Annotated in this window: 101 protein-coding genes (1 of these 101 running past the window's edge); 41 read left to right on the top strand and 60 right to left on the bottom strand. The window is 42.2% G+C overall.

What is annotated here, in order from left to right:
* From mtgA to rpsF, 4 genes are all read right to left on the bottom strand, one after another.
* Positions 1-257, bottom strand: partial view of a monofunctional biosynthetic peptidoglycan transglycosylase gene (gene mtgA / locus BMX50_RS27500; protein WP_394332328.1) — the beginning only. It extends 412 nt beyond the left edge of the window; the window shows 257 of its 669 coding nt (coding positions 1-257); it begins with the start codon at positions 255-257; its stop codon lies beyond the left edge, outside the window.
* A 310-nt stretch (positions 258-567) separates the two neighbouring features.
* The gene (gene rplI, locus BMX50_RS27495; protein WP_091218124.1) at positions 568-1,011 is read right to left on the bottom strand and encodes a 50S ribosomal protein L9; all 444 of its coding nucleotides are present in this window, start codon (positions 1,009-1,011) and stop codon (positions 568-570) included.
* 15 nt (positions 1,012-1,026) lie between these two features.
* On the bottom strand, positions 1,027-1,290 hold the full coding sequence (gene rpsR / locus BMX50_RS27490) for a 30S ribosomal protein S18 (RefSeq protein ID WP_022833472.1): 264 nt from the start codon (positions 1,288-1,290) through the stop codon (positions 1,027-1,029).
* The gene (gene rpsF / locus BMX50_RS27485; protein ID WP_091218122.1) at positions 1,290-1,658 is read right to left on the bottom strand and encodes a 30S ribosomal protein S6; all 369 of its coding nucleotides are present in this window, start codon (positions 1,656-1,658) and stop codon (positions 1,290-1,292) included. Before rpsF ends, rpsR begins: the two co-directional genes overlap by 1 nt.
* A 161-nt stretch (positions 1,659-1,819) precedes the next feature.
* Between rpsF and BMX50_RS27480 the strand changes: the two genes are divergently transcribed.
* Both BMX50_RS27480 and BMX50_RS27475 read left to right on the top strand, forming a co-directional pair.
* Positions 1,820-2,056 (top strand): hypothetical protein, encoded by a 237-nt coding sequence (locus tag BMX50_RS27480; RefSeq protein ID WP_143065279.1) that lies wholly within the window; start codon positions 1,820-1,822, stop codon positions 2,054-2,056.
* Positions 2,057-2,196: 140 nt separating this feature from the next.
* On the top strand, positions 2,197-3,984 hold the full coding sequence (locus tag BMX50_RS27475) for a DNA polymerase III subunit gamma/tau (protein ID WP_091218115.1): 1,788 nt from the start codon (positions 2,197-2,199) through the stop codon (positions 3,982-3,984).
* Positions 3,985-4,034: 50 nt separating this feature from the next.
* On the opposite strand, the gene BMX50_RS27470 is transcribed toward BMX50_RS27475, so the two are convergent.
* Positions 4,035-4,469 carry a hypothetical protein gene (locus tag BMX50_RS27470; RefSeq protein WP_091218112.1) on the bottom strand — a complete coding sequence of 145 codons (435 nt, stop codon included), beginning with the start codon at positions 4,467-4,469 and terminating at the stop codon, positions 4,035-4,037.
* A gap of 87 nt (positions 4,470-4,556) precedes the next feature.
* Positions 4,557-5,267: a hypothetical protein gene (locus BMX50_RS27465; protein WP_091218109.1), complete on the bottom strand. Its 711-nt coding sequence runs from the start codon at positions 5,265-5,267 to the stop codon at positions 4,557-4,559.
* Positions 5,268-5,477: 210 nt separating this feature from the next.
* On the opposite strand from BMX50_RS27465, the gene BMX50_RS27460 reads away from it, so the two are divergent.
* On the top strand, positions 5,478-6,707 hold the full coding sequence (locus BMX50_RS27460) for an NADP-dependent isocitrate dehydrogenase (protein WP_091218349.1): 1,230 nt from the start codon (positions 5,478-5,480) through the stop codon (positions 6,705-6,707).
* Between the two features lie 136 nt (positions 6,708-6,843).
* Positions 6,844-7,824 carry a type I phosphomannose isomerase catalytic subunit gene (locus tag BMX50_RS27455; protein ID WP_091218104.1) on the top strand — a complete coding sequence of 327 codons (981 nt, stop codon included), beginning with the start codon at positions 6,844-6,846 and terminating at the stop codon, positions 7,822-7,824.
* A 66-nt stretch (positions 7,825-7,890) separates the two neighbouring features.
* On the opposite strand, the gene BMX50_RS27450 is transcribed toward BMX50_RS27455, so the two are convergent.
* The 7 genes from BMX50_RS27450 to BMX50_RS27420 form a co-directional block, all read right to left on the bottom strand.
* Positions 7,891-8,334, bottom strand: a complete 444-nt coding sequence (locus tag BMX50_RS27450) for a response regulator (RefSeq protein ID WP_091218100.1) — start codon at positions 8,332-8,334, stop codon at positions 7,891-7,893.
* A 15-nt stretch (positions 8,335-8,349) separates the two neighbouring features.
* Positions 8,350-9,831: a sensor histidine kinase gene (locus BMX50_RS27445; protein ID WP_091218097.1), complete on the bottom strand. Its 1,482-nt coding sequence runs from the start codon at positions 9,829-9,831 to the stop codon at positions 8,350-8,352.
* Between the two features lie 453 nt (positions 9,832-10,284).
* Entirely contained in the window at positions 10,285-10,941 is a 657-nt protein-coding gene (locus BMX50_RS27440) for a DNA alkylation repair protein (protein WP_091218094.1), read from the bottom strand.
* Positions 10,942-11,412, bottom strand: coding sequence for a YciI family protein (locus BMX50_RS27435; protein WP_091218091.1), 471 nt, complete (start codon positions 11,410-11,412; stop codon positions 10,942-10,944). It lies immediately after the preceding gene.
* A 100-nt stretch (positions 11,413-11,512) separates the two neighbouring features.
* Positions 11,513-12,769: a gliding motility protein GldB-related protein gene (locus BMX50_RS27430; RefSeq protein WP_091218086.1), complete on the bottom strand. Its 1,257-nt coding sequence runs from the start codon at positions 12,767-12,769 to the stop codon at positions 11,513-11,515.
* 81 nt (positions 12,770-12,850) lie between these two features.
* Positions 12,851-13,975 (bottom strand): 4-hydroxyphenylpyruvate dioxygenase, encoded by a 1,125-nt coding sequence (gene hppD / locus BMX50_RS27425; protein WP_091218082.1) that lies wholly within the window; start codon positions 13,973-13,975, stop codon positions 12,851-12,853.
* Between the two features lie 114 nt (positions 13,976-14,089).
* Positions 14,090-15,247 (bottom strand): homogentisate 1,2-dioxygenase, encoded by a 1,158-nt coding sequence (locus tag BMX50_RS27420; RefSeq protein ID WP_091218078.1) that lies wholly within the window; start codon positions 15,245-15,247, stop codon positions 14,090-14,092.
* Between the two features lie 903 nt (positions 15,248-16,150).
* Between BMX50_RS27420 and BMX50_RS27415 the strand changes: the two genes are divergently transcribed.
* Positions 16,151-17,146: a fumarylacetoacetate hydrolase family protein gene (locus tag BMX50_RS27415; RefSeq protein ID WP_091218073.1), complete on the top strand. Its 996-nt coding sequence runs from the start codon at positions 16,151-16,153 to the stop codon at positions 17,144-17,146.
* Positions 17,147-17,291: 145 nt separating this feature from the next.
* Positions 17,292-18,182: a flavin reductase family protein gene (locus BMX50_RS27410; RefSeq protein ID WP_091218069.1), complete on the top strand. Its 891-nt coding sequence runs from the start codon at positions 17,292-17,294 to the stop codon at positions 18,180-18,182.
* A 208-nt stretch (positions 18,183-18,390) separates the two neighbouring features.
* On the opposite strand, the gene BMX50_RS27405 is transcribed toward BMX50_RS27410, so the two are convergent.
* From BMX50_RS27405 to BMX50_RS27385, 5 genes are all read right to left on the bottom strand, one after another.
* Positions 18,391-19,089: a L,D-transpeptidase family protein gene (locus tag BMX50_RS27405; protein ID WP_091218066.1), complete on the bottom strand. Its 699-nt coding sequence runs from the start codon at positions 19,087-19,089 to the stop codon at positions 18,391-18,393.
* A 218-nt stretch (positions 19,090-19,307) separates the two neighbouring features.
* Positions 19,308-20,054, bottom strand: a complete 747-nt coding sequence (locus BMX50_RS27400; RefSeq protein ID WP_091218063.1) for a LytR/AlgR family response regulator transcription factor — start codon at positions 20,052-20,054, stop codon at positions 19,308-19,310.
* On the bottom strand, positions 20,051-21,085 hold the full coding sequence (locus BMX50_RS27395; RefSeq protein ID WP_244281115.1) for a sensor histidine kinase: 1,035 nt from the start codon (positions 21,083-21,085) through the stop codon (positions 20,051-20,053). The genes BMX50_RS27400 and BMX50_RS27395 overlap by 4 nt, the downstream gene beginning before the upstream one ends.
* Positions 21,086-21,113: 28 nt before the next feature.
* Positions 21,114-21,449 carry a DUF4288 domain-containing protein gene (locus tag BMX50_RS27390; protein WP_091218060.1) on the bottom strand — a complete coding sequence of 112 codons (336 nt, stop codon included), beginning with the start codon at positions 21,447-21,449 and terminating at the stop codon, positions 21,114-21,116.
* 32 nt (positions 21,450-21,481) lie between these two features.
* Entirely contained in the window at positions 21,482-22,336 is an 855-nt protein-coding gene (locus BMX50_RS27385) for a LiaF transmembrane domain-containing protein (RefSeq protein ID WP_091218055.1), read from the bottom strand.
* Positions 22,337-22,386: 50 nt separating this feature from the next.
* Between BMX50_RS27385 and BMX50_RS34665 the strand changes: the two genes are divergently transcribed.
* Positions 22,387-22,524 (top strand): hypothetical protein, encoded by a 138-nt coding sequence (locus BMX50_RS34665; RefSeq protein WP_167668126.1) that lies wholly within the window; start codon positions 22,387-22,389, stop codon positions 22,522-22,524.
* Positions 22,525-22,553: 29 nt separating this feature from the next.
* A complete protein-coding gene (locus tag BMX50_RS27380) occupies positions 22,554-23,759 on the top strand; it encodes a hypothetical protein (protein ID WP_091218051.1) in 1,206 nt (401 codons plus the stop codon).
* Between the two features lie 315 nt (positions 23,760-24,074).
* Here the strand turns inward: BMX50_RS27380 and BMX50_RS27375 are convergent, their stop codons facing one another.
* The 3 genes from BMX50_RS27375 to BMX50_RS27360 form a co-directional block, all read right to left on the bottom strand.
* Positions 24,075-24,482, bottom strand: a complete 408-nt coding sequence (locus BMX50_RS27375; RefSeq protein WP_091218046.1) for a LiaF transmembrane domain-containing protein — start codon at positions 24,480-24,482, stop codon at positions 24,075-24,077.
* Positions 24,483-24,839: 357 nt separating this feature from the next.
* Positions 24,840-25,895, bottom strand: coding sequence for an agmatine deiminase family protein (locus BMX50_RS27365; RefSeq protein ID WP_091218039.1), 1,056 nt, complete (start codon positions 25,893-25,895; stop codon positions 24,840-24,842).
* Between the two features lie 149 nt (positions 25,896-26,044).
* Entirely contained in the window at positions 26,045-26,914 is an 870-nt protein-coding gene (locus tag BMX50_RS27360) for a carbon-nitrogen hydrolase (protein ID WP_091218034.1), read from the bottom strand.
* 246 nt (positions 26,915-27,160) lie between these two features.
* Between BMX50_RS27360 and BMX50_RS27355 the strand changes: the two genes are divergently transcribed.
* The 4 genes from BMX50_RS27355 to BMX50_RS27340 all read left to right on the top strand — a co-directional run bounded on the left by BMX50_RS27355 (position 27,161) and on the right by BMX50_RS27340 (position 32,377).
* Positions 27,161-28,120: a lysylphosphatidylglycerol synthase transmembrane domain-containing protein gene (locus BMX50_RS27355; RefSeq protein ID WP_091218030.1), complete on the top strand. Its 960-nt coding sequence runs from the start codon at positions 27,161-27,163 to the stop codon at positions 28,118-28,120.
* A 101-nt stretch (positions 28,121-28,221) separates the two neighbouring features.
* Positions 28,222-30,000: an aromatic amino acid hydroxylase gene (locus BMX50_RS27350; protein WP_091218028.1), complete on the top strand. Its 1,779-nt coding sequence runs from the start codon at positions 28,222-28,224 to the stop codon at positions 29,998-30,000.
* Between the two features lie 173 nt (positions 30,001-30,173).
* Entirely contained in the window at positions 30,174-30,878 is a 705-nt protein-coding gene (locus tag BMX50_RS27345; protein ID WP_091218023.1) for an SDR family NAD(P)-dependent oxidoreductase, read from the top strand.
* Between the two features lie 65 nt (positions 30,879-30,943).
* Positions 30,944-32,377: a PAS domain S-box protein gene (locus BMX50_RS27340; protein ID WP_091218018.1), complete on the top strand. Its 1,434-nt coding sequence runs from the start codon at positions 30,944-30,946 to the stop codon at positions 32,375-32,377.
* A gap of 293 nt (positions 32,378-32,670) precedes the next feature.
* On the opposite strand, the gene BMX50_RS27335 is transcribed toward BMX50_RS27340, so the two are convergent.
* On the bottom strand, positions 32,671-33,009 hold the full coding sequence (locus BMX50_RS27335) for a single-stranded DNA-binding protein (RefSeq protein WP_091218015.1): 339 nt from the start codon (positions 33,007-33,009) through the stop codon (positions 32,671-32,673).
* 150 nt (positions 33,010-33,159) lie between these two features.
* Between BMX50_RS27335 and BMX50_RS27330 the strand changes: the two genes are divergently transcribed.
* The 5 genes from BMX50_RS27330 to BMX50_RS27310 all read left to right on the top strand — a co-directional run bounded on the left by BMX50_RS27330 (position 33,160) and on the right by BMX50_RS27310 (position 37,729).
* Positions 33,160-33,519: a hypothetical protein gene (locus BMX50_RS27330; RefSeq protein ID WP_091218011.1), complete on the top strand. Its 360-nt coding sequence runs from the start codon at positions 33,160-33,162 to the stop codon at positions 33,517-33,519.
* 455 nt (positions 33,520-33,974) lie between these two features.
* Positions 33,975-35,531: an amino acid permease gene (locus BMX50_RS27325; RefSeq protein ID WP_091218008.1), complete on the top strand. Its 1,557-nt coding sequence runs from the start codon at positions 33,975-33,977 to the stop codon at positions 35,529-35,531.
* A 96-nt stretch (positions 35,532-35,627) separates the two neighbouring features.
* Positions 35,628-36,791, top strand: a complete 1,164-nt coding sequence (locus BMX50_RS27320; RefSeq protein WP_091218005.1) for an MFS transporter — start codon at positions 35,628-35,630, stop codon at positions 36,789-36,791.
* 12 nt (positions 36,792-36,803) lie between these two features.
* Positions 36,804-37,376: a MarC family protein gene (locus BMX50_RS27315; protein ID WP_090528400.1), complete on the top strand. Its 573-nt coding sequence runs from the start codon at positions 36,804-36,806 to the stop codon at positions 37,374-37,376.
* Between the two features lie 26 nt (positions 37,377-37,402).
* A complete protein-coding gene (locus BMX50_RS27310) occupies positions 37,403-37,729 on the top strand; it encodes a hypothetical protein (protein WP_091218001.1) in 327 nt (108 codons plus the stop codon).
* A 222-nt stretch (positions 37,730-37,951) separates the two neighbouring features.
* On the opposite strand, the gene BMX50_RS27305 is transcribed toward BMX50_RS27310, so the two are convergent.
* The 8 genes from BMX50_RS27305 to BMX50_RS27270 all read right to left on the bottom strand — a co-directional run bounded on the left by BMX50_RS27305 (position 37,952) and on the right by BMX50_RS27270 (position 45,140).
* A complete protein-coding gene (locus BMX50_RS27305; protein WP_091217996.1) occupies positions 37,952-39,121 on the bottom strand; it encodes an RsmB/NOP family class I SAM-dependent RNA methyltransferase in 1,170 nt (389 codons plus the stop codon).
* Positions 39,118-40,377, bottom strand: coding sequence for an ABC transporter substrate-binding protein (locus BMX50_RS27300; RefSeq protein WP_143065278.1), 1,260 nt, complete (start codon positions 40,375-40,377; stop codon positions 39,118-39,120). Before BMX50_RS27300 ends, BMX50_RS27305 begins: the two co-directional genes overlap by 4 nt.
* Positions 40,334-41,863: a glutamine-hydrolyzing GMP synthase gene (gene guaA / locus BMX50_RS27295; RefSeq protein WP_091217989.1), complete on the bottom strand. Its 1,530-nt coding sequence runs from the start codon at positions 41,861-41,863 to the stop codon at positions 40,334-40,336. The genes BMX50_RS27300 and guaA overlap by 44 nt, the downstream gene beginning before the upstream one ends.
* 217 nt (positions 41,864-42,080) lie before the next feature.
* Positions 42,081-43,046 (bottom strand): SRPBCC domain-containing protein, encoded by a 966-nt coding sequence (locus tag BMX50_RS34960; protein ID WP_091217986.1) that lies wholly within the window; start codon positions 43,044-43,046, stop codon positions 42,081-42,083.
* Positions 43,043-43,363 carry an ArsR/SmtB family transcription factor gene (locus tag BMX50_RS27285; RefSeq protein ID WP_091217982.1) on the bottom strand — a complete coding sequence of 107 codons (321 nt, stop codon included), beginning with the start codon at positions 43,361-43,363 and terminating at the stop codon, positions 43,043-43,045. The genes BMX50_RS34960 and BMX50_RS27285 overlap by 4 nt, the downstream gene beginning before the upstream one ends.
* A 138-nt stretch (positions 43,364-43,501) precedes the next feature.
* A complete protein-coding gene (locus tag BMX50_RS27280) occupies positions 43,502-44,056 on the bottom strand; it encodes a DUF1572 family protein (RefSeq protein WP_091217978.1) in 555 nt (184 codons plus the stop codon).
* A 111-nt stretch (positions 44,057-44,167) separates the two neighbouring features.
* The gene (locus tag BMX50_RS27275; RefSeq protein WP_091217975.1) at positions 44,168-44,662 is read right to left on the bottom strand and encodes a hypothetical protein; all 495 of its coding nucleotides are present in this window, start codon (positions 44,660-44,662) and stop codon (positions 44,168-44,170) included.
* The gene (locus BMX50_RS27270) at positions 44,646-45,140 is read right to left on the bottom strand and encodes a hypothetical protein (RefSeq protein WP_091217972.1); all 495 of its coding nucleotides are present in this window, start codon (positions 45,138-45,140) and stop codon (positions 44,646-44,648) included. Before BMX50_RS27270 ends, BMX50_RS27275 begins: the two co-directional genes overlap by 17 nt.
* A gap of 221 nt (positions 45,141-45,361) precedes the next feature.
* Between BMX50_RS27270 and BMX50_RS27265 the strand changes: the two genes are divergently transcribed.
* Positions 45,362-46,528 (top strand): acyltransferase family protein, encoded by a 1,167-nt coding sequence (locus tag BMX50_RS27265; RefSeq protein ID WP_091217969.1) that lies wholly within the window; start codon positions 45,362-45,364, stop codon positions 46,526-46,528.
* Between the two features lie 720 nt (positions 46,529-47,248).
* Here the strand turns inward: BMX50_RS27265 and BMX50_RS27260 are convergent.
* From BMX50_RS27260 to BMX50_RS27250, 3 genes are read right to left on the bottom strand one after another with little or no spacing between them, the layout of a single operon-like run.
* Complete coding sequence (locus BMX50_RS27260; protein WP_091217966.1) at positions 47,249-48,238, bottom strand: MlaD family protein; 990 nt, start codon at positions 48,236-48,238, stop codon at positions 47,249-47,251.
* Positions 48,239-48,268: 30 nt separating this feature from the next.
* On the bottom strand, positions 48,269-49,042 hold the full coding sequence (locus BMX50_RS27255; RefSeq protein WP_091217956.1) for an ABC transporter ATP-binding protein: 774 nt from the start codon (positions 49,040-49,042) through the stop codon (positions 48,269-48,271).
* An 11-nt stretch (positions 49,043-49,053) separates the two neighbouring features.
* Positions 49,054-49,860: an MlaE family ABC transporter permease gene (locus tag BMX50_RS27250; protein WP_091217953.1), complete on the bottom strand. Its 807-nt coding sequence runs from the start codon at positions 49,858-49,860 to the stop codon at positions 49,054-49,056.
* Positions 49,861-50,363: 503 nt separating this feature from the next.
* Between BMX50_RS27250 and BMX50_RS27245 the strand changes: the two genes are divergently transcribed.
* The 11 genes from BMX50_RS27245 to BMX50_RS27190 all read left to right on the top strand — a co-directional run bounded on the left by BMX50_RS27245 (position 50,364) and on the right by BMX50_RS27190 (position 71,588).
* Positions 50,364-54,482 (top strand): hybrid sensor histidine kinase/response regulator transcription factor, encoded by a 4,119-nt coding sequence (locus BMX50_RS27245; RefSeq protein ID WP_244281114.1) that lies wholly within the window; start codon positions 50,364-50,366, stop codon positions 54,480-54,482.
* A gap of 866 nt (positions 54,483-55,348) precedes the next feature.
* Entirely contained in the window at positions 55,349-58,492 is a 3,144-nt protein-coding gene (locus BMX50_RS27235; RefSeq protein WP_091217942.1) for a SusC/RagA family TonB-linked outer membrane protein, read from the top strand.
* Positions 58,493-58,513: 21 nt separating this feature from the next.
* Entirely contained in the window at positions 58,514-60,181 is a 1,668-nt protein-coding gene (locus BMX50_RS27230; protein WP_091217939.1) for a RagB/SusD family nutrient uptake outer membrane protein, read from the top strand.
* Between the two features lie 8 nt (positions 60,182-60,189).
* On the top strand, positions 60,190-61,368 hold the full coding sequence (locus tag BMX50_RS27225) for a hypothetical protein (protein ID WP_091217935.1): 1,179 nt from the start codon (positions 60,190-60,192) through the stop codon (positions 61,366-61,368).
* Between the two features lie 277 nt (positions 61,369-61,645).
* Positions 61,646-62,506 carry an AraC family transcriptional regulator gene (locus tag BMX50_RS27220; RefSeq protein WP_244281113.1) on the top strand — a complete coding sequence of 287 codons (861 nt, stop codon included), beginning with the start codon at positions 61,646-61,648 and terminating at the stop codon, positions 62,504-62,506.
* 258 nt (positions 62,507-62,764) lie between these two features.
* A complete protein-coding gene (locus BMX50_RS27215; protein ID WP_091217928.1) occupies positions 62,765-64,597 on the top strand; it encodes a sodium:solute symporter family protein in 1,833 nt (610 codons plus the stop codon).
* A gap of 12 nt (positions 64,598-64,609) precedes the next feature.
* On the top strand, positions 64,610-65,806 hold the full coding sequence (locus BMX50_RS27210) for a glycoside hydrolase family 130 protein (protein WP_091217925.1): 1,197 nt from the start codon (positions 64,610-64,612) through the stop codon (positions 65,804-65,806).
* A 381-nt stretch (positions 65,807-66,187) separates the two neighbouring features.
* Positions 66,188-67,411, top strand: coding sequence for an AGE family epimerase/isomerase (locus BMX50_RS27205; RefSeq protein ID WP_091217921.1), 1,224 nt, complete (start codon positions 66,188-66,190; stop codon positions 67,409-67,411).
* The gene (locus BMX50_RS27200) at positions 67,408-69,165 is read left to right on the top strand and encodes a hypothetical protein (RefSeq protein WP_091217917.1); all 1,758 of its coding nucleotides are present in this window, start codon (positions 67,408-67,410) and stop codon (positions 69,163-69,165) included. Before BMX50_RS27205 ends, BMX50_RS27200 begins: the two co-directional genes overlap by 4 nt.
* Before the next feature lie 6 nt (positions 69,166-69,171).
* The gene (locus BMX50_RS27195; RefSeq protein ID WP_208864813.1) at positions 69,172-70,437 is read left to right on the top strand and encodes a glycoside hydrolase family 27 protein; all 1,266 of its coding nucleotides are present in this window, start codon (positions 69,172-69,174) and stop codon (positions 70,435-70,437) included.
* Positions 70,434-71,588: a glycoside hydrolase family 26 protein gene (locus tag BMX50_RS27190; RefSeq protein ID WP_091217912.1), complete on the top strand. Its 1,155-nt coding sequence runs from the start codon at positions 70,434-70,436 to the stop codon at positions 71,586-71,588. The genes BMX50_RS27195 and BMX50_RS27190 overlap by 4 nt, the downstream gene beginning before the upstream one ends.
* On the opposite strand, the gene nhaA is transcribed toward BMX50_RS27190, so the two are convergent.
* Entirely contained in the window at positions 71,585-72,910 is a 1,326-nt protein-coding gene (nhaA, locus tag BMX50_RS27185; protein WP_091217909.1) for a Na+/H+ antiporter NhaA, read from the bottom strand. The genes BMX50_RS27190 and nhaA overlap by 4 nt on opposite strands.
* 95 nt (positions 72,911-73,005) lie before the next feature.
* On the opposite strand from nhaA, the gene BMX50_RS27180 reads away from it, so the two are divergent.
* Positions 73,006-73,293, top strand: coding sequence for a hypothetical protein (locus tag BMX50_RS27180; protein WP_091217905.1), 288 nt, complete (start codon positions 73,006-73,008; stop codon positions 73,291-73,293).
* Here the strand turns inward: BMX50_RS27180 and BMX50_RS27175 are convergent.
* The 3 genes from BMX50_RS27175 to BMX50_RS27165 form a co-directional block, all read right to left on the bottom strand.
* Complete coding sequence (locus tag BMX50_RS27175) at positions 73,256-74,494, bottom strand: MFS transporter (protein WP_091217902.1); 1,239 nt, start codon at positions 74,492-74,494, stop codon at positions 73,256-73,258. The genes BMX50_RS27180 and BMX50_RS27175 overlap by 38 nt on opposite strands.
* 174 nt (positions 74,495-74,668) lie before the next feature.
* Positions 74,669-75,340: a hypothetical protein gene (locus tag BMX50_RS27170; RefSeq protein WP_091217898.1), complete on the bottom strand. Its 672-nt coding sequence runs from the start codon at positions 75,338-75,340 to the stop codon at positions 74,669-74,671.
* Between the two features lie 122 nt (positions 75,341-75,462).
* Positions 75,463-76,170 (bottom strand): DsbA family oxidoreductase, encoded by a 708-nt coding sequence (locus BMX50_RS27165; RefSeq protein ID WP_091217894.1) that lies wholly within the window; start codon positions 76,168-76,170, stop codon positions 75,463-75,465.
* Between the two features lie 209 nt (positions 76,171-76,379).
* On the opposite strand from BMX50_RS27165, the gene BMX50_RS27160 reads away from it, so the two are divergent.
* The gene (locus tag BMX50_RS27160) at positions 76,380-77,618 is read left to right on the top strand and encodes a DUF3179 domain-containing (seleno)protein (RefSeq protein WP_091217891.1); all 1,239 of its coding nucleotides are present in this window, start codon (positions 76,380-76,382) and stop codon (positions 77,616-77,618) included.
* Positions 77,619-77,631: 13 nt separating this feature from the next.
* Here BMX50_RS27160 and BMX50_RS27155 read toward each other — a convergent pair whose 3' ends face one another.
* The 8 genes from BMX50_RS27155 to BMX50_RS27120 all read right to left on the bottom strand — a co-directional run bounded on the left by BMX50_RS27155 (position 77,632) and on the right by BMX50_RS27120 (position 84,653).
* Positions 77,632-77,925, bottom strand: coding sequence for a hypothetical protein (locus BMX50_RS27155; protein ID WP_091217888.1), 294 nt, complete (start codon positions 77,923-77,925; stop codon positions 77,632-77,634).
* Positions 77,926-78,202: 277 nt separating this feature from the next.
* On the bottom strand, positions 78,203-78,424 hold the full coding sequence (locus BMX50_RS27150) for a heavy metal-binding domain-containing protein (RefSeq protein WP_091217885.1): 222 nt from the start codon (positions 78,422-78,424) through the stop codon (positions 78,203-78,205).
* Between the two features lie 3 nt (positions 78,425-78,427).
* The gene (locus BMX50_RS27145; RefSeq protein ID WP_091217881.1) at positions 78,428-79,879 is read right to left on the bottom strand and encodes a PepSY-associated TM helix domain-containing protein; all 1,452 of its coding nucleotides are present in this window, start codon (positions 79,877-79,879) and stop codon (positions 78,428-78,430) included.
* A 2-nt stretch (positions 79,880-79,881) separates the two neighbouring features.
* The gene (locus BMX50_RS27140) at positions 79,882-82,239 is read right to left on the bottom strand and encodes a TonB-dependent receptor (protein WP_091217876.1); all 2,358 of its coding nucleotides are present in this window, start codon (positions 82,237-82,239) and stop codon (positions 79,882-79,884) included.
* A gap of 303 nt (positions 82,240-82,542) precedes the next feature.
* Positions 82,543-82,914, bottom strand: coding sequence for a hypothetical protein (locus BMX50_RS27135; protein ID WP_091217873.1), 372 nt, complete (start codon positions 82,912-82,914; stop codon positions 82,543-82,545).
* Between the two features lie 149 nt (positions 82,915-83,063).
* Positions 83,064-83,423, bottom strand: coding sequence for a hypothetical protein (locus tag BMX50_RS27130; RefSeq protein WP_091217868.1), 360 nt, complete (start codon positions 83,421-83,423; stop codon positions 83,064-83,066).
* A gap of 222 nt (positions 83,424-83,645) precedes the next feature.
* The gene (locus BMX50_RS27125; RefSeq protein ID WP_091217865.1) at positions 83,646-84,011 is read right to left on the bottom strand and encodes a hypothetical protein; all 366 of its coding nucleotides are present in this window, start codon (positions 84,009-84,011) and stop codon (positions 83,646-83,648) included.
* 114 nt (positions 84,012-84,125) lie between these two features.
* Positions 84,126-84,653, bottom strand: a complete 528-nt coding sequence (locus tag BMX50_RS27120; RefSeq protein WP_091217861.1) for a hypothetical protein — start codon at positions 84,651-84,653, stop codon at positions 84,126-84,128.
* 124 nt (positions 84,654-84,777) lie between these two features.
* On the opposite strand from BMX50_RS27120, the gene BMX50_RS27115 reads away from it, so the two are divergent.
* The gene (locus tag BMX50_RS27115) at positions 84,778-86,997 is read left to right on the top strand and encodes a putative Ig domain-containing protein (RefSeq protein ID WP_091217858.1); all 2,220 of its coding nucleotides are present in this window, start codon (positions 84,778-84,780) and stop codon (positions 86,995-86,997) included.
* 339 nt (positions 86,998-87,336) lie between these two features.
* On the opposite strand, the gene BMX50_RS27110 is transcribed toward BMX50_RS27115, so the two are convergent.
* The 9 genes from BMX50_RS27110 to BMX50_RS27070 form a co-directional block, all read right to left on the bottom strand.
* Complete coding sequence (locus BMX50_RS27110; RefSeq protein ID WP_091217854.1) at positions 87,337-88,245, bottom strand: hypothetical protein; 909 nt, start codon at positions 88,243-88,245, stop codon at positions 87,337-87,339.
* 137 nt (positions 88,246-88,382) lie between these two features.
* Positions 88,383-88,826, bottom strand: coding sequence for a hypothetical protein (locus BMX50_RS27105; RefSeq protein ID WP_091217851.1), 444 nt, complete (start codon positions 88,824-88,826; stop codon positions 88,383-88,385).
* 262 nt (positions 88,827-89,088) lie between these two features.
* Complete coding sequence (locus BMX50_RS27100) at positions 89,089-90,126, bottom strand: fatty acid desaturase (protein WP_091217847.1); 1,038 nt, start codon at positions 90,124-90,126, stop codon at positions 89,089-89,091.
* 130 nt (positions 90,127-90,256) lie between these two features.
* Positions 90,257-91,258, bottom strand: coding sequence for a YncE family protein (locus tag BMX50_RS27095; RefSeq protein WP_091217843.1), 1,002 nt, complete (start codon positions 91,256-91,258; stop codon positions 90,257-90,259).
* A 56-nt stretch (positions 91,259-91,314) separates the two neighbouring features.
* Positions 91,315-94,407, bottom strand: coding sequence for an efflux RND transporter permease subunit (locus BMX50_RS27090; RefSeq protein ID WP_091217839.1), 3,093 nt, complete (start codon positions 94,405-94,407; stop codon positions 91,315-91,317).
* 170 nt (positions 94,408-94,577) lie between these two features.
* Positions 94,578-95,510 (bottom strand): efflux RND transporter periplasmic adaptor subunit, encoded by a 933-nt coding sequence (locus BMX50_RS27085; RefSeq protein WP_091217835.1) that lies wholly within the window; start codon positions 95,508-95,510, stop codon positions 94,578-94,580.
* A 1-nt stretch (position 95,511) separates the two neighbouring features.
* Entirely contained in the window at positions 95,512-96,759 is a 1,248-nt protein-coding gene (locus BMX50_RS27080) for a TolC family protein (protein ID WP_091217829.1), read from the bottom strand.
* A gap of 78 nt (positions 96,760-96,837) precedes the next feature.
* Positions 96,838-98,085, bottom strand: coding sequence for a sensor histidine kinase (locus BMX50_RS27075; RefSeq protein WP_091217826.1), 1,248 nt, complete (start codon positions 98,083-98,085; stop codon positions 96,838-96,840).
* On the bottom strand, positions 98,085-98,762 hold the full coding sequence (locus BMX50_RS27070; RefSeq protein WP_091217822.1) for a response regulator transcription factor: 678 nt from the start codon (positions 98,760-98,762) through the stop codon (positions 98,085-98,087). Before BMX50_RS27070 ends, BMX50_RS27075 begins: the two co-directional genes overlap by 1 nt.
* A gap of 159 nt (positions 98,763-98,921) precedes the next feature.
* On the opposite strand from BMX50_RS27070, the gene BMX50_RS27065 reads away from it, so the two are divergent.
* Together BMX50_RS27065 and BMX50_RS27060 are read left to right on the top strand one after the other, a co-directional pair.
* Positions 98,922-99,335, top strand: a complete 414-nt coding sequence (locus BMX50_RS27065; RefSeq protein WP_091217818.1) for an EamA family transporter — start codon at positions 98,922-98,924, stop codon at positions 99,333-99,335.
* A gap of 147 nt (positions 99,336-99,482) precedes the next feature.
* Positions 99,483-101,966: a TonB-dependent receptor gene (locus BMX50_RS27060; protein WP_091217814.1), complete on the top strand. Its 2,484-nt coding sequence runs from the start codon at positions 99,483-99,485 to the stop codon at positions 101,964-101,966.
* Between the two features lie 127 nt (positions 101,967-102,093).
* Here BMX50_RS27060 and BMX50_RS27055 read toward each other — a convergent pair whose 3' ends face one another.
* Complete coding sequence (locus tag BMX50_RS27055; protein ID WP_091217810.1) at positions 102,094-102,741, bottom strand: DUF47 domain-containing protein; 648 nt, start codon at positions 102,739-102,741, stop codon at positions 102,094-102,096.
* 291 nt (positions 102,742-103,032) lie between these two features.
* On the opposite strand from BMX50_RS27055, the gene BMX50_RS27050 reads away from it, so the two are divergent.
* From BMX50_RS27050 to BMX50_RS27025, 6 genes are all read left to right on the top strand, one after another.
* Positions 103,033-103,239, top strand: coding sequence for a hypothetical protein (locus tag BMX50_RS27050; protein WP_091217807.1), 207 nt, complete (start codon positions 103,033-103,035; stop codon positions 103,237-103,239).
* Between the two features lie 118 nt (positions 103,240-103,357).
* A complete protein-coding gene (locus tag BMX50_RS27045) occupies positions 103,358-105,748 on the top strand; it encodes a hypothetical protein (protein WP_091217803.1) in 2,391 nt (796 codons plus the stop codon).
* 273 nt (positions 105,749-106,021) lie between these two features.
* On the top strand, positions 106,022-106,537 hold the full coding sequence (locus BMX50_RS27040) for a DUF2911 domain-containing protein (RefSeq protein ID WP_091217799.1): 516 nt from the start codon (positions 106,022-106,024) through the stop codon (positions 106,535-106,537).
* 132 nt (positions 106,538-106,669) lie between these two features.
* On the top strand, positions 106,670-107,761 hold the full coding sequence (locus tag BMX50_RS27035) for a DUF3810 domain-containing protein (RefSeq protein ID WP_091217794.1): 1,092 nt from the start codon (positions 106,670-106,672) through the stop codon (positions 107,759-107,761).
* Between the two features lie 538 nt (positions 107,762-108,299).
* Entirely contained in the window at positions 108,300-110,507 is a 2,208-nt protein-coding gene (locus BMX50_RS27030) for a penicillin acylase family protein (protein WP_091218338.1), read from the top strand.
* A 25-nt stretch (positions 110,508-110,532) separates the two neighbouring features.
* A complete protein-coding gene (locus BMX50_RS27025) occupies positions 110,533-111,021 on the top strand; it encodes a hypothetical protein (RefSeq protein ID WP_091217791.1) in 489 nt (162 codons plus the stop codon).
* A 48-nt stretch (positions 111,022-111,069) separates the two neighbouring features.
* On the opposite strand, the gene BMX50_RS27020 is transcribed toward BMX50_RS27025, so the two are convergent.
* The 5 genes from BMX50_RS27020 to BMX50_RS27000 form a co-directional block, all read right to left on the bottom strand.
* Positions 111,070-111,915 carry a ThuA domain-containing protein gene (locus BMX50_RS27020; RefSeq protein ID WP_208864812.1) on the bottom strand — a complete coding sequence of 282 codons (846 nt, stop codon included), beginning with the start codon at positions 111,913-111,915 and terminating at the stop codon, positions 111,070-111,072.
* Between the two features lie 233 nt (positions 111,916-112,148).
* Positions 112,149-112,898, bottom strand: coding sequence for a hypothetical protein (locus BMX50_RS27015; protein ID WP_091217786.1), 750 nt, complete (start codon positions 112,896-112,898; stop codon positions 112,149-112,151).
* A gap of 72 nt (positions 112,899-112,970) precedes the next feature.
* Positions 112,971-113,465, bottom strand: a complete 495-nt coding sequence (locus BMX50_RS27010) for a hypothetical protein (protein ID WP_143065277.1) — start codon at positions 113,463-113,465, stop codon at positions 112,971-112,973.
* A 59-nt stretch (positions 113,466-113,524) separates the two neighbouring features.
* Positions 113,525-113,899, bottom strand: coding sequence for a DUF3037 domain-containing protein (locus BMX50_RS27005; RefSeq protein ID WP_091217778.1), 375 nt, complete (start codon positions 113,897-113,899; stop codon positions 113,525-113,527).
* Positions 113,886-114,683: a HipA family kinase gene (locus tag BMX50_RS27000; RefSeq protein WP_091217773.1), complete on the bottom strand. Its 798-nt coding sequence runs from the start codon at positions 114,681-114,683 to the stop codon at positions 113,886-113,888. Before BMX50_RS27000 ends, BMX50_RS27005 begins: the two co-directional genes overlap by 14 nt.
* Before the next feature lie 372 nt (positions 114,684-115,055).
* Between BMX50_RS27000 and BMX50_RS35220 the strand changes: the two genes are divergently transcribed.
* Positions 115,056-115,343, top strand: a 288-nt coding sequence (locus BMX50_RS35220) for a transposase (RefSeq protein WP_167668125.1), incomplete at its 3' end; no start/stop codon positions are given.

Here is a 115,343-nt window from a genome sequence, read left to right as displayed (position 1 = left end):
GCATTAAAATCGAAGCCGTGGTGTTCCAGGAAAGTTTGATCTTCGGCGGCAACTGCAGCACGCTTCATATTATCAGAAATATCATCAAAATCCTTCCAGTGCTTATCAATCTTCCACTCTTTACCGGCAGATTTACGCTGAAAGCCACGCTCTATCATCAGCCAGGTAAAAGGCGGGTTAATAAAGCGGTAAAATATCACACCTAATAAACTCAGGCCGAAAAAGAGGAGGAAAGCCAGTTTAAAGATCCTGAAGATAAGTTTAGGTATGCCGTAATATTTAGAATCCGATTTTGAATTTCGTGCGTTCGACTTCGATTTCTGACTGTTTTTACTGAAGAACTTTAACACTGCTATAATATTTCCTTATAAAAAGAGAGGGCGCTTTGCTTTGGCAAAACACCCTCTAAAATTCTAAATTTTTTCCATAAATCCGAAATAAATATTCTTGATTTCGGATTTGTTTTTATTCAATTCTAATCATAAAAAAACAGGTGTTTTGAATTAACAAAACACCTGTTTTAGTTTTTCAAAATCCGAAATTGAAACTCCGAATTCCGAAATATAATTATTCCGCTACTACTTCAAACGGAACCTGAACTTTAACTTCTTTGTGCAGGTTGATGTTGGCAACATACTCACCAACAAATTTTGGCTCCTGATCAAAAGTGATACGGCGACGGTCAACGTCAAAACCTTCTTTTTTCAATGCATCAGCAATTTGGATAGTGTTGATAGCACCGAAGATTTTGCCAGTTTCGCCGGCCTTAGCACCAATGTTAAGTTTAACACCTTCTAAACGGGCTGCAATAGCATCGGCATCCTTACGGATTTTCTCTTGCTTAAATTGAGCTTGTTTAAGGTTTTCAGCTAAAACTTTACGTGCACTTTCAGTAGCTAATATGGCGTAGCCTTTTGGTAAAAGGTAGTTACGGCCATAACCTGGTTTCACATTTACGATATCGTCTTTATCACCCAGGTTTTTTACATCTTGTTTTAAAATAACTTCCATTTCTTAAATCTCCTATTATTTTAATGAATCTGTAACGTAAGGTAATAAACCGATGTGACGAGCGCGTTTAACAGCCTGAGCCACTTTACGCTGGAATTTTAATGAAGTACCAGTTAAACGACGTGGTAATACTTTACCCTGATCGTTAATGAACTTTAATAAAAAGTTTGCGTCTTTGTAATCGATATACTTGATACCGTTCTTTTTGAAACGGCAGTATTTTTTACGGTTATCCTCCACTTTTGGAGCGGTAACGTATTTAATTTGTTCGTTAGCCATTAGTTTGCTGCCTCCTCTGCTTTAGCTGCTGGTTTTTTGTTGAAAGCACCGCTGCGTTTTTTGTCATTGTAAGCAATGGCATGTTTGTCCAAAGCAATGGTCAGGAAACGCAATACACGCTCATCGCGCCTTAACTCTACCTCCAATTTGTTAATTAATTCACCCGGAGCCTTAAATTCAGTTAAGTGATAGTACCCTGTAGTTTTCTTTTGGATAGGGTACGCTAATTTTCTCAAACCCCAATTATCCTCCTGGACAATTTCGGCTCCGCCATCAGTTAAGATCTTGCTAAATTTGGCATTTGCCTCTTTAGCAACTTCTTCTGAAAGCAACGGGGTTAGAACGATCACGATTTCGTACTGTTGCATTATACTTGATTTTTAATTATTTACCCGCTATTAACGGGGCTGCAAATGTACAAATAGTTTTGTGAATTTCAAATCAATGTTGATATTGGTTAATAACTATTTACGCTTTTTTTTAAAACTTATCACCAAGGGTGTCGTTTTATCCTAAAAAACTTAAAGCTATGCAGTTACTGACAGACTTAACCGGTGTAGAAAACTCAAAAGTGCTTTCATTTGATGAGATCCTGATGTACGGCGGCGGGGATGATCCGCTTGAAGGTGATTGGGGCGACCAGGAAGATGAGGATTTTGACGATATACTTGATGATAAGGAAGACCTGCATGAAATACAGGTTGATGATGACTTGGGTGAGCCCGATCCTGAAGATGATGATCATTTGCCCGATGACGATTTTTAGAAAATTAGTGTGTGCGGGTTTATTTTGATGCGGCGAAATCAATTGGTAATGTTGTTTTTATCATATGAGTACTGCTAATGTGTAAAATTTTAGCAAAAGCCCCCTTTCACCAAATCTAATTTCTCACTACCTTAGCACTTGTGGATAATTTCATTGTTTCGGCCCGTAAGTATCGCCCGGCTACTTTTGAAACCGTTGTTGGTCAGCAACATATAACCAATACGCTCAAAAACGCTATAAAAAATAACCAGCTGGCACAGGCATTTTTGTTCTGTGGTCCGCGTGGTGTGGGCAAAACTACCTGTGCCCGTATTCTGGCTAAAACCATTAACTGCACCAATTTGCAGCCTAATGGTGAGGCCTGCGGCGAGTGTGCGTCATGTAAGGCCTTTGAAAATGGGAATTCTTTTAACGTTCATGAACTTGATGCTGCATCCAACAACTCGGTTGATGATATCCGCAGTTTGATTGAGCAGGTGCGGATTCCGCCGCAGGCAGCACGCTACAAGGTTTATATTATTGATGAGGTGCACATGCTGTCGCAGGCCGCTTTTAACGCGTTCCTGAAAACGCTTGAGGAGCCGCCTCATTACGCTATATTCATACTGGCCACCACCGAAAAACATAAAATTCTTCCAACTATTCTATCCCGTTGCCAGATCTTTGATTTTAACCGCATCAGGGTTGAGGATATGGCGGGACACCTGGCTTCAATTGCCGGCAAGGAGAATATCAGTTATGAGCCGGATGGCTTGCACATTATTGCACAGAAAGCCGACGGAGGTTTGCGCGACGCGCTTTCCATGTTTGACCAGATCGTAAGCTTTTCCGGTGGCAAAGTCACTTATCGTTCGGTTATCGATAACCTGAACATACTTGATTACGATTACTATTTTAATATAACCGAAAGCCTGCTTAAAGAGGATACCGCAAAAGTATTGGTGTTTTTTGATGAGATCCTTTCGCGCGGGTTTGACGGCGCTCATTTTATAGCCGGTCTTTCCGAACATTTCCGGAACCTGTTAGTTGGAAAAGATCAATCAACACTAAAATTGCTTGAGGTAAGCGAAGGCATCAAGACAAAATACCTGCAGCAATCGCAGCAGGCATCGGTTTCCTTCTTACTCTCGGCTATGAATATCGCCAACCAGTGCGATATCAGTTATAAGCTCAGCAAAAACCAAAGGCTGCAGGTTGAGTTAGCGTTACTCAAGATGTGCCATCTGCCATCGGTATTTAACCTGGCAACCACACCGCTAACAGTAACGCCCGCTACCGACGGGGGATTAAAAAAAAAACCTGATACCTCAGCAGTAACACCTGCTAATGGTGCGCCAGCAAGTCCGGCGGTGTCCATGGTAAGTGAAGCTACGCCCATATATAATGCTCCTGCAAAAGAGCCTGTAATACCTTCTGCACAGCCCAAAGAGAGCGCAACGGCCGCAAAACCTAAGATTGCAATGCCTTTAGGAAGCACGCTCACTCCCTCGTTAACCGGCGAGATCAAAACGAAGGAAGCCATACTTGAAGAAGAAGATCCGTATTTAAAGGGCGAGGATAAAGAGGATTTTACCATGGATGCCTTTTTGCAATGCTGGAGCGATTTTGCCGCATTTGCAAAAAAGGAAGGTAAAAAAACTTTGCTAACCGTACTTACAACCGGTGCGCCACGCATGCTGAAGCCTTATGTTTTTGAGGTAATAGTTGGTAACATGGTGCAGGAAAACATTTTCAGGGATGAAAAGCCCATTATGCTCAATTACTTGCGCAGTGCACTCAAAAATTTTACTATTGACGTAAATGCCCGTGTTGACGAACTAAAAGTAGTGCGCAAGCCTTACACCGCGCCCGAAAAATTTCAGCACATGGCGGCGCGCAACCCTGAATTGCTGGAGTTAAAAAATAGGTTTAACCTTGATTTTGATTAAAGTTGGCTTAAACGCTGAGCTATATGCTTAATAGCCCAGCATTTAATGTGCTATTTCAAAGGAGTTCTGTCGTTTTTGGGGTATCCTTCTTCGTCAAGGTCATCCCGGTCATCTTCGGGCGTATGGGATAAGGCAGCATCAACAGGGTCAACCTCAACACTTTCTCCGTTATCAATGTGCATTCCTAATTCATCTACATCGGTTTCAAGCGAACGGTCTTCATCAAATTCGCCGTCAACGTCATAGGGATTTGCTTCATCATAAGTGGAGTTAAAATCCTCGCCGTTTTTTGCTGTGGTATGATACGGATCGGGATGGTCATAATCGGGGTCATCGCTCTTAACGTCGTATTCGTAGCTGTTATCATCGGAGTTGTAGCTCAGATCTTCTGTATCGACGGTTTCTCCCAATTCGTCTTTCAGCGTTTCGTCGCGATCGGGGAGATCGTCATTGAAACCTGCGTCGTCTATTTGATCGTTGTTCATAGGTCTGTGTTTTTATAATATAAATATACACAGTAAAAACCCTGCCAAAAAGCAAATCAAATTAAAAAAAAGATTTTTACTCCAAGCTTAATAATGGATCTGTTTTCGGTACGAAGTAACACCGCCAATGGCAAATTTAAAGCCTAATGTAATTTGTGAATATGCGTCGTTATGAGCGCCGGCAACATAACCGTCCAAATTGTCGCCCATAATAAAATTATATTGATAACCCAGATCAATTTTAACAGAGGGTTGGTTGTAGCTGTTAAAAAACTTAAACTCATAACCTAACCTTACAGGTATAAAAATTTCATTTGTTTTAGGTTCAAAGGGCAATACCTGGTCATGCTCCAATAAAAGGGCATCGTCTGTTCTGTACACAATATTATTATTGATAAGTCCTAAGCCTGAGGATAGGTAAAGGTTTTTAAAGGCATTGGCTATCGCACTTTTCGAATAGTCAATTAACTCGCCGGCCTGTACCTGTACCTTGAATGAGTAAGCGCTGAAATGATTTTCAAACTGCCTTTGTGTAGCGGTATTGGGCGAGCCTCCCTTTAACCGGCCTACTTCTAAATTAACTATATAATTTAAAAAGGGGCTTTGGTTGTAAGTAAAGTTGAGATTTATAGAAGGGGTTGTTTTTAAAGTTTGTACGTCGACCGAACTGGCCTGGTTGATACCTGCTGCAAAACCGACATCATATTGGGCGTAATCAAACCCTATCTGAGCTTTTGCTAAAAATGATACAGAACACAACAGGATTATAATGGAGGGTTTTAGTATGAGTTTTATCATAATGAACGATAACTCCGGCTGAAAGGAGTTTGTTTTATGGTAAGCGTTTTATTTAGTAAAAATAGCACCAAACTTTATAAAAACAACAATATCGGCGCTAATAATTGTCATAATAACGAAACGTGTGATTTTTCATTGCACTATTTGATAAAATTGATAAAGTCAATTTTATATATTTGGGCCGTTTGTATAACAAAAACCACATCAGGCATGTCAAAAATAAAAGTAGAGAATCCGGTAGTTGAACTGGATGGCGATGAAATGACCCGAATTATCTGGAAATTCATCAAAGACAAATTGATTACCCCGTACCTTGATCTTGATATCAAATACTATGACTTGGGTATCGAGTACCGCGACCAAACCGACGATCAGGTAACTATCGACGCAGCTAACGCTATTAAACAATACGGCGTTGGTATTAAATGCGCTACTATTACTCCAGATGAAGCAAGGGTTGCTGAGTTTGGGTTAAAACAAATGTGGAAATCACCAAACGGCACTATCCGTAACATCCTGGATGGTACTGTTTTTCGCGAGCCAATTGTAATGTCAAATGTACCTCGTTTGGTACCTAACTGGACAGCTCCTATCTGTATCGGTCGTCATGCTTTTGGCGATCAGTACCGTGCTACCGATTTCTTAACCAAAGGTAAAGGTAAACTTACTGTTAAGTTTACTCCTGAAGATGGCGGCCCTGAGCAATCGTATGAAGTATTTAACTTTAAAGGTGATGGTGTTGCATTAACTATGTACAATACCGATGAATCTATCAGAGGGTTTGCGCATGCCTGCTTTAACCAGGCTTTAATGAAAGGCTGGCCTTTATACCTTTCAACTAAAAATACAATCCTTAAAAAATATGATGGCCGCTTCAAAGACATTTTTGAAGAGATCTATCAAAATGATTACAAGCAAAAATTTGAAGCAGCCGGTATCACTTATGAGCACCGCTTAATTGATGACATGGTTGCATCGGCCCTTAAATGGAACGGTAACTTTGTTTGGGCTTGTAAAAACTATGACGGCGACGTACAGTCAGATACAGTAGCACAAGGCTTTGGCTCATTAGGTTTAATGACTTCAACCCTGGTTACTCCAGATGGTACTGTAATGGAAGCAGAAGCTGCCCACGGTACAGTAACCCGTCACTATCGTGATCACCAGGCTGGTAAACCAACATCAACTAACCCAATTGCATCTATCTTTGCATGGACAAGAGGTTTAGAGTTCCGTGGTATCCTGGATAAAAACCAGGAGTTGATCGATTTCTGTAAAGCTTTGGAAGAAGTTTGTATCGAAACTGTTGAAAGCGGAAAAATGACCAAAGATTTGGCCATTACTATTAAACCTAAAGTAGAGCACGGTACCGATTACCTGTACACTGAAGAGTTTTTAGCTGCAATTGACGAGAACCTGAAAAAACGCTTAGGTAAGTAATTTTCAGACTGCTTAATATGAAGAAGCCCGTGCATTAGCATGGGCTTTTTTGTTATACAACATATTAAGTAAATCAATTTAGCATTTTCAATTAAACATTTAACTCCTAACTTAGCAGGCAAAATACATAAACACTATGTCGGCATTATATCCATTAAAATTTAAAACCATTTATAAAGACAAGATATGGGGTGGTCAAAAGATCAAAACCTATTTGCATAAAGATTTTGGCGCTTTACCAAACTGCGGCGAAACCTGGGAAATATCAGGTGTAAAATCTGATGTTTCGGTTGTTGCTTCAGGGGCCCTTGAAGGTGAATCATTAGCTGATTTACTGGAGCAGTACAAAGATGAACTGGTTGGTAAAAAGGTTTATGATCACTTCGGTAATATTTTTCCTTTATTGGTGAAGTTTATTGATGCCAACGATGATCTTTCTGTTCAGGTACATCCTGATGATAAACTGGCGAAAGAGCGCCATAACTCATTTGGTAAAACCGAAATGTGGTATATTATTGAAGCTGATAAGGGTTCGACATTGATTACCGGTTTTAATCAGGAAATGACCGAGCAAAAATATGTAGACGCTTTAAACAGCGGCCATATCATGGATATCCTGAACAGGGAAGAAGCAGTTGCTGATGATGTTTTCTTTTTGCCTGCAGGCAGGGTACATACAATAGGTAAAGGTTTACTGATTGCCGAAATTCAGCAAACATCTGATATCACTTACCGTATTTACGATTTTGACCGCGTTGATGATAAAGGTAACAAACGTGAATTGCATACTGAGGAAGCGCTTGCTGCTATCGATTATAAGCATTATTCCGAATACAAAACGTTATATGAGCCTAAGGAAAATGAAACCGTAAAGCTGGTTACCTGCCCGTACTTTACAACTAATGTGCTTGATTTTGATGAAAGTACATCGAAGGATTATTCGGCACTTGATTCATTTGTGATCCATGTTTGTGTTGAGGGTGGATATACTGTAAAGTATAACAATGAAGCATACGCCGTTAAAATGGGCGAATGTATCCTGTTGCCAAAAAGTATTGATAAAATTGAGCTGGAAACAACTGGTGGCTTTAAGATACTGGAAAGCTATATAGAATAATTATTGCCCCTAACTTTATATCCACATCGGTTTTAGTTAAGCAATAAAAGAAATACGGAGCATTTATTATGTTCCGTATTTCATTATGTTTTCATTTGCCTGCCGAATAGTTTGATCAAAAATTTCTGTAAGATGGTTGGGTTTTACCGGCTTGAAAATATAGTCAGTAATTTCAGAAATATTTTTAGCCCGGTGAATGTCATTGAGATCAAGCGAGGGACTCATGATGTAAACAGTGATGTTTTTCCCCATTTGTGGCTTTAATTTCGCAAATTCATTCATGAACTCCCACCCATCCATTATGGGCATATTAATATCCAGTAATATGATATCGGGCAACACGTGGTCGTCGTTTGCGTTATTTAGCGCATTTAAGGCTTCCTGTCCGTTAATAAAATGACTTAGCCGGGTATTTATTCCTTTTATACCTATTAATTTTTTTAGGCCGTAAACATAAATACTATCATCATCTACAATCCAGGTATTGACTGGATCTCGCTCTGCAATCATCTCTCGTTAATTTAATTATGCAAGTCTGATAGTAAATTTTGTGCCAATATTTACTGCACTGTCAACTTTAATATTACCGCCTAATGCTTCAATCTGGTTGCGGGTAATAAACAGGCCTATGCCTTTAGCATCGGTATTTTGGTGAAATGTTTTGTACATGCCAAAAATTTTATCCCCATAACGTTCAAGGTCAATACCGAGGCCATTATCTTCAAAAATCAAATAGATATGATTTCCTTCCGTTAAAGTATAGCATTTTATAACAGGCTGCCTGTCGGGATGGCTGTATTTTAACGAGTTGGTGAGCAGGTTTTGTAAAATACTTTCCATGTAGGCCGGGATGTAGCTAATCTCGGGGCATTGCGTAAAATTGCCTTCAATGCGGGCGTTTATGGCTTCAATGTTATTCTTTAATGCAGAGCAGATATTTTTGAACATCGGCTCTAATTCAACCATTTTCCGCTCTTTGGTTATTTCTGTTTGGATCTTAACTATCTCGTTAATATGTTCGATGGTAAGGTCCAGGCTGTCGCTGATAGTTTTTATGTGCGAAAAGATTTCCTCCCTTTCTTCACTTGTTTCAGTTTGTTCAAACAGGTTTACCATAAACTGAAGATTGCCTGTATGCGAACGAAGGTTATGGGATACTATGTACGCGAAGTTTTGTAAACGGCGGTTTTGATCGGTCAGTAAATTTATTGACTGTTCAAGCTTTAGTAATTTTCTTTTTTCGCTGTCAATATCCTGTACAATGCCTTTAACAGAGGTGCACTTGCCGAAATGATTAATTACCGGTACGGCCTTTACCTTTAACCATAACATATTGTTTTTGGCCGAGCGTAAAAGCAAATCGATATCAAAAGGCCGGCTGTGCTCAAGGGTAAGGTTAATGGCATCTTGTAAAACAGGCCGGTACGGAGGCTCAAAAAAACTAATAAACTCCTCAACACTAAGGTTTAATTGATTCTGAAGATCAAATAAATCATATACCTGTGTTGATAGCTGGATAGTGTCGGTACTTTGAGCGTTAATTTCCCAGCTTCCGAGGCGTGCTGTTTTAAAGGCGTCATCATTGATAACCTGGTTATGCGCCGATAACAAGTCGTTATGCTTGTAACGGTTGATGTTTACAAGCGAACCGTATGCTATACAGCCATGCTCGTTATCCTGTTTCCTGATGGTGGTTTCAAACCACTGATAACCGTTTTTCTTTGTTAAAAAGCGTAATTGCAGCGGAGGGGCGTTTTCAGCTACCCGGTTATTGATGGCGTTAAGGAATGCCGGTTTATCGCCATGGTAAAGTAAATGCTCAAAAAAAGTATAGGCATTGCATTCAATTTCATTTAACTGAAAATCCAATACCTTATAAAAGCCTGTCGACCATTTTACTTCCCTTGTGTTGAAATTATACTTCCAGATACCCGTATCCAGATCATTGATCAAAGGGGTAAGATGTACATCGTCGCCAGAAAGTTTACCCTTTTCCGAAAAACTCATATCAACAATCCGTTCACTAATTCAATTTATTTTTGACACGTCCTTAATATTAAAATACGTGCCACGATTTAAAGTTTTTAAGTTTACAACCACCAGTTGTTTGGCTGTAAGCTTCTGCCCAATCATTATTCCACATTTGCCAAGCCTCAAATATAATATTTTTGATACTTTATAATGTATTCTTTTACTGGTATTTACGGTTTTTGGAATATCTGGCTATATGTACTCCTAATTGAAGTAATATTTTGTAAAATACCCCTCAAATAACCGATCCTTTGCTTAAATACATTAAGAGTTGAATATATCTTCAATAAAATACTTCGGCGTAATTTGATTGTAAAAAATAGTGGGCACTAAGTTAGTGAATATGGGTGAACTATTATTGAGTATTATAATGTCCTATTTTACAGGCAATTTATCCAAATTTAATTTTATAGAAAAATATTATATATTCTATTTGCTTATTAGTTCATTAAGTGCATTATTGGCAATCCATTTTGCTGATTTGGCGGGCTGGTTATAAATATTTCTTGCAGTATCAATAGCTTTAACTTTTAATATAATATTTCGTTTGCCTATTTGACGTAATGCCCAGTTAACGGCCTTTTTAACAAAGTTACGGTTATCCCAGGCTTCCCGCTCCATAATGGGAAACAGGCTTATAAATACTTCATCGGGCGCAGTTTTATTGTGAATGGCGTATTCAGCCATTAAAACAAATCCCGCACGTTTTACAAATTCCTCTTCGTGACTACTATATTCAATAGCCTTATCAATGGCGAATGGGGTACGGTCAAAGAGATTGCCGCAAACCTGGTCGCAAATGTCCCAGGAGTAAAAATCGCTTACCCATTTATCCATCAATTGAGGTGTAACCTGTTTAGGATCGGCTATCATGGAGGCCAGCATCCTGGCTTCATGTATTTGTGTATCCCAAAGGCCTAACGCCAGTGCATGGTCTTTTTTAATGGTTTTAGCCAGCTTACGGATCTCGGGTAGCCTTACACCTAAAGCTTTTGAACTATCAATCCCAAAGCGCGCCATTCCTTTTAAATAGGCGGCATCAGCTTTTTCTTTAAGCTGTTCGATGACAAATTGTACGGCATTCATTTAATTGGTCATGCTTTTCTTTTGAAGAGTATTGTGGATAGGTACAACCTGCATCAGCGCTGCGCTGCAATAAAAAGGGTGCAGCTCCATCACTAAAGCCCCTGCTTTGATAGCCGGGTCGGTTTCGGTAAGTTTTTGGGCTTCCTCTACAGTTTCTACATTAAAAATGAAAATACCACGCAAAGGCTGGTTATCCAAAAAGGGTCCTGCCACAACCAGCTTACCTTCGGCAGCAAGCCTGCCAATGTTTTTAAGATGCGCCATTTGCAGCTGCATGTTAGCAGCCGAATCTTTCAGTTGCGTTGGGCCTTCTTTCAGGAAGGCCATTACATATTTTTTCATGCCATAATCATCGGCACCAAGTTTTTTTGCAAGGGCGGCATCGTAAACGGGTTTGGCGGATGGTGAACTTTGGGCTAAGCAGTTAACACTTAGTATGGCAGTGGTAAGGATAAGTAAAGCTTTTTTCATAAAATTGTTAATTAGTTATACCAAATATAACCTAATGGCTGCCAAATAAAAAGCCGGGCATTTGCCCGGCTTAAAAGCCTATACAGTACTGCTTTTTATGTTAGTTGCTGAACTTTTTATTTGTTCCGCTCTTCTCGTAAAAAGCTTTATAGTCTTTGATGTTCAGCATATCATAAATAGCCTGCTTTTTATCCGGACAGTTATCATAGTAGCCCTTGCAGATCTGGTAACCAACCCAATAACCCAGATCGGCTGGTTTATCAGCGGTTTCCTGATTGGAGTTGGCTATCCAATTGTAGCCGCGCTTTAAATACATTTCTTTTTCAAAATCGGACCATATTTGTTTTTCGTGTCCTTTTGCCCACACATGGAGGCGCTCGTTAGCAGTATGGCCGGAAATCAGTTCGCCCAAAAAGTCGGCCATGCCTTCAACCAAAACCGCCCGGAGTAACGTAGTATCACCGCCTAACATGCCGTCCTGGTTAAAGTGAATAAGTTCGTGAGCCACAAGGTTAGGAATGTAATCAAGCTTACCAAAGTTGTTGTTTTCCCAAAGGGTAAGTTCATCTACAGGTATATCGGGCGTACGCACTGCCTGGTCAAGGCCAATGAGCAGGCCATTATCTGATGAAGTGCCTCCCGATGAAAATGCACCGATTACAAAATATACATCCGGGAATTTAGCCTGCGGGTAAAGCTCTTTAAGTTTTACAAACGATGCCATCATCTGCGGCTTTTGTTTATCAACCGTATAGGTGTTTTTGCGGATGGCCGCATAAAACTTTTGCTTTTTATCATGACCTTTTACAAAGTTTTTCATGTGTATAACTTTGTATGCAAAATAATCCTGCAAGCCGGCCGATCCCGGATCAACATAATATTGTCTGTAAATTTTAAGCCGGTTGGCTGTGTCTTTTTGAGCACGGTCATAAGCCGTCCAGAAGTTTTTAATATCGCTGGTTACAAGTTTGGCTTTTAAGGGATCATCGGTGAATCCCTTAGCCTGCTTTTCTAAAGAGTTGAGCAGCGGTCGCCATTCGGGCATTTGATGTAGTGAATTTAGGTCTGAATCTGTTACCAGGTGTGCTGCATTTTTATAGCCGCTGTTAATAGCTAATTTCAATATGATCATTGCGCTGTCGGCTTTACCCGAAAGAGCATAGCAGCAAGCAGCGTTGTAATAATCGCCGGTGGCCGAAGCTTTAAATTCGGCTTGTTTGGCCGATTGCAGGTAACAATTTCCTGCTTGAATGAAGTTTTTTGCCTCGTATAAGCTATCGCCTTTGGCGCTCAGGCTTTTTTGCCCAAAAACTGCGGGGCTTAGTAAGATAAAGATGTAGGTTAAATATTTACGCATGGGCTAAAAGTAACAATTGAAAACAAAAAAGCCGGGCAAGGCCCGGCTTATAATGATAAATCACTATTTAAAAATCCGAAATCAAAGATTTCCTCTCGCTTCCTGCTCGCGCTCAATTGCTTCAAACAGGGCTTTAAAATTGCCCGCCCCGAATGATTTTGCGCCCTTGCGCTGGATGATCTCGAAGAATAATGTCGGCCTGTCTTCAACAGGTTTGGTAAATATCTGCAGCAGGTAGCCCTCGTCATCACGATCAACCAGGATGCCTAAACGTTTCAGAGGCTCAAGGTCTTCATCTATATGACCAACGCGGTCAATCAGGTCATCATAATAAGTTGAGGGAACGGTTAAAAATTCAACGCCGCGGTTTTGCAGTTCGGTAACGGTTGCTACAATATCATGGGTAGCGAGGGCAAGATGTTGTACTCCTTCGTCCTCATAAAATTCAAGATATTCCTCAATTTGCGATTTCTTCTTGCCCTCGGCAGGCTCGTTGATTGGGAATTTTACATAACCATTCCCGTTGCTCATCACCTTGCTCATTAAAGCCGAATACTCTGTCGAGATCATTTTATCATCAAAAGTGAGTATGTTGCGGAAGCCTAAAACTTCTTCATAAAAATTAACCCACTCGTTCATTTTATGCCAGCCTACATTGCCTACGCAATGGTCAACATAAAGCAGCCCTGCATCTGCTGGGTTATAGGTATTTTCCAGCTTTTGATAGCCGGGCAAAAACAAACCATTATAGTTTTTGCGCTCAATAAACATATGCACAGTTTCGCCATATAGTTTAATGCCGCTGGTACGCACTTCGCCATGTTCGTCAGTTAAGGTTTGCGGTTGCTGATAAGGTTCGGCACCACGTTTAGTGGTTTGCTCAAAAGCATCATAAGCGTCATCAACCCAAAGTGCCAGTACTTTTACACCATCGCCATGTTTTTTAATATGCTCGGCAATGGGATGTTCGGAGTGTAGGGGAGTGGTAAGTACAATTCTAATCTTACCCTGCTGCAAAACGTATGATGCCCTGTCGCGTACGCCGGTTTCAGGACCGGCATAGGCCAGGTTCTGAAAGCCGAAAGCTGTTTTATAATAATGGGCCGCCTGCTTGGCATTGCCTACATAAAATTCAACGTAATCCGTACCATTAAGGGGCAGGAAATCGGTTGTGATTGGTTGTTTATCTAAAGTTTGAGTGTGCATTTTAATGAATTTAAATGTGTCATTGCGAGGAACGAAGCAATCGCGAACTGTGCAGATTCGCTTTGTATAGCATGCGATTGCCACGCTACGCTCGCAATGACATAGGGTTAGTAGTTAATATTGCCAGCTTTTATAATAATTTTCATCCTCTATTTTAATAGCATCCTCCGTTAACATCAGCGGTCTGAAAGGATCAATCATTACAGCCAGCTCATCGGTTGATTCTTTGCCTATTGATTTTTCGACAGAACCTGGATGCGGGCCATGTGGGATACCGCCGGGATGCAGGGTGATCTGCCCTTTAACTACGCTTTTGCGGCTCATGAAATCACCATCTACATAATATAAAACCTCGTCGCTATCCACATTGCTGTGGTTGTAGGGCGCAGGTATGGATAGCGGATGATAGTCAAATTTGCGGGGCACAAATGAGCAAATCACAAAGTTGTTACCTTCAAATGTTTGATGCACCGGTGGGGGCTGGTGCAATCTGCCCGTTATCGGCTCAAAATCATGAATGGATAAAGCCCAGGGGTAATGAAAGCCATCCCAGCCTATAAAGTCAAACGGATGGGTGGCATAGATGTAAGGATAAATGAGTCCCTGTTTTTTTATCAGGATTTTAAAATCGCCATGCTCATCATAAGTTTTCAGATTGGCCGGTAGTTTGATATCGCGCTCGCAATAGGGCGAATGTTCCATCAGTTGTCCGTACTGGTTACGGTAACGTTTGGGCGGACGAATAGGGCTGAAACTTTCTACGATAAAAAGCCTGTTTGCCGTACCATCAAACTCCATCTGGTAAATGGTGCCGCGGGGAATCACCAAATAATCACCATACTGAAATTTGATATTGCCGAAACCTGTTTTTAAAGTGCCGGAGCCTTCATGAATGAAAACTACCTCATCGGCCTGGCTGTTTTTGTAAAAATAATCGGTCATGCTTTGGCGTGGTGCTGCAAGCGAAATATGCAGATCGCTGTTTACCAGTACCGGCTTGCGGCTTTGCAGGTAATCATCTTCGGGTTGTATGTTGAAACCTATCAAACTGGTATGCTTCAGGTGTTTTTCGCGCGCTATTTTAGGCTCCACGCTGTATGGTTCGCCCAGGGTTTTTACAATGGTGGGCGGGTAGGCGTGGTACACCAAGGAGTAAAGGCTTGAAAAACCTTCGGTCGAAACAAGCTCTTCGGCATATAAACTACCATCGGGCTTACGGAATTGCGTATGCCGCTTAGGCGGAATTGATCCTAAACTATGATATAGAGGCATGAATTGGTTTAATTGGTTAACAATAAAACGTATAAAATGCTGATTTGTGTTCGGAATAATAAGTCCGAAAGCATAGCCCTAACCATTAATAAATAATGGTTAAAAAATGAAGATAGCGGGAATGGAGGATTAGTATTGCGCCAGTACGATCTTGGCAAGCATAGCATCTCTGAACGACGAAGCATCGCTCATGGAGGTTAACCCCAATGAAAACAGAAAATGCATTTGTATGCGTAACATGATACTAAGTTAGCGGGATTATATTTAGGATGCAAATTTAGGTGAATGGTTGATTAAGCTGATTAGGTGAGTGGTTGGTTTTTTTCACGCCGCCGCTCGGCTCCAGCCGAGTGGTAACTATTTCACGGCCTCTGGCCGCCGGTGTGATGTATACAGGCCAGAGGCCTGGGGATAACCGCCACTCGGCTGAAGCCCATAGCCGTTAACTTAAGGAAGAAAAAAGCGTGGGAAAGTGTGATTCCCTCTTGAGAGAGTAATAGCCCATGAAAAGACATAAGTGAAGAATTAACCGCCATATCGACTCACCCCGACATCGCTACGCTCGTCACCCCTCTCTACGCAAGCGTAAAGAGGGGATTTTAATTTGTTTTTTTTCTTACCCTCTTTATCCGAAGGATAGAGAGGGTGGTCCAGCGTAGCGTAGACCGGGTGAGTCAACTGTACGGTTTGTCATTTCCCGTCGCTGTCTAATGATGGGCTATTACTCTCAAGAGGGGATTTTAAAAGACTTGTGCCAAACTATTCAATTAAGTTAACGGCTATGTGCTGGAGCCGAGCGGCGGCGGAATATATCCGCGTAAGAAACCACTCACCTAATCAACTTAATCAACCATTCACCTAACAAAAAATCATTAGCTTTGATTATACCAATTAAGCTACTCTATGAAATTAGTATCCTATAAAACCGAAGACCGCGAACATCTTGGCGTTTTTGTTAATGGCCATATCTATAATTTAAACTCCTGCGATAAACTGATCCCCGACAATATGAACGAGTTTTTGTGGGGAGGGCCCGAACTGATGGAACATGCTGCACGGGTTAATGAAGATATCCGGTCGGGAAAAATAGAGGCTAAAGAGGAATTGTTTTTTGAACTGATGGCGCCTGTGCCTCACCCAACGTCATGTCGTGACGGTTATGCTTTCAGGCAGCATGTGGCTTCGGCGAGGCGTAACCGTAAGCTGGATATGATACCGGAGTTTGATCAGTACCCTATTTTTTACTTCACCAATCATAATGCCATACAAGGCCCCGGCGAAATTGAGTGCATGCCCGATCATTTTAAGAAACTGGATTTTGAATTGGAGGTAGCCGTGGTGCTCAATAAAAAAGGACGTAACATTACCGCTGCTGAAGCCGATAGCTTTATTGCCGGTTACATGATCATGAACGATATGAGCGCCCGCACCCTGCAAATGGAAGAAATGCTGTTGAACCTTGGCCCGGCAAAGGGCAAGGATTTTTCGACGGTGATTGGTCCGTGGTTGGTGACGCCCGATGAGCTGGAGCAATATAAAGTGCCCGCAAAACCTGGCCATACCGGTAATGCTTATAACCTGGAGATGAAATGCGTGGTGAACGGCAAGCAGGTATCTGCAGGTAATATGGCCGATATGGATTGGACCTTTGCCGAAATCATTGAGCGTGCAGCTTACGGTTGCGATGTTTTGCCTGGTGACGTAATAGGCTCGGGTACTGTTGGCACCGGCTGCTTCCTGGAGCTGAACGGTACTGGTGTACTTAATAATGCCGATTATGAACCGCAATGGCTGCAACCCGGCGATCTGGTTGAAATGGAGGTAACAGGGTTGGGTATGCTGGGTAACATCATTGAGAAAGCAGATAGCGATTTTTCGATATTGAAGTTGAAGAAGTAAGAAAATAAAAAAATATACCACGCCACTGCGAATAACTATGTCGTTGCGAGTGTAGCGTAGCAATCGCATGCTATGCAGAGCCGTTATGCTTCCGTGCGATTGCCGCGCTACGCTCGCAATGACATCTGATAAATGATATATAATAATGCCTACCATCAACATAGCCGATCTTTCGCCGGTTCAACTTCAGAGTTATTTGCACTATGTAATAGCGCCGAGGCCAATATGTCTTGCCTCTACTGTGGATAAAGCGGGTAACGTAAACCTGAGCCCTTTCAGCTTTTTTAATTTCTTTAGTACCAATCCTCCGATATGTGTTTTTTCGCCGTCGCGCAGGGTAAGGGACAATACCACCAAGCACACGCTTGAAAATGTAAAAGAAGTGCCCGAGTGTGTCATCAATATTGTTAACTATGATATGGTGCAGCAGACTTCGCTTTCAAGTGTAGAATATGCGCTGGGGGTTAATGAGTTTATTAAATCGGGGTTAACACCAGTGCCATCGCAATTTGTAAAACCGCCGCGGGTAGCGGAGTCATATGTGCAGCTGGAATGTGTGGTTAACGAGGTAATTGAATTAGGACAAGGCCATGGTGCAGGCAACCTTGTGCTTGCCGAAATTAAGTTGATCCACATTAGCGACGCTGTATTAGACGCAGAAGGTAAAATAGACCAGGAAAAAATGGACCTGGTGGCCCGCCTCGGTGGCGACTGGTACTGCCGGGTTACTAAAGAGAACTTGTTTAAAGTAGCCAAACCCACCACCAAAATGGGCATCGGCGTTGATGCACTGCCTTATGCTATCCGCAATTCAAGAATACTGACAGGTAACAACCTCGGGCAGCTGGGCAACCTTGAGGTTATACCCACCGACGAGGCCATTGAAGCCTTTGCGCTAACTCCCGAGATAAAGGAAGTACTCGACGCCACCATCGGCGATAGCCAAACGCGCGAACTACAATTGCATTTGAAAGCCAAACAATTGTTGGAAGTGGAAAGGGTAGAGGAAGCTTTGATGGTGCTGTTGATGGAGTGATAACTGCGTGGTAATAGCTGTGAGTTTAGTGAAACTATGTCATTGCGAGGAGGAACCGCCTGTCCCGGATTTATTTCGGGAACGAAGCAATCGCATGCTATACAGATCCGCTCTGCTTCCGTGCGATTGCCACGCTACGCTCGCAATGACATGGTCTTGTTATTCGAAATGATCTCTTTTGCAGCAAAATTTATAATCTGATCAATTATCAATAAGCGTAATCTTTACCGCTGAGATGATAATCAACCGGTACCTGCCGCTTTTCAAACAGTTCATAGGCTGGCTTCAGCGAGCGCCAAAAGGCATCTTGTTTATATGCTGTATAACGCTTTAAATTTGTATCATCCATCCTAAAAGGAAAAATGTCAACTCTGATTTGTTTTTGTCCGGCCGCAAACGCCTCGTAAACCAGGGTGTAAATTTCTTCTATGCGGGCATCAGTCATGGCATAACAGCCTATAGAAGCACAATGCCCATGCACCATAATAGCACTACCTGTGTAGCCTTTGGCTTTATCAACCACGTTGGGATATCCAACATTGATAGCTAAATAGTAATTACTAACCGGGTTAAGCTGTTTAGGTTCAATGGTATATAAACCCTCTGGACTTTTGCCGTCACCATCGCGGGTTTTTGTACCGAGACCTCCGGAGTAGGTGCACACATCATAAGTTTTAAAAAGCTGGTATTTATTGGCCGATTTTACCCATACCTCAAGTACACTGACGTTTTTGATAATACGGAGGTAAACAGAACCATAGGGGGCAAAGCCTTTGTCTTTAAGCTCTTTCTGAAGTTTAGGCCATACTTTAAGGCGAACATCGCTGGCTCGTTTACTGTCGGGTATTTCGGTTTTGTGAAGGGCTATTAATATAATTAATAGCAGCAATGTGATCAGTTTAGGCATTGATTAGGTTGTTAACTATAATTGTAGTTAACGGAGTTGTCGGGAGGAAATTATGTGGAGCGGGAGATTTTTTTGTTAGCTAAAAGATGTCAATGCAACTTCCATGTCATTGCGAGCGAAGCGTGGCAATCGCACGGAAGCAGAGCCGCTCTGTATAGCAAGCGATTGCTTCGTCGTCCCTCCTCGCAATGACATTTTTTTGTTGTAAGCAGTTGGTTTTATATCCCCAACACTTGCTTCAACTTTACATATCCTGTTTTACTTACCGGGATCTTAGCGCCGGATTTCAGGATGGCAAGGTGCGCGTCTTTTTCATAAGGATCGATACGGGTGATCTGCGGTATAGCCACGATGTATGAGCGGTGTACACGTACAAAATGGTTTGGATCAAGGGTTTGCTCAAAAAAGCTCATGGTTTTATTTTTGAGGTAGGAGCCCTCTTTGGTAATAACGCTTACATAATCATCATCGGCCTGCAGGTACTCAACATCGGCAACAGGGATGATCTTTACTTTGGTGCCGGTTTTTACTACAATACGCTCGTGTTGTGCCGGCGATTGAGTGGCTGCGGTTTCCAGCAGTTCTTCCGTTTGTTTAGGGGCAGGTTTTGGAGCTGCCGTAGCCAGAAATTTTTCTACTGCTTTATTAAAGCGCTCTTTACTGAATGGTTTTAACAAATAATCAACCGCGTGGGCTTCAAAAGCTTTGATGGCGTATTCATCAAATGCGGTGGCAAATATTACGGCAGGAGGTTGTTCAACCAGTTCAAGCATTTCAAAGCCGGTAATTTTAGGCATCTGGATATCTAAAAAAACCAGATCGGGCTGGTGCTGCTGAATAGCCTTAAGACCTTCAAAGCCATCGTTACATTCCTGTATCAGTTCAATGTCTTTAAAATCAAGCAGGTATTCCCTTACAACCATGCGGGCTAAAGGTTCATCATCAATAATTAAAGCTCGCTTCATAGTTGCGGTATTTTTATAATGGTAGTGTACAGATCATCGCTCGCATGGGTTTCCATTAAATCATTGCGGGCATACAGCAAATATAATCGCCGCTGCACTCCCCGCAAACCAAAACCTGTACCTTTTTTTGGTTTGGATGTTTGCGGATCATAAGGGTTCTGTACCATTAAGTTCAGATAACCATCCTCAATTTCGCCGCGGATGCTCACAGTAACTTCGCCTATGGTATCGTAAAGGCCAAATTTAATGGCGTTTTCAACCAAAGGCTGTAACAGCATGGATGGTAATATGGCGGTTCCGCATTTGGGGTCACAGCTTATTTCGGTTTGTAAACGGTGCCCAAAGCGTACTTTTTCAATATCGAGGTATAAGTTAAGGTGTGCGAGCTCTTCGGTGAGGCTAACCTGCAGCTGATCATCTTTTTTAAGTGTTCCGCGTAAAAAGTCGGATAACTGGTGGATCATCCTGCGGGCCTCATCAGGCTTAAAGCCAATAAGCGCGTTGATAGAGTTAAGACTGTTAAACAGGAAGTGCGGCTGCAATTGCTGGCGCAGGTTATACAACTCGGCCTCGCGGGCAAGCTGCTCGGCTTCGGTTTTACGTTTCAGGGTTTCTTTCTGATCCAGTTGCGAAAACCACAATAAGCTGATCATGGCCATCCAGCCGATGGCCAAAAAGTCGGTGAACAAGCGAATGGTTAATGATTGGGCCAGGAAACCGGTATAAATGGTATCGCTGTTTATTAGCGGTAAAAGGTAACGGCATCCGGCTGTACAAATGCCTGCAAGTGCAACGCACCATATAAACAGGTTAATGTAACTGCCTTTGCCCGGTTGGTAGTAGCGTAAATTATTATTGATAAGCCAGCATGCACATGAAAGCAGTATGGCACTCAGCAGGCCATCAGTAGCGGCAGTGAACCATAAAAAACCAAAACTATGGATGATGTAAGTTTGCAGTGCAGCCCAGGCCACACCGCATATTACAAATGCTGCGTATAGTTTTGATGATTGTATTGATGGAACTTCCAAAACGGGTTGCTTTCTTGTGGTTTAAGGTTTAATTTCTGATGCCCAATAAGGCCGATTTATGGTGCGCCCAGGCTATGTACAGGTCGGCGTCGGGCGTTTCATGTATATTGTAATACAGTTCGGTACCGTCTGTAAGTTCGCCAAGCTGGTTAAGTTCGGCTACATCTATAAATTGCCATTTAACGGTTTGCTTTTCAATATTTTTGAAGCTATCCTGATTGGCGTGACCTATACGGTTTGCTTTTTCATAAGCTACTAATTCACTATCTGCGCTGATCAACCTTAATTGCTCATCAAATTGCGCCTGATGGTCGCCATCCCCGCTTATCACCCTGAAAACTAATTTTGCTACGTACCAGTTCATGTTGTTTATACTTTTCGTATTAGCTACCTTAATTAATAACTGCGGATATCTACCCCTGCAAAAATGGATACCCCTTTAAGTACCAGCACCTTTTCGCTGCCTACGCTTGCGGTGCTCCTGATGCGTTTATCATCAACACTTGCAAAAACAGCTGCAAGGTCTGATACTACCTGCCAGTTTGATGGCACAATGATTTTGGTGCCGCCGAAGATCTGGGTAATGTCTATGATAATGCGGCCGTTGATATCTGCCTGTGTAAAATCAAGTTCGGCGCCGCCAAATATGTTTACGATATCGCCTCCGCGGAATTGTTTGGAAAGAATGGTTTTGTTAACCCCTCCAAAAATGGACACAGTATCAATGTAATCGTCGCCTGAATATTTGGTATTGTACTGCTGCTGTTTTTGAGCGTATGGATCAACAGGGGGGATTGGATCTCCTTCGTCTTTTACAGTATAGTCCACAGTTTCGGCTTTTTCAAATTGAAAAGGCTCTTTTTTATCCCAGTTGGTCCATTTCTCTGCTTTAAAATCGTGTTTCCATTGCTGCGGATCGAAATGTTTATTACGTCTTAATATCAGCCACATACCAAAACCAATCACAGCCAGAGGCCCTACTATACGATCAGAATTGTTAATGTTTTGGGTGATCAGGAATATAGTACCTAAAGCAACCAGCATTACCCATGATGCTTTTTTGTAATTGTGTTTAGCACCTACATATATACCCCAGAAAATAAGCCATAATGGCCACAGGGAGAGATGATCGGGTATGAAAAAAATTCGGAATTGCTGAAGCAGCAATATGCCGCCTACAGCAAGTAAAATGATCCCGGCAACAGACTTGCCTTTGTTGGGATCTTTTGGATGTTCTATATCGTTGTTCATTGTATTATCTGCAAATTGAAATCATATCCAAAACTAAGGTAACATTATAGTTGAGCCAAACAAAAATTGGCGATGTATTTAAAGAAATCGGTGAGTGGGGATGTTTTGGCGGTGAAAAAGTTGTGTTTGATTTTTTAACATTCGGCAAAAATAAAAATTTGTATGTTGCGACGGTTTTTTATCCGTAAATAACCATACTAAACTTTATCATATCAAAATGGAACAGCGCTTTAACCCTTCCATGGGCACTACGTTTGAAAAGGAATACAGCCTCAGTACCGGGTGGAAAATATTCCTATATACCGTCATTGTCGCTATGGTAGTCGGCGGCGTTTATCTGGCTTATGTTTCTATCGCCGATAAAAGCTGGTGGCTTGTATTAATAGGGATTGGACTGATAATGTTAGGACTTTATCTCTATCTCGAATTGCAGGCAAGCAAAATAATTATCTCTAACAACGGGATAAAACGTGTGGGGTATTTTAGTAGCAGAGAGTTGCTAATTAATGATATTAAGGGTTACGAAACTGTCCAGGGTAAAAGGATATCTATACGCCCTGTTGATAAATCGAATAAAGCGATAGTTTTAAGCGACTACAGCTATTTTGCCGATGGCAGCGAAATATTGCAATGGGTAGCCTTGAATTGCAAAGATCTTGACGCCGAACAAGAACAGAAAGGTATAGAAGAGATAAAAAATGATGAAAGCTATGGCTACAGCAGTGAAGAGCGATTAGCCGAATTAAAAAAGTTAAAACGGTTTTGCTCATATTTTAATTACGGAGGCATCGGTTTGTGTTTTTGGCTGTTCATACATCCTGCACCTTATGATTATGCTGTTTTAGCCGGTACAATTTGGCCCCTGGTAGTGATGTTTGTATTTTATTTAAAAAGGGATGTAGTTACCCTTAACAGCGCCGACAATAAGAAACAGGCCGTGTATCCATCTTTAAGTACAGCGTTGATATTGCCACCCCTTGGGCTTTTGATAAGGGTACTGGCTGATTTTAAATTAATGCATTTAACTGAGATGCTTTTGCCCGCGTTTTCAGTGATAGCTGTATTAGGGGTTGTTTTTTTGGGGATAATAATGAGTTCGAAGGAAAAAGCACGTTCAAACAAAATGACCTGGCTTAGCGCTGCGGCATTTGTATTGTTATATGGTTTTACTGCCCCTGTTATAATTAATTGCAAATTTGATTATAGCGTCCCAAAAGAGTATAAAGCGCAGGTGCTTAGTCAAAGGGTATCAACAGGTAAACACACATCATATGATTTAACTTTAAGTAAATGGGGGCCGAAAGAAAGTGAAGAAACAGAAGTTTCTAAATCACTTTACTACCAGGTTAAAGTTGGCGATACTGTTTATGTAAATTTAAAACCGGGCCTGTTTAAAATGCCGTGGTATTACGTTAGTAAGTAGCATAAATATTCGATGCATTCAGGGGCACGAACCAGTGTTCCAGTTTCAAAAAAACAGGGTGTTCAACTTTTGAAAAACGGGTGTTCAACTTTTTATTTTCAGAAAAGTTAAGTTGTTGATTACCAGCGCAGATGTGTTCATGTTTGATAAATCAAAAGCAAGTTAAAAAGTTAATATATTGATTGTCAGTAGTATTTGCTTTCGGCAAAAAACGCAAGTGTTTACACCTAAAAAAGTTGAACACCCGGAAATATAAACAAAAAGCCGGGGCTTTTTAAAAATGCCCCGGCTTTGATATATGATGGATGATTGAGTTTAAGCTTCGGTTTTGGGTTGTTCAAAATCAAAGTGTTGTTTAGCTTTTTCATTCTTTTCCCAGAAATCCCTGTCGGTTTGTTTGGCGGGCCTAACGGCTATCCAGGCACCAAGCAACATCAATGCAATTGGCCAGGTTATGCGGTCGGCATCGTTAACGTTATCATTTACCAGGAATATTATGCCTAAGAGTATCATAAATATCCATGATGGTTTCCTGAAGTCGTGTTTGGCACCCATGTAAGCGCCCCAGGCTATGAACCACATTGGCCAGCTAAAAAGCCAATCGGGAATAAGGAAGGCATTAAGCTGATCTATCAGAAATAAACCACCGGCTGCCAGTAATATTATTCCTAACATGATTTTGCCATTTCTTTTGTTTTCGGTGTTTATTATATCGTTGTTCATCGCTTTAAGTTTTAATGTTACCCAAATCTACAGTGATACGGCAGCGGCGGCAATCAATAGTTGGCGATGTAAGGGGAGATGTCGGTAAAGCAGGGGATAAAGGCGGTGAAAAAGTGGCGGAGCGGCGAGAGGCAGGAGGTCAAGAGTCAAGAAGTCAAGAGTCAAGAAGTCAAGAGTCAGGAAGGAAGATAAGAAGAGTGGGATTAGCATTGATAAAATCGAATTGTCATTTCCTTTAGATTAGCTTCAACAATAATAATAACCTCTATTATTCTGTTGAAGCTAATCTAAAGGAAATGACAACCTTTTTAATCAAAAAGCCCTCCCAGCCAGTTGGCGGGGAGGGCTTTAGAACTATTATTCCGGTTCCTGCTGGCTCAGGCAGTGGAAACTGCCGAGGCCCCAGATAATGTCGGTGCTGTCAATACCTACTACCTTGCGGTCGGGGAAGCATTGGGTTAATATGTCAAGTGCTTTATCGTCGTTTTTTGAACGGTAAGTAGGCACAATCACGGCCGAGTTGGCTATGTAAAAATTAGCGTATGAGGCCGGTAAACGGGTATCTTCATAAACTACTGCGTCGGGCATTGGCAATTCAACAATGTTAAGTTGTTTGCCGTTAAGCAGGCGCATGGTTTTCAGGCTTTCAAGGTTTTCCTGAAGGATGTGATAGTTCTCATCGTTCTTATCGTCCTCAACAACGGTAACAACGGTATCCTCGTTTACAAAACGGGTAATATCGTCAATATGGCCGTCCGTATCATCACCTATAATGCCATCACCTAACCAAAGGATCTGCTCTGCTCCGTAATAGTTTTGCAGGTAACTTTCAATCTGCTGCTGGTTGAGCTCCGGGTTGCGGTTTTTGTTAAGCAGGCAGGCAGTGGTAGTTAAAATAGTGCCTTTGCCGTTAAAGTCGACTGAGCCGCCTTCCATTACAATCCCCGGATTAAAAACCGGTAAACCAAAGTGGTTACCTATTTTGGTGGGGATCACATCATCCAGATCAAACGGTGGATATTTGCCACCCCAGGCGTTATAGCCCCAGTCAACAATGGCTTTTTGTTTGGTTAGCGGATTGATTAGGAACGCAGGTCCGTGATCGCGGCACCAGGCATCATTAGTCGGGAATTCAAAGATCTCTATTTTATTAAGATCAACACCGGCATTTTGCAGCTGGAAAATCACCGAGGCTTTCATGTCCTCGTTCGCTACGTTGATACGTACCAGTTCGCCTTGGGTAACTATTTTGATAAACTCAATGTAAGGCGCGTAAATGGTATCTATTTTGCCCGGCCATGAAGCCTCCTTATGAGGCCAGCTAAGCCAGGTAGCGGTATGTTTAGCCCATTCGGCAGGAAAGGAAAAGCCTTGCGAAGCGGGGGTAAGTATAGTTGATATTTGTTGGCTCATAATTTATGATTAATGCAAATGTAAAAGTATTACATCATAAAAAACGTCATTGCGAGGTACGAAGCAATCCCAGATATACAGAGCGACTTTGCATTGCCGATCTGCCAATTGGGGATTGCTTCGTACCTCGCAATGACGCGTGTTTTATATTAGTCTTCGTCTAATAGCCTTTTGGTGATCGGCTGATAGCTGTCTATCCTCCTGTCACGTAAAAACGGCCAGTGACTGCGGTAGTAGTCAGATTTATCCAGATCAAGTTCCTGTACCACTACTTCCTCATCATTGTGTGATGTTTGGTGTATGATGGCACCAAACGGATTGGCAAAGAATGAACCTCCCCAGAATTTAACACCGGCTTCTTCGCCTACACGGTTAACGCTTACTACGTGTATACCGTTTGCAACCGCGTGCGAACGCTGAATGGTTTGCCATGCGTTGTATTGTTCAACGTTGGTAGCTTCATCTTGTGTGGTAGCCCAGCCGATAGCGGTTGGGTAAAATAATATGTCGGCACCCATTAAAGCAGTGATACGGGCTGCCTCAGGATACCATTGGTCCCAGCAAATCAATACGCCTATACGGGCAAATTTGGTGTTGAAAACTTTGTAACCTAAGTCGCCAGGGGTGAAGTAGAATTTTTCGTAAAAGCCCGGGTCATCAGGGATATGCATTTTGCGATATTTACCTAAATAGCTACCGTCGGCGTCAAGTACTGCTGTAGTGTTATGATAAACACCCTGAGCACGTTTTTCAAATAATGAAGCAATGATTACTACATTAAGCTCTGCAGCAACTTTTGATAGCTCGTCTGTCGATGGGCCAGGGATAGCTTCGGCCAGCTTGAAATTATCATAATCTTCTACGTCGCAAAAATAAAGCGAGGTGAAAAGTTCCTGTAAACAAACTATTTGCGCGCCTTTAGCAGCAGCTTCCCTTACTTTAACAATCGCCTTTTCCAGGTTCTGCTGTTTATCAGCAGTACAGCTCATTTGTACTAAACCAACTTTTACTTTACTCATCTTCAAAAAATTTGCGCAAAAGTAACACTTTGTATCAAGGATTTCAGCCTTTTAATATTATGATTACACTGAGTTGAAAGTAGGATTACACTGGCGTGAGATTGCGTTTGCCGTTTTAAATTACAGTATACCTAAAATAATAACCTGATTTACTGCTTTTAATGTTTCTGAAAACAAAATGAAGAAAAATTGTTAATTGACTATCCTGTATATCCAAATAAAAAAATAACATAGCTTTGCAGCCGAATGACACAAACAGAAGACATCATTGACGAAGGTGCCGAACATAAAACCTGGAAAGGTAAGCTTTGGGGCGTTGTAAAAGTAATCCTTATCATATTAGTAACCGGCGGTTTGCTTTACTGGGTTTTCAGTAAAGTGCCTTTTGCTAAAATAAAATATCGTTTAATTCATGCCGACCGCGCCTGGTTAGCTGCTGCTATAGCCTGTTATGTCGGGTCGATGTTTTTTTCATCATGGCGGTTATTGAGCTATTTTAAATCCATTGGTTTACGGTTAGACTGGCGCTTTAACCTTCGCCTGTATTTTCTTGGCTTGTGCTATAACGTGCTATTGCCAGGTGGTATCGGCGGCGATGGTTACAAAATTTACCTGCTGCACAAACGCTATCATCTGCCTACCAAAAAAGTATTCTGGGCTATCCTGTTTGACAGGCTGAGCGGTTTTTGGGCCATAGGTGCCATTGTAGTAGGACTGGTTATTTTAATTCCGAGTTTTCCGTATCACCTGGGCTGGCCGCTTGGTATAGTTTCGGTTGGTTCGGTGATCTATTATTTTGTAGCCCGCAAGTTTTTTAAAGAGTATACCCACAACTTTATACAGGCGCATTTAAAAGCCATAGGCGTACAAAGCATGCAATTGCTTTCCATTGTTTGTTTACTGCTTGCACAAGATTTCAATGGTAAATTTGCGCCGTATCTATTGTCATTTCTTTTTTCATCGTTAGCAGCAATTATTCCGTTTAGTTTGGGCGGCGGTGGTGTTCGCGACGCGCTATTCCTTACCCTGGCCCGCCAGTTTAACCTGGCCGAAGATATGGCTGTTTACCTGAGTTTGGGATTCTATCTCATTTCAATTATTGTAGCTTTATTGGGTGTGTATTATGTGTTAGCTCCTAAGCGTCTGGATGGCGGCCTTAAAAAAGGCGAAGAACCAAAAATGGAAAATCACCCAATAGAAGAATAATATTCTGTTTTAAATCTAATTTCGTAATAATAAACTGAAGTTTGTTTTCATAGCAACCATATGCTAAACTTGGCGTTATATTATAAATCGCCAGTTTATCAATGAGCCATTTCAATGATTTTAATAATCCGCAGGTTGCGGCATTGCCCGGTCATTTAAAACAATTTATAGTCGACCAGCACTACGAGCATTATACACCCATTGACCATGCCGTGTGGCGCTATGTTATGCGCCAAAATTATAGCTACCTCAAGGATGTAGCTTACTATCCTTATATCCCCGGTTTGCAGAAAGCCGGTTTAACCATTGAGCATATCCCCAATTTACAGGAGATGAATGATGCCCTCGGTAAAATTGGCTGGGGAGCAGTTACTGTTGATGGTTTTATCCCGCCCGCGGCATTTATGGAGTACCAGGCTTACAGGGTGCTGGTTATCGCGGCAGATATTCGCCAATTAAAACATATTGAATATACCCCTGCGCCCGATATTATCCACGAATCGGCAGGGCATGCGCCTATTATTGCCGATAAGGATTATCATGAATACCTGAGTTATTTTGGGTCGATAGGGGCGAAGGCCATGTTTTCGGCACAGGATTTTGAATTGTACGAAGCCATCAGGGCTTTATCGATATTAAAAGAAATGCCCGATGCCGATGAAGAGGAAATTATTAAAGCCGAGGAGCTGGTAACTTATTGCCAGGAAAATATGGGCGAGCCTTCAGAAATGGCTTTATTGAGTCGTTTACATTGGTGGACTGTTGAGTATGGGCTGATCGGAACACTGGAGGAGCCAAAGATTTACGGAGCAGGTTTGCTTTCGTCCATCGGGGAGAGCTCGACCTGTATGCAAAGGCATATAGAAAAGTTATGGTATACCATTGATGCTGTTAAATATAGCTATGATATTACCAAGCCCCAACCGCAACTTTTTGTAACCCCCGATTTTCAGAACCTTATAAACGTACTGGAAGAGTTTGCTGATACCATGTCGTTCCGAAAAGGAGGCGCTTACGGTTTAAATAAGGCTGTGGAGAGCAAAAATACTTGTACCGCAGTTTACAGTTCGGGTTTGCAGGTTTCCGGTACCATTACCGATTTTAAAACAGGTGCAGATGGGAAACCTAATTTTATCAAAACAACCGGTCCTACTGCTTTAGCCGTTAATAACAAACAGTTAAAGGGACACGGAAAAGATTACCATAAAGATGGTTTCAGCTCGCCGGTTGGTAAATTGAAAGGTAGCAGTGTTGCTTTAGAAGATTTTTCGGGAGAAGATTTAAACGCAGCCGGAATAGTAAATGGGAATAGAGCTGAATTGTTTTTTGAAAGTGGAATTACTGTAAATGGCGTTGTGAAAAATGTTCTTTCAGCGGATGGTAAGATCTGCCTGATCACTTTTGATAAGGTAACAGTTACAGATAAAGATGGCGCGGTGTTATTTGATCCGGCCTGGGGCGTTTATGACATGGCCGTTGGCGAGAAGATCGTTTCGGTATTTTGCGGCGCTGCCGATAGAGAGGCTTACGAAACCATTGTTTATAAATCAAAAACAGAAACGCATCACGCCGTACATGATCATAAAACTAAAGAACTGCACAGGCTTTACCAGCAGGTGCGTAATTGCCGCATTAACCATGGCGATTACGGTTTTTTAGGTAACGTTTGGCAGCAACTGCAAAAAGATCATCACGACGACTGGCTTTGTGCTTTAGAGATACTGGAAATACTTGATCATGAAAAAGTAGATCTTCCCTTAGCCACCGAGATCAAATATTTTTTAGAGCAGAAAGGAAGCACTGAACCGGAATATGGTAAGCTCATCAGCGATGGTTTTTACCTGATCAAGCACCCGGTTGAGCAAAAATTGGTAGTTTAGCATTGATTTACCATCTTAGGGGTATTAAATCAAGCGTCATTGCGAGGTACGAAGCAATCCCAAACTTTACAGAGCTGCTCTGCTAATTGGGGATTGCTTCGTACCTCGCAATGACGTTAGGAAATAATATTAATAACAAACAATTATTCCCCCTTTAGGGGGGTAGGGGGCATATGAACATTATAATAACCGGCGCCAGCAGTGGCGTGGGCTTTGAAGCCGTAATTGAACTGATACTATCGGGCAGCCACAAGGTAATTGCTTTGGCCCGTTCGCAGGATAAACTGGAACGTTTGCTGGAAATAACCCATGGCTTAAATCCCGATTGCCAGTTGTTTGCCTTAAAGTTTGACATTGTGCATGACGATTATGAAGGTTTACAGCATTTCATAGCGTCACATTTTGATAACCGGGTTGACATTTTGATTAATAACGCCGGGGTGTTGATCAATAAACCATTTGCCCAATTGCTTGAATCGGACTTTGTGGAGATGCTGCAAAGCAACTTTATTGGTCATGTACGCGCTATTCAGGCTTTGGTTCCTTTAATGCCTGCCGGCTCACATATTCTGAATATCGGTAGTATGGGGGGCTTTCAGGGAAGTGCGAAATTTCCGGGCCTGTCGGCTTATTCGGCGAGTAAATCGGCATTACATACACTAACAGAATGTTTAGCACAGGAGTTAACAGAACAAGGTATAAAAGTTAACTGCCTGGCTTTAGGATCAGCACAAACCGAGATGCTGGAACAGGCATTTCCAGGGTATGAATCGCCGGTGATGGCTTTTGAAATGGGTAAGTATATTGCTGATTTTGCATTAACCGGTAGTAAATTTTTTAACGGAAAAATAATACCTGTAGCAGCAACTACTCCCTGAATATTGAATAATATTGCAAACATTTTTATAACTTAGTTATTATAAATATGTTATGTTTTTAGCTAATGGACACCAGGTTTACATCACTTTTTACTCATTCGAAAGACATATTTTTTGTCATGGATATGAATGGTGTGATCCTTCATACCAATTATGCGTTTCGAAATACATTTAACTATACCGATAAGGACTTAGCAGGTTTAAATATTTCAGATATTTGTCACCCGGCCGATAAAGAACGCCAGGCCGAATCGCAGGCAAGCCTTATGGTTCATAAAAAGCTGGTAGGTTATCAAAGCCGGGTAAAGGCCAAAGACGGGTGTTATTTCAGCATTATCTGGTCGGTGATATTAAATGAGGACGATAACCTCATTTATTCAAGCGGTAATACGCTCGCCGGAATGGTTGGGCAGCCTGAAAACGATATCGTTCAGCACACTATTCAAAGCCTTAATGAAGGCTTTGTTGTACTTGATTCATCATGGAATATAACCGCGTTTAATCCAGCCTTTCATGCCATGACCAACCTAAGAGTTGAACAGCTGGAGGTGGCTAATTTCATGCAGATCGAGAACCTGGGCTTGAGTGAACGGGTAGCTAATGAATTTCAATTATCACTAAGCGAGAGACGATCTATACAAGTACAATATCTCAACACCAATTCCAACAGCTGGTTACGCATCAACGTTTATCCTTATAAAAACCAGTTAGCCATTTTTATCCGTGATATCACAGAGATTAAGATGCAGGAATGGGTATTGGGGCTTGAAAAAGAAGTACTTGAACTAAATGCCACCTCTCAATATAATCTTGGACAAACCACACGCGAGCTATTGCGGGGCATTGAGCGCATTTTTCCGGATATGGTATGCTCGGTGCTGGAAGTTGATGAACGACAGGAAAAAATGCATGTGCTGGCTGCCCCGCGCTTGCCACAGGCTTATTGCGATTTAATTGAAGGGCTGCCTGTAGGCCCGGATATCGGCTCATGCGGCAGGGCAGTATATCATCGCGAACAGGTAATTGTAAGCGATATAGAAAATAACCCGCTTTGGGATAACTATGCGCATATGGTAAGACCGTACGGTTTAAAAGCCTGCTGGTCTACCCCGGTAATGAGCTCAAAAGGGTCGAAAGTTTTGGCCGTATTTGGTATTTACTATCATGATACACGGGAGCCCAGCAATGACGAACTAAGTATTATTGAGCGCACGGTTAATATCCTCAGGGTATTGATAGAAAGCAAAAAGACGGAAGATAATATCCGTGAGCAGAACAACCGCCTGCAAACAATTGCCAATATCAGCTCGCATGAATTGCGCAAGCCGGTAGCTACTATTTTAGGCTTGGTTAATTTATTTGATAACGATGACCTGCAAAATCCGCTTAATAAAGAGATCATCGGGCATATTGATACAACATCACAACAACTTGATGGGGTAATTCATTCTATTGTGGAAAGAACGGCTTATATCAAAGCTTTTGGGACTGATGCGTAAGCTTTTTATCACAGGTGTTTTCACAGGTTAGCAAATGACAATACCGGCAGGGAGAAATGTTATAATTAAGATAAGGTTTAGGCTTAAAGCCGTTTTCTATTATATAATTTCTCTATTAGGCTGACAGAAGGGTGTTCCTGTCGGTATTGTCACTGACGAATTTTGATTGTGTTATTTGAAAGGCATGTCTCGTGTAAAATAGATTATTCTTCCTTTGGCGATACCTGCGCCCTTGAATCAACTGATCTTACCCGCCAATGCCCTACCGCCTTCGGGGCCTCGCCCTTTGCTCTTCAGCCTTTAGCACCTACTTTTAAAAATTCATTAACTACTATTTCTGATACGTAACGTTTAATGCCGTCTTTGTCGGTATAGTTACGGTTGGTCAGTTTGCCTTCTATAGCCAATTCGTCTCCTTTTTTAAGCAGGTCTTCGGCAAGGCTGGCTTGTGGTCCCCAAAAAATTAGGTTATGCCATTGGGTATCGGTTATTTTTTCGCCTTTATCGTTCTTATAGCTTTCATTAGTGGCGATAGATAGGCGTACCATTTTTTTATTACTGTCAAATACTTTTACTTCCGGATCCATACCTAAGTTACCTACCAGGCGTACACTGTTTCTTAATGAGTTCATCGTTTTAATATTTACTGTTTAATATTGTTTGAGTTAACGATACAAAGGTGGGGAGGACGCGAAAAATTAACCGGATAATAACCGTTTATAGTCGATATTATCCGTTTGTAACCGTTTGCAAACGGATAAATTAATAACTATCTTTATACTATGAACCAGGAAAGAGTATGCTTAGATTGCGGAACGCCACTACAAGGCCGTGCGGATAAAAAGTTTTGTAACGATCTGTGCCGCAATAACTATAACAATCAGCTCAACAGTAATAGCTATAACCTGGTACGTAATATAAATAATATACTGCGCCGTAACCGCCGTGTACTGGAAGAACTGAACCCAACAGGCAAAACCAAAACAACCCGAAAAAAACTTACTGCAAAAGGTTTTGATTTTGATCATATCACCAGCATCTACCAAACCAAAACCGGATCAACGTATTTTTTTAATTATGAGTACGGCTACCTGTTGTTAGATAACGATGAGGTGTTGCTGGTGAAGAGGGAAGGGGAGTAGAAGTTTGCAGTTTTTAGTTGCAGTGGCAGTTTCAGTAGACAGTTGCAGTATTTCAGCAATGTTGAGCGGCAGGGATCCCGGAAATCCTTTAATCCTAAAAATCCCGGTTCAGGCAAAAAATCTATAATTTAAAAATCCTAAAATACCTTCCAAATCGCTAAAATCGATTTAAGCGTGGGTATGATCCTTGTAAAATTTAAGATTACTGCTATAAAGCGATTTAGGAGGATATGAAATAGTAACTATCGCCTATGTTACCGGTTTAAACAGCTATTTCGGGTTGAAATATGAATAGAAAGTCTGAATCTCTATAGATTTAATAGCATTTAACAGTTTAATATTTTGATAATTAATACTTAACTGTTGTTTCATTCGGCTCTTTATGTTTTCAATAAATTTAAGTACGTTTGGGGAAATGTAAATTTTTAATTTTTGACTGATCTTACTAATTTAAAATGAAATTATTTATTAAGAAACCGATTGCTCAACTAATGGCTGCTTCGGCAGAAACGGAGAAATCGCTTAAGAGAACCTTAGGCGTTGGCTCGCTTATAGCACTCGGTATCGGCGCAATTATAGGTGCCGGTATTTTTGTTCGTACAGCAGCTGCGGCAGGTGAACATGCCGGTCCTGCGGTTACCATTTCTTTCCTTATAGCAGCCGCAGGTTGCGCCCTGGCAGGTTTATGCTATGCAGAATTTGCCAGTATGATCCCTATCGCAGGCTCTGCTTACACTTACTCTTATGCTACCATGGGCGAATTCATAGCCTGGATCATTGGCTGGGATTTAGTACTTGAATATGCACTGGGAGCCGCTACGGTTGCTATTGGCTGGTCGCAGTATTTTAATGAGTTTTTAACAACTTTCTTTAGTGTGCATATACCGTACGCATGGTCGCACTCGTTTATGGAAGTCTCAAATACCACCACAGGTATGTACGCCGCTGAAATGGGTACAAGAGGTATCGTTAATCTGCCTGCTATTCTTATCCTGTTCTTATTGACTCTGTTACTAATTCGTGGTACTGCGGAATCAGCAGTTGTGAATAATATCATCGTAATTGTAAAAGTTGCCATCGTATTGATGATCATTGGTTTAGGATGGCATTTCATTAACCCGGCTTTCCATACCCCGTATACTATCCCTGCCGATGCAGGTAAAATTAAAGTAAGTGCCGGCGTGGTTGACTATGCCGATACCTTTAACCACGGTTGGCTTGGTGTTTTACGTGGTGCAAGTGTTGTGTTTTTTGCCTTTATTGGTTTTGATGCAGTTTCAACTGCTGCTCAGGAAGCTAAGAACCCGCAGAGAGACATGCCAAAAGGTATTTTGATATCATTAGTGTTTTGTACAATACTTTATATCTTATTCTCGCATGTGTTAACTGGTTTGGTGTCATACAAAGATTTCCTTATCCAGGGTAAAGAAGCTTCGGTAAGCTATGCTATCAAAACAGCTATGCCTGGCTACGGCTGGTTAGCGTCATTTGTTACGGTATCTATACTTGCAGGCTTCTCTTCTGTAATTTTGGTAATGCTTATGGGCCAAACCCGTGTGTTTTATACAATGAGTACCGATGGTTTAATACCTTCAGTGTTTTCAAAATTACATCCTAAATTCCGTACCCCTTACAAATCACAATGGTTATTCTTTGTGTTTGTATCGTTATTTGCCGGTTTTATTCCCGATAAATATGTAGGTGACATGGTAAGTATTGGAACACTGTTCGCTTTTGTGCTTGTATGTATAGGTATCCTGATTTTAAGGAAAACTGATCCTGATATTGTGCGTCCGTTTAAAACCCCTGCATACATGATAGTTTGCCCGCTTGGAGCTATCATTTGCTTGTGCATGATTGCAAGCGAAGGCTGGGAAAACTGGGCAAGGCTTATTGTTTGGTTATTGATTGGTTTTGCAGTTTACTTTGGCTATAGCATCAAACGCTCACATGTACGCCATGGCAAGGTTGAAGGCGCTAATAACCCTATAAACCCTAAATTTGTTGAGTAATCATAACAATGTTATCATAAACAAAAAAGGTTCTGAATTTTCAGAACCTTTTTTGTTACATTCCATTTTACATAATTAAACCAATAAAACCGCTTCATGAAGGGCGATAAAAACCTGTGGGTATTAGTATTTGTATGCATCATCAACTCGTTGGGGTTTGGCATTATTGTACCGATACTTTACTCGTACGGTAAAACCTTCGGTGTTACAGGCGAAACATTAGGCGTTTTAACAGCATCCTTTTCAATAGCTCAGTTCTTTGCTACGCCTGTTTTGGGTTCACTATCTGATAAATGGGGGAGGAAGCCTTTACTGGTTATCAACCTTGCAGGTACCTGCATCTCCTTTATCCTTTTTGCCGAAGCCCGAAGTATGATCATGCTTTTTGCAGCGCGGATTCTGGATGGACTTACCGGTGGCAACGTATCTGTAGCGCAAGCTATGGTATCGGATACGGCAAGGCCGGATAACCGGGCCAGGAGGTTTGGTATTTTGAGTTCGGCGTTCGGGTTCGGCTTTGTAATTGGGCCGGCCATAGGTGGTTTACTAAACAGATACGGTATGCAGGTGCCTTTCTATTTTGCCGCAGGCATTTCACTTATCGGTACGCTTTGCAGCTTATTCTTTTTAAAGGAAACTAACCCGCCTGATAAAACAAAAAAGGATCCGGAGAAAACTAAGTTCTCGTTTACTGCATTGGTAACTACACTTAAACGACCCATTATAGGTACGGCGGTGTTTACAGGCTTTATGCTTACCATGGCGCAGTTTACCATGATCATCGGTTTTCAAACTTTTAGTGTCGATGTATTGCAGATCAATCCTACTCAGATCGGTATTTTGTACGCCGGTTTCGGTGTAAGTGGTATTATTATGCAGCTTTGCGTACCGTTGTTTACTAAATGGTTCTCATCCAAATCAATGATCCTGTTGCTTTCTACTTTCCTATGCCTTGTAGCAATGTTTGTAACCGGACTTACTAATCAATTTATACCCTTTGTTATCGGCATTTGTATTTATGGCCTGTTTAACGGTTTGCGCAATCCTATGCTTAACGCAATCATTGCCGATCATATCGATCATAAAGAACAAGGCAAAATATTGGGCATCAATCAATCGTATGCTTCTATAGGGCAAACCCTTGGGCCAGTTACCGCGGGCTTTGCAGCTTTGCTATCGGTACATGCTATTTTCTTCTTATCTTCATGCTATATTTTGGCTGCACTGCTGCTGAGTATCCGGTTAAAGAAAAAAGAATAAATTTAAGACACCATGCCGCACCCGTTTATATTTAAAGAGATCATTTCGGTTACGATGATCCTGTTTGCTATTATTGATATTTTGGGTGCTATACCGGTAATTATTCAGCTGAGGCAACGGGTAGGCCATATCGAATCGGAAAAGGCCAGTATAGCCGTTCTGGTGCTTATGGTAACCTTCCTTTTTATAGGGGATGAACTGCTGGCGGTTATCGGGCTTGATATTTCTTCCTTTGCTATTGCTGGCTCCCTGGTGATTTTTATTATCGCCATGGAAATGATATTAGGTGTCGATTTTTTTAAAGAAGAACTGCCGCAGGCAGCATCCATAGTGCCGCTGGCCTTCCCGCTGATAGCAGGGGCCGGTACCATGACCACGCTACTTTCCCTTAAGTCGCAATATCAAACGCAAAATATCCTTGTAGGCATTGTGTTGAATACCCTTGTGGTTTACCTGGTACTTAAAAATGTAAAATGGCTTGAGAGGCTGCTTGGGCCGATAGGATTGAGTGTGCTTCGCAAAGCATTCGGGATTATTTTATTGGCGATAGCGATCAAACTTTTCAGGAGTAATACGCATTTGTAGGCTTTCACAAATTTTAACCTAAACCGATGGACGAAGAACTAAAAAGGAAGGCTTACCTGCAAGCTTCAAGATTAAAAAACGAGGGGCTTGATAATGAGGTTATTTATGCCCGTCTCGAAAAGCAAGGTATCCCTCCCGAGTTGATAAAGCAAGTATTAACGAATTTGACTGCTCAAAAAATAATTGACGTTAATAGTGCACAAAAGCCATTCTTTAATTTAGCGTTATTAAAAATAGGAATCGGTGTTCTTTTAGCTATTGTTTCAATGGTGGTTTTACCCGGTCAGGTTATTTTACCTATTGGCTTAATTGCAGGGGGGATTATTACAGCGGTGATAAAAAGACCAAGGTAAGATTCTATAGTAGGAGGCCCAAGTCAGCCTCCACACTATCCTCCACTCAAGACTTGCGCCAAAAGGGGGTAATACGCATTTGTAGATCAAAAAGGCTTATTCTCTCATGTCATTGCGAGGAGCAGGCCGGGATTTGCGGTGGCGCGACGCGGCAATCGCATGCTATACGGGGCGGAGAGGCTTTCGTGTGGTTGCCAGCTACGCTCGCAATGACATAAATTATTAAATGGCCGGGGGGCTAAGCCTCGCCACAAACATGGTATCTGCCTTACGCTCATAGCCTTTTAAAACCGCCTTCCCTTCAAGTTTTAAACCGAGCTCAGTTACTAAATAATCCACCACATCTTCATTCTCTCCTTTGAAGGCAGAGCAGGTGATGTAAATAAGCGGCTTACCCGGTTTGAGGTATTTCACCACATTTTGGGCGATGCTTTTTTGAAGCTTCTGGAAAAACTCTATTTTATGATTATCAAACTGGGCTATCATTTCGGGAGTACGTCCCCAGGTGCCGGAGCCGCTGCAGGGTGCATCAAGGATGATCCCGTCGAAAGCGTAATCATGCATCACCGAATCGATGTTTTGGGTAAGATCGAGGGCTTTTTTCTGGTATTTGGTCAATCCGGCCAATTGAAAGCGTTCATCAAGGTTAGCCAGTATGGATTCGCGGATATCAGATACAACCAGTTTGATATTGGGCTCATCCTCATGTAATAATAAGGATTTACCACCTGATGCTGCGCAGGCATCCCACCAGCTATCCCAACGCTGTGGTTTAAAGTAATTACCCGTTTGCTGCGATGAATAATCCTGAACCTCAAACCAGTGTTGTTTGGGGAATATAGTTTCGAGGCGGGTACCGTTTGGCAGCGAATAACAGCCATTACCTTCGTCCTTAAATACAACCTGGGCTTTGGTTAGTTCGGCTTTTACCAAATGATCATAGCCGTTACGTACCCGGATAAACAGATCGGGCTGGCAAAAAAACGATTTCAGAAAAGCTTCTTTATCAATTCCGTCCGAAAGTTGGCTGCTCCACGGAAAAACATCTTCCAGTTTAAAATCCGGGTAAGCAGTTTTTACGAGGGCGAGTTTATCATCATCACTAAAACCTACGCAAACGGCCCATTCGGGCTTAAAGTTTTGGAGGTAGGAGTTAGTTTGGGTATTACATAAAAATTCTGCGACTAACAGGCGTTCGTCTTCCGGAACATCAGGCAGTGCCTTGCCCAGGCGAAAGTAATTGTACACCAGCCGGTTGGCAACCCGCCTGTCGGTTGAGCCCATTTGTTTGTTTTGCCGGTAAAAGCCGGGTAAAAATTTACTTAGTGGCGTATCGGCAGGGTATTCACCCAAAATTCGCTGAAACGTTTTAAGCTGATTTATAGCCTTCATTCTACCTGTTTTAGCTCAAAGTTAGTGTACATTAATATATTTACGTGGGTATTGATCCAGCCCTGTCCCGGTTTTTTAATAAAATGGAAGCCGTTATGCAAGCCGGTAAAATCGGTTCCCTCAATTGAAGCTAAACCTTTATCGGCAAAAAGCTGCCTGCCAAAGTATAAACCCTCGTCAAAACCCTTAATAGCGTATTCGGTCGGTTCAACGTGATATGCCCGCCTATAGTTACGTAAAAATGTTATTGTAGCCCCGGCTTTGTAATTTATTTTTTCGGTTGAGGTGATATGTGTATTCAATCGCTGTAATAGTTGTGGTTTCAGGAAGCTAAACTTGTCCCAGCTTGGGTGCCCGAACACCATAACCGGATAGTGCTTGTTCAACGTATCTAACGACCGTAGGGTCACACCTAAAAATGCCTGATCAATAGCAGGGATCACAAATACGTTTTTCTCGGTTTTTGAAAGTTGCGGCAATAAGCTGCCCAGCTTTCCGCGTACAACATATACATTGATAACCTTTACCTTCTTTTTGCTTAAGCTGTCAATGGCTTTTTTAAAATTAACCGCGTAATCATTTTCCTGGTTAAAGCCCGAACGAAGAATAAAGATCTTTTTGGGTTTTACCGTTCTGTTAATATACTCTGCTGCGCCCCAGGCATGATATTCAAGCGGAGGTATAGCGGTGATCAAATTTTTGCTGTTGATGGTAGCCGGATTAGCAGGCGATAAAGGTGACAAAATAGGCCCTTTAGAATAGGACAGGGCACCGGAAAATGCCTTTACGCCATCCGGAAAAACAGGGCCGACTATCAGATCGCTTGAACGGACAAACGCGTTTAAAGCCAGGTCATGCGCCTGCATAGCCTCATCTCTTGAGTCAAAGATCTGCAGCTTATAGTTATTGCCATAAGTGGTAAGCGAATCAAGGGCAAGTTTAAATCCCTGGTAATATTCAACAGCTATGTTAGCCTGACTAAGCTGTAGAGGACTGTATTTTTGAGCCGGATTTAAATGTTCAAGATTCAGGGGCAAGAGCATGGCTATGTTTGCCACTTTTTGCTCCGAAGCCTTTTCTGCCGGTTTCTCGGTGGTATTGCCGGGCTTTTTTTCGGTATTATCAGTCGGTTTTTTTACGGTAGTTGCTACCGGCCGCGTTTTTGGTGAACACGCGGCCAGCAGCAATGCTATGCAAAAAAACGGTAACCACTTATTCCCACTCAATAGTGGCCGGTGGTTTTGAACTGATATCATATACTACCCGGTTAATTCCTTTTACGTTGTTGATGATCTCGTTGCTGATCTTAGCCAGCAAGTCATACGGTAAATGGCACCAGTCGGCGGTCATACCGTCAACCGATTCAACGGCACGCAGGCAGATCACGTTTTCGTAAGTACGTTCATCGCCCATAACACCTACCGATTGCACCGGTAAAAATATAGCACCGGCCTGCCAAACTTTATCGTAAACTCCGGCAGCACGTAAATTGTTTATATAAATTGCATCAGCTTCCTGTAATATCGCCACTTTTTCGGGTGTGATATCGCCCAGGATCCTGATTGCCAGACCTGGCCCCGGGAAAGGGTGGCGGCCTAAAATATTAGGATCGATGCCTAAAGCTTTACCTACTTTCCTTACTTCGTCTTTAAACAAAGTGTTAAGTGGTTCAACTACTTTAAGCTTCATGAAATCGGGCAAACCGCCTACGTTATGGTGCGATTTGATGGTAGCAGAAGGGCCTTTAACCGACACAGATTCGATAACATCCGGGTAGATAGTACCCTGGCCAAGCCATTTTACATCCTGTACTTCGTGCGCGGCATCATCAAATACTTCGATGAATACGCGGCCGATAGCTTTACGTTTCTTTTCAGGATCGGTTAAGCCAGCAAGCGCGTCATAAAAACGTTGTTTGGCGTCGATGCCTTTTATGTTTAAGCCCATGTGTTTGTATGATTCAAGCACCTGCTCAAATTCATCTTTACGTAAAAGGCCGTTATCAACAAATATACAGTGCAGGTTTTTGCCGATAGCATGGTGCAGCAATACCGCCGCAACCGACGAATCAACACCGCCTGATAAACCAAGTACTACTTTATCATCGCCCAGTTTTTCGCGAAGAGCGGCAACCGTGGTTTCGATGAATGAGTCTGGTGTCCAGTCTTGTTTGCAGCCGCAAATGTCAACCAAAAAGTTTTGCAGCAACTGTTTGCCGTCAATGCTGTGGGTAACTTCCGGGTGAAACTGGATACCGTAGGTTTGGGTGCCGGTAACTTGGTAAGCTGCAACTTTAACGCTATCGGTACTTGCAATTACCTCAAAGTTATCGCCAATAGTTGCAATGGTATCACCATGCGACATCCATACTTGTGAACCACCGGGAACATCTTTAAACAAAGGGTTATCCTGTTTAATATATTCCAGGTTGGCACGACCGTATTCGCGGGTGCTTGATGGCAATACTTCGCCGCCATGGAAATGGGCAACGTATTGAGCACCATAGCAAACACCTAAAATAGGACGTGTGGTATGGAATTTTTCAAACTCGAAATGAGGAGCGTCTTCCTGCCTTACAGAGTAAGGACTGCCTGAAAGGATGATACCTTTTACAGTGCTGTCAATTTCAGGGTAATGATTGAAGGGGTGGATCTCACAATAAATATTGAGCTCCCTGACGCGGCGCGCTATAAGTTGGGTGAATTGCGAACCAAAGTCAAGAATGAGGATTTTTTCTTGCATGGGCAAAGATAGGAATTTGATTTGAGATGTGAGAATTTCCAGTCTCTAATTTAAAAAGTAAGTTATAAATCATGTCATTGCGAGGAGCAAAACGGGAATGAGCCTGGCTGCGACGTGGCAATCGCATGCTATACAGAGCGGCTATACTTCCGTGCGATTGCCGCGCTGCGCTCGCAACGACATGGTTTTATAAGTAAGTTTATTCAGATATCCCGGTTCAGACATTCTGATAATTCAGCATCCAGTTAATGCCATACTGATCAGTAAGCTCCGCGAAGTACGCGCCAAAGAACATATCGCTCAGGGGCATACTCACCTTGCCTCCGGCCGATAGCTCGTTAAACAGGCGCTCGGTTTCTTCACGGCTTTCAGGCTCAACGTTAATGTGCATATTATTGCCGGTTTGTAATTTAAAACCCATACTCTCGGGCGCGTCGGTAGCCATCAGTACGTGGCCTCCCATAATGGTGAGCTCGGCGTGAATGATCAGTTTTTTATCGGCTTCACTTATCTGAACCTCGGCAGGCAATTCTATATCACCAAAGCGTGTTAGCTTTTTGCCTGTAAACTCGCCTTTAAAAACCTCTTTGTAAAATTTGAAAGCTTCTTCGGTTTTGCCGTTGAAATTTAAGTAAGTGGTAACCCTTGCCGTGTTGTTTGGCTTCAGATCTTTCCTGATCCTGAAAGCGGTGCTCAGGTAATGATCCAGGTTGCTTAAGCCGGCAGTGAAACCTTCCTGGAAGCCCATGCCAACAATAGTTTGCATATCTTCCACTTTATCAAAATAAATATCAATATTAACGGTGGTGTGTTCACCCTCTCCGGTAAAATTCTTTTCCCAATTCATGACAGGGAAATCGGTATTGGTTACCGCGTTTTCATCACAAAAGGAAACAGCATTGGCAATTTTTTGTCTAACCACAATGGTTTTAAATTCTTCTTTGCACCATGTTGGATGTTCTGTATGTTCGGGACCAACCATTTGGTACAACCAGTAGCCACCTTCCCTAAAGTCCATGGTTTTGGTTTCGGCACGATAAGGTTTCGGCGCCCACCATTGGTCAAGGATTTCGCTTTCGGTCCATGCCTGCCACACTAAATTTAGCGGCGCATCAAAAGTCCTTACCACATTTAACTTTTTGTTTTGAAGGTCTTTGGTAAATACGGCTTCGTTGTTTGTCATGATTGTTTGTTTTTTAGGTTTTGTAATACGTTATCTAACTGGCTAAAACGGGTTTCCCACAGGGCGCGGAACTGATCCATCCAAACATCTACTTCTTTCATCTTTTGAGCGTTAAAATGATAATAGATTTCCCGACCGGTTTGTTTTTGACTCACCAATTGGCATTCGCTCAGGATCTGGATGTGTTTAGATACCGCCTGCCTGCTGCTTTGAAAATGTTCGGCAATGGCATTGGGTGTCATGGCTTGCAAGGCCAGCAAGCTAATAATGGCCCGGCGGGTAGGATCGGCAATGGCCTGAAATACATCTCTTCTCATAAAAATTTCTTTTTGCAACCGTTTGATTGCAAATATAAATGCAATTAATCGGTTGCGGAAATTTAATTGAAAAATATTTTAAAGCCCGTGTTTCAGGAAGATGAAGAGATAGGATGTCATAAGAGGGGATAAGTGGATCTATTCCTCGTCGGTAAAGTGCGCTTTGCGTTTTTCTTTGGCAAATTTGTCTGCATTATAGCTTTCAGATTGGCCTCTTGGGATAGACAATGAATGCCAGTTTTCATTGCACAGCATCTTGCCTAAAAAAACGATCTGACCAACGTGATAGGGGTAATGGGCCAACTGGCGGTTAATAGCTTCCGTAACGGTATGGCCCTGGTTGCGTATATAGATGATCTTATCCAGGTCATCGACGGTTAGTTTATCAAGAGTATCAAAAAAGCATTTCCATCCCTGTTGCCAGGAATCTAAAATTGTTTGACGGGTTGGCGCAGACGGCGCAAATTCAGCTTCGCGGTTACGGGTAGGTTTTTCGCCATCGGAGGTGAAAATGTCAGTCCACCTGGAAATCATATTGCCAGCCATGTGGCTCACGATCATGGCAATACTGTTTGACTCCGGATTATATTGCCAGCATAATTGTTCATCGTTAAGCTGCTCAAACGTTTTTTCGCCAAGGGATTTGTAATAAGTAAACTGCTTTTTTACGCTGGTTAAATAATCGTTTTCCATAAGTTAAAGTTAGGAGGCAATGGTTTAATAAACAACAAAAAAGGCATCCTGATGGATGCCTCAAATATTTTAAACAAACAGGAGACTCAATCTCTGACCTCCAACTTCTAATCACTTCTTCTTTAATTCCCTGATCTCGGTTTTTAACTCCTGCAATTGCTGCTGGGTTTGGCGGTTTTCGAGATAAAAATATATTGCGAAACCTAAAAAGATCTTTCCCAGCACAAACACGCCGGCAAACACCCAGCGCCATGATTTATGCAGGCGCATATGGTTCGATTCAGATTCGATAGATATGAATTGTTCAGGAGGGGCCGTTTTTTCATAGCCATTGTGCCCGTGGTCTGTCCTGAACTTGACCGGCTGAGTGTAAGTTTCCCTGCGGATAAGACCATCAATCTCGTCTTCGATCCTGTCCCATGTGCCTGGAGGGGGGGCAAGGGCCATATCGGCTGCAATTCTTTCCATGTCTATTTCCAGGTGTTTCAGCGCTTCATTTACTTCGGGGTATTTAGCCTTCATGTACATCAGCTCCTTTACTTCCTCGTCAGTAGCTATGCCCATTACAAAAACTTCAAGGATACCGCTATCAATGTACTCTTTCATTGTCCCTCCTGTTCCTGATAATGGTAAAACATTCCTTTAACGTTTTTCTGATTTCTTCTTCTGTTTTATTCAGTTCTATAGCAATGTGCTCTGTTGATTTGCATTGGTAATGAATACCACCAAAAACCTGTTGCTGCAAGGGCGTCATCACAGCTACGTAAGGGTTATTGGTCCATGGCAAATTTTCCCAGGTTGTTTTGTCGGTGTCGTTTTCTAAAGCTTCAAAAAAGTGGACCAACTTTTTGCGTGCCATGATTTGCAGGAGGCAAAGGGCACTTGTCCCGTTTTTTGAAAATTGCTCAAGCTCGTTTGGTATATCGTTAAAAACAGCCTCAAGGTACTGCTCGGCTACTAATTTATTTTGCACAACCTCATAAATATAACCCAAAAGCTTAGCTGCGTAACTGTTGTACAGGTTAAGTACGGCCGCCGAATCGCTCTGGACCACGGGTGCAGGTGTTTGTAACCGCGTATTCAAATTAGGGGTCAATTAAAATAGTATATTTTTAGTATTCAACGAAATATATAAAAACTATGTTACAAATTAAAGAAAAATTGCGCAAAATGTGTGAAGTTGAATGTCGTATTTCACACTCCTGCGTGTTGTACATAATTGTATAATAATACTATGAGGTTGTCAGGGTGTAACATGCTGAAAATTATGGTGTCTTATCGAATGAAATCACCTCAAATCAATCTATGCAATTAACCGATACTTTGCCAACTAAAAATAATACCACATCTTCAACCCCATCGAAACTGCTTTACATCGATAATTTGAAGATCGTGCTCACTATTTTGGTGGTGCTGCATCATACTTTTATTACGTATGGTGCACCAGGCGGCTGGTATTTTACAGATAAAACCACAAATGATGGTGCAATTATACCCATGACGCTGCTTGTGTCTGTAAACCAGTCGTTTTTTATGGGTTTCTTCTTTTTTATTTCGGCTTATTTTACGGCATCATCATTTCAAAATAAAGGGGCAGTACGTTTTACTGCCGACAGGTTAAAGCGCTTAGGTATCCCGTTGTTATTTTATTCGTTTATCCTGTCGCCGGTGTTAAGTTATATTGTTTATCGTTTTGCCAGGGGGCATCAGGTTACCTATTTTCAATACCTGAGCGGTTTTGACGGATGGATAGATTTTGGAGTGCTTTGGTTTGTGGCTGCATTACTATTATTCAGTTTAGTTTTTGTGCTGTTTAATACATTGTTAAAAACGCGGAGTCAACAGCAAAAGGAAGCACCATCGGCCCTCGCAATTATATTATTTGCAGCTGTATTAGGAATCGCTTCATATTTTGCGAGGATATTTTTCCCGGTAGGGTGGGTGCTTAAGCCCATTGGCTTTCAGTTGGGGCATTTTCCGCAATATATCGCCATGTTTTGGATGGGAATAACAGCATCACGAAATAACTGGCTTCAGAGCCTTGACCTTAGAACGGGACGGTTGTTTGCATGGTTGGTTGCTTTTATGATTCTGGTATTATTTCCGATAATTTATTTTATAAAAGAAAGTACAAACAGCTCTATTGAAGAACTATGCGGGCAAGGGCATTGGCAATCGCTGATGTACGCTTGTTGGGAACAGTTTACTGGTGTTTTTATTATGGCTGCTTTATTGATTATCGCAAAACATCGGTGGACAGTGCAGTCAGCAGTTGCAAAAAACATGTCGCGCGCAGCATTTGGGGTGTATGTTTTTCATCCGTTGGTACTTATCTCGCTTTCGGTTACTGCCATAAGTTGGCCGGTGGATCCGGCCTATAAATTGTTAATTGTTGCGCCGTTGGCTGTGACAGGTAGTTTCCTGTTATCTATGATGCTGGTAAAGATCCCGGGGATAAATAAATTTATATGATCTGAAAGTGGACATTAGATGTGCAAAATCGGACAATTTAAAAAGCTTTAATTAATTAAATATCTGATTTTTAATAATTTAAAACAATGGCACGATATGGGTGTATAATAAGATACAGGGTGAGATTTAACCTGATTTAGTTGATCGATAGCTTTGAGATGTTGTCGAAATTGCGTTCCGGGGTGAGATACGGGACGCATTTTTTTTGTTCACTGGTTCATTAGTTGAGTGGTTCATTGGTCTTAGCAACACTTAAAAAAAAATGCGTGGGTAGTGCTATCCGCTCTTAAGCGCGGCAGGGGGATGTGTTTAATAGGGAGGGAATAATCGTTGTAAAAATCACTCACTTCATTGCTAATTTCCTCCATGCTCCTCTTCGCCGTTGTTGGTGTGTCACCAACAACTCTGTACTACGTAATTATCGTTTCTGAGCAACAGTGATTCTGTTGTTATAAGAAATAACAGGTTTGAAAAGTTGTTGGTGACAACACCATAGGTGTTCGGAAGAAAATAAAAAGTTCGGGATTGTGCGATTCCCTCCCCTGGGAGAGTGAAGGGAGGGGTTTCGCCGATAGGTTTATTCGCTTAAAATAGCGCATAAACCCCTCCCTGCCACTACACAACTCTGCCCACCCCTCCCCAAGGAGGGAATTAAAAAATCTTCCGAACACCTGTGGTGACAACACCAACAACGGCATAATAAAAGAAAATAGGAAGCAATTACTGCTTCCCTTTTAAACTATCGGCTTTCGCTTTATCACGCTTCTTGAAAAAACCTCTTAACAAAAAGTTATGCTGGGCAGCTTCAAGATCATCATTTAATTTGATAGATGCCGCCTGCAGGTTGTTAATGGCCGATTGTGTTTGCACTGCCGCTTTTTGGTCGTTTAGTAGCACGCCCAGGGCATTGTCGGTGCTATTTAGCTTGTTACTTGCCCTGGTAAGGTTGTTAGTAAGCGTTGACGCGTTTGCAGCGGTTTGCTGCAACTGGGTTACTGCCTGTTTAATTTGAGCAAAAGTAGCTGTATCGGTAAGCATTTTATCGGCAAGGCCGCCTTTGGTATTTATTTTCCGGCTAAACTTATCAAGCTGTACCGCCATTAAAGCCGCACTTTGGGTAGTGGCTTGCAGGTTGCGCATAGCACCACGTAGCTGTATAGCCATAGTGCTATCGGCCAATAAGGCGCCAACAGTGCCTTTGCCCTGTAGTATATTGTGACTTAATGATTTGAAATCGTTGGTGATAGCTAACAGATTTTGGTTATTGTCCTGCAGGGTTTTGAGCATATCATCGGTCGAGAGCATTTTTTCCGATTGCAGTACGTCGCCATCTTCAATTACAGGTGCCTCTGCAGTGCCTCCTTCTATCACGATGAGTTTATTACCTATTAAACCATCTGATCCAATTTTGGCCATCGCGTTACGGCGGATATATTGTTGGGTAGCCTCGTCAACATTCATGTAAACTTCAACCTTTGACGGGCCAATGAATTTGATAGCACTGATTGTGCCTACTTTGACGCCCGAAAACCAAATGGCGTTGCCTTTTTTTAAACCGGCAACGTCGGTAAATACAGCGCTTAATCTTATGTTCTTAACAAATGCCTTTTGCTGACCGCCAAGGGTGAACACCCCCAATATAAATAGTACGAGGCCAAGTGCCAGGAATATGCCTACTATGATCGATTTTCTGTTTTCTGCTGGATCCATAATAATGGTATATATCTTATCTAAGTGTTGTTATTCAATAAAGTTGTAATCGTAAAAAGGTTTCACCCGGCTGTCGTTGGTATTAAATACCTCCTCGAAGGTGCCGGTACGTTGAAACTGACCGTCTAAAAGCATAGCAATCCTATCGCCGGTTTGTTTGGCGCAGGTAAGGTCATGTGTTATAATGATGGACGATGTATTGTAACGCTGCTGCACCTCGTTGATCAGGTCATTGATTTCGATACAGGTAATAGGGTCAAGACCGGCCGTTGGCTCATCATAAAGCATGATTTCGGGGTTCAGGATCAGCGTGCGGGCAATACCGATCCGTTTACGCTGCCCTCCCGAAAGCTCGGATGGCATCTGGTTGATAGTTTGCGAAAGACCGACAGCATCAAGTACGGTTTCTACTGCGGTATTGATCTCTCCGCGGGTAAGGTTACGCTTGTTACGCACCAGCGGAAACTCCAGGTTTTTGCGCACGGTCATACTATCGTACAATGCGCTGTTTTGAAATGAAAAACCTATCCTGATGCGGAGCTTTTGCAGTTCATCTTCTGTAATATGGGCAATATCCTGATCAAATACCTTCACCATTCCCTCATCCGGCTTAAGCAGGCCTGATATGATTTTGATCAATACCGATTTACCTGTACCCGAACGACCAAGTACAACAAGGTTTTCGCCCTGGTAAAGGTCAAGATCAATGCCCCGGAGCACTGCATAATCCTGGAACGCTTTTTTTAAGCCCCTGATGCTGATAACCGGGTTGTTATGATCTGCCTGTACTGCTACTTTCTTCATGCTTTAATTAATTAGCGGAACCAGCCGGTTATCTGTACAATAATAACTTCTTCAATAAATACCAGGAACATGGCCGTAATTACTGCACCATTTGCCGCTTTGCCTACACCCTCGGTACCTTTGTTTGAATTATAGCCTTGATAGCAACCTACAATACCAATGGTGAAGCCAAATACAATTGATTTGATGAGTGATGCCACAAAATCGGTAAAAGTAAGGGGTTCAAAAACTTCCTGTATAAAGGTAGTCCACGTAGTGCCTTCGTTTTGGGTAACGTTTAAGTAGCCGCCAAACAAGGCCACGAAGCCGGTATAGGTTGATAAAATTGGAATGGTAAGTGTGGTTGCCAGTACGCGGGTACATACCAGGTATTTAAAAGGTTTGGTGCCCGATACTTCCATGGCATCTATCTGTTCGGTTACCCGCATGGAACCTAATTCGGCACCGATACTTGAACCTACTTTTCCTGAAGCGATGAGCGCTGTAACCAATGGGGCAAGGGCGCGCATAATGGCTATAGATACCAGCGAAGGCAGCCACGATTCGGCTCCAAACTGTGATAGAGATGGCCTTGACTGTTTGGTGAAGATGACACCAACAATAAAACCTGTAACCGATATCAATGTAAATGAACGTACGCCTACCTCGTAGCATTGGCGTACAACTTCTTTAAGTTCAAAAGGAGGTACAAAAGCCTCCCTGAAAAAGCGAAGGATAAATTGGTTTATCTTATAAAGCGTAAAAAAGAAGTCGCTCAGGCTTTGTTTAAACTTTGCGAGCCTTTTTGGATGCTTTGGTATGCTTTGCGTATTGTCCATTCAATAGGTACTTGTATTATGTACGGTTACTTCTACAAAACGCGCCGGGGTTTGTTTGCCGTAATCGTTTATTTCATTAAGATCCTTATTTAGCCTGCTTTTTGAAATAGTTTAAAAACATTTCACTTAATTAGTAAAATGAAATAAAAGTATTATATATCAACGCTTTATATGGCTGCTTGGATGCTAAATTTGTTAATTTAAAACTAAATAATGTCAAAAAAGTATTATATCTTACCTCTGCATTAAAAGTACATTTGATAATAACCAATTATAAGTGCTGTAGCAAAACACCGGCCAAAATCCGCACCGGTATTAAGCGGGCAAATTATCAAATACAGTGTTAATGGCAGATTAAATTACGGCTAAAATAAACCTTTGACCATTTTGGTTAAATGTTTAAACCAATTAGTCTGCAAACCTAAAAGTTAAAATTTATATAGCGTAGCACAGCCCCTAAAATATAGTTAATGAAGTGTAAAATTTTGATATGTTGCCTTGTTATGCTGTATTTACCAGCATTTTTAAGTGCGCAATCAAACCCATTTCAGTTTTCAAGGCTTGATATTAACAATGGATTGTCCCATAACCAGGTAAACTGTGTTTATAAAGATAATAAAGGTTTTATGTGGTTCGGTACGCTGTCGGGGCTTAACAAGTACGATGGTTACAAGATCAAAACCTTCAAACATGCCAGTAATGACACAACTACATTAGATGACGACTATATAGTTAGCATAACCCCCGGCCCTGAAAATAAACTCTGGATCGAAACCCGCATGGGTTTTAATATTTATAATCCTGCTACCGAAAAATTCACCCGGAATTATAAGGATTTTCTGTACAAAATAAAGCTGTATGATCCTTACATAGCAGCCATCAAAAACGACAGGTTTGGTAATTTTTGGTTTTTGCACCATAACAAAAATCAGGGTGTGTATAAATATGACCCAAAGACAAAACTGCTTACTAACCTGGTGCATAAGGATAATGACGGCAGTTCCATTTCTTCCAATATGGTCACCGATCTTTCTGTGGATTCAAGGAAAGGCATATGGCTGGTATCTAATACCGGGGTTTTGGAGAGGCTTGATCCGGTTACTTACAAGGTAAATTATCGTAAAACTCTTGGTGAACTGCCACCGGGACTGAGCTCATCATACAAAATATATATCGACAGACAGGATGATATCTGGGTATTTGTGCCAAGCTATTCGTCGGGTGTGTTTTATCTCAATATGCAAAAAGGAATCTTTAAACATATTGGAAAAGGGCCATCAGGTACAGGTTTGAATACAGATGTGGTATCAGACCTGGCAGAGGATGATCAAAACCGGATGTGGATAGCTACAGATCATGGCGGCATAAACCTGCTTGATAAGCAAAGCTTTAACTTGAGCTACCTCCTAAACCGTGAAGACGATGAAAAAACTGTTGGGCAAAACAGCGTAACCTGTGTTTATCGCGATTACTCGGGTATTGTTTGGTGTGGAACTTATAAAAGAGGGTTAAGCTATTACCATCCAAGCATTATCAAATTTGCGGGTTATACACATCACCTCAGCGATGCAAACAGCCTGCCTTTTAGCGACGTAAATAATTTTGCCGAAGATAAGCAGGGCAATATCTGGATAGGTACAAATGGCGGCGGCCTTATTTACTGGAACCGTAAAACCGGCAGCTTTAAACAATACCTGCACAATGCCAATGATAAAAACAGCCTTACCAATAATGTAATAGTTTGCCTGTTTATTGATCATGAGCAAAAGTTGTGGATAGGCACTTATTACGGAGGATTGGATTGTTACGATGGAAAAACATTTAAGCATTATCAGCACAGCGATAATGTACCGAACAGTATTTCTGAAAACAGGATCTGTTCTATTATGGAAGATAGCGAGCAAAATCTTTGGGTGGGTACCTTATCGGCAGGATTAAATAAGCTCGATAAAAACAGGCAGGTAGTAGCAAGCTATCGGTTTGATGGTGATATCAGCAAAAATACCATTCATTCAAATTACATAAGTGCTTTGCTTGAGGACAGGCGTAAAAACATATGGATAGTGACTGCTTATGGTGTTGACGTGTTGGTGCGAAAGGAAAATAAGTTTATTCATTACCTGCATGATGATAAAGATCCTAACAGCCTGGTAAATAACAATACCAATAATATTTTGGAGGATAGCCGGGGATTAATATGGATCAGCACACGCGAAGGCCTTAATATTTTTAACCCGGATACTAAAAAGTTCACCGCCCTTACCAAACAGGATGGCCTGCCCGACAATACAACCATAGACATCAGGGAAGACGAAAGCCGTAATATATGGGTGAGCACACCAAATGGGCTTTCAAATATTATTGTAGACAGGAGAAAGCCACAACTTAAGTTCAATTTCATAAACTATAATGAGGCTGATGGTTTACAGGGGCGTGAATTTGCCGAAAACTCATCGGTAAAAACGCGTGAAGGGGAATTGATTTTTGGCGGGGGAAACGGGTTTAATATTTTTAAGCCATCGGCCCTGCATTTTAACAAAAGCAGTTCGGCATTGCTGTTTACCGATTTTCAATTGTTTGATAAAAGCCTTGGTGTAGGCGAAAAGGTTAACGGCAGGGTTATTTTGCCCGAATCCATTTCTCAGCTTAAGGAAATAGTGCTTAATTACGATCAAAACGTTTTTTCGATTGAATTTGCTGCGCTTACTTTCTTTAATCCCGATAAGGTAAAGCTGCAATATGCCATGGAAGGTTTTTACGACGGCTGGATCTCGGTTGATAATAAGCTTCGTAAGGCTACTTACAACCTTGAGCCTGGTGATTATACCTTTAAAGTACGGGCAACCAACAATGAGTTTTGGAACGGAAAAGAAATAGCCCTGCACGTCAGGATCCTGCCGCCATTCTGGAAAACTACCTGGGCTTATGTGATTTATGCTTTGCTGGGTATTGGTGCCCTGTTTTATTTCAGGCAGCGGGGCATCAAGAAACTAAGGGAGCAGTTTTCTATTGAAAAAGAACGTGAAGAAGCACAGCGCATGCATGAGCTTGATTTGATGAAGATCAAATTCTTTACTAACATAAGCCATGAGTTCCGTACGCCGCTATCGCTTATTATGGCGCCGGTTGATAAGATATTGAAGCAAGTGAGCGAACCAGAAACGAGGCGGCAATTGACCATGATCACCCGTAATGCCAAACGCCTGCTCAACCTGGTTAACCAGCTGATGGATTTCCGGAAGATGGAATACCAGGAGCTTAAACTGTATAAACGATCAGGTAACATCATTAATTTTATTAAAGATCTGTCATGGTCGTTTACCGATATAGCCGACCAAAAGCATATCAGATTTGTTTTTGATACTGATGCGGAAGAATTTGTTACCAGTTTTGATCATGATAAAATAGAGCGTATTCTGTTTAATCTGCTCTCAAACGCTTATAAGTTTACGCATGAGGGCGGCCAGGTAAGTGTATTGCTTAACCTGAAACGCAACGATGAAAATGATGAATGTCTGCTGGAGATAAGGGTAGTGGATACAGGTATCGGGATCCCCGCGGATAAGAGGGAGCGCATTTTTGAACCTTTTTTTCAAAATGACATCCCCGGCTCGATGTTAAACCAGGGCAGCGGGATTGGACTTGCTATTACTAAGGAATTTGTAAAGCTGCACGAGGGCGAGATTTTTGTGGAGAGTGACCACAACCAGGGGAGCTGTTTTACAGTAATACTACCATTGCAAAAGGTTGATGAAGCCCTGTTTACTGATACCGGATACCATCTGCAGCACAGTACGGAATTTATGACAGATGCCGATCCTGTAAAACCGGCGCAGCAAAAGGAAATCCGCGATATAAAGAAACCGACGGTATTGTTAGTGGAAGATAATGAGGATTTTAGGTTTTATATTAAAGATAACCTGAAGGATGCCTTTAATATCATCGAGGCCGAAAATGGTAAAAAGGGTTGGCAAAAGGCACTGGCCCAGCACCCCAACCTGGTAGTAAGCGATATCAGTATGCCCGAAATGAATGGTATTGACCTTTGTCGTAAAATCAGGGGCGATTCGCGTACATCTCATATTCCGGTGATATTACTTACTGCCCAAACAGGGGAGGAGCAGCAGATCAAGGGCCTGGAAACAGGTGCTACTGATTACATGACCAAGCCTTTCAATTTTGAAATCCTGCATTCTAAAATAAAGAACATCCTCAGCCAGCAGGAAAAAATGCGTAAAACCTACCAAAAACAGGTGGATGTTACGCCTACCGAGCTGCAGGTTGATTCGCCGGAGGAATTGTTTATTAAAAAGGTGCTGATGCTCATAGATGCCAATATTTCTAACCCTAATTTCTCGGTTGAGGAACTAAGCAGTGAGATGTTTGTAAGCCGCTACACCCTCTATAAAAAGATACTTCAAATGACGGGTAAAACCCCTAACGAACTTGTACGTTCTATGCGTTTGAAACGTGCTGCCCAGTTACTGGAAACCGGTCACCTTACCATATCTCAAATTTGCCATAAGGTTGGCTTCAAGAGCCAGAAATACTTTGTGCGTACCTTTAAGGCCGAGTTTAACAGTATCCCGTCAAAATACCTGGATGCTATGGGCCAGGAGTGACCGTTGATTTTTTTCTTGATTACGTTGATTGCGCTGATTTTTCTGAACCGTGATTAAACGGATTTTCTGGATTATTGGATTTTACTGCCTTTCACTGCCGCGGGTTTAGCGATAGCGTAACCCGTGGTATAATATCACTAAAGCTTTCAGCTTTAGTAGAAGTTCATTTGCGCTGACATCACTCCTTTATTATACAAGCATTGGGAATACAAAAGCCCCATGTCATTGCGAGGAGGAACGACGAAGCAATCGCATACTGTACAGAGCGGCTATGCTTCCGTGCGATTGCCATGCTACGCTCGCAATGACATAGTTTTTGTTTGTTTTCCAGGCACCACTTATCTTCCAAATACTTATGGGTTTGATCCGGAAATTGCAGGAGTCTCTTCATTTCAAAATTACTTTCTTTTATCTCCCAATAAGTCACTTTATGTGATACTATTATCGCATCAAAATATCATCATAAACCATGTCAATAGGTGCACATTTGTAACTATTGTAGCCTTTTTATGGCAATTATTTATATTAAATATTTGATAATCAGCATTTTGATAGTAGTTGACATTTGTGCCCCTATTTATCCACAACCGGGCTGTTTGTTGCATATAATTTTACCATCGTTATAATAAATATTAACCATAATCATTTGCCAGGGCAAGGGTTGATATAAACCTAAAAAGTAACAAACCAATTTATTAACAGGATAATCCGTCAATATTTATTGATGAAACGCGTGCTGTAACCGTGGGGGTAACCGAATTATTTCTGATAAATCGGGCACCAGGCAAGGGAAGAAGCGGCGTACACGGTCTGTATAATTAAGAGCTTAAAATCTAAATAAATCAAATATTAACTAACAATCAATTATGGGAAAAATTCTACGAATAGCCTGCCTGTTCTCCTTAATGTTTGTGTGCGTCCGGGGGATGGCACAAAATCAGACAGCAGTGATCAAAGGAACAGTAACAGACGATAAAGGGGTAACCTTGCCGGGAGTTTCTGTTAGAGTGAAAAACAGCCAGGTATCTGCTGTAACCAATAAGGATGGTAATTACAGCATCAATGTTCCGAATGGCGCCACGGAAATTACCTTTTCGTTTATCGGGATGAAGTCGCAAGACGTTACTATCGGTAAAAGAACAGTAATTAACGTTGTATTGGTCAATTCGTCTACAGCATTAGCCGATGTGGTGGTTATTGGTTACGGCGTGCAAAAGCGGCAGGACGTAAACGGTGCCATATCATCAGTAACCGCAAAGGACATTCAGAATATTCCGCAAACAAGTGTTGACCAATTGCTGCAAGGTAAGGCCGCTGGTATTACCGTTACCAATGGTTCAGGCGCACCTGGCAGTTCGGCCTCAGTGCACATAAGGGGTATAACATCGCTTTCCGGTTCTAATGAGCCATTGTATGTGGTCGACGGTGTTTTTATTGATGGTGCAGCCTATGTAACTCAGAACCAAAATAACGGTGAAAATGGAGTAAGTCCGTTAAGTTACCTCAATCCTAATGATATTGAGTCTATTGATATCTTGAAAGACGCCTCGGCTACGGCTATATATGGTAGTCGTGGTTCAAATGGTGTAATTATCATTACAACTAAAAAAGGTAAAAATGGTAGCGCTCATCTGAATTATGATGGCTATTACGGAGTTCAGCAACAGGGGCACTTTCTTAAAATGATGGACCTGCAGCAATATGCCAGTATCCAAAATACGATAGCCGATATTACCGGTGTGAGCCGCAGAGGTGAGTTTGCAGATCCAAGCTTGCTTGGTCCGGGCACTAACTGGCAAAAAGCAGTTTTTAGGAATGCACCAATGCAAAGCCATAACCTTTCCATGAATGGCGGAAATGAAAATGTCAACTACTTTATATCCGGTGGTTTCCTTAAACAAAATGGTACCATTATAGGATCAAATTTTAAGCGCTATTCTTTCCGTACTAATGTTGAAGGAAAAGTGAAAAACTGGTTTAAACTTGGCTCAAATATTACTTTAAACCGCACCGATCAAAATATCGGAGCAAGTGATAACGGTGGTATAGTTTACACGGCATTGTTGAATGCCCCTGATCAGGCAGCCAGCAATCCCGATGGTAGCTATACTGTTGCTCCTGCTTCTTATGGCAGCGGAACTTTTATCAGCCCTGTTGCACTGGCAATGTTAAATACCAATAACCTGGTACGCAGCCAGGTAAATGCAAATTTTTATGCTGATATACGCTTTACTAAAGATTTGACCTTGCGGTCGGAAATTGGCGGGTATAATAATTTTTCAAAAAGTGTATTGTTTTTCCCTTCATACACAGTAACCTCGCCAACAAATCCATCTCTTATATTTGGTAACCCTATAGCAAGTTTAAGTGAATATTCAGATCAGGCTTTAGGATGGAACTGGAAGGAATATCTTACCTACAACCACACTTTTGCCCAAAAACACAATATAACTGCAACCGCAGGTTATGAATTGAACGAAGGTACTTATAACAGTATGAGTGCCGCTACCAACACATTTTTAAGTAACGATTTACCCACCCTTAATCTCGGCGGTGCTAAAATACCTACCATTGGCGAAAATAAGTCATCCAATACACTTCAGTCTTTTTATGCCCGTGCTATTTATGACTATGACAACAGGTATAGCTTAACCGCGTCATTCCGGTCAGATAGGTCTTCAAACTTTGCACAAGGTCATCAGATAGCTTATTTCCCGGCAGCAGCCATTGGGTGGACGATTTCGAATGAGTCATTTATGGCCGGCATCAAAAAGATTGCTAATAATGTTAAGTTTAGGGTAGGTTATGGTGAAGTAGGTAATCAGAATATTCCGGGTTACCAATATGGTTCTGCCCTTAACCCTACTATAACAGGATTGGGTACCGGCTTTAACGTGTCAAACTATAATAACCCTAACCTAACCTGGCAAACATCTCAACAAACAGACGTGGGGTTGGATTTTACTTTACTGGGCAGGGTAGATGTAGCTGTAGACTGGTATAACAAAACCTCAAAGAATTTCCTTTTCCAGGCACCTTTGCCTGAGTTCTTAACAGGTGGCCCTAATTACCTTGGCGGGATCAGCCCTCCGTATGTAAACGGTGGAAAAGTTAGTAACAAGGGTATTGAATTTAGTATTACTTCAAGAAATATCATTTCAAAGAGTTTTAACTGGAGTACCACGGCAACCTTTACCCACTACGCTAATAAAGTTATTTCTACCTATAATAACAGCATAATTAATGCAAGCATTACTTCAGGGTTTTTGCAGATCCCTGTTACGCGTACAGCAGTTGGTGGTCCTATAGGTGAGTTTTACGGATATACAGTTAAAGATATATTCAGAACACAGGATCAACTGCAAAATGCTCCGGTACAATTTGGTCAGCCAATCAGCACCACATTGGGAACTACAGGTTCAACAACTTTAGGTGATATTCAATATGTTGATATAAATCATGACGGTAAGATTGATGCCAATGACATGAGTGCTATCGGTAATCCAAACCCTAAGTTCACTTATAGCTTTACCAATAATTTCACCTATAAAGATTTTGATCTGTCCATATTTCTATATGGTTCATATGGGGGTAAAATACTTAACTACTTAAATTACACTGTAGAGGGATTGAATGGGTTATATACCAATCAACTTGCCGAAGCGGCAAATTTTTGGAGCCCTACTAACTCTAACTCTAATATTCCTGCTCCCAAAGGCGGTGTTAACCCTAACCTTAATATGTCTACCCGGTTTTTGGAAAGCGCGTCTTTTTTAAGATTTCAAAACGTGCGTTTAGGGTACAACCTGCCGTCGCGCTGGGCCAAACACATAGCGCTTAACCGTTTAAAAGTGTATTGCAGCGCACAAAACCTGTTTGTAATAACCGGTTATAAAGGTTTGGACCCGGAAGTTGGCCAGCAAAACCAAAACGTGTTTTTAACCAATATAGATTTGGGAAGGTATCCTTCGCCAAGGGTAATAACTTTTGGAGTAAACGCGGAATTTTAATTGACTATAAAAAGATTTAAAATGAAAGCAAATATTAAATATATAATCGGCGCAACATTTATTGGCCTTATGACCGTAACGGGGTGCAAAAAAGACTTTTTTAACAGGCCTCCTGAAAATGCGATAGCAATCGATAATTTTTATAAAACTGATGCCCAGGTATCAGCAAGTACCCTTAATCTTTACAATTCACCATGGTTCAATTATGTGGCTAAACCGGGATGGGCAGTATGTGAGATGACCAGCGGTAATGGCCGCAGTTATTCGTCGGACGTAACTGACTTTGGCAACCTGAATGGCGCTGTTACTAATCTCAATTCGCAAAATGATGCCGCCTGGAGCTCATTATGGACCGTTGTTGCACAATCTAATGCCCTTATTAATTTAATGCCTTCAAGGGCCGGTGCCGGTGTAACCCCTGCAGTTTTAAACAATGCATTAGGCGAAGCGCACTTTTTTCGCGCTATGGCTTATTTCCATATTGTTAGGCTGTGGGGGGCGGTACCTATTATTGAGAATGCCAGTGATTTTTTGACCAATTTCCAGGTAAACAGCAACAGGATTCAGGATATATACACCTTTATGGTTAACGATATGAAATTTGCCGAAACCAATTGTACAGCTATGGTCAGAAACGGATCTATCAGCCAGGGCCATGTATCCAGTGGTTCAGCTTCGGCAATGCTGGCTAAGTTATACCTGTATATGCAGGATTATCCCAACGCACTTAAAGAAGCGCAAAAAGTAATCAGCAGCGGCGAGTTTAAATTATATGGTATCGATTTGCCCAGTAAAACTTACAATGATCTGTTCAAAACAGCTAATAACAATAATGAAGAGAGTATTTGCCAGCTGCAATGGGCCGGTGGCGCATCTTACGGTCACGGTAATCCGCAACAGGCCTCTTTGGCTGCCAGTGGTATCATAACAGGTACAGGTGATGGCTATAGCGTATTGGGCCCCACTATCGACTTGCAAAAATCATATGAAGGGGGGGATTTGCGGCTGCATGCAACCATTATGAGGGCCGGAGATGTTTATCCGGAAATTAATGCGGCAACAGGTGGTTATACCGTTCCTGATAATATTAACTCGCAAGGTACCGGTGCTGCTATTAAAAAATATGTAGTGGGCACACCTGCCGATAATGGCGGCATAGGCTCAGCACAATCGGCGGCTAATAATACTTACTTAATGCGTTATGCCGAAGTTTATTTAATTGCAGCAGAAGCTATTGTTGGTAATAATACTACCTCAACAGATGCCCAGGCTTTGGGTTATATCAATACAATCAGGAAAAGGGCAAATTTAGCTCCGTTGACAGTAATAAACCGTCGTCGTACTATTCCTAATCCTAACTATGACGCCACATATAACAACGTTGTATCGCCTACTATAATTCAGGATGATATTTTAAACGAAAGAAGGCATGAGTTTGCCATAGAAAACGACTATTGGTTTGACCTTTGCCGTATTGATGGATGGAATGGTATATTAAATAATACGCATACGCTGGCCACCCAATATATAAGTCAGCAGGAAAGAGGTACATATGCTAATGACCGTAAAACTATTTACCATACCGCGGTTATTCCAAAAAGTACCGACTTTTTATTGCCTATACCAATAAATGAAACTACAGCCGATCCGAAATTATTAGAACCACCAGTGCCTTACACATTTAAATAAATACAGCCATGAAAAATTTAAAATCGATATTTTTTTACTGCGTACTTTCAATGGTGACGGTATTGAGTATGAACTCTTGTAAGAAGAATGATAATGGCGGCGATGGCCCCCCGTCAATATCAAGGATACGTACTGTTTTTCAAAGCAGCCAAACTACACAGGCTATTACAGCTTTTGACTCCACAACAAGTGATGGCAAAATTGGTACCATGTATGCTGTTATCGGCAACAATCTAAGTTCAGCTAAGGCTATTTATATTAATGGTGTATCTATATATTTTAACATAGCTTATGCTTCAAATACGAGCCTTCAGTTTTCGATGCCTACTACAGTGCCTTTCAGTAACGACACTACAAATAATACACTAACAGTTGTTACGGCCCATGGAAAAGCCAGCATTCCCTTTGTAGTACAGCAGCCTGTGCCTGTTATTACCAGTGTTGATCAGTTGGCAGGTATTCCCGGTGATGTGATCACCATAACAGGGACAACATTTAACGGGTTAAGCGGTGTTACGTTTGGAAAAGTTCCCGCACAAGTAATTTCAAATGTAATAAATACCACTACCCAGGTCAGTGTTTTAAAAGTCCAGGTTCCGTCGGGAGTTACTGCTGGCCCTATATTGTTAACTACCAAAGCAACCAAAGGGGGCGGCGTTGGCACTGGCCCGTTATTATCGTCAGGAACAAGCTTATTGAGCGATAATGTAACGGCAGTTCATGTTGCCAACGGCGTATTCGGTTTTACTACGCCTATTTTTGAAGATCAGCTTGAAAGTGGCTGGTATGATTACGGATGGAGCAATTCGCCAACGGTAGATCAAACCCTTAAAAAAAGAGGTGCATCTTCTATTAAAGTTAGCTACAGCGGCGGGTATGATGGCTTTGGCTTTGGTGCTAACAATGTACCGGTGAGTAAGGACGCTGCTGTAAAGTTTTCATTGTATGGTGGTAAGGATACCAAAGACAGAAACGTACATGTTATACTTAACGGTAATTTTAATATTTCTGTTCAAATTCCGTTGGTTGAAGGTAAATGGACCGATTATATAATTCCTATCGCAAACTTCGTCGACGCTAAAAACCCTTTACCAACTTTTATAAATGGCTTGGTTTTCCAGGAGTTTAGCGGTAATGCCAGTGTTTTCAATATAGATGATGTGGGGATAGTGGATATTCAAAAATAAGCAGATACCCGCTGCCTGCTTTTCCGGGCAGCGGGTATTTAGTTTCTCATAAGCTGTTTGATTTGTGGTTTGTTATAAATAGGTGAGGCTGCTTATCTCAAGGTAAAATGTTTTACATGCAATTAAAGGCAGCTTCTTAGTTTGTGATATATACGGCAATCAGGAGAAAAGAGCATTTTTGAAAAATAGTAGATGGAAATTTGATGTAATAGTGTTAAATTAGTATCATCAATTAGTGAACTTATTTTAGTGGAATTTTATGATGACAAGTAATGTAATGCGAGAGATAACTCCGCTAACTCCAAGTGATTGTTTTACTATTTTTTCGAGGGTAAAAAAGAAATTTGACTTTCCGCTTCATTATCATGACGAGTACGAGCTTAATTTAATTATTAACGCTAAAGGCGCCAAAAGGGTAGTAGGCGGGCATATTGAAGTTATTGAGGAAGTTGAGCTGGCGCTGATCGGCCCTAATTTGTATCATGCCTGGTTTACGCACCAATGCCAGAGCGAGGATATAACCGAGGTTACCATTCAGTTTCATAAGGATCTGTTTGATGAAAAATTCCTGAAGCGCAATCAGTTAAGTTTTGTGAAAAGCATGTTGGAGCGTTCGCAGCGAGGTATTTCATTTTCGGCTGAGACTATTTATGCGCTTAAGGACAGGATAATGCAGTTGGATAAAAAAACAGGGTTCGACTCTGTGCTGGAGCTTTTGTCTATTCTGCATGATCTGTCCATCTCCCGCAATATGAAAATGCTGTCGGATCCAAGTTTTACAAACGAGAAGTTTTACTACAACAGTCGCCGCATTGAGAAAGTGTTTGAGCATATGAATGTTAACTATAACAAGCAAATTACCCTTGCCGAAGTAGCAAAGATTGCCAATATGCCCGAAGCTTCGTTTAGCAGGTTTATCAAAAAACGCACCGGTAAAACCTTTATTGATAGTTTAAACGAGATCAGGCTTGGTCATGCTTCCAGGATGCTTATTGACTCAACAACCACCGTGGCCGAAATAGCTTACAAATGCGGGTTTAATAATATTTCCAATTTTAACAGGATTTTTAAGCGTAAAAAAATGTGTATCCCTAAGGAGTTCAGGGAAACCTATACCGGAAATCGTGTATTTATTTAACTGGTGTTTATTTGGCTTTATGGCTGGTTAAAAATGTATCACCTTGTCGATAATGTTAAATATAAGGTTAAAAAAGTATTATAAAATTGCTGATAATAAATTCATTTTTGAGTAATGCCAATTAAGGTGTCTGAACTCGAATTTTTGGAATTTATGAATTCATCGAATTTATTGTATTTGGCCATTTTTAAACCAGGATTGTAGTATTCTGATAATTATTTAATTAAAAAAATTCCGGTTCAGACAAAATCAGACAAGATGAAGTTACACTTACTTGATGTTGCCATTATAGTTTTATACCTGTTAAGCACCATTTTTATTGGTTTATGGTACCGTAAAAAGGCCCGTGAAAACAAGGAAAGCTATATGCTGGGCGGCAAATCTTTACCCTGGTATAAGCTGGGTTTAAGCGATGCCTCCGATATGTTCGACATCAGCGGCACTATGTGGATGGTAAGCCTGTGCTTTGTTTACGGCATGAAAAGCATCTGGATCCCATGGCTTTGGCCGGTATTTAACCAGGTGTTTTTAATGATGTACCTGTCGCGCTGGCTTCGCCGGTCAAACGCGGCTACCGGTGCCGAGTGGCTGGCAACCCGTTTCGGTAAAACCGGGGCTGGGGTAACAGGCTCAAATGTGGTGGTTATCGCTTTTGCGCTGTTAAGTTGTTTCGGTTTTCTGGCTTACGGGTTTATAGGCTTAGGCAAGTTCATTGAAATATTTATCCCCTGGGATCTGGTTAAAGCTTATGTGCCTTTCAGCGTAGCGCCTCAGTATGTACCGCATGTGTACGGGATCATATTTACGCTGTTCGCCATGTTTTACTCTATCATAGGCGGTATGCACAGTATTGTGCTGGGCGATATGATCAAATATGGTATCATGACGGTGGCCTGCGTATGGATCAGCTTTATTGCCGCCGGGAAATTGCATGGAAACCATCTCAATGTACCCGATGGCTGGTATAGTCCTTTCTTCGGTAAAAATCTCGGCCTCAGCTGGACTGGGATCATCAACGAGGTAAACAATAAGATCAAGTCAGATGGTTACTCGCTGTTCGGCCTGTTTTTTATGATGATGACTTTTAAAGGCTTCTTTTCGGCAGTAGCCGGGCCGGCACCTAATTATGATATGCAAAAGATCCTCTCCACCCGCTCGCCCGAAGAGGCCAGCAAAATGAGCGGTTTTGTAAATATCATCCTGCTGCCTATCCGCTATGCGCTTATTATAAGTTTAACCATACTCGGCGTTCTTTTTTATCACCAAATGGATTTGAAAGATGCCAAAGGAGCTATTGACTTTGAACGCATCCTGCCCGCTGTGATTAATAGCTTTTTGCCGGTTGGCTTGGTGGGGTTGTTGCTGGCAGGTTTGCTTGGGGCTTTCATGAGTACCTTCAGCGGCACCATGAACGCGGCGCAGGCTTACATCGTGAATGATATCTATCTAAAATACATTAACCCAAAGGCATCCACTAAAAAAATCATTACGGCAAATTATCTGGTGGGCGTTTTTGTAGTAGCGGTAGGCGTGATACTGGGCTTTTTTGTAAAAGATGTGAACAGTGTGCTGCAATGGATAGTATCGGCACTTTATGGTGGTTATATAGCCAGTAACGTACTTAAATGGCATTGGTGGCGCTTTAACGCTAACGGCTTTTTTTACGGGATGCTTTCGGGGATCTTATCAGCGATGGTATTCTCGCTTATTATCCCTTCGGTTGAGTTGTTGTATTGGTTTCCGGTGTTGTTTGCTATCTCGCTGGTGGGATCTGTTATCGGTTCTTACGCTACAGCGCCAACAGATATGGCCGTGTTGAAGTCGTTTTATACAACGGTGAGGCCGTGGGGCGTTTGGGGGCCTGTTAAGGCAATTGTAATGGAGGATGATCCTTCATTTTTGCCCAACAAAAACTTTAAGCTAAACATGTTCAATGTGTTTATCGGCACCATTACGCAATGCAGCCTTACCATACTGCCCATGTACCTGATACTGGCACAAAAAACATCCCTCATAGTTACCATAGCTATACTGGTGGTTACTATTACTATACTGAAGAAAACCTGGTGGGACAAACTAAAAGATTATTGATAAAAGATATATATGACGCAGGAATTTAACCAAAGGCTCATTCAGTTACAGGCCGAACAAGCGCAATTAATTAACCGGGAAAACGAGGTTGAGGAAACAGGCAACGGTATTTTTAGCCGGTTTAAATACCCTGTGCTTACAGCGGCTCATACACCGCTTGAATGGCGGTACGATCTTGACGCCAAAACCAATCCTCACTTGATGGAGCGCTTTGGTATCAACGCTGTCTTTAACGCCGGGGCCATTAAATTTAATGGCAAATACCTCATGGTAGCGCGCGTTGAAGGGGCCGACCGTAAATCATTTTTTGCGGTGGCCGAGAGTGCTGACGGTATCAATGGTTTTAGATTCTGGGATTATCCAATCGAATTGCCCCAAACCCACGAGCCCGACACCAATGTGTATGATATGCGCCTGACCCAACATGAAGATGGCTGGATCTACGGTTTGTTCTGCACTGAACGCCGCGATCCGGAAGCGCCATCACATGATCAGTCGATGGCGATAGCAGCCTGTGGTATTGCTCGTACAAAAAACCTGGTGAAATGGGAGCGCCTGCCCGATCTGAAAACTAATTCGCCCCAGCAGCGCAATGTGGTACTGCACCCCGAATTTGTTGATGGTAAATATGCTTTGTATACCCGTCCGCAAGATGGTTTTATCAGCGCAGGTACCGGCGGCGGTATAGGTTTTGGTTTATGCGATACCATGGAGAATGCAGTTGTTGACCAGGAAACCATCATCCATAACAAAAACTATCATACTGTTTACGAAGCCAAGAATGGCCAGGGCCCGGCACCAATTAGAACGGAGAAAGGCTGGCTGCACCTTGCGCATGGGGTGCGCAATACGGCCGCAGGGTTGCGTTACGTACTGTACATGTTCATGACCGATCTGCACGATTTAACAAAGGTAATTTACCAGCCAGCCGGCTATTTTTTAGCCCCTGTAGGCGAAGAACGTGTAGGCGATGTATCAAACGTAGTTTTCTGTAATGGTTGGATAGCCGATGATGACGGTACTGTTTATGTTTATTACGCATCTTCGGATACCCGTATGCATGTAGCCACAACCACGGTTGATAAACTGATAGATTATGCCATGAACACACCGGCAGATGGTTTGCGTTCGGCATCATCGGTACAGGCGGTGTATAATATTATTGATAAAAACAAAGGTTTAGGTCAGTTACAGGAAGCCAGCGCCTGAACACTTAGACTCTGATTATATATGTTCTTCATCTTTCAAGTTTGGGGTAGGTGCGATTCCCCTCTCTTGAAAGGAGCGGAGGTGTGCTACTTGTAGCGCGACGAAACACACCCCTGCTACCACGCCACCCAATGCATCCCCTCTCCAGAGGGGAATTTGAATGGCGACTATTAATATATCTTTCAAAGCAGGGGCGGTGCGATTCCCCTCTCTTGAGAGGGGTGGAGAGGGTGTGTTCTTTTCACGAGACACAGACTCAATACCTTACTATTTACTAAACAATCTAAAACTATACACCAATAGCAGCGGGATAAAACCTGCGTGCCACTTATCCTGAAAGGAAATGTGGAGGTGGTGTGCCTGTAAACTATGACAAATAACATGCTTCAACCATCAAACGCTGTTTTAAAAGATCAACTCACTGTCTTCAGCAACGAGCTAACAGAAGAGTTGAAAAACATACTCGACTATTGGCTCAACCACACAGTTGATGAAGTGAACGGCGGTTTTTGGGGTAAGATTGATAATAAAAATCAGGTTACTGCTGATGCTGCGAAAGGTTCGGTGTTAAATGCACGGATCCTGTGGAGTTTCTCAGCTGCATACAATCAAAACCCTGATGAAGCTTATTTGCAGGCGGCAACCCGGGCATATGATTATATCAAGGTTTGTTTTGTCGACAATGAGTTTGGTGGTGTGTATTGGTCGGTTAGTTATAAGGGCGATAAGCTTGACACCAAGAAGCAGGTTTATGCCAATGCTTTCACAATTTATGCGCTAAGCGAATACCATATAGCTTCAAAGCTTGAAACGGTAAAGGAGGAAGCCATTGACCTGTATCATCTTTTGGTTGATAAAAGTTATGATGGGAATAAGACTGGTTATTTCGAAGCTTTTACCCGTGAATGGAACCCGCTTGATGACCTAAGGCTGAGCGCCAAGGATGCCAACGAAAAAAAGACCATGAATACCCATTTGCACGTACTGGAAGCTTATACCAACCTGTACCGCATCTGGCCTGATGAGGGGCTTAAACAGCAGATTGAAACCTTGATCAATAACTTCTTTGATCATTTTATTGATGCTGAAGCCGGACACCTTGTGCTGTTTTTTGATGAGGAGTGGAATCGCCGGTCAAACACGGTATCGTACGGCCATGATATTGAAGCCACCTGGCTTTTACTTGAAGCGGCCGAGGCTATCAATAACCAGGAAATGATAAAAAGGGTTAACAGGATTTGCATCACAATAGCTGAGGCAACTATACAAGGCTTAGATGCGGATGGTGGTTTATGGTATGAATATGAACCGGCAGAAGATCATCTCATCAAAGAAAAACATTGGTGGGTGCAGGCCGAAGCCATGGTTGGTTTTTACAATACCTGGCAGCTAAGCGGGAATGATAAATACCTTCAACTTGCCCTTGATAACTGGGCTTTTGTAAAAGATAAAATACTGGATAAACAAAATGGCGAATGGTTTTGGGGCATTAAAGCTGATGGCAGCATTATGCCCGGCGAGGACAAAGCAGGCCTTTGGAAGTGCCCTTACCATAACAGCCGTGCATGTATCGAAATTATTAAACGGATAAAAGCATTAAAATGAAATTAATAAAAATGTTTATAGCGGCTTTGCCGCTCGCGCTCATTATGATGGGGGCATGTAAAAAGGGCAGCAAGCCTGCGCCCGATCCAACACCGGTTGTCGACCCGGGCAACGGTGGGGCAACCGGCGCAATCACTGCACCAACCGATCCTGCGGTAGCAGCAAGTCAGGGCTTTTTTCTTGACGACTGGCAGGGGAAAACTTTCAGCAAACCGGCAACTGTTGATGCTGCTAAACCAACAGCCAGCACATCCATAACTGTTACGGCCGATTTTAGCCAGGTAGTATCAAAAGTATCCAAATACATGTTTGGTAATAACATTAATCCTTTTACCGGGCAATACACCGATGCTGGTACAGTGACCAATATTACTAACCTGTCGCCAAATATCATCCGGGCACCGGGAGGGAGTTTATCTGATGTGTATTTCTGGGATTTACCTGCGTATGGCAAACCTGCCGATGTGCCCGATCATCCATTGAAGCCGGATGGTACGGTGGCTGTGAATACCGGTTATTGGAGCGGTAATGTAAATGATAGTTGGTCCTTAAGTTTAAGCAATTATTACAGCCTGCTGCAAAAAACAAATACTACCGGTATCATCACCGTAAATTATGCCTACGCCCGATACGGTACCAGCAATGACCCGGTGGCTACTGCCGCGCATCTGGCCGCGCAATGGGTAAGGTATGATAAAGGCAAAACCAAGTATTGGGAAGTTGGCAACGAGTGCTATGGCAATTGGGAAGCCTGCTACCGCATTGACGTAAGCAAGAATAAAGACGGTCAGCCTGCAATAATCACCGGCGATCTGTATGGTAAGCATTTTAAGGTTTTTGCCGACTCGATGCGTAAAGCTGCAGCCGATATTGGGGCAACCATAAAAATTGGCGCTGTGCTGCATGAAAGTGCCGATAGCTCAAATCCTACCATCGTAGCCAACTGGAACCCCGGTGTTTTGGGGCAGATAGGTGACAAGGCTGATTTTTTTATCGTGCATAACTACTATACTAATTACAATGAAAATTCAACCGCGCTTACTATCCTCAATACCGCTCCGGCATCGTCAAAAACAATGATGGATTATGTTAAAGGGGCCATCCAAACGGCGGGTGTGGCACAAAAGCCCATCGCACTTACCGAATGGAATATATTTTCATCAGGTTCAAAACAACAGATCTCAAATATTGCCGGTGTACATGCCGTAATGGTTTTGGGCGAAATTATCAAAGATCAGTACGGACAGGCCAGCAGGTGGGATCTGGCAAATAGCTGGGATACTAATAATCCGGGTGACGATCATGGTTTGTTCAGTATTGGCCAGCCGGATGCCCCTAATTTTACACCACGGCCGGCATTTTATTACCTGTATTACTTTCAGAAGTATTTTGGCGACAGGATGATCAATTCGTCGGTTAGCGGCAGTTCGGATATTGTGAGTTATGCCTCATCCTTTAATTCCGGCGAGGCAGGCGTAGTACTGGTTAACAAAAGCACTACCGACCAGGTAGTAAGCATAAATTTAAAAAACTATTATACTGGCAGCAATTACTACTACTACACGCTTAAAGGCGGTACCGATAACGGCGAGTTCTCGACTAAAGTACTGGTGAACGATAATGGTCCGGTAATAGCTTACGGCGGTCCACCAGACTATAAAACCATAGCAGCAAGTTCTACCAGTACCAGCGGGGGCATTAAAGTAAGCGTACCTGCAAGGGGAGTAGTGTTTTTAGTAGCCGATAAAAAATAATACATCATGGAAAATAATACATTACGAAAAGTTTCGCTTGCGGCGTTGATGGTTTTATCAGCCTGTTTGTCACACGCCCAAACCGGCGATGGTGCTGCACCAGTTGCTGTAACCAGAGCAGAAGTTAATACAGGTAACCTTGCGCCAACGCCACCAATGGGCTGGAATACCTGGAATACTTTTCAAACTAATATCGATGAACCGTTGCTGAAAGGTATGGTTGAGGCTTATGTATCATCGGGTATGCGCGACGCCGGCTATCAGTATTTTGTGCTTGATGATGGCTGGATGACCATGGAGCGGGATAAAAATGGCGACTTGGTGGCCGATCCTAAAAAGTTTCCAAATGGGATGAAAGCCTTTGCTGATTACGTGCATTCAAAAGGGCTTAAGTTTGGGATCTACAATTGTGCAGGTAATAAAACCTGCGCAGGTTATCCCGGAACCCGTGGCCACGAATACCAGGACGCCCGTTTATATGCATCATGGGGTGTTGATTTTTTGAAGTATGACTGGTGTAATACCGATAGCCTTAATGCCCGCGAAGCTTATATAACTATGAGCTCGGCCCTTAAAGCAACAGGCAGGCCTATAGTTTTTAGCTTATGCGAATGGGGTAATCACCAGCCCTGGCTTTGGGCGAAAGGTGTGGGTGAGCTATACCGTACTACCGGCGATATTACGGCCAGCTTTGATAAAGATAAAAATGTAGGTACCTGGACTGCCTTGAGTGTGATGTCCATTTTAGATAAACAGCCTGTTATTGCCAAATACAACGGCCCAAATCATTGGAATGATCCGGATATGCTGGAAATTGGCAACGGTATGACTTTTAATGAAGACAGAGCGCATTTTTCAATGTGGTGCATGCTTTCGGCTCCGCTGTCCGCCGGAAATGATTTGCGCAAAATGTCGGCGCAAACGCAATCTATTTTAATCAATAAAGAGGCCATCGCTATTGACCAGGATAAATTGGGACTATCGGCGTTCCGGATCTCAAGCGATAAGGGGCTTGAAGTTTGGGTGAAAACACTTGCCGATGGCGGACTTGCTGTTTGCTTTCTGAACCGGTCGGTCACACCTCAAAATATTAGTTATAGCTGGAAGGATCATCCATTTAAAAACGAAACTGTTAATTTGGACGTTGACTTTAGCAAGGTGAACTACAAGCTGCATGATGTTTGGGAAAAAAAGGACATCGGCACAACAAAAAAGGAATTTAAGCAAACCATCGCAAGCCATGATGTGGTGATGCTGAGGTTAAGTAAATGAGAAATAAGCGGGAGATAGCCATCATGAGTAAAGCATTTAGAGTAATTATTATTTTATGCCTGCTGATCAAGAGCTCAACTGCAATGGCGCAACTGTTTGAACCTGCCGATAAAAAAGCTACTGCCGAAACCCGGCAGCTTTTTTATAGTATGCAGCGCCTGGTGAATGCGGGGGTGATATTTGGCCATCATGATGACCTGGCTTATGGAGTTGGCTGGCGTGCTGAACCCGGCCGATCAGATGTGAAAAGTGTAACAGGATCATACCCGGCGTTGTACGGTTGGGATTTGGCCCGGATTGAACATGATAGCATCCATGATATTAACGGTATCCCTTTTAAGCAGCAAAAGCAGTTTGTTAAGGATGTTTATGCACGTGGTGGTATCAACACCTTTTGCTGGCACATGGATAGCCCAACCAACGGGAAAACCGCCTGGGATACCACGCAGCATACTGTGAAAGATCTGATCACCGGTGGTGCATTTCATGACGTATATGTTGCTTACCTTGATAGGGCAGCTAATTATTTAGCCGATATAAAGGGGCCGGAAGGGGAGGCTATCCCTATATTGTTCCGGCCTTTTCATGAGCTTACCGGTAACTGGTTTTGGTGGTGCAAAAACACCAGCACGCCCGATGAATTTAAGGCCCTGTGGTGTTTTACTATCGATTATCTGCGCGATAAAAAGAAGTTGCATAACCTGCTCATCGTATATTCGGCGGCTGATTTTGAATCGGAAGATGAGTTTCTGGAACGTTATCCCGGTGATGCTTACGCTGATTTTATCGGTTTTGATAACTATTGTACCAGCAGCGTTGATCGTTTTCAAACTAAACTGGATAAACGCCTTACCATTGTTGACGCCATCGCAGCAAAACATCATAAAATATCATGCTTGCCCGAAACCGGATACGAAGGTATCCCCATGGCCGATTGGTGGACGAAGGTATTACTTCAAACACTCGCTAAACACAGGGTATCATATGTAATGGCATGGCGTAACGGAAATGAGCATCATTATTACGTACCCTATCCCGGCCAAACCAGTGCCGATGATTTTATTGAGTTTTATAACAGTCCGCAAACCATTTTCCAAAACCGCATAACGCCTTTAGGTATTTATGGTAAACCGAATTGGGAAACCCGCTAATCAAAAGCTCCCCCTTTAGGGGGCTGGGGGGCTCTCAAAACAACCACACCCGATATTCCCGCCAGTAACGAAGCTAACAAGATCCCATACTTAGCCTGATTAATCATAGCTGCACTATCAAAGGCTAATGCCGATATAAAAAGAGACATGGTAAAACCTACGCCCGCGAGCAAGGCCACACCGGTCATTTGTTTCCATGATGAGCCTGCGGGTAATTGCGCGCCGAATTTTACCATAAGCCAGGTAAAGAGCAATACGCCCGTAAATTTCCCGGCAAGTAAGCCTATGGCCACACCCATGCTAACCGGGTTAATGAGCGATGAAAAAAAGTCATGACCGATAACAATGCCGGCATTGGCTAAAGCAAACAGCGGCATAATGATAAATGCTACCCAGGGGTGCAGCGCATGCTCAATTTTTTGGAGCGGCGTTTCGGCATCAAGGCTTAGTTTTTTTATTTTATCAATAATGTGATGCTGTTCCGGTGTTACAAGGCTACTGTTGTTGGGTTGCTCGTTTTCAAAATCGGCAACATATTGTTTTACCGATTGGGCATAACCTGTCTCGCTGATGCGGGTGCGGGCCGGAATGGTAAATGCAACCAGTACCCCGGCAATAGTTGCATGCACGCCCGAAAGCAAAAATGCTATCCAAACAGCAAAGCCTATTATCAGGTAAAATGCTGTGCTCCTGATCCCCATTTTATTGCCGATGAGCAGCAATGCCAGCAACCAAACACCAACTGTAAGCGGCATCAACGCTATATGGCTGCTGTAAAATAAGGCAATGACCAATACTGCGCCAAGGTCATCTGCTACAGCTAACGCCGACAGGAAAACTTTTACAGATGACGGAATATGTTTACCTGCCATAGATAATAAGGCCAGCGCGAAGGCTATATCAGTAGCCATTGGAATTCCCCAGCCATGGGCCGATGGCTTGCCCGTGTTGAATAGGAAAAAGATCAAAGCCGGTACCAGCATCCCGCCCAATGCGGCAAACATAGGCAGCGAAGCCTTTTTTACTGATGATAATTCGCCGGCCATAAACTCGCGTTTTAGTTCGAGGCCAATCACAAAAAAGAACAAAGCCATGAGGCCGTCATTGATCCAAAGGTGCAGTGGATGGTCTAAAACATATTTATCAAAGCCAAGCGATAGTTTAAGGTCCCAAAGTTGGTGGTAGCTGTGCTGGAAAGGTGAATTTACCCATACAATAGCCACGATTACGCTAACCAGAAGCACTATGCCGCCCGTGTGTTCCTGCGTTATGAATTTGCTTACCGGCTGCGTGATTTTATCAATAGGGTAGCTCTGTTTCATAGATGTTGTAAAATAAGGAATTATTTGGTTTCTGGCGGGTTCACCAACCGATTACTATCTCATTAAAACAAAATTCGGCTATAAAACATTTATCAATGAAACAGGATATTATGAACAACTATCAGCAAAAATGGATAGACACGTTGAGAAATGCCCACGTAAATGGCTGGGAGATTAAGCCGCAGGGAGATGATATTTTTGTAGAAATGCCACATGTAACAGACCTTAAGCTGATTAGGGATAATCTACCCGAAACGCTGGCGCTGATGGCTTTGGATATTAATTTACCGAAAGAAAGGCTGAAATTTATTTTTCACAACGGGTATGAACAGTTTGAATACCTGCTTAATCCTGCTGTTGAGGATTTGGAACAGGAGGGCTAAAATCAACCGTTGCTGTCTCGCCGGGTAATTCTTCTTTGGCATTATCCGAATCAAGTTTAGCCATGGTTGATACAACTACCACCGAAATCCCCATACAGGCTATTAGTATAAAAGATGCCCTAAGGGTAGCAATTCCGGCAATAAAACCAATAACCGGCGGGCCAACCAAAAAGCCCATAAAACCAATGGTTGATACTGCAGCCAATGCAACTCCCGGCGACATGGTTTTTGATTTACCGGCGGCACTATATACCATCGGTACTACAGATGATACGCCGGCGCCAACCAATAAAAAGCCTGCCATTGCCGTATAGACATAGGGGAAAGCTACTGCTATCAATAAGCCTGTTGCAGTTAATGAGCCGCTTACTTGCAAAGTGCGTTTTAAACCAAATTTGTGTGCAAACCAGTCGGCAATAAACCGGCCGCCTGCCATGGTGAACATAAAAGTTGTAAATCCTATACCAACTAATGCCTGCGGGGCCAGTACCACTTTTTTGAAATAGATTACGCTCCAATCAAACATAGCACCTTCGCAAATCATAGAACAAAAAGCAATGATCCCTAATTTGATCAGCGACTTATCGGGCATTACAAATACAGGCCCGCTATCGGTTACTTTATCATCCTTCAGATAACGGGCAGATACTGCCACGCCAATTGCAATAACAATCAGCATGAATGAAAAATGATGGAAAGGAATAACACCGTTAGCTATCATAAAAGTGCCTATACCAGCTCCGGTAAACCCGGCCAGGCTCCATAGGCCATGAAAAAAGGCCATAATGGGCCGCTGATAAAGCTGTTCGGTAGCTACGGCCTGTGTATTTACTGCAATATTTACCGAGTTGCTTGAAAAGCCAAAGCATAACAGGCATATGATAAGCTGAAAAGTATTTTGTGCCAGCCCGAGGCTTACCAGCGCAATTGCATAAACCAGCAGGGCGGCTATAACCAGTTTTTTACTGCCTATTTTGGTAATGATCCAGCCCGAAAAGGGTAGCGAGCACATGAGGCCAACCGGTAGGGCAAATAATACGGCGCCCAACCCGGCATCAGACAAACCTAAATTTTGCTGAACGGTAGCAATTCGCGATGCCCAGCTGGAGAAACTTAATCCCGCCATAAAAAACATGGCGCCCACAGCAATGCGAAGCGTTAATTTGTTTATGGTATCTGTTTTGAGAGGGATATTATTCATGTTTAAGTGATATCATAGTGTCTAATTGACACTATGAATTAACGACACAAATATAAGGTAATTAATTGTACTTTTAACAAGCTAAATCGTTTTTTACTTTTAGGTGAAATGGGAGCTGAAAAAGAAGCCCTGACTCGGTTTTAAATACAAATCAAGGCTTTATGTTTTGATGATTTATTGTTTCAGGTTAAATGATCCTTGTACGTTTCGATGAATTTTATCGGTAGAGAATTCCTTCATATCCGCTTGGAATGTTCCCTGCATGGTTCCCAGAAAACCGCTGGTTGAAAATTGTGTAACTTTTACTTTTCCCAAGCCAGGTATAAGTACAAGGTCGCCAATATCTAATTTTTCTAATGTGAACGTACCTGTTGATTTACCGTTAAAGTCAAGGTTCATATCATAATCACCCATACCAGTAATATATACGTCCCCATCTAAAGCGCTGCTGTGATCAAGAATAGCCGCAAAAGAGTTCGTTTTGTCTGTATAGGTTGTCCCGTCTATTTTGAATATAATTGTACCAACGGGTCCAAGTGCCAATCCATCTCCGGTTATGTTAGTTGCTGTCGGATCGGTACCAGTTCCGGTCCCTGTTCCCGTTCCGGTGCCTGTACCAGTACCGGTCCCTGTTCCTGTTCCTGTTCCTGTGCCCGTGCCCGTGCCCGTTCCTGTGCCAGTTCCTGTTCCTGTGCCAGTACCGGTCCCCGTTCCCGTATTTGTGGTAGGGGTTACATCAACTGCTTTTTTTTCTTTATCAGGGCCAAGGGGTGGATCGAGCTTGCAACTGCTTACCGAAGCTGTTACTAATAACAGCATAAATACTTTATAGTAGAATTTTTTCATGTACAAAGGGCGTGATAGTTTATGGCTTTAATGATTTAAATATAAGCATTTTAGCCCTTTGTACGTGTATGTAGAGTTATTTGATACAAATAATGTTAAGAAAAGTTTACACTATTTTTCAATTATTTACAATCTCCCTCGGGACTGCACGATTCGCCTTCAATAATATCAAATGCAGGTTTGGTATTTTCCTGCTGCCAGCCTGCAAATGCTTTTACAAGGGTATCATTAAATACAGCTACATCCTGAGCGCCGGATACGGCGTATTTACGGTTCATCACAAAAAACGGAACGCCGCGCACACCTAAATATTGAGCTTCAGCAATATCATGTTTTACGTCATCAGCATAGGTGCCACTTTCAAGCGTTTGTTTAATTTCATCAGCGTTCAGGCCTATTGCCAAACCCAGTTCAATAAGGGTTTGCGTATCGTCAATATTGCGGCCCTCGGTAAAATATGCACGGAACAAGGCTTCCTCAGCAGCATCACCTAAACCGTGCTTTTTAGCCAGATGTGCCAGCCTGTGTGCATTAAAACTATTAGCAACAATTGATTTGCTGAAATTATAAGTCAATCCAGCTTGTGCAGCCATTTGGGTAACATGATCATTCATTTGTTCGGCATGCTCCAATGTCCAGCCTTTAATGTCTGCCAGGTATTGGTTAATGCTGATATCCGGATTAGTTTTAAGATCGGGGTTCAGCTGAAAGCTTTTCCATTCAATCTCAATTTGCTCTTTGCCTTCAAATCCCGCCAAAGCTTCCTCAAACCTTCGTTTGCCTATATAACAAAACGGACACATCACATCCGACCATATTTCTACTTTCATTATTTTGTTTTAAATGTTTAAACAAATTTAACGCATAGGGGCTGCTATCCCCGTAAGGGGAAAGTAAAATTAAAAGGCGAGGTAAGATGACATTGTTTTTATTTCAGCTATAATTTTTTGTAATTGTAAATTTTTATAAATTAGGAAATTATAAACCGATTATAAAATTATTGAGATTAAGCCCATTGCTCAAGAACTATTGAACAAGCATGAGATGGAACAGTGCTAAAATATTCTGGATAGGTATTATCCTGCTGGTAGTGCCCGGTCTTATTCATGCTTACCTGTTAATGCCATTTCCCGGTAGCCAGGACCTGAATGCCATAACCGTTTGCTATTATCTCGAAAAGGTGATCATGCCCCTGCGGTTGATAGGGATGTTGTTCATTGTTTGGTACCTGTTTAAATTCTACGCTAAAAATACCTTTAAACAAAAGATTGTTAAGGCCGCTGTTTTTCTGCTTTGCATAGGCAGTTTTTATATAACTGACTATATGTACAAAGCCGAAACTATGTTTAAAGAAACTGCAAACGCTGTTTTTGCCAACGGGTTAAAAAATAGGGTACCTTTAAATTACCTGGTGGTTGGTGTTGTGAATAACGGTGTGGCCAAGGCTTATCCATTGATATATTTAGGCTATCATCATAAACTGCAGGATAATGTTGGTAACAAACCTGTTTTGGTTACTTATTGCACCATGTGCCGTACAGGCAGGGTATATAGCCCGGTTATTAACGGCGTACGGCAAAACTTCAGACTGGTAGGGGCCAGGCATTATAACGCCATTATTGAGGACGAAAGCACCAAAACCTGGTGGTACCAGGCTACCGGTAATGCCGCAGTTGGCAAACTTAAAGGACAGCAACTAACAGAACTGCCTTATGAACAATTAACTCTTGCAGCCTGGTTGCAAAAGCACCCCGAAACATTGATTTTACAGCCGGACAGATTATACACTACCGACTATGCCGACCTGAAAAACTACGATCGCGTACAGGCTATAGACCGTGATAGCACGATAAAAAATAAAGATTCCCTGTTTCGCAAAAGTTGGGTGATAGGTGTTATCATCAACGGAAAAGCCAAAGCTTATGACTGGCGACATATGTACGCCAAACGCCTGCTTAATGACGAGTTGAATAAAAGCCCACTGCTTATAGGTATTGAAAAGGACAGCCTGAGCTATCATGCCTGGAATACATCAGTAAATGGTAAAGCCCTGCATTTTAAGCTGGATAACAATGGTATGCTTACCGATGAGGAAACAGCTTCTGTTTGGGATTGGGACGGCCTATGCGTAACCGGTACGCAAAAAGGGCAACGCCTTGCTAAAATACAGGCCTACCAGGAATACTGGCATTCATGGAAACATTTTCATCCCGGAACCACATTCTGGAAAGGCGATGAATCATTGGAGCAAACGGCATCTATTTACCCGCCGTTTTAAGCAACGGCTTTAATTAAATGGCGGTTGCTATTTTGCTGATATCATCATCGTTCAGCAGATTATCTTCAGAGATAGACGGATAATACTTATTCAGGATTTTTTGAATAAGCTGATAGCTTTCAATAGATTGGATAGGAGCTGATGCCAGTTCGGTGATAGTTGACCCAATGAGCTTGAGTTTTTTGGCCTCATACTGGTTGATCACAAAGTCAGAAGTTTTTTTCTTACGGCTTTGTTGTATGAGATCATCAAGTTTCTTGATCTCTTCAACCAGGTCAATCATTTTTAATACTTCCACCTTTTTCATCAGCGCCAAAATTAGTGATTTATTTGTAACAAGGGGTATAACGGGATATTTGTTGTATTGTTTGCAGGTATGAGACGGGTAAAACCGGCAATTGTTACGAACAAAAATTGCGCACTTTGAAAACGTGTGCAATCTGATAAACTCAAAAAAATATGTCAATTGCGAGTGCAGCGTGGCAATCTCGTAGCTAATGCATGTCCAATCTGCATAGCTACGAGATTGCCACGTCGCCCCAGGGCACATAGTCCGCGCCGCTCCTCGCAATGACATTTTTTTGTTACTTCTTATCCTCCGTTGTGTCCCTTTCAACCAAAGCCATACCGCATTTGGGGCAAGTACCCGGCTTATCAAAAGTAAGATCGGGGTGCATGGTGCAGGTATATTTACCTTTTTTCTTCGCAGTTGCAGCACTGTCTGCTTTGCCGGTGTTTTTAACAGAACTGTTGCAGGCGCCGAGAGCAAAGCAGGCTAAGGCTAAAATAATAAAGCTTTTTTTCATTGGTTATTTATTTTTGATGAATGACGCCAGCCCGAATAGTGACACTACCAGCACACCAAGGGCCGCCAGCATGCTCACTATATCCCGGATATCCTTACCCGCCCAGGTCATGCCAAAATACTTGTGTAAAAATATAAAAGACAGCCCTTCAACCCGGTCAATCCCTGCAACTTTTGTAGCCAGTTTTGATGAAGTTGTTTCGATATACCAATTACTGCCATCCGGATAACTTACCTTTTCAACGGGAAGACGTTTGTTAATGAAACCGTATTCGTTATCAAATTGCTTTATCCGGCTAACTTTTACCCTGCCATAAAACTTGCCGGGATCCTGATGGGTATGGTAATAAGTACTTAAGAAGCGGGCATAGTCTTCGTCTCCATTAATTTGCTCTTTACCGGTTAAAGTATTGAAATAGGAGACCTGCTTTTTGTTGTCGGTTACCTGGTAATAGCTGTTACCATCAAAACTTACTACTGCTATCCTTTTGATGAGGCTATCGGCAATAGGAAGCTGTAGGTTTGATATGGCTAACTGTTTCCTGTCTATTATATATCCGTAATCGGGCTTGGGTGTTTCGGTATTATGCAGTTTTACCGCAAGGTGAAATGCCCCGCTGATCACGAAAGTAAACATCACAAAAGAAACAATAAGCCCTATTTGTCTGTGGAAGCGATGGACGAACCGCTTATCTTCCCCGCCGTTTTCTTTACGTTTTTGGGTGATGGATTTAAACTTTTTCCACATTAAACCATAAACGGTCAAGCCGCTGACGAGGGCGAACAACATTGCCGTCATGATAATAAGCAATACTACATTACGGAACGTATCGCCGCCGATATCGGCCAGGAACTGCCAGGTATGGAACTGCTCAAACAACCACAAAAAACTTTTACGGGTGTTGTTATTAAATGTACCCATGCGGCTCTGGCTGGTTTCTACATAAATATCCATGCCATCAGGGCGGTCAAAGCTTATTTTCCAAACAGGTAAAAGATGATTGATGGGCTGGTATTGCCCATCAAATGTTGTTTGATAATCTATCTTTTTAATGTTGGAGGTTGAATCCTGCGTAAAATAGCGGGCGAGATAAGTGGCGTAAAGCCTGTCGCCATCTTTTAGCAATACGCCATCATTGGCCGAATAGTAATTGTACACGCTATCCTTATCCAATACCTGATAAAAAGTGCTGTGATTAAAATTAACCAGGCCAAAATTGCGGATAGCAGTAATACTGTTTTTGTCCAGCACCTGCTGAATACTGAGCACCGGTTTCATTTGGCTTTGCGGTAACGGTTTAAACACTTCCTCAGCAATTGATGGCCTAAACCAGTTGGACATGAACGGGTGTGAAAGCCCGCTCAATGTCCAGAATATGACCGGGATAAGGGCTGTTAAGCCCAGTACCCGGTGCCATTTATAAAATTTGCTTTTTACTGCTGCTGCTGATGCCATGATCAATATTTTGAAAATGAATAACTGATGCCTAAGGTATAAGTACGCGGCGGCGCGGCGTTATAAGTATCGCCGTACTGGCTGCTGGTAACCGTTGTAGCGTAAAGCTTGTTGGTTAAATTAAGTACATTGAACCAAATGCCTGCACCTTTCAATACGCTGCTTTTTACATCATAACCTAAGCGTAGGTTGTAAATATCATAACCCGAGTAAGTTTTGGTATTAGCAGGGTTAGTATAGTATTGGTTGATGTGCTGCCACTCCGTTGCTATCCTGAAACCGGGAAGGTATTGCGGTTTGTAAGTAAGTTCGGAGTTGGCAATCCAGGCCGGGGCATTGTTCATGCGTTTACCATCATAGTTGGTTACTGTGTTGGTGCCGGTGGTGTAATTGGTGGTTACTTCGCTGTATTCAACATAGGTATGCCTTGCATTGGTGCCGCTGAACCTGAAGGTAAGCTCTTTAACAGGGGCTACGGTAAGCGAGTATTCAATACCGCGATGGCGTGTTGCGCCGGCGTTTTGATTTTGTGTGGTGTTATCGGGCAGTAACTGGTTAATGATTTCGTTGTGGCCTTCCAAATCAAATATGCTCAGCTCAAAATACAGCTTTTTGTTAAAGGCAGAGAACCAGCCGCCTGCTTCGTAGTTATCAAAGGTGGCCTGTTTAAGCTGGGTAAGCTGGCGCGAGCTATACAAGTCACCAGTCTCTGGCGGTTGGAAACCTACGCTGTAATTGGCATACAAGCCTTTGTTATTACCAAAGTTGTAGGTGATGCCCAACTTAGGGGCTACAATGTTAAAATTGTTGGTTTCCTGTTGTTTGTATTTAGTTTGGCCGGCTGGTATCTCATTATCAAAATTGTAATGAACCCTGTCGTACCGTAAACCACCTACTATGCGCAAAGCCTCTAAAGGTTTGATTTCGTACTGAACGTATGCTGCTGTATTAAATAACTTGATCTTGTAGTTGTCAATATACCTGCCGGTATTGGTAAAGCTCGTATAATAATTATTTGCCACATCTTTAGTTATGTCAAGATATTGGGCATAATATGAGCTCGGGCTATCGTCCATATAAACACCACCTATCAACCTCGAATGTAGAAAGTCAAAATCAACCCGGTGCTGAGCGAGTAAACCATAGCTGTTAAATTTTTGATCATTTACCTGGCCATTGCTGCTTTGGTAAACGCCGTTGGCGTCGCGTACATCAGATATATAGTAGCTTGGCAATTGCGCGGTTGAATTGCCGCGGAAGAACAGGGTTACAAAGGTGCTGTTTTTATCATCCCACTGATGATCCAGGCGGGTGCTGGCGCGAAATGATTTTACCTTGCGATAAGTGAAACGCTGATTGGCACCATAGCTTCTGTTATAAAAACGGGTGCTGTCCAAACTGCCGGGAGTTTGCGTGTTTAGATAATTGTAGGCCGCAGAGGTTGTTAATTTAGTTTTAGCACTGAAATCATAAGTAGTTTTGAAATTGGCTGAGTACTTATCAAAATCAGAATAGTCCTGCCAGCTATCGGCCTGGTGGGCTACGTAACCGCCAATATACAAACCAAATTTGCCTTGTGTAAAACCTCCATCAGCATCTACCCGGCGGTAATGGTAATTATCACCCTGAACAGAAACATTGCCTGCATAGCCTGTAGGTGGCCCCTGGGTAATAAAGTTAACCGCGCCGCCTATTGAGTTACTGCCGTAAAGTGATGATGCCGGCCCTTTGATAACTTCTATATCTTTAACACCCGACATGTTGATCTCATATAGTGAGTTATGGTTAAAGATCCCTGTAGGGCGAATAGGTACGCCATCTTCCATATACAGGTAAAGCGCATTATAAGTGATAGGCTGACGGATAGCCATGGTATGTTGCTCGTTACCCAGGTTCACCATGTAAACGCCTGCTACCTTGTTCAGTAACTGGTAAAGGGCAGTAGCCTTGGTATCCTTAATTTGGGTAGAGTTAATTTTACTAATAGCGATAGGGGCGTCCTGCCTGGCCTGGCCTTCGCGACTGGCGGTTACTACAACGGGTTGCAGATCCACCATTGAGGGTTCTAACGCGATATCAAGCTTTTGGCCTTTTATGGCAGATACTTCGATAATAAGCGCACTGTAACCTACCATGGCAAATTTAAGCCTGGTGATGCCTTGTGCATTGATACTGAAATGGCCTTTGGCATTGGTCATGCCCAGTTTTGCGCTGTTTTGAACATCTGCATTGCAGATTGACGCACCGGCGATGGCCTCATGCGTAATGGCATCAGTAACCGTGCCTTGTATAGTAGTTTGGCTGTAAGCCAGTGTTTTAATAAGTATAAAAGTTATAAGTAGGATTAAATATCGTTTCATTATATAGTATTACAGGAGTTACCTCCCGGTGTAAAAATGGGTAGAAGCATACTACATGTCATTGCGAGGAGGAACGACGAAGCAATCGCGAACTTTGCAAGCAGGCCTGCAGGTTTGCAATTATGACGTCTCCTTTGCAAGGAAATGAGTTGTTGATTTAAAGATTGGGAACGAAGGCAGCCTATGCAAGCGAGCCCTGCATAAGTGCGATTGCCACGCTACGCTCGCAATGACATGGCTATAATTATATCGTAAGCATAACTATCCAATATCATCAATCAAAAACCAATAAAAATGAAATGATTATCCTAACTGCGGAGGCTGAAATATCGTAGCCGGTCTATCGGCCGGTACGGTGGGGGTGTAAGGGGTTGAAATAACCTGCAACAGGCTGGAGTGGAATTTTACATCAGTTGAACTGATGACATAAACCTCCTGAAAGAGGCTCTTTTGCGACTGCCTTTCGTCGCTGGCCTGCTTGTCCTCTGCCTGTTTGATCTTTTTCGCGAAGTAGCATTTACCGTCGCAATGCAGCCAGGGTTTGTTCCTGTTTTCGCAAAGCTTGGTGGCAATGTAATTCCTGTTCAGCTCAAAACCCGCGAAAATGAAAAAGCGCGAGAAATTGACCGTGATCAGCGAAAAGATGAGTAAATAGGCTGTAATACGTTGCAGCATGGCGCAAAGGTACGCCCTACGGGTTTAATAAGCAATATTTAGTTCAAAGTCTTAAGTCGAAAGTTCTAGGTCATACAATAATCTGACTCATGAACTGAAAAATCGCCGTACTACTCATGACTAAAGACTCCCGACTTAGGACTTCTGACTTAAGACTTATCTCTTTTCAACGTAGCATGCATATGCTGGCCTTTGTAAACCAGGTTCATACCGATAGAGTCCTGGTAAACTTTACCTGTATGGGGCGAGCTGCCTCCTGGTACCGGAATACTGAATGAAAAGTTATCGCCGTTAATCATGCCGTCGGTAATGGCTACATCGCCCTGGGGGGCATGGGCAGTGCCGGTAAGTTTACCGCTGTCTATCTTAAATGTATAACTTAAGGGAAAATGATCATCCCCCGGAAGTTTTAATGAGCCTATCCATTTGCCGTTGATATCGGCCATCGAAATAAAACTAAAAGCGGTAATAATAACAAACGCACTAATCGCCAGGAACTCTTTTTTCATTGTTGATATAGTTTAAGCAGATGCCTATATGCAGTAATTTTAAACTATATACAATTTTGTTGCCTTTAAGTTTAATAAAAAAAGGAAAAAACCTACCGAAGGGTAAGGTTTTTCCTTTTGGCTGTCATGCTGAGCTTGTCGAAGCATGGTGGGTGGGGCCTCTGCGCGCGAGTCTTCGACAGGCTCAGACTGACAGCCCCTTTGCTTCAGGGTTATAATCCTTTATTTTTTATCAACCGGTCTTTTCAATACCGAATTGCTTTTTGAGCCATTGATATCCAGTTCAACACTAATCGAATCGCCCATGAATTTGCCAGTATGCGGGATCACGATACCACTGGTAGCAACAGTAAATGAAAAATCGGTGCCATTGGTTTTGCCTTCTTTAATGTCAACATCACCTTCGGGGGTTAAAGCTGTACCGGTTAATTTATCACCGTCAACTTTAAAGTTGTAAAGTAAAGGGTATTCCTGGCCGTCACTTGTAGTCAGTTTACCTGCCCATTTGCCGTTTAAATCAGCTATAGCGGCAAGGCAAATCATAAAGCAGCTTACCAATAGGGTAGTAGTAAAAGTCTTTTTTTTCATAAAATGTGAGTTTTGGTTTATAAATATAAGAACCTTGATTTACAGGATGAAATGATTACCTGATATTTTGTGCGATTTAAATATCATGTAATCCTTAAATCAGGAAACTCAAGGCTATTGAGCTCTTTTTAAAGTACTGTGTATTTTTGATCCGTTGGCTTCAATATCCACGCCAACCGAATCACCGTAAAATTTGCCTGTGTGGGCAATGTGGATATCTTCGATACTTACGGTAAATTTAAAGCTATCGCCTGTTATTTTACCGTCTTCAATAGGCATATCGCCTTTGGGGGTTTTGGCGGTGCCGGTTAATTTATCGCCGTCTATCTGAAAGTTATAAAGCAATGGGTAAACTTCGCCGGTTTCCATTTCAAGTTTACCTTCCCATTTTCCGGTAATTCCGGCAATGGCAGCAAAGCAGGCCACAAAACAAGCTGTTACAAGGGCTAAGGTTAAAAAAGTCTTTTTCATAGCGGTTGTTTTTCTATCAGTAAATGTATAATCGATATTAAACCAAAACGTAAACTGTGCATTAAATTTAGCGTTGGTGTTGTTATTGGTTTGTAAACAAAAACTGTACTGCAACAGCCTGATGATCAATGCCGGAATAGTTTTTTTACTTTCACTTGTATTAAGGGGCATTTTATGACCGTCTGCATATAAATGTTAACAATACATTTCTAATTATTCAAAATCATTGTACCTTTAAATCTGCATACTAACCGGGCGAAATCCTGATTTCGCTTTTCACTTTAAACAACCTAAAATGATAAGAAAGATTTTTACTGTATTGCTTTTACTGGGCGGTAGTTACCTGGGCGCTTCGGCACAGGATGTCCAGCTTAAAAAAGGCTGGAAATTTGCCGTGGGCGATTCTGCCCAATGGGCCTCCCCAACTTTTAATGACCAAAACTGGCAGAATATCGACGTTGCTCATTCCTGGGAGCCGCAGGGACACCCCAATTACGACGGCTTCGGTTGGTACCGGATCCATGTGGTGATCCCTTCATCACTCAAAGAAAAATCATATTTAAAGGATAGCCTCCGATTAAACCTGGCCAGTGTTGATGATAACGATGAAGTATATTTAAACGGCAAGCTGATCGCCAAATATGGCGGCCGCAGCGGAACTATTAAAGACGGAAATTATGGGCCGCGAACTTATAATATTTCAGCTTCAGATCCGGCAATTTTGTGGGATAAAGAAAATGTGCTTGCCATCCGTATTTACGATACCGGTGGTGACGGTGGTATTTATGGTGATAATTTTAGCCTTGGCATGGCCGATGTAATGGATCATGTTACCGTAAACACCGATGGTGATTACAGTTTCCAGGAAAATAATAGTTTGGCAAAATCAATTAAACTGATCACTACCAATAAATACCAGTACCAGGGTACTTTAGCCTTTAAGGTTACCGATCCTGAAACAGGCGCGGTCATCTACGAAAAAACAAACCCCGCAAATTTTACTGCCGGCAAACCATTCACCTATTCGTTCGTGATAGCCCGGTTAGCAAAAAAATCTTATACCATTGCCTATACTTTCACCGATCAAAAATCGGGTAAGGAAATTGTTAGGACAGAAACTACACCATATATCCTTACGCCTTATCCATCGGCCAAACCAAAAATTAATGGTGCCGATGTTTATGGTGCCAGACCAGGAAATCCGTTTCTGTATCTGATCCCGGCTACCGGCAAAAAGCCGCTCATTTATAAAGCAGATGGATTGCCTGCCGGTTTAGCGCTTGATGCTAAAACAGGCATTATCACCGGCTCTGTAAGCCAAAAAGGCGACTATCCGGTAACCCTTACTGTTACCAATAGTTTAGGCAGCAAAACCAAAACGCTTACCATAAGCATTGGCGATAAAATTGGCCTTACGCCAGCCCTTGGCTGGAATAGCTGGAATGCCTGGGGATTGAGCGTAAACGATGAAAAAGTAAAAATTTCGGCCAAAGAAATGTCGGATAAATTGAGCGCTTATGGCTGGAACTATATCAACATCGATGACGGCTGGGAAGCAGAAAACCGTGCAGCTGATGGCGCAATTGTAGCAAATAGCAAATTTCCGGATATGAAAGGCTTAACCGATTATGTGCATAGCCTTGGTTTACATACCGGTATATATTCATCGCCCGGCCCGCGTACCTGCGGTGGCTTTTTGGGCAGCTGGCAACACGAGGACCAGGATGCCAAAACTTATGCCGACTGGGGATTTGACTATCTAAAATACGACTGGTGCTCATATTCAGAAGTTACCCCGCCACATCCCGACCTACCTGCGCTTAAGAAACCTTATGAGCTAATGCGTTCATCCTTAAACAAAGTGAACCGTGATATTATGTTTAGCTTTTGCCAGTATGGCTGGGGCGATGTTTGGAAATGGGGAGCCGAAACCGGCGGGAACAGCTGGCGTACTACAGGCGATATTCAGGATACCTGGAGAAGTATGAGCGATATCGGTTTTAGCCAGGACCCTGCTTCGCCATATGCTGGTCCGGGGCATTTTAATGACCCAGATATGCTGGTTGTTGGTAAAGTAGGCTGGGGGCCAAGCCTGCATAACAGCCGTTTAACTTATGATGAGCAATATACTCATATCAGCTTATGGAGCCTATTGTCTGCACCGTTACTAATTGGTTGTGACATGGGGCATTTAGACAGGTTTACGCTTAGCTTGCTAACCAATGATGAAGTATTGGCTATTGACCAGGATGCTTTAGGCAAAGGCGCAAGGCAGGCTTCTAAAACAGATGAGCAGCAGGTTTGGGTAAAGGAACTTAACAAAGGGGAAAAAGCAATAGGTTTCTTCAACACATCTGATAAGTATCAAACCGTTAATCTTGATGCCAATGACAAACTGTTAAAAGGCTTTGCCAAAGCCCGTGATGTTTGGGAACAAAAATACCTGATAGCAGTTAATCATAAATATACTTTCAAAATACCACCGCATGGCGTAAAGCTAATCCGGGCTATGTAAGTTAATTTTGGGCAGAACGACATAAAAACACGCGTCATTGCGAGGTACGAAGCAATCCCCGATTAACAGGTCCGCCCTGTATAGTTTGGGATTGCTTCGTACCTCGCAATGACGTTTTTTGTTTATGTCATGTCCCCTCAGGGTCTCTCGGAGAGAACCCTGAGGTTCACCACGTTTTCTGGGCGTTGAGAACGGTGAATTTGTACGGCGTATACATTAGGGTCCTCTGCGAGAGACCCTGATGGGACGTTAAGAGACCCTGATGGGATGTTGATTGTTTACAAAAAAGGCCTTTGTTTATTCTATAAAGTCCTTTTTATATACAGCAATTTAAGAAAATCAGTTCGGCACATCATAGTGATATATCGGCGAAAAAACACCTTCGCTGGTGGTGTAGTAGCCTTTGCCATCGGGTTGAAAGCCTATGGCTTCTCCCTGCTTCTCAACTTTATAATTAAGCTCCTGTGGTTTGCGTATCATGGTTTCCCATATCGGTTCATTATGCTGGCGGCGCCAATAGTAAACCTTATCATAACTTTTCAACAGGATCTGTTGCCCATCTTTTGAAATGTCACCGGCAGTGATCCATTTAAAAGGTTTAAAGCCTTCAAAGTATAGTTTGCAGCGTTTGGTCAATACCGTTGTTGTATTGGCTTTGTATTTTAATGGGGTAGTGTAAACAGCAACCGTATCGCCTCTTTTGCTCACAATGATTAATTGTTGGGCAATTGGGTCAATCATCATCGTTTCGGCATCTTTAGGGCCATCGGGATATTTAAAATCTGCCCTTACGGCTTCGGTATTTACATTCGTGGCATCGCCTGCGGCCCACGATTTTTTTTCGGCCATGCGATAAACTGTAATATAGGGCCTGTTTTGAGCATTGTCGCCTATATCGCCAAGGTAAACATAACTTTTACCTTTTTGCGGGCCGGGGCCTACGTCAATATCTTCGCAATCCTGAACGCCCAGTTTATGAGTGCTGTCGCCTTTAAAGTAGATGGTTGATTTAAGCTTGCCACCGGCAGTTATAGCAAAGAAACGGCTGGTATCTCCGCTGTCGTTATGTACATAGTAGGTGTCCGGACTAATGGATGATGCCGCAATGCCCGACGTTTCATCCATCTCCTTATCACTTAAGGTACCTGTGATATCCTGTCTGTCAAAAAGCCTGTGCTTGGCAAAGGCTCCCATGAAAAGCAGGGATACAATAGGTAAAAGTATATTTAATTTTTTTGACCGGCTCATTCTGTTTCTTGCAAACAATAACGCAAATTACGCGCATTAGTATGAAGTTGACATTAATTATTTGATTTTGTTACGACTATATGAAAAAAGTATAAAGAACAGCACAGGTAGCACACAATATTCGTACCATGAAACTACTATGCCGATTCAAAGGCATGTAATAAAGCGTTTTGCCGGTATATTTCGGCGGGGCTGCGGTAATCGGCTAGCTCAAGTTCATGAACATATTTGCAATTGCAGGGATGGCCGGGTTCAATAAAAACGGGCATATCATAGCCTTGCTGCTGGTAATAAGGAGTGATAAATGCCTTTACGGGCAGGTTGTTTGCGGCGGAAACAACATCGGGAGTTAGCTTTTTTAAGGGCTTTAAAAGCAGTTTAATTTCGCAAAGTTTAAAATTATCATACAGCGGGATCCAGCGTATTATATCATCAGTGTTAACAGCTATAGCGTTATGTTTTACACCGATAAGTATACCGATATTGATCTCGCTATTATTTAAAAGGCTGATGATCATAACCTGCTGACCAATATAACGGCTAAAAATCATGAGCTGACCAGCTACGCTTAGATGTTTCATTTTACTAATTTTATTAGCAAAATACGAAAATTATTTGGTGAGATGCAAGGGGAAATTTGAGATGTGGAAAGTTCAGGTTAGCTTAATTCCTTTTTTACCTGAAATAATAAACGCTCGTCATTGCGAGGAGGAACGACGAAGCAATCGCACACTATACAGGGCGGATATGCTTCCGTGCGGTTGCCACGCTATCGCTCGCAATGACAATTGGCGGGTTATCATCAACAAAAAAGGGCCTTATTTCAGGCCCTTTCTCATTTTCTTATTTTTCAGCTTCTGCAAGCTCCGTCTTTGTTGTCTCGGATTTGGTGAGATCGATATCTGGTTTGGAGATGTCTGTTAATGCTACACGACCTCGGTCTTTACGTAGGATGCGGTTAAATAACGAGATTTCCCTGTCGAACAAAAACTGAAAGAACAGTTTAGTCCATGAAGTATGATAGTGTAAAGTATCGTAATACTCAGGGGCCGTTTTCCTGATCTCGGGAAGTTTATTCCATGGGATAGAAGGAAAATCATGATGCTCATTGTGGAAGCCTACGTTAAAGGCTACCGCGTTAAAGTTACCATAATAGCTGTATGTTTCCTGTTCTTCGGTAACGGTAAGATAATGTTCCTGGATCCAACGGGCGCCCAGTGGGTGCAAGCCAACCGAAAACGAGAAGCTTAACAATAAAAAGGCCACTGCATGCCATCCCATAAAGTAGGCGATAGCGGTTGTAAATGCGGCCTGTAATAACCAGTTGGTCAGGATCCAGCCGTCAAACGGATGGATCTCCCTTAAACGTGATAAGCGGAAAAGCTGAAATACAGGGAAAAACAATAACCAAAGTGCTTTACCAAAAAACGAATTACTGATCAGTTTTGCTTCCCAGCGGTTCGGTAAATCGGCATCAAGCTCATGTACGCCCTGAAAAGAGTGGTGTTTGATGTGATATTTTTCGAACGAAATAGCGCTTGGAAGTATCTGCGGTAAATTGGCAAACATTGATGCCCAGCGGTTAGCGTTGCGATTTTTGAATAACAACTGGTGTGTGCATTCGTGGATCATTACAAACAACGCATGATCGGCAAAAGCTCCAAGCAAATAGGCCGCTCCAAAAACTATCCACCATGATTGATCGCGTACAAACCAGGCCAAAACAACCTGGAAAGCTACTAAACCAACAATAGCCCAAATGGTTGCCGGGTTTTTGCCTATAAGCTTACGCAATTGCGGAAACTGCTTTAAGATTTTTTTTGTGCGGATGCGATGAGGTTCAGACTCCTGGGAATAAACAAAATCAGTCTTTTTAATCATATAGTGTTAAAACGTTAAATATAACGATAACGTGCACAAAAGTTCATTTTTTTGTAAAAATTAATTAGTAAAATCTGGAATATACAAAATCTTCATGATCATTTCATGTAAATTTTATATAAAATTTACTTTAGTTTTGTTTAAAAACAAGTACTTTAAAGGTATTCGGAATGGCTTTACGTGTGCCTGGCTCAAATTGAGCAACGCTTAAATAGATCTTGTGAGTTTTGGCATCCAGCGCCATTGTCCTGGCCCTTTCGGCTGTTTTAAGTGATTGGATCACCTCATATTCATCGGCCGATTTTTGTTTGATGATTGTAGTAACACCATCGCCGCATGAGCAAAATATCAGTTTGGTTTCCGGATCATAAACTACGGCATCAACACCTGCGCCAATTGGCAGGGTAGCTGTAACTTTTCCGGTTTTAATATCAACAACACTTACACCTTTATTTTCACGGCAAACAGTAAACAGTTTCTGATTAACGGCATCAAGCGCTAAGCCGGTTGGGCCGCCACAAGGTGCAAGAGGATAGTTTTTAATTACTTTAAGGCTTTTGCTGTCAATAACATTTAGGCTGCTTTTATCTTCAAGGTTATTATAGATTTTGCCTTTGCCATCAGCAACTGCAAATTCGGGGCCGCCGCCAAGTGCTACTGTGCCAACCTGTTTAAGGGTTGCCGGGTTAATTACTGATGAGTTGTCACTTTCGCCGTTGAAGGTGAAAACACGGTCGGAGAAGGGGTCATACATAATGGCATCCGGGCCATTGGCACCAGTAAGGGCAATAGTAGTTATGGTTTTAAAGGTTTTCAAATCGAAAACTACTACTGCATTTGCTTTGCCATCACTAATAAAACCACGGTTAAGCTTGTTCACTATAGCTATGCCATGTACCCCCTTCATGTTATCAATAACGCCAACGGGCTTTTCGGTATCCAGATTAATAACATTTACCGATGTGCCGTGCGATACATACAGATTGCGGTTTACTTTATCGATAGAAAGATAGTCGTAACCGCCATCACCCGGAAGCGCGATAGTTTTATCGGCCACATAGGTTTGTGCATTCAGTTTAAAAGGAGCTATACCTGCAATAAGCAAGGCTACGGCCAAAATTTGCTTTTTCATTTTTCGGGATTGTTTATTGCCATGAAATTAAGTCCCGAATCTGTAAAAATGCTGTGTTAACCGTTGTGGCTTTCATTAATTTCATTCAAGTGGGTGCTGAACCCTTTGCGGTACAATATACGGAGCATTGCCGGTAAAACAATAAGTAATAATGGTAATGCCGCTAAAAAACCACCAATAACTGCAATGGCTAAAGGCTGGTGCAGCTGGGCTCCTGCACCTATACCTAATGCAAGCGGCATCAATGCTATAATAGCGCCTAAAGCGGTCATTAGCTTTGGTCTTAAACGGGTACTGATGGCAAAAGTTATAGCTTCATCAATGTTTTTATTTTCATTTTCGATGGCACTTTCCTTAAACTGCAGGAAGGTGAAAATAGCATTTTCGCCAATGATGCCTACAATCATGATCAACCCGGTGTAGCTGCCTACGTTAAGTGGCGTTCCGGTAATAAATAAAGCCAGGAAGCTGCCGCTGATACCAAGAATGCCTATCACCAAAATAAGCAGCGCTATCCTGAATTGCCTGAACAGGAATAATATCACCCCAAAAACAAGCAAACAAGCGGTTATCAGGATGATAAGCAATTCTTTAAATGATTGCTGCTGCTGGGCATAAGCACCGCCATATTCAACATGGTAACCTGTTGGCAGATTTACATTATCGTGGATGGTTTTTTGAATAGCCGTTATTACGGTACCCAGATCGCTGCCTTCCAGCCTTGCGCTTACCACGTTCATGCTTTGCAGGTTTTCGCGGTTTATCTCGGCATCGCCGGGCCTTAATTCAACCGCAGCAAGTTCTGTTATTGGAATAAGCTTGCCGTTTGGTAAAAATATGTGCAGGTTATGAATATCATTAACGTTAAGCGAGCGGTTACCGGGGTAAACCATGCGGATAGGGGAGAGCTGTTCTTTCTCCAGTAAGTTGCCTATTACATTACCTTCAAGAGCGGTTTGGATCTGCATTTGCAAATCGGCAGCGGTAATTCCATATTGCGCAATTTTGCTGTAGTGAGGCTGGATACTGACCGTAGGGCCTGCAATGATAATACCCGGCAACACATCGGCTGTGCCTTTCACCTTTTCAACCAGTCCGGCTATTTGCCTCGACAGGTTTTGTAAAGTTTGCTGATTATCGCCAAATACCTTGATCTCAATAGGTTCGGCCGATGTGGTCAAATCACCCAGCATATCGGTTATTACCTGGCCAAATTCAACTTCCAGTGCGGGCTGGGTTTCTTCAACAATTTTACGCAGATCGCTTATTACTTCTTCGGTGCTTTTGGTACGGTCTTTTTTAAGTTGGATGAGATAATCGCCGCTGTTAGGCTCGGTAATAAAGAAGCCCATTTGTGTTCCCGTACGGCGCGAATATGCCGTTACATCAGGATGTTTTACAATCTGTTTCTCTATCTGCCGCAACATCCGGTCGGTTTCTTCCAATGAAGTTCCGGGAGGCGATTTATAGTCGAGTACAATGGCACCTTCATCCATATCTGGCAGGAACCCCGTTTCAAGCAAAGGTGGTACTATCACAATTACTGCTGCCAATGCGGCAATGATGATGAGGCTTACATAAGGGCGCAGGATAAAAAAGCTTACCCATTTTTGTCGCTTTACTGTATGTACCTCTTCTTTTTTTGCCTTTGCCGCCGCGTTTAATTTAGGCTTAGGGGTTACAAGCAGGTAAATTACCGGCAAGCCTATCCAGGTTACAAAAAACGAGGACAAGAGGGTAATGATCATGGTATCGGTTAACACCTTAAAATACGCTCCTGCAACTCCCGTCATCAACACAAAAGGAATAAAGATAACAATGGTGCTGATAGATGAACCGACCATGGCCGGGAAAAGATAATCGATGGCCTTCCTTACCAGATGGCTGCTCAGCTCATCCGGGTGTTCTTCGTGTACACGGTGGATTTGCTCGACAACCACGATGGCATCGTCAATAATTAAACCAATGGAAGCTGCTATAGCACCCAGGGTCATGATATTGAAAGTATAACCAAGCCAGTACAGTATGAGCAAGGTAAGCCCGAGCGTAACAGGGATAGTAATTAATATGGTGATGCTTGCCTTGAACGATCTTAAGAAAATTACTGCAACAATAATGGCCAGCAGCAAACCTATCCAAAGGCTATCGCTTACGCTTTTTACCGAATCGTTCACAAAATCGGCCTGTACATAATACGGCCTGATAGTTACCCCTTTGGGAAGCAGTTTTTTTAACGCATCAACCTTATCGGCCATGTCATTACTAACAGATATAAGATTGGCGTTGGGTTGTTTAATAACAGCTATCAGTACACCGTCATGTCCGTTGGCATTAATGCGGGTATATTCAATACCCTCGTTTACCTGGATGCTTGCAAAATCCTTAAGCCGTACTATCCTTTTACGGTTATTGCTGATTACCAATTGTTCCAGCTGATCTTTGGCGTTGATGGTAGCATCAGTTACGGTAAGGTACATGCGCTTGTAATCAGACAGGTAGCCCTCTGATTTTACGAAATTGGTAGTAGCAAGTGTGGTGCTGATAATATCAGGTGTTAGCCCCAACGAGGTCATTTTCTGCTGATCAAGCGTGAGCCAGTATTCTTTTAGTTTACCGCCTATCACTCTAATCTCAGATACCCCATCAACCTGTGATAGGAACGGCTTTACCGTATAAGTAGCCAATTGCCTTAATTCGATAGGCGACAGGTTATGGCTCTCTAAAGTATAACCGCTTACCGGCAAAATAGATGGGTTCATTTTAGCTACGCTGATATTTACATCAGGAGGCAAATCGTTTTTGATCTGGTCAATACTTGATTGGATGCGCTGCTGGCTCAGGTCAATATCAGCGTTCCAATTAAACAGGGCCGAAATTTCGCAGCTGCCGCGGCTTGTGGTGCTGCGTACCAGTTGCAGGTCGGGAACTTGTTTAATAGCATTCTCCAACGGTTTGGTAACTGTAACCATCATTTTATTTACCGGCTGCAGGCCCTCATCGGCAATGATCTTTATTTTAGGAAACGTAATTTCAGGGAATAGCGAAGTTTGCAGTTTTGAATAGGCAAACAGCCCGCCCATAATAAAAAGGGCCAGCACCAGGCCTAACGGCTTGCGATGGGTTATAAAATAGTTTTTGCGCTGGTTCATAGTATAAAACCCCACCCAACCCTCCCCAAGGGGATGGCTTTTGAAATATCTCTCTGGTTGTGGGATAATATTCAGAGGGATCTTATTGTATTTATTTAAATCCGGTTCGCGTTTGTATTATACGCGGAGTCATAATAAAGTCTCCCCTTTAGGGGAGATTTAAGAGGGGCTTACTCTACAATTTTCACCTTAGCCGTATCAGCCAGCCCGTAATTACCTGTTGCTACTATCTTATCACCCGGCGAAAATTTAGGCGTTAAAATTTCTATCCGGTCGCCTGTTTCTATACCTTTTGTTACCGGTGTTTTTACAGCGGTAGTAGCGTTAATGAGTTTCATTACCCAAAACTCGGTTTGGGTTTCGTTGCTCAATATGGCCGATTTAGGTAGTGAAACAGTGTGAGCCCGTACCGATTTAATGATGCGCGCTTTAGCTACTAAATTTTCGGGAATTGGATTAGGGCTGTTTACTTTAAGTACAATGCCCTGGGTTTGTGAAAGCGAATCAACAGCAGGCATTGATGAGCTCACCAGTGCCGTCAGCTTTTCGCCGCCGGGAAGTACAAGTTGCACATTCTGGTTGTTTTTTACATAGCTGCGCAGCTCATAGGGCAACTGCATCACAAATACAAAGCTTGAGCGATCGCTGATTACGGCAAGCTGCTCGCCGTCCTGCACATAATCTCCCTGCTGATGGTTTAGCTGGGTAACGTAACCATTGCCGGCAGCCTTTATTTTATTAACCCCCGAAAATTTAAACGTGGTATCCAATACATTGATGCTGTTGCCAATGCTTTGAGCTTCCTTGGTTTTTATGCTGAATAGAAACTCGCCTTTATTTACAAAATGCCCGGGCAGGATGTTGACCTTTTGTATATATCCGTTGGCGTTGGCCTTAACAATATTTTTTTGCTGAAAAACAGACGTCGCGCTAAGGTCAATATAATCAACCAGGGCGCTGTCGGCAATGGTGGTTACGGTTACGGGTGTTTGAGCGGCAGAACCCGCATCTCCACCGGTATCATCCGCAGGTTGAGTATTGCCTTTGCAGCTATATAGCAGCGTTAAAAGGCCGGCGGCCAGGTATATATGTTTAAGTTTCATGTTATTTATTCCAGTAATTGAGCTGATTAATAAGTTGCAGCTTATTAATATTGGTTTGTGTTTTAAGGTTCTTTATAGCAAGGTAATTGTTAATCGCCAGCACCAGGTCGGCTACACGCACATCGCCGGTTTGCAGTAATTGGGTATCAACCTTTACCAAACTCTCGGTGTATTTCATTTGTTCGTCTATCTGGGCCAACAGCTTTTCGGAGCCGTCTATTTGCTGGCTTAACTGTGCAATCTGCTGGCGGTATTGTGTGTCAAAAAATGCTTTGTAGCTGCGGCGGGTATCTTCCTCTAACGACAGCTTGCGATACTGGATCTTACGCTGACCGCCATCATACAACGGTAACGTAAAACTAAAGCCAATGCTGGCGCCGAAATTTTTGTAGGCCGGTCCGCTCAGAAAATCGGAATTGTAACCGCCATCTGCCAGTAAATTGATCTTTGGTTTGTAGGCAAAATCAACTAAAGCGCGACTGTTTACCAGCTTAAGACTATCGGTTTTATACTGATTAAAAAAAATGCTGTTGCTGATATCTGCCCGGATAGTTTTTTGAATGCCAGGATCCTGTAGTTCGATGTAACTGGTATCGGCAATGCCGGTTAAATAGTTAAGTGTAGTATAGTCATTTTTATATTGCAGCCTTGCCTGCGACAAAGTTAATTGCTGTTGCTTAAGGGTAACCAAAAAAGTAAGGTAATCACTTTGGCGATAAACATTGGTACGGGTTAGTTTTTTAAGCAGCTCTTCTTCTCGGTTAAGCAGGGTGATAACTTCCTGGTTAAATTTTACCTGCTGAAGGCTACCAAAAGCGGCGATATATTGAGCGGTGACTGCCTTTTTCAAATCCTGCTCAGATATTTTAGCGGTGTTAAGTACCGATTGTGATTGCAGTTTAACTGCATCTATCTGTGCTGCGATGTTTTTTTTGCTATCCAGCGATTGATTGATGCCCAATAATGCGTTGAGTGTATGCTCATTGGTAATAGCAGGGGCATAGCCATAGCCCCCGGAAACCGGGGCGTAAAGACCGCCGCTGTTGGCGCTTACCTGTGGCCTGTAACCTGCCCTGATCCGGAGGCTGTCTAACTGGCCTGAGGCCACCTGGTTTTGCAGGTCCTTTAACAGCGGACTGTTGTTTTTGGCAAGCTCCAAATAATGTTCAAGATTGTAGGTTTGTGCCTGTGTAGCAGCACTAAGCAGGCAAAATAAAAAGCCGCAAACCCATTTTATCCGGATGGTCAAAATAATATATATTGTGTTAAATAATAGCTAAGCTACAGGATAATTCTGGAAAAATTTGGTACGGGGAGTGTAACAAATTTAAAAGTTAACAGTGAAAATATGATAAGGCGTTTCGTAGCTGTAAACCAGCTGATAGCCCAAACTTTCGCAAATTTGTTTGGAGATGGTAAGGCCCAAACCGCTGCCTTCTGAAGTTGATGACTTATGAAAACGCGTAAAGATATTTTCGGGGTTAAGGGCTATCTGCTCGCCTGTGTTTTTGATGGTTAAATTTTCGGCTGTGAGGCTGATAATGATCTCGCCGCCCGTACGATTATGCCGCACTGCATTGATCACAAGGTTATTTAATAGTATTTCAATGAGATAATTGCTGGCTTCAATATTCTTTTCGTTGAGCATTGAAGTAACCGTTATCTCTTTATCGCCAAAAATATCTTCCAATTGGTATAACAGCTCCTCTATGAGTTCCTGCAAATCCAGGTGCTGGCGGTCGTTCAATAATTTATTTTCGATTTTGACCAGCAATAACAGCGACTGATTAAGCCTGCTCAGACGTGATACTGCGCTGTAAAGGTCATTCAGCAATTTGCTTTGATGCTCGCTAAAGTTTTCTGTCTGGATCAGGGTATCCAATTTGGAATTGATGACTGCAATGGGGGTAAGCAACTCATGCGACGCGTTTTCGGTAAAGGTTTTAAGGTCTTTATAGTCCTTTTTTACCCTTTCGGCCATAGCGCTTACTTCGGCCTGGAGCTCGTTAAATTCATCGATGGAGGTATTGGACATTGGCATTTCCCGGTTATCGGTTACGTTGAATAGCTTTAATTCACTTAGGATACCATAAAATGGCTGCCAAAGCCTGCCTAATATGAGGCGGTTGGTAATTACCAGCACCAGCAGCAGCAATAAGATAACACCAATGGTGATACCAAAGATGATCTGAATCAGGTCTTCAGTTTCTACTTTGGATTCAACTATCAATATTTTGTAGTACCTGCCACCAACTGTTACCGAACTGACAAGCCCCCGGCCAGATTCAGCCTCATCTTTCTCCCGGTAATAAGTAGTATTAAAAAACTCGCGTTTAACTGAGTTTGGCTCAGCCGAAATGAAAGTGATTTGTTGGTCTTTTGATTCAAAAACCTGCGGGAGATGGTGGTTGAGTTTTACGTAATCGAAAACCTCATGTTCTTCAACCTCCAGTGAATTGTCTTTTTGATTGGTAAGGATCAGGCTGATAGCCAGGTAATAAATAGCGCCTGTTATCAGCATGATAACTATAGTAGCAATTAGATTTACGCGGTTATACCTTTCCGAAAGCTTCATTATTGATCGGCAAATTTATAGCCCATACCGTAGGCGGCATAAATATAGTCCTTACCGCCGGCTTCCATTATTTTTTTGCGGATGTTTTTGATGTGCGAATAAATAAAATCGAAATTATTGGCCATGTCGATACCATCGCCCCATAAATGTTCGGCAATGGCATTTTTTGATATCACTTTACCTTTGTTGGAGATAAAATAGATAAGTAAAGCAAATTCTTTACGCGTAAATTTTACAGGTATGCCGTTTACAGCCACCGTTTTAGCCATCAGATCGATACTGAGCTCATTGAAGTTAAGTACATTGCTGCCGTTAAACATTTTACGCCTGATGATGGCCGATACCCTTGCCTTAAGCTCGGATAGATGGAAGGGTTTTACTAAATAATCATCTGCTCCCAGATCAAGGCCCTGCAGGCGGTCATCCAATGAGTTTTTAGCCGAGATGATGAGTACACCGTCCGTATAATTATTGTTTTTAAGTACTTTTAATATATCTATACCATTGCCGCCGGGCAAGGTAATATCCAGCAGGATACAGTCATACCTGTACAGCTCAACTTTTGCAAGGGCCGCAGTATAGCTGGCCGCAGTTTCGCAGATGTTGCCGGCTTCGGTAAAGTATTCTTCAATACTTTCGCGCAGGCCTTCTTCGTCTTCAATGATGAGTATTTTCAAAACGTTTTTTTGGTAAAGTTAGGCAGTCAATTTGTACAGATTCTGGATTTTTAGGTTAACGGATATTGCATATAAATAGTTGCCTCACAGATTTTATACAGAATGCGTAATCAAATTTGTACTTAGCTTGTTGCAAGTTAAATACAAAATCTGATCATTATGTGGTGGATCTACGCATTACTTTCGGCATTGTTTGCGGCGCTTACCGCTATTTTTGCCAAAATAGGTATTAAAGGAGTTGATACTGATCTGGCTACTGCTATTCGCACCGTGGTCATCCTGATACTGGCCTGGGGTATAGCACTATTTAAAGGAACACATGGCGGCATTAACAGTCTCACTAAAACCAACTGGACTTTCCTCATCTTGTCTGGCTGCGCTACCGGGCTTTCATGGATCTGTTATTTCCGTGCCCTGCAATTGGGTAAAGTAAGCCAGGTGGCACCGGTTGATAAACTGAGCGTTGCCTTAGCCATTGCGCTTTCTGTTATTTTCCTGGGCGAACCTTTAACTCTTAAAAACGCCATAGGCGCCTTGCTTATTATCGGGGGCACAATTGTGCTGATTTTTTAGTTTGTTTTGTAACGCGCTCATATACAATGTAACAAGCATATATACATAGCAAAATCATATTGTAACAAATACACTTCAATACCATTTAATTCAGATTTAATCCAATCTTTCTTATAAAATTTGTGGTTCAAATACCCGCAATATATAATGAAGTCTGTTTTTCTGATATTATTTTCTTTTGTTTTTATAACCGCCTTACACGCCCAAACAACCCCGGGAGCAAAGGGGAAAATTACAGGTAAAGTTACCGATGCCACCACAAAGCAACCGGTTGATTACGCCACAGTATCTCTATTTAAACAAGGTGCTACATCGCCGTTTAATGGTATCAGTACCGATCCTAAAGGAAATTTTTCTATTAACAATATCCCTGCAGGGGAATATAAAATAACTGCCGAATTTTTAGGCTACCAAAAGGCCACTATCGAACATGTGATAGTTAAGGACGGCACAATAGCATTGGGCGAAATCAAACTGGCTCCGGTTGCCAACGAGTTAAAAGGGGTAACAATAACCGCCAAAGTGCCTACGGTTGAAAACCGGATTGATAAAATGGTTTACAACCCTCAAAATGATTTAAGTGCGCAGGGTGGGGTGGCTATTGATGTGTTAAAAAAAGTACCACAGATTACCGTTGATATTGACGGTAATGTGGAGCTGCAGGGCAATGCTAATATTCGTTTCCTGATCAATGGCAAACCATCGAGCATTTTCGGAGCCAGCCTTGCCGATGCTTTGGCCAGTATCCCGGCCAGCCAAATCAAAAGTATTGAAGTGATCACCAGTCCAGGTGCAAAGTATGATGCCGCGGGTACGGGTGGTATTGTGAATATTATTTTAAAGGATAGCAAGGTACAGGGTGTTAATGGCAGTGTTAACCTATCGGCAGGTACCCGCCGCGAAAACGGTTCATTCAACTTGAATGCCCGTAAAGGCAATTTTGGTGTGAACGCTTTTTTTAGCGGTAATGCACAGATCAATAGTAATGCTCCTAATACCCGTAACCGTGTATCAACCGATTCGGCCGGCAACAGAACCACCCTTTTTCAACAGGGAAGCAATAACTTTAAACGCAGTGGCTATGAATCGGGCATTAATTTTTCGTGGGATATCAGCCCTAAAGATCAGCTGACTGCCGGCGTAGGCTTTAACCACTTCGGTAACCATGGTAACGGTATTACCAACCAGGATCAGAGCGAGGTTGATGCTGCAGGAACTCCGATTTCTGATATCAGGAGTATCCGTAACTCGAGCAGCAAATTCAGCGGCTACTCAACCGATGTAAATTTGAATTACAAAAAAACTTTTGCAAAAGAAGGACAGGAGCTTGATGTATTATATTCATCAAGTTTTGGCCGTAACTCATTCAGCTCATTTCAGCGCCAGGATTATGATTCGGGCATAACATCATCAGGTATCTCTAATAATAATCCGGGCAAAGACCGGGAAACCGATATCTCGGTTGATTATACTCAACCTGTAAGCAAAACCTTCACGCTTGAAACAGGTGGTAAACTGGTGTTTAACCATATCAATAACAGTGTTATAACCGATACTCTTTTTGGTGGTAACGCTTTTGTGCCTAACCCAAACCAAACATATGGCTTTACTTATGATCGTAAGGTATATGCCTATTATCTTTCGGCCTCAGCATCGGTATTTAATAAGTTTTTGGATGTGAAAGCTGGTTTAAGAGATGAGTATACTACCACTACAGCCGATTTTCAGGGTGTAAATATCCCGTCTTACAATATCCTTGCGCCATCACTGGTATTTTCGCATAAGTTTGGTAATGGGGCGGAATCACTTAAATTAAGCTATACCCGCCGCATTCAGCGCCCTGATTATGGGGATCTAAACCCGTTCCTGAACATCAGCGACCCACATAATATCAGCACAGGTAACCCCAACCTGAAGCCCGAAAAAGGGGATAATTTTGAGTTAGGTTATAACAAATCATTTGACAAGGGCGCCAATATCAATGTTGCGGCATTCTATCGCCGTAATACCGATGATATTCAGCAGTTCACCACTTTTTATTCTACATACGATGTAAACGGTACTACCTATACCGATGTATCATTGAACCAACGTTATAATATAGGTTCGGAAGAGCGGATCGGCATCAATATCTATGCTTCAGTTCCGGTAACCGACAAGCTGAGCCTGCGTACCAACATGATATTCAGCGATAGAAGGAGTACAAATCCGGGCTTTGCCAATGTAAGCGCCTTTGCTTACCGCCTTAACCTCAACGCACAATACAATTTTGGCCATGATTTAAGTGCCGAGTTTTTTGGTAACTATAATTCATCTCAAAAAGGTATCCAGGGTACCAACCCCAAGTTTGTGTTTTACAACTTTGCCATGCGCAAAATGTTCATGAATAAAAAGGCAAGTATTGGCCTTACCGCTACCAACCCTTTTGCAAAATATGTTAGCCAGAGCTCATCAACGTTTGGCAGCAATTTTTACCAAACTAACGTAAGGCTGGTGCCGGTACAATCGTTCGGTATAAGCCTGAGCTATAAGTTCGGAAAGCTTGAGTTTAAGAAAGACAGGGAAAAAGATAAAAATAACGAACAGGATAACGGCGGCGATAATGGCCCGCAATCTGAAAAAGGGAAGTAACCTCACCCAAATCCTATCCAAAGGAGAGGGTTTTATAATAAACGGTAGTAACAAAAAAAGCGATGATAACTCATCGCTTTTTTTGTTACTAAAAGTCCTCTCCTTTGGAGAGGATTTAGGTGAGGTCTTACCCGTTCTTGATCAAAATACTTTCAATGATCAGGGTTGTATCTTCACAGCTGTCTGTAGCAGTTTCCATGGCTGCAAAAACATCGGTGTATTTAATTAATTCAATAGGATCTTTTTCATTATTGAGCAAATCGGCAAAGGCTTTATTGTGAACCGAATCGGCCTGTGCTTCCAGTTTTTTGATGTTGCTGCAAAGCTCAAAAATTTCGGATGATTTGCTCAGATTGTTCATAGCATTAACAGCCTTCTCAAGTTCGGTGCTGGTTTTGAGGATCAGCGCCGATAAATCTATCATAGGCTGCGTAATAACAGGCACATTGTATAGGTTTATCCTGCGGGCGGCCATGGTGATCCTGTCGGCTACGTCATCAATTGCCGAAGCCAGATCACACATATCCTTGCGGTTAAATGGCGATATCAGCATCTTGCCCGATTCTGAAAATACCCTGTGTGTTATCTCGTAGCTTTTGAATTTCAGTTTATCAATATGGGCAAAATTAAACTTTTGCTCATATGAGGTTGGGGCGTTAACGGCTTCATTCAGCAACCTTGCCATTTCGGTAACATTGGCTACAGCAGAGTTGAACAAATCGTAAAAAACCTGGTTTGAGTTTGGAAATATCGATTTTGAGTTAGTGCTCTTCATTGATCTGTTTTATCAGTCGTGAATTTACAGTAGTTATATCAAGCGGATTTTAAAATATGTCACTATAAATTATTCAGCGTGTAAAAGTAACCATTAATACAATGCTAATTGTTAAGTTAATGTTAAGAATGGTTAAGCCAATGTAATAAAACAAAATTGTTGATGGTGTAAGTGGTTGATTTAAAGTAAAAAGAAACCCTCAGATTGAATGAAGAAAATTGTGTAACATTTAAGTTTAATTAAAACAATCCTTCAGTCTGCAGTATTGTATCAGTATTAGTTAATCCGATTATGAAAGCCGGGGAAAAGCATTATAAATGTATAAACAGCAAAACTGGTTATGCCATTTATTACCATTCGCTGAGCAGTAGGCTCAGTAATGAAGAAGTGAAGGCCGAGTTAGAAAAAATACGTACACGTGTAGCTATTCAAAACGGTATTTACCTTGGAACAATTTACTGGGAAGAGATGAAGCAGGATGCGGAACTGACGCAATAGGCTGCAAGGTTATAGGCTGGAAATATAACTGATTTTAAATAAGCGTTTTATTTAGAAATAAATACCTACATTTATTTGCCTTTATATAAACCAGTTTAAACCTATCATTATCCTTGTTATGAAAAAAATAATACTACCGCTATTAGCGGCACTGTGTTTTTCTGCGTCTGTTTTTTCGCAAAATAATCAACCTGTTATTCCATTAGATACTATTGTATCGCGCCTGCAAACTTTATCGGCCGGTAAAGCAATTGAAAAAGCTTACCTGCATTTTGATAAACCCTATTATAACGCCGGCGATACACTTTATTTTAAAGCATACGTTACCCTTGGTGAACAGCATGAGTTATCGAAATTAAGCGGTGTACTACATGTTGATCTCATCAGCCCCGTCGGTTCTCTCCTGAAATCCATCTCGCTACAATTGGTTAACGGTTTAGCAGCCGGCGATTTTAGTCTCTCCAATACATTATCCGGAGGGACCTATCGCATAAGGGCATACACTAAATGGATGCTGAATAACGGACAGCTTAATTTCTTTGATAAGAGGATAAACGTTAATAACAGAACAGCGCCAGGCAATAAAGCTTTAGTTACAAAAGCCGGGGTTCAATTTTTTCCGGAAGGTGGAAGTTTTGTAAACGGTATACCCGCCAAACTGGCCTTTAAGGCGGTGAGCACAAACGGACTTGGTCTTAATGTTAAGGGTGTTGTGGTTGATAATACCAATGCGGAAGTAACTAAATTTGAATCGGCCCACCTGGGCATGGGGCTTATATTTATTACTCCCGAATCCGGCAAAACCTATAAAGCTAATTTAACCTATGCCGATGGTACCAAAGCTACTGTTGAGTTGCCGAAAGCAGATAACGAGGGCATTACCTTAATGGTTAACAATTATAGCGCCGATAAGCTCGGTATTGAAATAAATGCAAATAAAGCTTATTACCTTAAAAATAAGAACAAAGAGATAGGGGTGGTCATATATTCGGGCGGTGTTGTGAGATCGGTAAAGGCGGTGCTTGACAACCAGGTGCTTGATTTAAATCTCAATAAAAAAGACTTTAAAACAGGAGTGGTGCAGGTAACGCTTTTTTCGGCACAGGGTGAGCCGATTAACGAGCGCCTGGCATTTATTCAAAACGCCGACCAGTTAACAATTGCTGCTGTAAGCGACAAAGTCCTGTACCCGGTAAGGGGAAAAGTGCACATCTCTGTAAATGTAAAAAACAACAATGGGGAGGCGGTAAAAAGTCATTTATCAGCAACAATTGTTGATGTAGGCAAGGTGCCTATTGTTGAGAATGATGAAAATACTTTATTATCATCCATGTTACTTACCTCAAATTTGAAAGGTGTAATTGAACAGCCAAATTACTATTTCACCAATACTGACACTGATACACGGGCTAATCTGGATATCCTGATGCTTACCCAAAGCTTTCGGAGGTTTGAATGGAAGCAATTGCTGAGCAATGACAAACCGGCCACAGCCTACAGTGCCGAAACCGGTTTTGATATATCGGGACAGGCAAAAACAACAGAAGGAAAACCGGTTGATGCGGCTACGGTTACATTAATGCCCAGAGCTGGCGGGGCGTTACTATCCCAAGTTACCGATCATGATGGCAATTTTATTTTCAAAAACCTGATATATGATGATGAAACCCAGTTTGTGATTCAGGGTAAAACAGCTACAGGGGGGAATAATATCCATATATCCGTTTATCCGGCGCCGGGGTTGGCAAATATTGATACAGAAGATTTTACCAGCCCGGTAAAAGGTTCAATTACTGCAGGAAATGATCAAACAACGCAACAACCGGTTTATTTAGCTGACGCAAATAAAAGAGGATTTAATGCTGTTGTGAATAGTAATAAGAGAGTTAATGACCAGAAACCGACTACAGAAACATTAGCCAACGAAAACCTGAAAGATCAGAATTTGTTGACTACCGGTTTAGAAGGGCGCTTACCCGGAGTTATACTAAGGGATGGAGTGCCTTTTTTGGCAGATAAGGCAAATGCTGCTATGCAAAACGGACCAATGCTTATTATTGTTGATGATACCGCGTTACCGGCAGGAACAAGTGTTAATAACTACAACCCAGTTGATGTTGAAAGTGCAACAGTGCTAAAAAATACTGATGCAGCTATATATGGCATAAGAGGGGCTAACGGGGTATTGATATTAAAAATGAGAAAGTCGGCATCTTCAGGAAAAGTAAATAACATTGCTTTGCCTGGCTTATTGTATTATACAGCAGAGGGGTTTTACAAGGCACGCACTTTTTATTCGCCTGTTTATGAAGGTGTGCAACAAACAGCTAATAAGCCGGATACCAGGACTACCATATACTGGAACCCCGATATAGTAACAGATAAAGATGGCAATGCTTCGTTTGATTTTTTTAATGCAGATAGTAAGGGAACTTATCGTATGGTGATAGAAGGGATTGATGAAGCCGGTAATATTGGCCGCACGGTGCTTACTTACAAAGTACAGTGATGCTGGCACATAAAAAACCCTGCCATGGTAGGCAGGGTAAAAAAACCACAACAATTGTTTAACCTTTGGGCTATGAATCCCTCCGGTCTATTCCTAACTGCAATATGGCCCTTCAATTAATTAAACAATATAAAATTCAAATGGTTTAACCATCAGTTGGTTATTTTCAGTGTTTTATGTGTTAAAATCACATGTTAAAGCTATTTAAACGAATAGTTGTTTTTAAACCGAAATTCAATCTATCTTTATATTAAATAAATTATGAGAAATCTTATGAAAAAATCATTTCAGCTTAAGGCAGCGTTCCTGTTTGCTTTTGCGTTATTGGTATCGGTAGCAACTTTTGCGCAAGACAAACCAGCAAGCCCGCGCGATAGCGTTAGCGGCAAAGCTGCAGGTTCAACTATTACTATTAACTATGGCAGCCCATCGGTTAAAGGCCGTAAAATTTGGGGCGGACTTGAAGCTTATGGTAAAGTTTGGCGTGCAGGTGCTAATGAAGCCACCACTTTTACAACAACAAAAGATATTAAAGTTGAAGGCAAAGCATTGGCAGCAGGCACTTACGGATTTTTCCTGATCCCAAATGAAAACGGCACCTGGACAGTAATTTTTAACAAAGTGGCCAAGCAGTGGGGTGCGTTTAAATATGATGAATCAAAAGATGCCTTGCGTGTAGATGTTAAAACCAAAGCAGCACCAATGCACGAAAGATTAGTTTACACAGTTGATGCAAAAAGCTTTTGCATGTTCTGGGATAAGATCGTAGTGCCTGTTTCTGTAAAGTAAACGATATTCGGTAACCTTATTTTTCACAATTCTGAGGCCCCCGCCAGGGGCCTTTTTTATTATCCCGGTTTTTAGCGTGTACTGTAGTGCTATTTTTTACATGGCCCTAAAGCGCTATATTTACCCTGCGCAATGGGCTACCAAACCAATAAAAAACCTATACTAAAAAGAATCATAGCTGTAATATTGATGGCATTGGCCATTTTTTTGCTGATGCTATTTGCTGATCATCCCGCTGCTGTTGAACGTTACTATGCCAATGGCTTTTATATTGTTGTTTGCCGGGTTTTTCATTCGGTTTTAAATGTATTTCCATTTAGTGTTGGCGATGTTTTGTATATAGCCGTAGTTATTTATTTGATTTACGCAGTAATCAGGTTAGTAACCCTGCTATTCAAAAAACAATTTCAAAAGGCCGGCCGACTTTTTTTAGGGCTGATTATAGGGGTACAAGCAGGCATACTGGCTTTTTACCTTTTATGGGGGATGAACTATTTCAGGCTGCCGGCCTCCGAGCGGTTTGGGCTCAGGGATACAGCTTTTACCACCGCCGATCTTAAAGCCGTAACCTGCATGCTGATTGATAGCGCCAATGCTACCCGTGCACGCCTTACGCCGGGAGATTGGGCGCAGAGTAACACCCATATTTATAATACAGCCCGCCACGCTATTTATACGATTGGTAAAGATTCTGCTAATTTCAGAGCGTATAGCCCCGATATTAAACCATCTATACTTACACCTTTATTGAATTATATCGGTACATCTGGCTATTATAACCCTTTTACTTCTGAAGCCCAGGTAAATTACCAGATGCCCGTTTTTAACCGGCCTTTTGTGGTTTGTCATGAAATGTCGCACCAAATGGGATACGGGGCAGAGGATGAAGCTGATTTTGCCGGTTTTATTATCGCCGTAAAATCACACGACAGGTTATTGCGTTATTCGGCCTATCATCTTGCTGTGCAGGAATTCATGCATTCGCTTGGTGCCCGTGATACTATGGCTCATAAAGAGCTCAAAGCGATGATCAGTAAAGATGTACGCAGCGATTATATCACCGAGCGAAATTACTGGCTGGCTTACGAAAACAAGCTGGGAGCTATAAGCAGCATCTTTTACGATAATTTCCTGAAGGTCAATAATCAACCCCAGGGCCTCGAAACTTATAACCGCATGGTGTTACTGGCTATGGCCTGGTACCGGGATAAGTGGGTTCATTAGCTTCGCGTCATTAGGTCATTTTTGTTTCACATCATTCACTACGCGTCATTGGTTGCGCGTTATTGAGTCATTTTGTAATGTGATTAGAAACTGCTGTATGGCGAATCAAAGAGTTATAGGTAACGATGCAAAAAAATGACTTAATGACACGTAGTAAATGATCTAATGATGTGCAGCAAAATGACGCGAAGCAGAAAAAAAATGCGTTCCGTATCTCACCCCGGAACGCACACAATATCACGTCTCAAATGATATTGAATCAACTAAATCTCAGATATCATATTAAATGCATACCCAAGCTCTTTATATTCGGATACCGGAATGAAATCCGGTACAGAAAAGTCATTAACAATTCGCTATACCGCTTTGGCAGTATAGAAATAATTACCTCCAAAAAACCGATTGTGAATAGTTGAATAAAAACGGCAGTACGATGTAATTATTATGAATTAATCTCCAAATTTACCTCAAAATCTTTAAAAAGCATCGTTTTCTCCACATTTATATGGATAATTTGTTTAGTAAAATTACTGTTACCATGAAAGTTAATTTAGGCATCGCTTTAATGTTTCTTCCGGCTTTGGTTTTTGCTCAAAAAATTAATCAAAAGGAAATAAAACGGTCGCAAGCATTGGCAAAAGCGGTAACTATTATTCGTGATAATTGGGGAGTTCCTCACATTTATGGAAAAACAGATGCTTCGGTTGTTTTTGGGCTGATGTACGCCCAATGTGAGGATAATTTTAAAGGCATCGAACGCAATTATCTTTACCAGTTAGGTAAGCAGGCCGAGGTTGATGGCGAAACCAATTTATATACCGATGTGCAGCTGCAGTTGATTGCCGACAGTACTGATGCTATTAAAGATTACAACACAAGTGCGCCCTGGTTCCGGAAGCTGTTGGATGCCTTTGCCGATGGTGTTAACTACTACCTGTACAAACATCCCGAAGTAAAGCCACAGGTATTTAAACATTTTGAACCCTGGTATGCGTTGATGTTTACCGATGGTAGTGTTGCCGCCACTGAAACCGGAGGTCTCAAACTCAGCGAAACGAAGGAATTTTATAGCGCCGGCCCTGAAAAGCTTGGCGCGGTAACCGGCCAACCTGTAAAAAATATTTATGATATGGTAAATGAGCGCGAAACCGGTTCAAATGGTTTTGCTATATCGCCGTCAAGGTCGGCCTCGGGCCATGCTTTATTATACATTAATCCGCATGTGCCGTTCTATTTTCGCAGTGAGGTTGAGCTGGTAAGCAATGAGGGGCTTAACGCATATGGTGCCGTTACCTGGGGGCAGTTTTTTATTTACCAGGGCTTTAATCAGCATTGTGGCTGGATGCATACCAGTGCCTATGCAGATGTAGCCGATCTATACGCCGAAAAGGTAAGTAAAAAGGATGGCAAATGGTATTACGAATACGATGGTAAACTACGGCCTGTTACGTCCCGCAAACTATCCTTCAAAATAAAGAAGGGTGATGAAATGGAGCAGCGTACCATAACCGGTTATTATACACATCATGGCCCAATACTTGGCTCCAGGGATGGCAAATGGCTTGCGCTTAAGGCCAACAATCGCTCATACAATGCACTGGTTGAGTCATGGCTGATAATCAAGGCCAATAACCTGGCCGAATATAAGAGGGCCATGAATATGGTATCAAATGCCACTAACAGCACGGTTTATGCAGATGATAAAGGAAACACTATTTTTTGGCACGGGAATTATATTCCTAAACGCAATCCCAAATATGACTGGAGCCTGCCTGTTGATGGCAGCACATCGGCTACCGAATGGCAGGGTGTTCATAAACTCAGCGAGATCATCACTAATATTAATCCTGCTACGGGTTGGATCCAGAACTGTAATTCAACACCCTATACCGCGTCTGGTACATCAAGTCCGGATAAAAGTAAATATCCTGCTTATATGGCTCCCGATGGCGAAAATTACCGGGCAATAACAGCAATCAGGATCCTGAAAGATGCAAAGAACCTTACGCTTGACGGCCTCGTAGCCAAAGGTTATGATCATTACCTTGCTGCTTTTGACGACCTGCTGCCTTCTCTTTTTAATGCCTATGACGCTGCGCCCGATTCGGTTAAACAAGTACTGGCCGAACCAATAAAGATCTTGCAGCAATGGGACAGGAATACAGCAATTCATTCGATAGCGAGTTCGCTTGCTATTGAATGGGGTACATTGATGATGAAAGCCCTGCCGCCACCCCAAACCGACCAGGAGAGTACCTTTATTACCCGTCGCTTTCAAACACTGGTTAAAAACGTAAGTGCGGAGCAGCAATTGGCATGGTTAAACGATGTGCTTAAAAATTTGCAAAGCCGTTTTGGCACCTGGAAAGTGGAGTGGGGGGATATGAACCGGTACCAACGCCCCGATGATGGCATTACCTTTGATGACAGTAAACCGAGTATCCCTGTTGGATTAACCGGTTCTGGCTTCGGGCAGCTGCCATCCTTCCAAAGTCGCACTCTGAACACTATTAAGCGCTATGGATATTCGGGTAATAGTTTTATCGCTGTTGTGGAATTTGGTACACGGGTAAAAGCTAAAAGCATTGTGAATGGTGGCAGTTCTTTTGATCCTGCATCAAAAAATTTTGCCGACCAGGAACAGGGCATAATTGATGGTAAATTTAAAGACGTGCTGTTTTATAAAAAAGATGTTTTAAAGCATGCACAGCACACTTATCATCCCGGCGATTATTTTAAACAGTAAAAAAGTATATTTGGTAAGTTAAAAAATGAAGAGAGCCCTATTAATTGCCTTATTGTTGTTTTGCAGTGCAGCCGTGTTTGCCCAAAGCATAACCATTAATGATTTGGCAAATATCTCCAATCTTTCAAACGCCGAAGCTCATAACTATCTTACACTCGGTAAAAAATTCAAGCGCCAGTATATCCAGGATGTTGACGGCAACAGCATTGAGCACCTAAACAAAGTAGGGCCCGACAATAAAGAAGAAACCATTGTAATAGGCGTTGGCAGTAAGCTTAGCAGCGGGACAATATTGCGTACCGTAACTTATGCCACCTCCACATCGCAGCACATTATTAATTTAATAGGCCAGGCAAAGCACATGGGCCTGATCATGAAACTCCATGGCTCCGATGCAAAAAATGATATCTATCTTTTCGATAACGACTTTTTTCATATCGTTATATTCCTCAATCATGATAATATCTCCGGCTCTGTAGAAGTGCATCAGAAGGAGTATTTAGGGTTTGATTGAGGAACAAAGATATGCCTATAATTTAATCCCGGTATTAGGGGCAGGGTACTATTTTCCCCTTCCCAGCCACAGCAACGAATTGATGATTAGCTTATCCACATCGGCATTTTCAAAGGTTTGGGAAAGTTCTTTGTTCGTACCGCCATCGTAGTCCATAGCATTGTGGCCGATGTTAAAGTATACCATACGGTAGTTTTTGTTAGTCCATGCTACCGGATAGTAGCCGCTATGCCAGATCTCGTATTGTTTTGGCCCGGTACCTAACGGAAAACTTGTTGAATCAACTGCCAGCAGGATATCAATATTGGGGTTTTTGCGAAGGTCATGCTCCCAGCGGTACCATTCATTAGGGTTTGTTTTAAAGGTTACCGGCAAGCCTTTAGTTACAGGGTGATTGGGATCTTCCACATGTAAAACAGCAGGCGTTGGATGCCAGGTATTGCTTACATACTGCCCGGAACCTAAAAACTCGTTATGGTACCAATCCCAGTTTTGCGGAAAATCAGATGGCGTAAGGGCAAAGGCCGAAAAGTGAAAACCCATCCAGGCACCGCCCTTTTTCATATACTGCTCAAAAGCTGCCCGTTGTTCGGGATTATCAGCACGGGTATCTAAAAATATCACCACCTGGTATTTGGCCAAAAACTCAGGGTTCATGTTTGCCCAGTTATTAGTGCTATCATAAGTAAAGTTGTACTTTTTAGCCATAGCCGGGAACCAGCGGTTGGCTTCGTGCATAAAGCTGATATGCGCCAGATCATTCCGGCCGGTATAAAAAGCTATTACTTTGAAATTCTTTTTGCTTTGGGCGTTAATAACATTAATGCTAAAAAATGCCATAAAAAGCGCTATGGCAAACATTGCTGCTTTTTTGATATTGGTTTGGTTAATCATAATATCTCCTGTGGTTATAATTGTGATATAAAACTAAGGCATTTAGGAGGAGGGTGATAAGAAAATTGGCGGATGAGAGGTGATGTAGGGGGAATAATGATGTTGGTGTTCTTACGCTCGTTTACAACGAGTGCTTAATATGGTTTTGCGATTGTATCGACAGTTGCGTTATAAACGCAAACCCAGCTGCGCACTCGTTACAAACGAGCGCGAGTGAATGACGAAATACACTATTACAATTCAATTGGAACTACATCTATAACGCAAGGTTGTCTGTATACCTCAATTTTATAATATGTCTTTTTACCTTGTTTCAAAGGAAGGTAATTAATATTAAATATTTTTTGACTTTTCAAAAACACGTTGCCTTCATAAAAGTATCTCAGTGAATCCTGTATCGCTGATCTTGCTATGGCCTCATAGTTTTGTTTGGAAACTATTTCGCAAGAATCGGGAAAAGTCGATTTGTTAAAATACCTAACTTTTAAGTTTGCAGAATCAGTTTTATTACTCATGCGAGCTTGTAAAACAGATATGAAAATTTCATTCAGCACCTTCAATCCGTCATAACCAACATTTAACTTTAATGTATCCAATGCTTTATTGATTTCTGTTTCAAAAGTCTTTTCTCCGGAACCTGCCTGTTTAGAAGAAGTATCATAAACAAAATCCCAATAGCTTTTAAACCTTATAGAAGGAACTGGTATCGCGTAAAATTGATCGTTACTATTTGATATGACAAGCATTAGCTGTAGTCTATCTGGCGACGTTGCCGGCTGAAAAAGTTGAATTTTCGCTTGAGGTTTTGGTATGCTCAGGCACCTAACCAGTTCATATTCCTTTCCATCAAGGATAACTAAATTAGGAAACTTCTTCTTTGCATATTTGATAGCATCATACGTCTTCGACTCAAAACCAGCCGAACATGAGGCTAATGTTAACGCTGTAATTACAATGATTGATAATAAGGTTATAGGTTTCATTCTTCAGATATTTATAGTTATTTTCTTGCCTTCGTTTGCAACGAGCACAAGTTGATATTGATGAGGGTTTCCCTATATTTCCAGCATATCTCCTTTATTGGGGAAGCCGGTGTAATGGAAACATTGATTTTCCGAAGCCCACGTGCCGTTCAGCACCTGAATAATCATATCGATAGTTGTAATTAAACTTTGGGTTTTAATAGGAAAATCCCAGCGAATCCTGAAGGAATCGTCTACCTTTCGGCTTTCAAAAGCGTCAAGTATATCTATTTTTAATTCCGTGCCCTTTGAAGCAATTAAGGTTTTTGTAACATTTAAGACATCTACTAACACAGTTTTGTCTTCAGCACTGGTTATTCCCTTATCAAATAAAATGTTTACCATACCAACACTTGCACCGCTCCTATTCAAATCACAATAGCCATAGATTTTCTGTAACCCACCCGAAAAAGTATTGACTCCTATATTTTCAAAAACTTCACAGATGTATTCGCTCAAGACTTCGATAAAAGCTTGATGAATCCAAAATCCGCTGGAGTTAAATTTGATTTTTGAGAAATCAACCATACATCTTTTTAATATATCCTGCATCCCCCTTGCCCGTGTCCCCACGGGCAATATGCATATCACAACACCATCTGCTCAAACAACCTGTTCAGCGTTGCCTCTGCATCAATGCATAAACCGGGGTGTACTTTTGATGCCTGCACCACTGTACTGCGCGTAGCCGTGAGCCAGCGAAAACGTGAGGGTTGATCAAGCTGCGCTATTGGGCCTGCATCTTTTTCGCCATTACAAATGCGTTCAAGCGAACTGATGTTTTCCTTCAGGCAATCAAGGTCCAAATCGCAACAGAAAGCAGCCAACCGTTCGTCGTCTGGCTTGAACAGCACTTTTAAAAACTTTTGTTTGGGACAAAATAAGATCACCCCAATGTTGATAAACTCTTCGCGCTCCACCCTTGGTACAACGCGGATAACGGCGTACTCAAATACCTGCATATAGGGCTTGTTTTGCGGCTGTAACAAATATCTCTGAGGCGGTCAATCGGGTTATCAAAAACTCGGCGTATATATTCCGTACCTCATCAGGCGTTTCTTCAAAATCTCTGTAGGTGACCCACTCATCGGGGATCAACGCTACAATATCACGAATCTTTTCGGGCGTTAGTATCGCCTTAAATTCGGCATCAACAATATCCAGTTGATTAGCCCGGGGCAACAGTACATGATCTTTCACCTGTAAAAACGGGCGGGTAGCCATTTCCTTCCAGTTGTTCCACGAATGATGGAAGTACAGTGCAGCGCCGTTGTCAATCATCCATAGTTCTTTATGCCATATCAGCATATTGGTATTACGGGCGGTACGGTCTACATTGGTAAGCAGGCAATCGAACCATACTATTTGTGAGGCCAGTTTGGAGTCAACCACGGTAACTGCCGGATCAAAGGTAATAGCGCCCGACAAATAGTGCAGCGCCAGGTTAAGGCCAACACTGAATTTAAGCAGGTCCTGGATCTCCTCATCAGCTTCCGAGCGACCGAATGCTTCATCAAGATTAGCAAATACCAATTCGGGCACTTTAAACCCAAGCAAACGGGCAATCTCGCCGCCGATAAGTTCGGCAATGAGGGCTTTTACCCCCTGCCCCGCTCCGCGGAATTTCAGTACATATAAAAATTCGTCGTCAGCTTCGGCAATGGCCGGTAATGACCCGCCCTCGCGCAACGGCGTTACGTAACGGATCACGTTAACGGTGCGGAGCTGTGGTGGTGTATAATTCATAGTTTTAATTAAACAAAAGCCAGCGTTAGGGATTGCAGCGGATACCGGCTCCGAGCGTAATGCCTGCAGGCGTATGAGCGGAAAGCCCGGCCAACGCCCAAATTATTTTTTAAATGGGCTTAGGTTTTAACAAACAATCATTCGCCGCTCAATTGCCGCGGTGGCTGTTACTTTTGTCTTGATACAAAAGTAAAGAAAAAAAGAAAGCCCCCTCTAAATCTCCCCCAGAAGGGGAGACTTTTTTACCTGTATGTATTCTAAATTCCTTCACTTCAGGGGTATATCCATAAACTTAAGAAAAAAGCAGGGGAACGTGCGATTCCCCTCTTGAGAGTAATAGCCCATGAATTGACATAAAAAATATGTATCTTTATGGAAATGAATATAATAGAGACGATTAGTAGATTTCCAGATCAGGCTACCTGCATAAGTTATCTTGAGCACCTAAGGTGGCAGGAAGCGCCTACATGCCCTTATTGTGGCGGAAAGCGAAGCAGCAAACGTACAGCCACCCATCGGCATCAATGCCATGAATGCAATCGTAGCTACAGTGTATTGGTTGGGACGATTTTCGAAGATACGAAGCTGCCTTTACCCAAATGGTTTCTGGCTATTAGTTTAATCCTGAATGCTAAAAAAGGCTTATCTGCCCGCCAACTT

This window comes from Mucilaginibacter gossypiicola (assembly GCF_900110105.1).
GTDB lineage: Bacteria > Bacteroidota > Bacteroidia > Sphingobacteriales > Sphingobacteriaceae > Mucilaginibacter > Mucilaginibacter gossypiicola.
This window is presented reverse-complemented; position numbering and strand designations above follow the sequence as displayed.

Bases quoted from the DNA above. Each gene is read 5' to 3' on its own strand.
- BMX50_RS27225 (WP_091217935.1), top strand. From the start codon at position 60,190: ATGAAAAATTTAAAATCGATATTTTTTTACTGCGTACTTTCAATGGTG.
- BMX50_RS27335 (WP_091218015.1), bottom strand. From the start codon at position 33,009: ATGAACTCATTAAGAAACAGTGTACGCCTGGTAGGTAACTTAGGTATG.
- BMX50_RS27005 (WP_091217778.1), bottom strand. From the start codon at position 113,899: ATGCAGGTATTTGAGTACGCCGTTATCCGCGTTGTACCAAGGGTGGAG.
- BMX50_RS27140 (WP_091217876.1), bottom strand. From the start codon at position 82,239: ATGAAACGATATTTAATCCTACTTATAACTTTTATACTTATTAAAACA.
- guaA (WP_091217989.1), bottom strand. From the start codon at position 41,863: ATGCAAGAAAAAATCCTCATTCTTGACTTTGGTTCGCAATTCACCCAA.
- BMX50_RS27245 (WP_244281114.1), top strand. From the start codon at position 50,364: ATGCTGTATTTACCAGCATTTTTAAGTGCGCAATCAAACCCATTTCAG.
- BMX50_RS27090 (WP_091217839.1), bottom strand. From the start codon at position 94,407: ATGAACCAGCGCAAAAACTATTTTATAACCCATCGCAAGCCGTTAGGC.
- BMX50_RS27155 (WP_091217888.1), bottom strand. From the start codon at position 77,925: ATGAAAAAGGTGGAAGTATTAAAAATGATTGACCTGGTTGAAGAGATC.
- BMX50_RS27305 (WP_091217996.1), bottom strand. From the start codon at position 39,121: ATGAAGGCTATAAATCAGCTTAAAACGTTTCAGCGAATTTTGGGTGAA.
- BMX50_RS27310 (WP_091218001.1), top strand. From the start codon at position 37,403: ATGGACGAAGAACTAAAAAGGAAGGCTTACCTGCAAGCTTCAAGATTA.
- BMX50_RS27205 (WP_091217921.1), top strand. From the start codon at position 66,188: ATGCTTCAACCATCAAACGCTGTTTTAAAAGATCAACTCACTGTCTTC.
- BMX50_RS27100 (WP_091217847.1), bottom strand. From the start codon at position 90,126: ATGATTAAAAAGACTGATTTTGTTTATTCCCAGGAGTCTGAACCTCAT.
- BMX50_RS27450 (WP_091218100.1), bottom strand. From the start codon at position 8,334: ATGATTGCAGAGCGAGATCCAGTCAATACCTGGATTGTAGATGATGAT.
- BMX50_RS27405 (WP_091218066.1), bottom strand. From the start codon at position 19,089: ATGCCTAAACTGATCACATTGCTGCTATTAATTATATTAATAGCCCTT.
- BMX50_RS27410 (WP_091218069.1), top strand. From the start codon at position 17,292: ATGCCTACCATCAACATAGCCGATCTTTCGCCGGTTCAACTTCAGAGT.
- BMX50_RS27195 (WP_208864813.1), top strand. From the start codon at position 69,172: ATGGAAAATAATACATTACGAAAAGTTTCGCTTGCGGCGTTGATGGTT.
- BMX50_RS27430 (WP_091218086.1), bottom strand. From the start codon at position 12,769: ATGCGTAAATATTTAACCTACATCTTTATCTTACTAAGCCCCGCAGTT.
- BMX50_RS27260 (WP_091217966.1), bottom strand. From the start codon at position 48,238: ATGGATCCAGCAGAAAACAGAAAATCGATCATAGTAGGCATATTCCTG.
- BMX50_RS27015 (WP_091217786.1), bottom strand. From the start codon at position 112,898: ATGAAACCTATAACCTTATTATCAATCATTGTAATTACAGCGTTAACA.
- BMX50_RS27355 (WP_091218030.1), top strand. From the start codon at position 27,161: ATGACACAAACAGAAGACATCATTGACGAAGGTGCCGAACATAAAACC.
- BMX50_RS27120 (WP_091217861.1), bottom strand. From the start codon at position 84,653: ATGCCCCTTAATACAAGTGAAAGTAAAAAAACTATTCCGGCATTGATC.
- BMX50_RS27200 (WP_091217917.1), top strand. From the start codon at position 67,408: ATGAAATTAATAAAAATGTTTATAGCGGCTTTGCCGCTCGCGCTCATT.
- BMX50_RS27150 (WP_091217885.1), bottom strand. From the start codon at position 78,424: ATGAAAAAAAGCTTTATTATTTTAGCCTTAGCCTGCTTTGCTCTCGGC.
- BMX50_RS27115 (WP_091217858.1), top strand. From the start codon at position 84,778: ATGATAAGAAAGATTTTTACTGTATTGCTTTTACTGGGCGGTAGTTAC.
- BMX50_RS27390 (WP_091218060.1), bottom strand. From the start codon at position 21,449: ATGAACTGGTACGTAGCAAAATTAGTTTTCAGGGTGATAAGCGGGGAT.
- BMX50_RS34960 (WP_091217986.1), bottom strand. From the start codon at position 43,046: ATGACAAACAACGAAGCCGTATTTACCAAAGACCTTCAAAACAAAAAG.
- BMX50_RS27025 (WP_091217791.1), top strand. From the start codon at position 110,533: ATGAAGAGAGCCCTATTAATTGCCTTATTGTTGTTTTGCAGTGCAGCC.
- BMX50_RS27035 (WP_091217794.1), top strand. From the start codon at position 106,670: ATGGGCTACCAAACCAATAAAAAACCTATACTAAAAAGAATCATAGCT.
- BMX50_RS27105 (WP_091217851.1), bottom strand. From the start codon at position 88,826: ATGAAACATCTAAGCGTAGCTGGTCAGCTCATGATTTTTAGCCGTTAT.
- BMX50_RS27055 (WP_091217810.1), bottom strand. From the start codon at position 102,741: ATGAAGAGCACTAACTCAAAATCGATATTTCCAAACTCAAACCAGGTT.
- BMX50_RS27220 (WP_244281113.1), top strand. From the start codon at position 61,646: ATGCGAGAGATAACTCCGCTAACTCCAAGTGATTGTTTTACTATTTTT.
- BMX50_RS27480 (WP_143065279.1), top strand. From the start codon at position 1,820: ATGCAGTTACTGACAGACTTAACCGGTGTAGAAAACTCAAAAGTGCTT.
- BMX50_RS27375 (WP_091218046.1), bottom strand. From the start codon at position 24,482: ATGAACAACGATATAATAAACACCGAAAACAAAAGAAATGGCAAAATC.
- BMX50_RS27085 (WP_091217835.1), bottom strand. From the start codon at position 95,510: ATGAAACTTAAACATATATACCTGGCCGCCGGCCTTTTAACGCTGCTA.
- BMX50_RS27455 (WP_091218104.1), top strand. From the start codon at position 6,844: ATGTCGGCATTATATCCATTAAAATTTAAAACCATTTATAAAGACAAG.
- BMX50_RS27135 (WP_091217873.1), bottom strand. From the start codon at position 82,914: ATGCTGCAACGTATTACAGCCTATTTACTCATCTTTTCGCTGATCACG.
- rpsF (WP_091218122.1), bottom strand. From the start codon at position 1,658: ATGCAACAGTACGAAATCGTGATCGTTCTAACCCCGTTGCTTTCAGAA.
- BMX50_RS27060 (WP_091217814.1), top strand. From the start codon at position 99,483: ATGAAGTCTGTTTTTCTGATATTATTTTCTTTTGTTTTTATAACCGCC.
- BMX50_RS27040 (WP_091217799.1), top strand. From the start codon at position 106,022: ATGAAAAAATCATTTCAGCTTAAGGCAGCGTTCCTGTTTGCTTTTGCG.
- BMX50_RS27170 (WP_091217898.1), bottom strand. From the start codon at position 75,340: ATGAAAAAATTCTACTATAAAGTATTTATGCTGTTATTAGTAACAGCT.
- BMX50_RS27190 (WP_091217912.1), top strand. From the start codon at position 70,434: ATGAGAAATAAGCGGGAGATAGCCATCATGAGTAAAGCATTTAGAGTA.
- BMX50_RS27010 (WP_143065277.1), bottom strand. From the start codon at position 113,465: ATGGTTGATTTCTCAAAAATCAAATTTAACTCCAGCGGATTTTGGATT.
- BMX50_RS27445 (WP_091218097.1), bottom strand. From the start codon at position 9,831: ATGAGTTTTTCGGAAAAGGGTAAACTTTCTGGCGACGATGTACATCTT.
- BMX50_RS27285 (WP_091217982.1), bottom strand. From the start codon at position 43,363: ATGAGAAGAGATGTATTTCAGGCCATTGCCGATCCTACCCGCCGGGCC.
- BMX50_RS27000 (WP_091217773.1), bottom strand. From the start codon at position 114,683: ATGAATTATACACCACCACAGCTCCGCACCGTTAACGTGATCCGTTAC.
- BMX50_RS27340 (WP_091218018.1), top strand. From the start codon at position 30,944: ATGGACACCAGGTTTACATCACTTTTTACTCATTCGAAAGACATATTT.
- BMX50_RS27095 (WP_091217843.1), bottom strand. From the start codon at position 91,258: ATGAAAAAGCAAATTTTGGCCGTAGCCTTGCTTATTGCAGGTATAGCT.
- BMX50_RS27265 (WP_091217969.1), top strand. From the start codon at position 45,362: ATGCAATTAACCGATACTTTGCCAACTAAAAATAATACCACATCTTCA.
- BMX50_RS27345 (WP_091218023.1), top strand. From the start codon at position 30,174: ATGAACATTATAATAACCGGCGCCAGCAGTGGCGTGGGCTTTGAAGCC.
- BMX50_RS27330 (WP_091218011.1), top strand. From the start codon at position 33,160: ATGAACCAGGAAAGAGTATGCTTAGATTGCGGAACGCCACTACAAGGC.
- BMX50_RS27460 (WP_091218349.1), top strand. From the start codon at position 5,478: ATGTCAAAAATAAAAGTAGAGAATCCGGTAGTTGAACTGGATGGCGAT.
- BMX50_RS27255 (WP_091217956.1), bottom strand. From the start codon at position 49,042: ATGAAGAAAGTAGCAGTACAGGCAGATCATAACAACCCGGTTATCAGC.
- BMX50_RS27420 (WP_091218078.1), bottom strand. From the start codon at position 15,247: ATGCCTCTATATCATAGTTTAGGATCAATTCCGCCTAAGCGGCATACG.
- BMX50_RS27440 (WP_091218094.1), bottom strand. From the start codon at position 10,941: ATGAATGCCGTACAATTTGTCATCGAACAGCTTAAAGAAAAAGCTGAT.
- BMX50_RS27110 (WP_091217854.1), bottom strand. From the start codon at position 88,245: ATGAGCCGGTCAAAAAAATTAAATATACTTTTACCTATTGTATCCCTG.
- BMX50_RS27050 (WP_091217807.1), top strand. From the start codon at position 103,033: ATGAAAGCCGGGGAAAAGCATTATAAATGTATAAACAGCAAAACTGGT.
- BMX50_RS27400 (WP_091218063.1), bottom strand. From the start codon at position 20,054: ATGAAGCGAGCTTTAATTATTGATGATGAACCTTTAGCCCGCATGGTT.
- BMX50_RS27315 (WP_090528400.1), top strand. From the start codon at position 36,804: ATGCCGCACCCGTTTATATTTAAAGAGATCATTTCGGTTACGATGATC.
- BMX50_RS27360 (WP_091218034.1), bottom strand. From the start codon at position 26,914: ATGAGTAAAGTAAAAGTTGGTTTAGTACAAATGAGCTGTACTGCTGAT.
- BMX50_RS27030 (WP_091218338.1), top strand. From the start codon at position 108,300: ATGAAAGTTAATTTAGGCATCGCTTTAATGTTTCTTCCGGCTTTGGTT.
- BMX50_RS27210 (WP_091217925.1), top strand. From the start codon at position 64,610: ATGACGCAGGAATTTAACCAAAGGCTCATTCAGTTACAGGCCGAACAA.
- BMX50_RS27160 (WP_091217891.1), top strand. From the start codon at position 76,380: ATGAGATGGAACAGTGCTAAAATATTCTGGATAGGTATTATCCTGCTG.
- BMX50_RS27470 (WP_091218112.1), bottom strand. From the start codon at position 4,469: ATGAACAACGATCAAATAGACGACGCAGGTTTCAATGACGATCTCCCC.
- BMX50_RS27385 (WP_091218055.1), bottom strand. From the start codon at position 22,336: ATGAACAACGATATAGAACATCCAAAAGATCCCAACAAAGGCAAGTCT.
- BMX50_RS27350 (WP_091218028.1), top strand. From the start codon at position 28,222: ATGAGCCATTTCAATGATTTTAATAATCCGCAGGTTGCGGCATTGCCC.
- BMX50_RS27325 (WP_091218008.1), top strand. From the start codon at position 33,975: ATGAAATTATTTATTAAGAAACCGATTGCTCAACTAATGGCTGCTTCG.
- BMX50_RS27065 (WP_091217818.1), top strand. From the start codon at position 98,922: ATGTGGTGGATCTACGCATTACTTTCGGCATTGTTTGCGGCGCTTACC.
- BMX50_RS27415 (WP_091218073.1), top strand. From the start codon at position 16,151: ATGAAATTAGTATCCTATAAAACCGAAGACCGCGAACATCTTGGCGTT.
- nhaA (WP_091217909.1), bottom strand. From the start codon at position 72,910: ATGAAACAGAGCTACCCTATTGATAAAATCACGCAGCCGGTAAGCAAA.
- BMX50_RS27180 (WP_091217905.1), top strand. From the start codon at position 73,006: ATGAAACAGGATATTATGAACAACTATCAGCAAAAATGGATAGACACG.
- BMX50_RS27300 (WP_143065278.1), bottom strand. From the start codon at position 40,377: ATGATATCAGTTCAAAACCACCGGCCACTATTGAGTGGGAATAAGTGG.
- BMX50_RS27165 (WP_091217894.1), bottom strand. From the start codon at position 76,170: ATGAAAGTAGAAATATGGTCGGATGTGATGTGTCCGTTTTGTTATATA.
- BMX50_RS27045 (WP_091217803.1), top strand. From the start codon at position 103,358: ATGAAAAAAATAATACTACCGCTATTAGCGGCACTGTGTTTTTCTGCG.
- BMX50_RS27275 (WP_091217975.1), bottom strand. From the start codon at position 44,662: ATGAAAGAGTACATTGATAGCGGTATCCTTGAAGTTTTTGTAATGGGC.
- BMX50_RS27020 (WP_208864812.1), bottom strand. From the start codon at position 111,915: ATGATTAACCAAACCAATATCAAAAAAGCAGCAATGTTTGCCATAGCG.
- BMX50_RS27435 (WP_091218091.1), bottom strand. From the start codon at position 11,412: ATGAAAAAAGCTTTACTTATCCTTACCACTGCCATACTAAGTGTTAAC.
- BMX50_RS27130 (WP_091217868.1), bottom strand. From the start codon at position 83,423: ATGAAAAAAGAGTTCCTGGCGATTAGTGCGTTTGTTATTATTACCGCT.
- BMX50_RS27380 (WP_091218051.1), top strand. From the start codon at position 22,554: ATGGAACAGCGCTTTAACCCTTCCATGGGCACTACGTTTGAAAAGGAA.
- rplI (WP_091218124.1), bottom strand. From the start codon at position 1,011: ATGGAAGTTATTTTAAAACAAGATGTAAAAAACCTGGGTGATAAAGAC.
- rpsR (WP_022833472.1), bottom strand. From the start codon at position 1,290: ATGGCTAACGAACAAATTAAATACGTTACCGCTCCAAAAGTGGAGGAT.
- BMX50_RS27145 (WP_091217881.1), bottom strand. From the start codon at position 79,879: ATGGCATCAGCAGCAGCAGTAAAAAGCAAATTTTATAAATGGCACCGG.
- BMX50_RS27175 (WP_091217902.1), bottom strand. From the start codon at position 74,494: ATGAATAATATCCCTCTCAAAACAGATACCATAAACAAATTAACGCTT.
- BMX50_RS27230 (WP_091217939.1), top strand. From the start codon at position 58,514: ATGAAAGCAAATATTAAATATATAATCGGCGCAACATTTATTGGCCTT.
- BMX50_RS27125 (WP_091217865.1), bottom strand. From the start codon at position 84,011: ATGAAAAAAAAGACTTTTACTACTACCCTATTGGTAAGCTGCTTTATG.
- BMX50_RS27215 (WP_091217928.1), top strand. From the start codon at position 62,765: ATGAAGTTACACTTACTTGATGTTGCCATTATAGTTTTATACCTGTTA.
- hppD (WP_091218082.1), bottom strand. From the start codon at position 13,975: ATGCACACTCAAACTTTAGATAAACAACCAATCACAACCGATTTCCTG.
- BMX50_RS27280 (WP_091217978.1), bottom strand. From the start codon at position 44,056: ATGGAAAACGATTATTTAACCAGCGTAAAAAAGCAGTTTACTTATTAC.
- BMX50_RS27465 (WP_091218109.1), bottom strand. From the start codon at position 5,267: ATGATAAAACTCATACTAAAACCCTCCATTATAATCCTGTTGTGTTCT.
- BMX50_RS27250 (WP_091217953.1), bottom strand. From the start codon at position 49,860: ATGGACAATACGCAAAGCATACCAAAGCATCCAAAAAGGCTCGCAAAG.
- BMX50_RS27075 (WP_091217826.1), bottom strand. From the start codon at position 98,085: ATGAAGCTTTCGGAAAGGTATAACCGCGTAAATCTAATTGCTACTATA.
- BMX50_RS27365 (WP_091218039.1), bottom strand. From the start codon at position 25,895: ATGAGCCAACAAATATCAACTATACTTACCCCCGCTTCGCAAGGCTTT.
- BMX50_RS27320 (WP_091218005.1), top strand. From the start codon at position 35,628: ATGAAGGGCGATAAAAACCTGTGGGTATTAGTATTTGTATGCATCATC.
- BMX50_RS27235 (WP_091217942.1), top strand. From the start codon at position 55,349: ATGGGAAAAATTCTACGAATAGCCTGCCTGTTCTCCTTAATGTTTGTG.